Consider the following 113,027-nt stretch of genomic DNA (forward strand, 5'->3'; position numbering starts at 1 on the left):
GGCCAGCGCCGAGGCGCTGGAGGCCGGCCTGAACGCGTTCGAGGGGACCGTGCTCGCGGTCACCCACGACCGGTGGTTCACCCGTACGTTCGACCGGTTCGTACTCTTTCGGGGGGACGGCGAGGTGGTGGAGACACCGGAGCCGGTGTGGGACGTGGGCTGAGTAGGGTTGATCTCGTGACTGAGATGACCTACCGCCGGTTGGGCGACTCCGGGCTCGTGGTGTCCGTGGTCGGGATCGGCTGCAACAACTTCGGCCGCAAGCTCGACGTCGACGGCACGCGCGCGGTGGTCGACGCCGCGCTCGACGCCGGCATCAACTTCTTCGACACCGCCGACATCTACGGCGAGCCGCAGGGCGGCTCGGAGGAGTTGCTCGGGCAGGCGCTCAAGGGCCGCCGGGACGACGTGGTGGTGGCCACCAAGTTCGGCATGGACATGCACGGGCTCAACGGGCCCGACTTCGGTGCCCGCGGCGCCCGGCGCTACATCGCCCGGGCGGTGGAGGCGTCGCTGCGGCGGCTCGGCACCGACCACATCGACCTGTACCAGATGCACGAGCCGGACCCGGGCACGCCGATCGACGAGACCCTCGCCGCGCTGGACGACCTGGTCCGCGCCGGCAAGGTGCGTTACCTGGGCAACTCCAACTTCGCCGGCTGGCAGATCGCCGACGCCGACTGGGTCGCTTCGTCGAACGGGCGGTCCCGGTTCATCAGCGCGCAGAACCACTACAGCCTGCTGGAGCGGTCGGTCGAGGCCGAGGTCATCCCGGCCTGCGAGCGGTTCGGCCTCGGCATGCTGCCGTTCTTCCCGCTCGCCAACGGGCTGCTCACCGGCAAGTACCACCGGGACTCGGCGCCGCCCGCCGGCAGCCGCCTCGCCGGTGGCGGCCGCTACGCCGAGCGGCTCGCCGCGGCCGACTGGGACACGATCGAGGCCATCCGCGCGTACGCGGACGAGCGGGGTATCACCATGCTCCAGGTGGCCATCGGTGGGCTGGCCGCCCAGCCGGCCGTGACCTCGGTGATCGCCGGCGCCACCACGCCGGAGCAGGTGCGGGCCAACGCCGCCGCCGGCTCCTGGCAGCCCACCGACGAGGACCTGGACGCCCTGGGCGCCATCCTCTGATCCCGGGGGCGGGCGCGGTTGTGATCCACTCGCGTTCCTCGACGTCGGGGTGACCCGAGGCTCGGGACACCCCGACGTCGAGGAACGAGTCGAACGTTCAGTCGGGCCGGCGGCGGCTGGACAGCATCGCCACCGCGATCACCGCGGCGACGAGCACGAGGCCACCCGCCGCGACCGGCCACCAGCCGACCCCCGCCCCGCGTCCGGCGGCGTCCGGCTGCGCCGCCACCGGCTCGGGTGCCGGCGGCGACCCCGGTGCCCGGGCCTCCACCTGGGCGCTGGCCTCGCTGCCGTCCGGCGCCGGGGTGCTCACCGTCACCCGCCAGCGGCCGGGCGAGAGGATCGAGCCGATGCTGTAGAAGCCCTGCCCCTCGGCGGACGGTTCCAACTGCACCGGCCCGACCCGCTGGCCGTCCGGGCCGGTGGCGTTGAGCGTCAGCCGGACGAGCGTCTCCAGTTGGCGCCCGTCGGCGTGGGTGGCCCGCACGGTGACGCCGTCGGCGCCGTCGCCGGCCACGGTGAGCTTGAGTTCGCCGGTGTCCGCCGCGGCCGGGGCCGCGCCCAGCAGGGTCAGCACCAGCCCGACGGCCAGGGCGGCGAGACCCTTCCACATACGCCTCACGGACGTCTCCTCACTGCCGAAGAGGGAGGCCCCTCCCCGACGCCGTGGCGTCGGAGAGGGGCCTCGGACGGATCAGAGCTGGCGGCCCGGAGCGAGCCGGGTGACGTCGCCACCCAGTCGCCCGGCACCCTTGACGGGTTTGCCGTCGTTCGCCTTGACCCCGGCGCTGCTGGCCGTGCCGCCCAGCCGCACCGTCATCGCGTCGGCGTCGCGGATCAGCACGTCCCGGATCTCCGCCTCGGTCACCAGCTTGGTGTCGGCGGCGAGCTTCCGGAAGGCGGCGAGTTCCTTGAGCGCCTTGGTGTCGTTGCCGGACGCCTCGGCCTTACGGGCGGCGTCCAGCTTCTTCGTCAGATCCGTGTGCGCCTTGGCCGACAGCCGCCCCGTCGCCTTGAACCGGTCCAGCAGGTTCTGCATGTCCCGGAACGAGGTGGTGACGAAGAACCGGACCGCCGAGGTGGTCTGGTTGCCCGCCTTGTCGGTGGCGGTGACGGTCAGCTCGTGCAGGCCGAGCGGCAGCTCGTACATGGCCTGCAGCGTGCCGCTGACGTACGGGCGGCCGTCCAGCGTCCCGACCACGCTCGCGATGCCCGAGGTCGGGTCGACGGCCTGCCAGGACACCCGGACGTCCTGGCTGTCACCGTAGAGCTGGCCGTCGGCGATCCCGGACACCAGCAGCGTCGGCTTGGCGCCGTCGATCCGCAGCACCGCCGACTTGAGCGTCTCGGCGTTGCCCGCGTTGTCGGTGGACCGGAACAGCAGCTCGTGCGTCCCGTCGCCGGTCACCTCGACCGGCTCCGAGTACGGCGTCCACGCGCCACCGTCCAGCGACCACTCCACCGTCTTCACCCCGGAGCCGGCGTCGGTCGAGGTCAGCACGACGGGGATCGTCCCGTTGTGCCAGCCCTCGTCGTTGGCCGGCGCGAACGACGCCGAGGTGACCGGCGCGGTGGCATCGATCTTGACCGCGACGGTCTTGGTCGACTCCACGTTGCCCGCCTTGTCGGTGGAGCGGAACCGCAGCTCGTGCGCCCCGTCCCCGGTCACCTGCACCGGACCGGTGTAGTCGGTCCAGGTGGTGGCGCCGTCCAGCTGGTAGGCGGTGCCCGCCAGCCCACTGCCACCGGCCTCGTCGGCCGCGGTCAGCGTGACCGTGACCGGCCCGGTGTGCCAACCGGCGGTCGGCGTACCGGAGACCGCCGCGGTGGTCACCGGAGCCGTCTCGTCCGCCACCGCCGTGCTGAGCCGGAAGTAGTCGAACGAGGCGGTCTTCGAGGCGGTCTGGTTGGCGCCGAGGGTGAACAACCCGACCTTCGGGGTGGCCCCGACCGCGCTGTTGGTCAGTGCCGTCAGCGCGCTCCAGGTCGTCCCGTCCGCCGAGTACGACGCGGTGAAGGTGTCGCCGCTGCGGGCCAGCCGCAGGTACCACACCGAACCGGTCAGGTTGCCCGCCTCCGGCTGCGGGTTCTGCACCGTACCGCCGATCTCGCTGCGGAACTCGATCCGCCGCGTCACCGGCTGGCCGGCCTGGTTGTCCGCGATGAAGTCGAACTTCAGGTAGTTGTCGTCGTCGGCGTGCACGATCAGACCGGCCTGCTGGTACTGCTCGTTCAGCAGGCTGCCGTCGACCTTCGTCTCCAGGGTCCAGTCGCCCGACGGCGCGGTCTGGAGGATGAAGTTCGCCGGCCCGGTGTTGTCGGTGCCGTAGATGTCACCGTTCGGCACGTCGATGCGCAGCGCGCCGTCGCTGACCCGGTAACCCGACGGGTTCTCCCGCAGGATCGCGTCCCACCGGCACTTGTCGAGCGCGGTGCCGGTGAACTCGTCGGACGGCTCGACCGACCCGGCCGGCTCGTCCGGCGAGACCTGGAACCAGTCGAAGGCCGCGTCGACGACCGGCGCGTCCGTGCCGCCGTTGAGGGCGAAGACCCCGATCCGCGGGTTGGTGATGCCGGCGAGCGCGGCCGACCGGCCGACCGGGGTGAAGGTCTGCCCGTCGGCCGAGACGGCCGCGGTCAGGTTCGTCCCGTCACTGGTCAGTCGCAGGTGCACGGTGTCACCCGCCGGTGCTGCGGCGCTGTCGGCACTCTCGTTGCGAGGCGTGCCGGCCGTCTCCCGGATGAACTCCACCCGGCGGCTGCCGTTGTACAGCAGGTCCAGCTTGGCGTAGTTCTCGTCGTCGCCGTAGATCAGCAGACCGGCCTGCTGGTAGTTCGCCGTCACCGGCAGGGTGACCTTGGTGGTCGCCTGCCAGGCCCCGGCCGGCGCCGGCTGGAGCACCAGGTTGGTGGCGTCGTTGCGGGTGCCGTAGAGGTCACCCACCGAGGTGGGCAGCCGCAGGGACCCGCCGGAGACCGAGTAGAGCTGGTTCTCGCGAACCACGCCGCTCCACCGGCTCTTGTCGAGGCTGTTGCCGTTGAAGTCGTCCGAGCGCGCCCCGAAGCAGGACGTGTTCGGCGCGTCCACCCGCACCCCAACGGTGGCGTACGACTTCGCACCCTTGCTGTCCGTCACCGTCAGGGTGGCGGTGAAGGTGCCCGGGCTGGTGTACGTGTGGGTGGCGTCCAACGTGGAAGCGGTGCCCCCGTCACCGAAGTCCCAGGCGTACGTCAGCGGGGTGTTCCCCTCGGCGTCGGTGGCCGTGCCGTCGAACGCGACGTTGAGCGGCGCGGTGCCGGTCGTCGGCGTGGCGGTGGCGGTGACCACCGGCGGCGCGTTGTCGGTGACGCCCCGCCCGAGGAAGTCCATCCAGTTGACGTTGAACAGCGAGCCCGTGCCGCCGTTCGGGTCCTTGGCGACGAAGTAGAGCGAGCCGCTGGCGGCGCCGGTGACAGGTGCCGTCACGTCCGCGTACGTCTGCCAGTCACCCGTGCTCGGCACGGTGGCCGTGGCGACCACCGGACCGTCGACCGCTCCGGCCCGGACCTCGATCCGGCCGCCGGTGGTGGCCGAGGCCGCCCGGAACCGGATGTCGGTGATGTTCGTCAGGTTCGCCGGGGCCACCGACCACCAGTCGCCGTCCTCGATGAACCCGATGTTCTGGCCGCCGCCGGCGGTGTCGCCGGTGGTCTCCCGCTGCACGCCCGGGTCACCGCCGCCGGTGCTGCCCGGCGCCCGCCCGGTGGCCGTGAAGTACTCGGCCTGCTTGCGCTTCGGCTGGAGCTGCTCGATCGCCCGGCCGGTGAGCGCGCCGGCACCGCCGGCGCCGCCGTCGTCGGTGTACGTCGCCTCGAAGACACCGAAGACGTTCGCCTCGGCGCCGTGCCCGGAGGCCAGCGACGTCTGGACCGTGCCGGTGCAGCCGGTGTGCTGCTCCAGCGGGTGGGCGTGCTCGTCGTGGCCGAGCAGCACCTGGAGCTGGACCCGGTCGCAGTCGATCTCCCCGTCCTCGGGGTCGGTCACCTTGATCGTGTAGCGGACCTGGTCACCCCACTCGAAGAAGCCGCCGTCCGGCGGGAACTCGATGGTCACCGTCGGGGCGGTGTTGCCCACGGTGACCGGGACGTTCGCCACCGCCGTACGGCCCTTCGGGTTGGTGACGGTGAGCTGGGCGGTGAAGTTGCCCGCCGTGGCGTACGTGTGCGTCGGGTTGGCCTCGGTGGAGGTCTGCCCGTCACCGAACGCCCAGGCGTAGGTGAGCGTGCCGCCGTCCGGGTCGCGGGAGCCCGCGCTGGAGAAGTCCACGGTCAGCGGAGCCGACCCCGAGGTCGGGGTGGCGGCCGCCACGGCGATCGGCGCGCGGTCACCGGCGATGTAGTCGATCCGGTAGACGCCGGAGTTGTCGTTGTTGCCGCCGAAGCCGCTACCCCACTCGATCATGTAGAGCGCGCCGTCCGGGCCGAACTCGAAGTCCATCGGCCGGATGAAGCTCATGCCGGTGAGCAGCTGGTTGATGTCGACCAGCGACTTGCCGTCGGCGGTCAGCTGCATCGTGTACATCTTGGACTGGTTCCACTCGCCGAGCAGCGCCTTGCCGTCGTAGTAGGCCGGCCACTTGCGCGCCGAGTTCAGGTCGGCGTCGTACCGGTAGACCGGGCCGCCCATCGGAGCGCCGCCGCCGCCGATCTCCGGGTAACGCGCGTCACCGGCGTACCCGTAGTCGACAGTGGCCGGCACGACCGGCGGGAGGTTGGTGAGACCGGTGTTGTTGGGCGAGTTGTTCACCGGCGCGGAGCAGTCGAACTTCGCCCCGCTCGGGCCGCTCGGGAAGGTGTAGTCGTTGTACGCCTCGTTCGTGCCCGTGCAGTACGGCCAGCCGTAGTTGCCGGGGGCGACGATGTTCCACTCGACCAGACCCCGGGGGCCCCGGTTCGGGTTGTCGGAGTTGGCGTCCGGTCCGTAGTCCGCGACGTAGAGCGTGTTGGTCTTGGGGTCGGTGCCGATCCGGAACGGGTTGCGGAAGCCCATCGCGTAGATCTCGGGACGGGTCTTCTCGGTGCCCGGCGGGAAGAGGTTGCCGGCCGGGACGGTGTAGGTGCCGTCGTCCTCCGGGTGGATCCGGATGACCTTGCCGCGCAGGTCGTTGGTGTTGCCGGAGGTGCGCTGCGCGTCGTAGTCCTGGCGGCCCGGCCGCTCGTCGATCGGCGTGTACGCGCTCGACTCGAACGGGTTGGTGTTGTCACCGGTGGCCAGGTAGAGGTTGCCGGCACTGTCGAAGGTCATGCTGCCGCCCGCGTGGCAGCAGGTGTTGCGCTGGGTGTCGACCCGCAGCACCTGCTTCTCACTCGCCGGGTCGATGGTGTCGCCCGTCACCGTGAACCGGGACAGCAGGTTGCGCGCGACGCCGTCGTTCGGGGCGTAGTAGAGGTAGACCCACTTGTTGGTGGCGAAGTCCGGGTCGAGCCGGATGCCGATCAGGCCGTCCTCGTTGCCGGTGAAGACGTCCAGGTCGACCGCGGTGACCGTGCTGCCGGTGTCCGGCTTGATGATCTGCACCCGGCCGTCGCGCTCGATGTAGAAGACCCGCCCGTCGGGGGCGATGTCCAGCTCCATCGGGTTGCTGGTGTTGCTGTCCAGCGTCACCTTCTCGAAGCTGGCGGTCTTCGACGCGCCGCAGTCGGCGTCGGCCACGCCGGCGGCGGTGCGGATGCCGCCGAGCAGGTGGCTGAGGAACTGCGGCTCCGCGTACGACTCGCGGGTGTGCCCGCCGCCCGTGTACCAGGACCGTCCGCCGTCGAAGTCCTGACACCAGGCGAACGGGTGGTCGGCGCCCATCGCGCCGGCGCCGGGGGAGTAGCTCTTCTCGTCCAGGCTGGCCAGCACGTGCACGTCCGGCCGGGGGTTGGACTGGTAGTTGTACCACTCGTCGAACCGGGACCAGCGGTCCGGCAGCTCGCTCGTCGACGGGTGGGCGTGGTCCTCCACCTTGATCGTGGCCTGCTGGTTGGCCGGGTGGCTCGCGAAGTACGCGCCGACCAGGTCGCCGTACCAGGCCCAGCTGTACTCGGTGTCGGAGGCGGCGTGGATGCCGACGTAGCCGCCGCCGGCGCGTACGTAGCGCTCGAACGCCGCCTGCTGCTCGGCGTTCAGCACGTCACCTGTGGTGGAGAGCCAGATGACCGCCTTGTACTTGGCCAGGTTGGCGTCGGTGAACGCGCCACCGTCCTCGGTGGCGTCGACCGTGAAGTTGTTCGCCGCACCGAGCTGTTGGATGGCGGCGATGCCGGTGGGGATCGAGTCGTGCCGGAAGCCGGCGGTCTTCGAGAACACCAGGACGGAGTAGGGCTCGTCGGCCGCCGCCGCGGCGGCCCGGACCGGTGTGACCGGGGCCGCGGCCGGGGCGGCCTGGGGGGCTCGCGGGGCGGCCTGCGCGGCGGCCGGAGCCGCCTGGGCGGGCGCCCCGAACAGGACGCTTGAGACGAGGGCGAGGGACAGGGTCGCGGTGATGGGTATACGGGCACGACGACGGGACACGCCGCCTCCTATGTCGCGGTGGACAGGGATTGCGGGGGCCGGCTCGCCGAAGACCGTCCCAGGTGGATGCCAGTGCGGACGCCGGGCCAGGGCGTACGCGCCAGCATTTTTGTCGAATCGCTGAACAAATTAATTCCGCTGGATCCGTGTCGGGCAAGATGCCAGCACGTAACGGTTTGGCAACAGTGGGCGACATTCCGAACAGGACCGCATGAAGCGACCAGCGATGTCGGCCACTGCCGGCTCGTCTTGGCAGCCCGGCGGATCTGTCGTACGGTGGCCGAGTACCCACGGGAGCCCGGTGGACCGGGCTGAGAGGGGGGCTGTTCGCCCCCGACCGTCGAACCTGATCCGGGTAATGCCGGCGCAGGGAGGAGTGTTGCCGTGCCGTCCCTGGGACGATTGCATCTCATCACCGACACCCGACCCGGGCGAGATCCGCTCGCCGTGGTCCGGGCCGCGCTGTCCGCCGCCCGCGCCGACCTGGTCGTGCAGGTCCGCGTCGAGGACACCGCCACCGACCGCGAGACGTACGACCTGGCCAGCCGGATCGTGGCGCTCTGCGCGCCGTACGGGGCCCGGTGCCTGGTCAACGACCGGCTGCACGTGGCACTGGCGGTGGACGCCGCCGGCGGGCACGTCGGCGCGGACGACCTGCCGGTCGACGCGGCCCGCCGGGTGCTCGGCCCCACCGCCGTGCTCGGCGCCACCGCCCGGGAACCGAACACCGCCACGGCAGCCGTCGCGGCCGGTGCCACCTACCTCGGCGTCGGCCCCTGCAACGCGACCACCACCAAGGACGGGCTGCCGGCCCCCATCGGCGTGACCGGCGTCCGCGCCGTCGCCGAGGCCGTCGACGTGCCGGTCATCGCCATCGGCGGGGTGACCGCGGCCCAGGTGCCGGCCCTGCGGGCGGCCGGCGCGTACGGGGTGGCCGTCGTCGGCGCGCTCTCCGCCGCCGCCGATCCGGCCCGCGCCACCGCCGAGCTGATCGGGGCGCTGACGTGCTGACCGGCCGGTCCCCGTCGGCGTACGTCGACCGGGCCCGGCCGGACGTTGCGGTGGTGGGGGCGGGCCCGATCGGCCTCGCGGTCGCCTGGCGCTGCGCCGCCCGGGGCCTGCGGGTGACCGTCCACGACCCGGCGCCCGGCTCGGGGGCGTCCTCGGTGGCCGCCGGCATGCTCAGCCCGGTCGCCGAGGCGCACTTCGGTGAGCGGGAGCTGACCGACCTGCTCGTCGAGTCGGCCGCCCGCTGGCCGGGATTCGCCGCCGAACTCACCGAGGCGAGCGGGGCCATGCTCGGCTACCGCACCGAGGGCACGCTCATGGTCGGGCTGACCGGGGACGACCTGGCCGAGGCGCGCCGGCTCTGGGCGTACCAGCAGGACCTCGGGCTGCCGGTGACCCCGCTGCGCCCCAGCGAGCTGCGCGAGCACGAACCGGCGCTGGCGCCCCGCGTCCGCGGCGGGGCCCTGGCGCCCACCGACCACCAGGTCGACCCGCGGCTGTTGGTCCCGGCGCTGCGGACCGCCGCCAGACGCGCGGGCGCCGTGCTGGTGCCCGGCGCGGTGCGGCGGCTGGCCGACCTGGACGCCGCCGTCACGGTCGTGGCGGCCGGCTGCGGTGCCGCCGCGCTGACCGGGCTGCCCGTCCGACCGGTGAAGGGCCAAGTGATCAGGCTCCGCGCGCCCGACGGCGGCCCGCCCGGCTTCCGGCACGTCATCCGGGGGTACGCCGACGGCGAGCACGTCTACCTCGTGCCCCGCGACACCGGCGAGGTGGTGGTCGGCGCGACGGTCGAGGAGCGCGGCGACACCAGCGTCACCGCCGGGGCGGTGCTGCGCCTGCTGCGTGCCGCCGTCGAGCTGCTACCCGAGCTGGCCGAGTACGACCTGGTCGAGACGGTCGCCGGCCACCGACCCGGTACGCCGGACAACGCCCCGATCCTCGGCGCGCTGCCCGGCCGGCCGGACGTGCTGGCGGCCACCGGGCACCACCGGCACGGCATCGTGCTGACCCCCGTCACCGCCGACCTGATCGCCGATCTCGTCACCGGCGGGGCGCCCGACCCGCTGCTCGCACCCTTCCGGCCCGACCGGTTCGCGGCGCGGGCAGACAGCGTCGGCGCGGCGTCGGCCGGGGCGGCCGTCGCCCCGAACCAGAGGACCGAGGAGGAGTCGTGGAGTTGACGGTGAACGGGGCCGGGCGGACGATCCCCGGCGAGGCGACCGTGGCGGACCTGGTGCGGGAGGTCGCCCCGCAGCACCGGGGCGTGGCCGTGGCGGTGAACGGCGAGGTCGTGCCACGGGCCGGCTGGCCGGCCGCGGTGCTGCGCGACGGCGACCGGGTCGAGGTGCTCACCGCGGCCCAGGGCGGGTGAGCGGCGTGACCTTCCAACTCGGCGGGGTCACCTTCACCTCGCGGCTCATCCTCGGCACCGGCGGCGCCGCGAACCTGCGACTGCTCGAACAGGCGATCCGCGCCTCCGGCACGGAGCTGGTCACCCTGGCGCTGCGGCGCGTGGACACCGCGCCCGGCACCGCCGGCGGGCTGCTGGAGCTGCTGGACCGGTGCGGCGTACGGCTGCTGCCCAACACGGCCGGCTGCTACACGGCCGGGGAGGCGGTCAAGGTGGCTCGGCTGGCCCGGGACGCCTTCGACACCGACTGGATCAAGTTGGAGGTGATCGGCGACGAGCGGACCCTCCTCCCGGACGGGATGGAGCTGCTCCGGGCCGCCGAGGAACTGGTCGCCGACGGGTTCACCGTCCTGCCGTACACCAGCGACGATCCCGTGCTCGCGCGGCGCCTGGCCGACGTCGGCTGCGCGGCCGTGATGCCGGCCGGCGCGCCGATCGGCTCCGGGCTGGGGATCAACAACCCGCACCACATCCGGCTGATCCGGCAGAGCGTGCCGGTGCCGGTGATCCTCGACGCGGGCATCGGCACCGCGTCCGACGCCGCGCTCGCCATGGAGCTCGGCTGCGACGCGGTGCTGCTGGCCAGCGCGGTCACCCGGGCCGCCGACCCCGTCGCGATGGCGACCGCCATGCGGTACGCGGTCGAGGCCGGCCGCCTCGCGGCCGGCGCCGGCCGGATCAGCCGCCGCTACCACGCCCTCGCCTCCACCCCGGACGAGGGAAGGCCGGACCTGTGACGGCACCGTCGGGGATCGTCGTCCTGACCGACCGGAGGCAGACGACCCGACCCCTCGCGGAGGTGGTCGCCGCCGCGGTCGCCGGGGGAGTGCGCTGGGTGGTGCTGCGGGAGAAGGACCTGCCCCGTGCCGAACGCGCCGCGCTCGCCGCCGACCTGCGCCCGATCCTCGCCGAGACCGGCGGGACGCTGATCGTCGCCGGCCCGGACCCGCTCGACGGGGACGCCGTCCACCTGCCCGCGGCCGGCCCGTACCCGCCGCCGCTGCTCGGGCTGGTCGGCCGCTCCTGCCACGACCCCACCGAGCTGGCCCGACTCTCCACCGAGGACTACGTCACCCTCTCGCCGGTCTACCCCAGCCGGACCAAGCCCGGCTACGGCCCGCCTCTCACCCCGGACGGCCTGGCCGCGCTGATCGAGGCCAGCCCCGTGCCGGTCCTCGCCCTCGGCGGCATCGAGACCCCCGACCGGGTGCGGCGGTGCGTCGAGGCGGGAGCCGCCGGAGTCGCCGTCCTCGGTGCGATCATGCGGGCCGAGGACCCCACGGAGGTGGCCGCGACACTGCGGGACGCCTACCTGACCTGCCCGACCGGGCGCGGCCGGCCGCAGCCCTCGACCCTGGCCACGGGAGCGCAGCGATGACCCCGGCGACCGTCCTCACCATCGCCGGCTCGGACTCCGGCGGCGGCGCCGGCATCCAGGCCGACCTCAAGGTCTTCGCCGCGCTCGGCGCGTACGGGACCAGCGTCATCACCGCGATCACCGCCCAGAACACCCGGGGCGTGGACGCCGTGCTGCCGCTGCCCCCGGCCACCATCGGCGAACAGGTGGACAGCGTGCTGGCCGACTTCACCGTGGGCGCGGTCAAGACCGGGATGCTCGGCAGCCCGGCGGTGGCCGCCGCGGTCGCCCGGGTCGCCGAGGCCGGGCGGCTGCCCCACCTGGTCGTCGACCCGGTGCTGGTGGCCACGAGCGGCCACCGGCTGGGCGTGGTGGAGGCGGTCGAGCGGTTGCTCCCGTACGCCGAGGTGGCGACGCCGAACTGCGCGGAGGCCGCGGCCCTCACCGGACGCCCGGTGACCACGGTCGAGGAGATGGTCGCGGCGGGCGAGGCGCTCGCCGCGCGCGGCCCGTCGCACGTGGTCGTGACCGGCGGCGACGTGGACGTCGACGGTGAGTCGGTCGACGTGCTGGTGGGTGGCGGGGTCACCACGCTGCTGCGGGCGCCCCGGGTGGACACCCGGCACACCCACGGCACGGGCTGCTCGTTCTCGGCGGCCATCGCCGTCCGGCTGGCGCTGGGCGATCCGGTGCCGGCGGCGGTCGCGGCCGCCAAGGAGTACGTGCACCGCGCGCTGACCGGCGCGCGGGGCTGGGAGTTGGGCGCGGGACGCGGCCCGCTGGACCACTTCGGCTGGTCCGTTTGATCATCAGGGAGGCTGTCATGCAGGCACGACGCAAGGTGTACGTCGAGGGGGCCCGACCGGACGTCCGGGTGCCGTTCGCCGAGGTGACGCTGACCGGGGACAACCCGCCGGTGCGCCTCTACGACACCTCCGGACCGGGCTCCGACCCGGAGGTGGGGCTGCCGCCGCTGCGCGGCCCCTGGATCGCCGAGCGCGGCGATGTCGCCCCCGTGCGGGGTGCGGGCACACCGCTCGCCGGCACGGAGGGGCGCCGCCCCACGCAGCTCGCGTACGCCCGGGCGGGGATCGTGACGCCGGAGATGGAGTTCGTGGCCGTCCGGGAGGGCGTCGCGCCGGAGTTCGTCCGCGATGAGATCGCCGCCGGGCGGGCGGTGCTCCCGCTCAACGTCAACCACCCGGAGTGTGAACCGGCGATCATCGGCAAGGCGTTCCTGGTGAAGGTCAACGCCAACATCGGCACGTCGGCCGTCAGCTCGTCGATCGCCGAGGAGGTGGAGAAGCTGACCTGGGCGACCCGGTGGGGCGCGGACACGGTCATGGACCTGTCGACCGGCAAGCGGATCCACGAGACCCGCGAGGCGATCGTACGGAACTCGCCGGTGCCGATCGGCACCGTGCCGATCTACCAGGCGCTGGAGAAGGTCGGCGGCGACCCGGTGAAGCTGAGCTGGGAGGTGTTCCGGGAGACCGTCATCGAGCAGGCCGAGCAGGGCGTGGACTACATGACCGTGCACGCCGGGGTGCTGCTGCCGTATGTGCCGATGGCCGTGGACCGGGTCACCGGGATCGTGTCGCGCGGCGGCTCGATCATGGCGGCCTGGTGCCTGGCGCACCACGAGGAGAACTTCCTCTACACGAACTTCGAGGAGCTCTGCGCGATCCTCGCGCGCTACGACGTGACGTTCTCCCTCGGTGACGGGCTGCGCCCGGGCTCCATCGCGGACGCCAACGATGAGGCGCAGTTCGCCGAGCTGAAGACCCTCGGTGAGCTGACGAAGGTCGCCTGGGAGTACGACGTCCAGGTGATGATCGAGGGCCCGGGTCACGTCCCGATGCACAAGATCAAGGAGAACGTGGACCTCCAGCAGGAGTGGTGCCACGAGGCGCCCTTCTACACGCTCGGCCCGCTGACCACGGACATCGCCCCCGCGTACGACCACATCACGTCGGCCATCGGCGCCGCGATGATCGGCATGTTCGGCACCGCGATGCTCTGCTACGTCACGCCGAAGGAGCATCTGGGCCTGCCCGACCGGGACGACGTGAAGGCCGGCGTGATCGCGTACAAGATCGCTGCCCACGCCGCCGACCTGGCGAAGGGGCACCCCGGGGCGCAGGCGTGGGACGACGCGCTCTCCAAGGCGCGGTTCGAGTTCCGCTGGGAGGACCAGTTCAACCTGGCGCTCGACCCGGAGACCGCGCGGGCCTACCACGACGCGACGCTGCCGGCCGAGCCCGCCAAGACGGCGCACTTCTGCTCGATGTGCGGCCCGAAGTTCTGCTCCATGAAGATCACTCAGGAGTTGAAGGATTACGCCGCCCGTGGCATGCGGGACAAGTCGGAGGAGTTCGTGGCCGGCGGCGGCCGGGTGTACCTGCCGCTGGCCTGAGCCGGGCCGCCCGCTGCGGCGGTGCCGCTGACACGACGAGGGGTGTCCGGGTCGACCCGGACACCCCTCGTTCTCCGTCGCCCGCCGCCGTGCGGACTGGTCGGTCAGTCGCGGTGGTGGCGGCCGGTCGAGCGCAGCGACCGACGACCGCTCTCCTGCTCCGGCTCGTTGTCCGCGAGCGGACGGCCCAACCCGGCGACCCAGTCCACGTACTCCTCGTCCTGCTCCGCCAACGGCTCCGGCTCGGCGGGGCTGGCCTCCGCGTCACCTCGGGCCCGGCTGCGTCGGAAGAGCCCGAGTCGACTCCGGGCCCGGCCGGCGGACTGCTCCGTCGCCGGCTCCTGCGGCGAGGCGCTTTCGGCGGCATCGGCCTCGGGTGCGTCCGCGGCCGTCGCCGACGGGGCGTCCGCCGCCTCGGCCGACGGTGCTGTGTGGCGCGGTGTGGTGTGGCCAGGCGTGGTGGACGCGGGACCGGCGCGCCGGGCCGTGGCCAGCGCCTCCCAGTCCGTGGCCCGGTTCAGGTCGGGCAGCGGTGCCCGGTGCCGAGCCCGGGGGAGTGGCTCCGACGCCTCGTCACGGGACCCCGTGGTGGCCTGCTCGGCCACACCGCCGTGACCCCCCGCTCGCCAGGACAGCCCGGCCAGGTCGTCGTGGCCCGTCGACCCCGCCAGGTCGTCGCGGCCCGTAGGCGGGGCGGGCTCGCCGGCATGCCCGGCCCCCGCCGGCACCGGACCCACCGGCGCGGTCCGAGGCGGGACCGGCCACGCGGGCGTCACCGGCCGAGCCGCCGCCGGGGGGCCGGTCGGTCGCGGAGTCCCGTCACCGGCCGGCGTCTCCCGGCTGGCCGTTGTGTCGTGACCGGCGGTTGTGTCCTGACTGGCCATTGTGTCCCGGCTGGCTGGTGCCCTCCGCGCGGCTGGTGCGCCGTGACCGGTCGGTGTCTCCGCTGCCGCGGGCGACTCGTGGGTCGCTCCGCTCGCGGGGCGCTTCGCCGGTCCGGCCGGCGACCCGTCGCCGCCGGCCCGGGTGCTGGCGACGTCGCCGTTGCTGCCGGTGCCGGTGCCGGTGCCGGTGCCGGTGCCGGTGTCGCTGGCGGTGGTGGCGGTGGGGCTGGCGGGTGCCTCCGCGCCGTCGGGCGCGGCCTGCGGTGTGACGGTCGGCTTCGACGAGGCCCGGGTCTTGCGCGGGCGACGCGGCTTCGGCGTCGCCGCCGCCGTCGCCGTCGCCGGAGTGTCCGCCGCCACGCCTTCCTGCGGCTCTGCCGCGCCGACGGTGGACTCTGCCGGGGATCCTTCACCGGCGGCCGCACCAGCGCTGCTCCGCTCTGCGGCGGCCTGGGCGGGGGTGGCCTGGCTCGCGGCGGCCTGGCTCGCGGCGGTCTGGTCTGCGGCGGTCTGGTTTGTGGCGGGGCCCACCGTGGCCGTCGGGCTCGGCGTGGCCTGTCCGCCGTGCGCGTCGTCGTCGTCGGTACGTCGCCCGCGCGTGCGGCCGGTCTCGTCGGGAAGCACATGGGGAATTGAGGACGATGACTCAGAGGCATAATTATGCCGCTGAGTCATCGCGCTCAATCCGATATCACTGTCGGCCGGCTCGCCACGGGTGCCAGCGACGGCCCCACCGTCGACGGCAGCACCGGCGGGGCCGGAACCGGAGCCGGCATCGGTGCGGGGAGCAGGAGCGGACGCCGCGGCGGCGCGCTCCGTGCCGGCGTCGCTCTCGGGCGCGTCGTGCGGCCCGGTGGCCGACCCGTCGGTGCGGGCGAGGGCCGACACGTCGCCGAGGCCACCGTCCATGCGGGTCACCGGGGGCGTGGACGCCGCGGATGCGGGCGAGGGTGCGGGCCCGGTGGCGGGTGGTGGGCGGTCGCCGGTGGGGGCGGACTGCGCGGCCCGCGTGGACGGGATCGCCGAGCCGAGCGTGGACTCGACCGTCAGCGGCTTGCCGCCGCCGGCTGGCCAGTCCCAGTGTGCCGGCGCGCTCTGGACGGCGGAGCCGTCGAAGGCCGGGTCGCCGGCGACCCGGTCGGGCGTACGGCCGGTGCTGGCGCGGTCGTCGGCGACCGGGCCGCCCGTGGTCACGCAGTCGGCGGTCGAGGCGTCGGCGGTCGCGTCGCCGGCGGCCGATGCCGCGCCGGACGGGCGTGCCGGGTCGGCGGAAGCGGACGGACGCGCCGGACCGGCGGGCAGCGGGCGGAGGATGGCGCTCGGCTCGATCGCGTGCGCGCCGGTGGCGTGTGCGCCGTGCGGGTGAGCGCGGAGCGGCCAGCGCAGCAGGGCGGCCGCGGCCGCGCCGAGCGCGCCGGCGGCGACCGCGATCAGCGCCGCGTAGTAGGGCGTGGTCTGGTAGCGGTTGACCGCGTCGCCGGGCCCGGCGGTCAGGTAGGCGAACGCCACCAGCACCGGGCCGGCGACGCCGGTCGCTCCACTGACCAGCGGGACGTGACCGCGCCAGCGGGCCAGCGCGGCGCTGGCCGCGCCGGCGAGCAGCCCGATGGTGGGCAACAGGAGCAGCGACAGCCGCTGCGCGGCGTCCGTGGCGAGCCAGGTCGGCTCCAGCACGCCGAGGCGTACGGCACGCAGCGGTCCGGCCGCGCCGACCGAGGGCAGCGCGGAGATCAGGGCGAGCAGCCAGATCGCGCCGGCCACCGCGGCGATGTTCCACCCCAGTGGCGGATTGAGCAGGACGGCGATCGCCGCACCCGCCCCGACGATCGCGCCGAGGACGGCGCAGATGCCGACCGCGAAGACCGGGTCGACGGAGACCAGCTCCGCCGCCCGGGCCGGCTGCATGCAGAGCGGCGCGACGGCCGTGGCGCCCAGCGCGGCGGCGGCGCCGACGGCCAGGTGCCGGCCGGTGGTGGCGGGCAGCACGTCCCGTCGGGCGAGGCGCCCGGTGAGGACCGCACCCGCGACGGCGGCGTTCGCCGCGAACCAGCCCACCCAGACGAGCTGGGCCGGCCACTGGTTGACGGTCGCGCCGCTGAAGGCGCCGGTGAGCCGGACGATGCCGAAGCCGTACGCGATGCCCAGCTGACCGGCCCCGGCCAGCACGCTCACCCCGAGCGCCGTGAGCAGCAATCTGCCCCAGGTCCGAAAGGCCATGTCCGGCACGTTACGCACCGGGTACACCGGATCGCCACCGGCGCGCCGCGCGGCGCGCCGGTCGTGACCGGCCGGTCTACTTCAATTCGACCAGGCGGGCCAGGTACGTCGTGTCCCCGACGTTGGTCAGCATGTGCACCGCACCCGGATCGCGGTAGACCACGCCTCCGGTCGGTTCGTCCGCGTCGATGCGGGTGCCGTCGACCGTCTGCACCACGTTCTTCGCGCCCTGGATCGCCACTACCAGATACGGGTGGTCGTGCCGGTGCAGCGGTTGCCGCTCACCCGGCTCCAGCCGGATGTGCCACACCCGGACCCGGTCGTTCTCGTACACGATCTCCTGGCCCACCGGCCCGAGCTCCAGGCCCTCGGTCGGCACCGTCACGTCGGTCATCGTTCTCCGTCCAGCTGAGGGAGCACGTCGCTCGCGATCAGCTCCAGGTGGTCCAGGTCGGCGAGCTCGATCAGACGCAGGTGGACGCGGGTGGCGCCGATCGCCGCGAACTGCCCGATCCGCTCGACGAGTTGGGCGGGGGAGCCGACCACCGCGTCCTCCGGCGGGAGCGCGCTGGCGACGTGCAGCGGCGCGGCCCGCCGCTGCGCCTCGGCGTCGGTGCGGCCGATCGCCACCACGATCCCGGCGGACAGCACCAGCGGCGGCCGACCGGACTCGGCGCGGCCGACCCGGTCACAGGCCTCCCGCACCCGGTCGTACGCCTCGGCGGTCTCCGCCACCGACTTGAAGGGCATGTTGAACTCGTCGGCGTGGCGGGCGGCCAGCTCCGGCGTCCGCTTCGGACCGCGGCCGCCCACGATGATCGGCGGGCCCGGCGCCTGCACCGGCTTCGGCAGCGCGGGAGCCTCCATCAGCCGATAGTGGTCACCGGTGAAGGTGAAGGACTCGCCGACCGGCGTACGCCAGAGACCGGTGATCACTTCGAGCTGCTCGGCCAGCCGGTCGAAGCGCTCGCCGACCCGGGGGAACGGAATGCCGTAGGAGGTGTGCTCGCGCTCGAACCAGCCGGCGCCGATGCCCAGCTCGACCCGGCCGCCGCTCATCTGGTCGACCTGCGCCACCATCACCGCGAGCGGGCCGGGCAGCCGGAAGGTCGCCGAGGTGACCAGCGTGCCGAGCCGGATCCGGCTGGTCTCCCGCGCCAGCGCGGCCAGCGTCAGCCAGGCGTCGGTCGGCCCCGGCAGGCCCGGGTCGGCACCCATCGACTGGTAGTGGTCGGCCCGGAGGAAGCCCTCGAAACCGGTCTCCTCGACGAGCTGGGCGAAGCGGAGTTGGTCGTCGTAGCTGGCGCCCCGGTGCGGTTCGGTGAAGACCGACACCCGCATGCTCATCGTCCCTCCGTGCCGGCGGCAGCCGGTTCTTCACGTTCCATCAGCAGTTCGTGCAGGTCGGCGCTGACCCGCGCCACGTCCGCGAGGTGCGCGTTGCGGCCGAGCGTGCGCGGCCGGGGGATGTCCACCTCGACGACCTTGCGGATCCGGCCCGGTCGAGGGCTGAGCACGACGACCCGGTCGGCGAGCAGCACCGCCTCGTCGATCGAGTGGGTGACGAAGACGACAGTGGCGCCGTTCTCCATGTGCACCCGCTGCAGCTCACCGGAGAGCTCCTCGCGGGTGAGCGCGTCCAGCGCGGAGAACGGCTCGTCCATCAGCATCACGCGGGGCTCACCGATCAGCGACCGGCAGAGCGAGACGCGCTGCTGCATGCCCCCGGACAGCTCGTGGGGCAGGCGCTTCTCGAACCCGGCCAGACCGGCGAGGTCGAGCAGTTGGCGGGCGCGCTCGCGGTACTTCGACCGGCTCCAGCCGAAGATCTCGACCGGGAGCAGCACGTTGTCGAGCACCGTGCGCCACGGCAGCAGGGCCGGCCGCTGGAACAGCATGGCGATGTCCCGGCGGGGCTTCGAGACGGGCGTGCCGGCGACGGTGATCTCGCCGCTGGTGACCGGCAGCAGCCCGGCGACCAGCCGGAGCAGGGTGGACTTGCCGCAGCCGGAGCGGCCGAGAACCGCCACGAACTCGCCCTCGGCGACGTCGAGGTCGATGCCCCGTAACGCCTCGACCCGGCCCGAACGGCCGTCGAAGGTACGGGACACACCGGACAGTCGGATCATCTCCGGCCGGCCTCCACTGAGCGGGGGGTCAGGAATCCGACACACACTATCCGGCTCATGCCCGTAACGCACCGTCCGGGGTCGTCGCCGTTTTGTTTCCGTTCCGCAACCCGACACGCCTGGCGTCGCAAAGGTGAGGTTCTCGTACGCTGTGCCCGCGAATCCCCTCACGACGGTGGTGCCGGCCTGCCCCCTTGCGCCGGCCCCCTGACAGAACCCCGCCGGCGGGCCTGCCGCCCCCCGGTCGGAAAGGACATGGTGCACTGATGAGAAGGCTGACCCGTACGGTCGCCGCGGCCGCCCTGGCCACCGCCCTCGCTTTCGTCGCCGGTTGCAGCGGCGACTCGGATTCCGACAAGGACGCTGCGGGTGGCAGCGGCGGCCCACTGGAGAAGGTGACCTACCTCACCTCGTTCGGCAACTTCGGCCGTGACTCCTATGCCTGGGTGGCGAAGGAGAAGGGCTTCTTCAAGGAGGCCGGCTTCGACGTCGAGATCAAGGCCGGTCAGGGCACCGGTGGTGTGATCCAGACGATCGTCGGCGGCCAGGCCGACTTCGGCCCGATCGACCTGACCGGTGGTCTGCTCCAGCTCGGCAACGGCCAGGCGAAGGACTTCATCGCGGTCGCCGCGATCCAGCAGCGCACCATGGCGGGCATCGCCACCCTGGAGGGCAAGGGCATCGCCTCGCCGAAGGACCTGGAGGGCAAGAAGCTCGCCGACACCCCCGGGTCGGTGGTCCGCAATCTCTTCCCGACGTACGCGCGGATGGCCGGCATCGACGCCAGCAAGGTGACCTGGGTCAACGGTGAGGCGCAGACGCTGATCGGCACGCTCGCCGCCGGCCAGGTCGACGGCATCGGGCAGTTCGTCGTGGGTCAGCCCACCATCGAGTCGGTGGCCAAGGGCAAGAAGGCCGTCATGCTGCCGTACAGCAACGTGATGCAGGACCTCTACGGCAACGTGCTCATCACCTCGGCGAAGAACGCCAAGGAGAAGCCGGAGATGGTGAAGAAGTTCACCGCGGCGCTGATGAAGGGTCTGGAGTACAGCCTGACCAACCCGCAGGAGGCGGCGGACATCCTGAAGAAGAACGTGGACGCCACCAACCCGGCGGCGGCCGCCGCCGAGCTGCAGCTGATGGCCGGCTACGTCCGGTCCAGCAACTCCGGCACCCAGCTGGGCACCCTGGACAGCGGCCGGGTGGCCAAGAGCATCGCGATCCTCCAGGGCGCCGGCGCCCTGAAGCAGAACATCACGCCCGACCAGATCATCGACTTCAACCTCGCGCCGAAGGCCTGATCGCCACGGTCCCCCCGGGGTGCGTTCCGCCGGCCACGGCGGGGCGCACCCCGGCTGCGTGCCGGTCACCGAGCCGGCGGATCCGAAGGAGGAACCATGACCGAGGTCCGGTCGGCGGAGCCGGCGACCGAACCGACACCGGCGGAGGGTGCGCCGGCCGTTCGCGTACGCCGCTCGGCGCGGTTGCGATCCGGCGCGGGCGCGGGCCTGCTGCCCGCGGTCGGCCTGCTGGTCGCGCTCGCGGTGTGGTGGCTGGTCGCCCGGCTGGAGCTGGTGCATCCGGCGGCGCTGCCGCCCCCGGCGGACGTGCTGACCGCGTTCGTCGACAAGCCGGCCCGGATGCTGGAGCACACCGGCGACACCACTCTGGAGATCCTGATCGGCTTCGCGCTCTCCGCGGTGGCCGGCGTCCTGATCGGACTGTCGCTCGCGTCGTCCCGCATGGTGGAGCGGATGTTCACGCCGCTGCTCGTCGCGGTCAACGCGGTGCCCAAGATCACATTGGGCCCACTGCTGGTGGTCGCGCTCGGCTGGGGTCAGCGGCCGATCCTCACGATGGTCTTCCTGCTCTGCTTCTTCCCGATCGTGCTCTCCACCGCGACGGGGCTGACCACCACGCCGGCGGACCTGGCCGAGCTGGTCCGTTCCTGGAACGCGTCCCGCTGGCAGGCGTTCCGCAAGGTGCGCTTCCCGGCCGCGCTGCCGCAGATCTTCGTCGGCCTCAAGGTCGCGATGCCGCTGGCCGCGATCGGCGCGGTGATCGGTGAGTTCCAGGCCGGCGAGGGCGGCCTCGGCTATGTCATCCAGCAGTACGCCGGCGTCGGCGACACCGCCACCGCGTGGGCCGCGATCATGCTGGTGGCGTTGGTCAGCATCCTGCTCTACAGCGCGCTGGTGCTGGCCGAACGACTGGCCCTGCCCTGGGTCCGCGAAACAACGAGCACCCGCTGACACGGCAAACGCCGCGATCTTGCAGGTTCCGCCCCGACGAGACCGGGCGTTCCCGGCCCCTCGGGGGCACGAGCTGCGAGATCGCGGCGTTTCTGCCGTGGGGCAGGGGCTGGGTCAGCCGGCCAGGCGCCAGCGGCCGTTGCGGGCCACCAGGGTGGTCAGCGCCTGGGGCATCAGGCCGCTGTGGTTGTCCGGGGTCATCCGGATCGGTCCGGAGAGCCCGTCCAGCTGGGAGGTCTCCAGCACGTCGCGGATTCCGTCGCGGTCGACCCTGCCGTCCGGGCTGCCCGCCCGCAGCTCCGCGTCGGCGATGAGCTGGACGGCGTCCGCGGCGAACGACGAGGCGCCGTTGTAGCCGCCGAAGCGCGCCGTGTAGTCCTGGAACCACTGCCGCCGGGCCGCCTTCGCCGGGGTGGTGGCGATGACGTCGTCGATCACCATGGTCTGGGTGAAGATCAGGGTGGCCCGCTCGGTGGCCCGGGCCGCCGACCCCAGGAACAGGTCACCGGCCGCCCCGGCGTCGAAGTAGAGCGACCCGGCGTAGCCGGCCTGCTGGGCGGCGGTGGCGGCCAGGGAGGCCTGCTCCGGCGGGGTCCAGATGATCAGCGCGTCGGGCTTGCCGACGGTGGCGGAGCGAACGGCCTGGCTGACGTCCGTGTCGGTGATCCGCACCGACGCCTCGCGCGGCGGCCGGATGCCGGCGTTGGCGAACTCGCGGCGCAGCGCGGCCAGCCCCTCCCGCCCGTAGTCGTCGTCGCTGTGGACCACCCCGACCTTGCGGACGCCCTTGCGGCGCAGCTCGCTGGTGAGGGCGCTCGCGCTGTCGGCGGCGTTGGGGCCGAGCTTGAACATGTACCGCCGTTCGGCCACCGGGCTGGCCACCGCGTCGGCGGCGGCGAGCGCGATGGTGGGGATCTTCTTCTCGTTGATCGTCCCCACCGCGCCGATGGCGCACGCGTTGCAGCCGCCCATGATGATCGCGCTGACCCGGTCGTCCTTGCTGAAGTCACCGATGTTGCGCAGCGACTCGCTGGCGTCGGACCGGTTGTCCTTCACCCGCAGATCGATCCGCCGGCCGTTCAGCGCGCCGGAGGCGTTGAGCTGCCGGACCTTCAGGTCCAGCGCGCGCTGGTACGCCTGCCCGATCGGGGCGGCCGCGCCGGAGAGTTCGAGGTCCGCGGCGATCACGATCGGACTCGCCGCCTTGTCCGCCGCGCCGAACTGGCAGCCGGTGAGGGTGGCGGCCAGCACGACGGAGGCGACCGCCGCGATGGTCGTGGAGCGGATGGAACTCAAAGTCGTCCTCCAGGTGCGGGCGCGGGCGCTGCCCGGTCACCGCCGCTAGTCCGTCCTCAGTGGAGGAGCGGGAACAGTCTGCCGTACGGTGTGCGCGAAGCCTGCAAAACCTTGCCAACGGCGGGCGTCGCGGTCAAGCGGGCAGGTGTGGTCGTTTCGGGACGGTCATCCCACATGCTGGGGTCACACGATGTTTGCAAACGATCACCCTGCACGCACGGGTGACCACTCTGGAGTTACGTGCCCAGTTCACGGGCTTGCGGAAATGAAGGTGTCAGTTGACCGGAAGACGGGATCCGTGCCGTCCGACCGTTTCCTGCCCCACCGCGGCTTCCCAAACAGGACTCTCTCTGATGAAATCGCGGCCGTGCCGCGCGTGCCGCCGCCCACCGCGTCCGGCACCGTTCGGCGGGCCAGGCGTGGAAGATACGACGGAGGCGATGTCGTGAGCAGCGGACCGACGGCCCTGCCCGAAACCCGCGCGAAGGCCCGGCGCAGTCCTCGCCGGCTGTTCCGGCTCCGGGATGCCCGGATCCGGTCGAAGCTGGCGCTGATCCTGGTGGTGCCCGTCGCGGCGGTGATCGCACTGGCGACCGTCCGGCTCATCTCGGTCGGCGAGGGCGCCTACGAGGCCAGCCAGGCGCGGTCGCTGACCGCGCTCTCCACCGACGTGTCCGCGCTCACCCAGGACCTGCACGCCGAGCGGATGGCCGCGGCGGCGTACCTGGCCCTGCCGCAGCAGCCGGCCGACGCGTACAACCTGCGGGTGCGCCGGACCGACGAGCGGATCGCGGAGTACCGCGCGGAGCGCGCCCGGGTCGGTGAGGTTCCGGCCGCGGTCGCGGACCGGTTGGCCGCGATCGACGACCACCTGGACACGCTGGGCAGCACCCGGCAGGAGGTGACGGCCCGCCGGCAGATGGCGGTCGCCGAGGCGGTGCTGCGATACGGCGTCATCCTCGCCGACCTGGTCTCCTACGGCGACGGCCTCGCCCAGCTGCCCGGCAGCGAGAGCCTCTCGGACAGCCGGCGCGCCGTCGCCGCGTTCGCCCGCGCGAAGTCGTCCGTCGCCGAGGAGGAGGCGGTGGCCTTCACCGCGCTCAGCGCCGGGCAGCTCGACGAGGAGCAGTTCTCCTCCTTCGTGGCCACGCTGACCAGTCAGCAGGAGGCGCTGCTCGCCTTCTCGCTGGCCGCCGCGCCGGGGCAGCGCGCCCTGGTGAACAGCACCGTCTCCGGTGACGCCGTCGGCCTCGCCGACCGCGTCGCGGCCGACATCACCCGGTCCGTCGGGCAGCGCCCCCTGGTCAGCGCGCAGGACGCCACCGCCGCCATCGGCGCGGTCAACGACCTCATGCGCTGGGCCGAGATCCAGCTGGAGAACCAGTTGTACGCGCAGACCGACCAGGCCCGGTCGGACGTGATCCGGCAGGCCGTCGTCGAGTCGCTGCTGGTCCTGCTGACCCTGCTCATCGCGGTCTCGCTCGCCGTGGTGTTGGCCCGTTCGCTCAACGACTCGCTGCGCCGGCTCCGCGAGGGCGCGCTCTCGGTGGCCAACCACGACCTGCCGGACGCGGTGCAGCGGCTGCAGACCATGAGCAGCGTCGCCGAGGGCGGCGTGGACGAGATCGTCCGGCAGGTGCGGGACCCGATCAACCTGCCCAACCGGGACGAGGTCGGCCAGGTCGCCTCCGCCTTCAACGTCGTGCACCGGGAGGCGGTCCGGGTCGCCGCCGAGCAGGCCGCGCTGCGTACCAGCGTCTCGGCGATGTTCCTCAACCTGGCCCGGCGCAGTCAGACCCTGGTCGATCGGATGATCGGTGAGCTGGACGCGATCGAGCGCGGCGAGGAGGACCCGAAGCGGCTGGCCCAGCTCTTCGAGCTGGACCACCTGGCCACCCGGATGCGCCGCAACGACGAGAACCTGCTGGTCCTCGCCGGCGCCGACTCGGCCGTGCCGCGTCGCGACGACGCCCTGCTCGTGGACGTGCTGCGGGCCGCGCAGTCCGAGGTGGAGCTCTACAACCGCATCGAGTTCGGCACGCTCGACACCGACATCTCGGTCGCCGCGCACGCCGTCAACGACGTGGTCCGCCTCGTCGCCGAGCTGCTCGACAACGCCACCCGCTTCTCGCCGCCCAACACGACGGTGGTGGCCGACGGCCGGCGGATCCGCGACTACGTCCTGATCCAGATCGAGGACCGCGGGCTCGGGCTGAGCGACGAGCAGCTCGACTCCCTGAACCGGCGACTGGCCGCCCCGCCGACCGTGGACGTCGCGGCGTTCCGGCTGATGGGTCTCGCCGTGGTGAGCCGGCTCGCCTCCCGCTACGGCATCCGGGTGGAGCTGCGCCGCAACGTCGAGGGCGGCACGGTCGCGCAGATCACGCTGCCCAACTCCACCGTGGTGCTGCCCGCCAACCGGGGCCGCGACCAGGCGCTCACCCGGCCGCGCCAGCCGCTGGCGGCCGAGCCGGCCCCGCTCGCCCCGGTCGCCCTCGCGGAGCCGCGCACCGGCCTCACCTCGGCCCGGACGCTGACCGACCAGTGGCGTACCGGCACCCCCGCCCCGGCGCCCTGGCAGCCGCCGGTCGAGGCGCGCGACACTGCGCCGACCGTGTCGGCCGGCGGCCCCACGGGGACGCTGCCGACCGTCCCGGCCGGCGGAGCCACCGCGGCGCTTCCGACCGTGCCGGCCGCGGTGCCGCCGCCGACCGCGCCGCCGACCCGGCCGGCGTACGACTCCGGCTTCGGCCGGTCGGCCGGGCATCCGACGCTCGCCCCGCTGCCGCGCCGCAGTTCCGCGGCCGAGTCGATCCCCGCCCCGGCGCTGCCGCTGGGGCCGGTCGCCGGTGGCCTGGCGGCCACCCCGCCGGCTCCGCCCGTCCCGCCGCCGGCCCCGCCGCTCGCCCCGTCGACGCCGATCGCGGTCCGGCCGGAGCCGGCGGCCGAGGCCCCGATCTTCCGGGAGATGGAGGCGGTCTGGTTCCGGTCCCACGGCGACGACGCGACCGCCATCTTCGCCCGGCCCCAGTTCGACGAGCCCGCCCCGGGCACGCCGACCACCACCGCGCCGGCCGCGCCGGTCGCCCCTGCGCCGGTCGCGTCGACCACCACCCCGCTGCCCACCCGGACTCCCGGGGGCGGTGGCACGGGGACCCCACCGCAGGCGCCGCCCCCGTCGTACACTCCGCCGGCGAGCACGCCCGGCGGGGCTCCCGCGGCCGACGCGAACGCCTGGCGGACGGCGGCCGACGAGGGTTGGTCGCGTGCCACCCGGGCCGCCGAGCCGGCCAGTGGCGGCACCACCCGCTCGGGCCTGCCCAAGCGGGTGCCGCAGGCGCAGCTCGTGCCGGGCGGCGTCGAGCCGCGCGGCGGCCGGGGGCCCAGCCGGCGCACCCCCGATGAAGTACGTGGCCTGTTGTCGGCCTACCACCGCGGCGTCCAGCGCGGGCGGACGGCCGGAACGGACCAGATCCGCACCTCGACCAAGGAGACCCGATGAACAGGCCAGCGGCCATGCAGGACATGGGTTGGCTGCTCACCAACTTCGCCGACAGCGTGGCGGGAATCGCCCACGTGGTGGCGGTGTCCGCCGACGGGCTGCTGCTCGCCTCGTCCCGGGACCTTCCCGCGGACCGGGCGGACCAGCTCGCCGCGATCACCTCCGGCGTGGTGAGCCTGACCGAGGGCGCCGCCCGGATGTTCAGCGCCGGTGGTGTGCTGCAGACCGTCATCGAGATGGACAGCGGCTACCTCTTCCTGATGTCCATCAGCGACGGGTCCTCGATGGCCGTGCTGGCCGCGCGCAGCTGCGACGTGGGCCAGGTCGGGTACGAGATGGCACTGCTCGTGGAGCGGGTGGGTGCCGCACTGGTGCCGCTGCCCCGGGATGCGGTGCGCTCGTAACCGGGCGCGGCGTGGCCGCCGCGCATCGACCACGTACGGGGGAGCCCGGGGCCGAGTGGCCCCGGAAAGTGGAGAGGAGGTGATCGCGGATGGACCAGCGGCGTGACCCGAGAGGTGCGCTCGTGCGTCCGTACGCGGTCACCCGTGGCCGCACCGAACCACGGCAGGACATCGCCCTGGAGGCGGTGTTGACGGCCTCCCCGACCCAGGTGGCCGAGGCCCGGTTCGCCGGGCACGACAAGTACCGCATCGCCACCGTCTGCGAAGGCCGAGCGCAGTCGCTGGCGGAGATCGCCGCGTACACCCGGATGCCGCTCGGCGTCGCCCGGGTGCTGGTCGCCGACATGGTGGCCGAGGGCCTGCTGACGCTACACACTGCCGCTCCGGCCGAGGGGTTCGAGGAGCGAATGGAAATGCTGGGAAGGGTGCTAAGTGGACTTCGCAGGCTATGACCCCGCCGCGGGGCGGCAGAGCCGCGGGATCGTCTCCGCCAAGATCGTGGTCGCGGGTGGGTTCGGCGTCGGCAAGACGACGCTGGTCGGCTCGATCTCCGAGATCACACCGCTGACCACCGAGGCGGTGATGACCGCGGCCGGCGTCGGCATCGACGATCCGTCCAAGGTGCCCGGCAAGGAGACCACGACGGTCGCCATGGACTTCGGCCGTATCACGATGGCCGAGGACCTGATCCTCTACCTCTTCGGCACCCCGGGCCAGACGCGCTTCTGGTTCATGTGGGACGAGATCATCCGGGGTGCGGTCGGTGCCGCCGTCCTGGTGGACACCCGCCGGATCACCGATGCCTTCGCGCCGCTGGACTACTTCGAGAACCGCAGACTGCCGTACGTGGTCGCGCTGAACGCCTTCGACGGGGCGCCGCAGTACGAGCTGGCGGAGGTACGCGAGGCGTTGGCCATCTCGCCCGAGGTGCCGCTGGTCATGACGGACGCCCGGCACCGGGACTCGGTCAAGCAGGTGCTGGTGACCGTCGTGGAGCACGCGATGGCGCGGCTGCAGGCGGAGCACGGCCGGGGGTACGCGACCCCGGTGGGCTGACGCCGCCCCGGGCCGTCGTCCTCTCGGAGCGAGCGCTGCTCGTGCCCGTGCCGGGCGGGTCGCAGACCGTTGCGCCCGCCCGGGCGGCTCAGTCCACACGCAGGCGGTAGCCCCGCTTGACGACGGTCTGCACCACGCGGGGAGCGCGCAGGCCGGCGCGGAGCCGGGCCACCGCCATCTCCACCGCGTGCTCGTCGGCGCCGCGCGGCAGCGTACGCAGCAGCGCGGTGCGGGACAGCACCCGGCCGGGAGACTGGGCGAGCGCCCGCAGCACCGCCATCGGGGCCGGCGCGAGTGGGCGCAGCTCCCCGTCGATCACGGCGGCGTGCCCGCGCAGCGTGAGCACGTGTCCGGCCGCCTTGCAGGAGAGGGTCCGGCGGGGCAGCTCGTCGACGATGGTGCGGGCCAGCGCGCCGAGCCGGGCCCGGTTCGGCGCGGTGACCGGCACGCCGCGGCGCACCAGCGGCTCGGCGGTGACCGGCCCGACGCAGCAGGCGAGCACGTCGGAGCGGAGTGCGTCGAGGACCGCGTCGGTGCGGTCCCCGGCCGCCCGCAGCAACGCCTCCGTCGCCGGCGCCGAGGTGAAGGTGACCGCGTCGACCAGCCGGCCGGCGATCAGGTCGATGAGCCGGTGCAGCGGGGCCGGGTCGGTCGGCGGGGCCCACCGGTACACCGGCACCTCGATAACCGTGGCGCCGGCCTCCTCCAGCGCCTGCGTGCACTCCGGCTGCCGCTCACCGTGCAGCTGCATGGCGATGACCTGCCCGGCCACCCCGCGTCGGCGCAGGTGGTCGACCACCTCGTCGCAGCTCTCCGAGACCGGTGACCACTCGTGGTGCAGCCCGGCGGCGCGGATCGCCCCGCGTGCCTTCGGTCCGCGCGCCACCACGTACGCCTCGGCCAGCACCGAGCGCAGCGGCTCGGCCAGCCCCCACCCCTCGGCGGCCTCCAGCCAGCCCCGCATACCGATGCCGGTGTTCGCCATCAGGATGTCCGGTGGTTGGTCCAGGCAGGCGCGGGTCGCCTCGCGCAGCTCCGTGTCGTCGGCCAGCGGCACGATCCGCAGCGCCGGCGCGAGCACCACCCGGGCGCCGCGCCGCTCCAGCAGCGCGGCCAGTTCGTCGCGTCGCCGGTCGGCGGTCACGCCGATGGTGAAGCCGGCCAGTTCCCCCCGCATCACCCCTCCTGTCGCAGCCGCACCTCGACCCGGTCGCCCCGGCAGCGCACCTCGTGCCGGAGCGCGGCCGCTCCGGGTAGGTCGAGGTGCCGCCACGCGTCGGGGGTGGTCCCGCTCTTCCGGCAGAGCCCGCCGCCGTTGGTGGGGAGGCGCCGGGGGAGCACGGCCACCCGGTCGGCCTCCTCGCGCAGCACGTTGCCGCACTGGCGGGCGCAGTACGGGCAGCGCGTCGCTGCCTCCCGGGGCGTGCGCCCCGGTCGAGTCGCCGACCGTGCACCGTCTGTCATGTCGGCAAAGCGTGCCGCCGGGCGGTTTCCGGGCCGGGTCCCTCCTGTTTCGGTCCTGTCACGAGCGGCTCACACCGCACGGTGCTGACGGAGGGACCTGCAGCGTTTAGAATATGAGACAGGAATCCTATATTTCGGGAGGGTGCCATGACCGTCGCCGATGCCTTCGACGCCGTCGCCGGCACCTACGACGAGGCCCGTCGCCGGCTCGTGCCCTGCTTCGACGCCTTCTACGGCACCGCTGTCGAGGTGGCCGCGCCGCCGCTGCGGGCCGCCGTGGCCGCCGGGCGCACGCCCGAGGTGCTGGACCTGGGGGCGGGCACCGGCCTGCTCTCCCTGCTGCTCGCCGCGGCGGTGCCCGGGATCCGGCTGACCCTCGTCGACGCCGCGCCGGCGATGCTGGCGGTCGCCGCCGACCACCTGCGCGCGCGGGGCGTGCCGCACCGCACGGTCCGGGCCGACCTGGCCGACCCGCTGCCGACCGGTCGTTACGACGCCGTGGTCAGCGCCCTGGCCATCCACCACCTCGACGACGCCGGCAAGCGGGCGCTCTACCGGCGGCTCCCCGCGCACCTGCGCCCCGGCGGCGTCTTCGTCAACGCCGAGCAGGTGGCCGGCCCGACCCCGGGCCTGGACCGGCGCTACGACGAGGTCTGGCGGGAGCGGATCAGCGCGCTCGGCTCGGACGACGAGGAGATCGCCGCGGCGCGGGTGCGGATGGCGTACGACCGGCCGGCCCCGGTGGGCGCCCAGTGCGACTGGCTCACCGAGGCGGGGTTGGTCGACGTGGACTGTTTCTTCAAGGAGTGGCGGTTCGCCGTCTTCGGCGGCCACGCGGCCTGATCTCCGCTGGTGGCGGCGGCCCCGCGATCCCCTCGGCCGCGGGCCCGTGACCGTTTTGCGCCCGATGCTCCCGGTGGGCGTTCTGGCGTCCCCTCCGCCGCGACGAACGGTCCACGGGATGACTACCGGTCATACCGCTGGGTAATCTCCCCGCATGACTGCCAAGGTGACCCTGTCGTTCTCGGACGAGACGATCGAGGAGGCCCGGCGGTTCGCCAAGCGCGAAGGGCTGTCGCTCTCGGCGTGGATGGACCAGGCGGCCCGGGAGAAGGCGCTGCGCGAGGTCTTCGCGGCGCACGCCGCCGCCGTACGCCGCGCCGGCCTCGACCTGGAATCGGCCGCGCTCGCCGACGCCAGCGAGGTGGGCATGGTCGACGACCTGCTCTTCGGCGGTCGCCCGCGTGCTGCGTAGGGGTGAGGTCTGGCGCATCGAGGGCGCCCGCGAACGGCTCGGACTGGTGGTCAGCTCGGACGTCTACAACTCCACCGAGGTGCCCATCGTGATCGTGGTCGAGGTGGTCGAGCAGGCGCTGCTGCGCGACTCGCCGCTGGCCGTGTCGATGGGCGGGTACGTGGTGATGCCCGACCGGATCTCCTCGCCCATGAAGAAGTGGTTCACCGAGTGCGTCGACGTCGCCGACGCCGACACCATGCTCCGGGTCGGCCGCGCGCTGCGCATCCTGCAACAGCTCTGACTCCGCCCGCTCACCACCGCTGCGGCAGGGGGCGCGCCGACTGCCCGGAGTGTGACGCGGGCCACCGTCCTGGCGTGGGCCGCGCGCGACGGGACCCCGTTTTGACCAGCCGACGGGGCGCCGGGTATCGTTGCCTGCTGTTGTACGACATCCAGAGGCGTGCCACATCAGGTACGCTTGGTCGTTCGTGCGCGCCTGGTGACCTCGGCGCGCGACCCCAGACCGACGACGAGACAAGGTAGACCTGTGCGTACGTACAGCCCGAAGCCGGGTGAGATCGAGCGTCAGTGGCACGTCATCGACGCCTCTGATGTCGTGCTGGGCCGCCTGGCCACCCACGCCGCCACGTTGCTGCGTGGTAAGCACAAGCCGACTTTCGCGCCGCACGTCGACACGGGCGACTTCGTCGTCATCGTGAACGCGGGCAAGGTCGCGCTGACCGGCAACAAGCGTCAGACCAAGATCGCCTACCGGCACTCCGGTTACCCGGGTGGTCTGAAGCAGGTCGGCTACGACGAGCTGCTGACCAAGCGTCCCGAGCGGGCCATCGAGCTGGCCGTCAAGGGGATGCTCCCGCACAACAAGCTCGGCCGTCAGCTCCTCAAGAAGCTGAAGGTCTACGCCGGTGCTGAGCACCCGCACGCCGCGCAGTCGCCGGTGCCGTTCGAGATCAAGCAGATCGCGCAGTGAGCGCGGGCGAAGGAAACAGCATGACCGACATCACCGCCACCGAGGTTGCCCCCGAGGCCACCGAGGCGCCGGCGCCCGTCGCCCGCGCGCCTCGTGGTGACCGGCCGATCCAGACCGTGGGTCGCCGCAAGGAGGCCATCGTCCGGGTTCGCATCGTCCCGGGCTCCGGCAAGATCACCTGCAACGGCCGCGACCTCGAGGCCTACTTCCCGAGCAAGGTGCACCAGCAGCTCATCAAGGACCCGCTGGTGACCGCCGAGAAGCCGGAGACGTTCGACGTCATCGCCAACCTGCGGGGTGGCGGCATCACCGGCCAGGCCGGCGCGCTGCGGCTCGCCATCGCCCGGGCGCTGATCGTCAACGAGCCGGACGACCGCCCGGCCCTGAAGAAGGCCGGCTTCCTGACCCGGGACGCCCGGGTCAAGGAGAGCAAGAAGTACGGCCTCAAGAAGGCCCGTAAGGCTCCTCAGTACTCGAAGCGCTGATCTTCAGCGGCGCGTTGTACGTCTGACGGACGGCCGGTCCGCCTCCCCTCTCCGGGAGGTGGGCCGGCCGTTTCCGTCTTCACCTCGCATCGGCAGTGTCATCGGAGGTTGGCGGGTATGGGTCGGTTGTTCGGCACGGACGGCGTCCGCGGGCGGGCGAATGTGGATCTCACCCCGGAGTTGGCTCTCGCGGTGGCGGTCGCGGCTGCCCACACACTCGCCGAGACGGATCGGAGTCATCCGCCGGTCGCGGTCGTCGGCCGGGACACCCGGGCCAGCGGCGAGATGCTGGAGGCCGCCGTCGTCGCCGGGCTGACCAGCGCCGGCGCCACCGTGATCCGGGTGGGCGTGCTGCCGACCCCGGCGGTCGCGTACCTCACCGCCGAGGCGAAGGCGGACCTGGGCGTGATGCTCTCCGCCTCGCACAACCCGATGCCGGACAACGGGATCAAGCTCTTCGCGGCCGGTGGGCACAAGCTGCCCGACGAGCTCGAGATGAAGATCGAGGCGGCCGTCGAGGCCAACGCCACCAGCGCCTGGGACCGCCCGGTCGGCGCGGGCGTGGGCCGGGTGCACGACCTGCTCGACGGCGCGGACCACTACGTGCAGCACCTGGTCGGCACCGTCGGGCACCGGCTCGACGGCATCAAGGTCGTGGTCGACTGCGCGAACGGCGCCGCGGCCGAGGTCGCCCCCGTCGCCTACCGCGAGGCCGGCGCCGAGGTGATCGCGATCCACGCCGAGCCGGACGGGCTCAACATCAACGACGAGTGCGGCTCCAACCACATCGAGGCGCTGCGCGCCGCCGTGCTGGAGCACGGCGCGCACCTGGGCATCGCCCACGACGGTGACGCCGACCGGTGTGTGGCGGTGACCGCCGCGGGCGACGAGGTCGACGGCGACCAGGTCATGGCGATCCTCGCGCTGGCCATGCGGGAGGCGGGCACGCTCACCGACGACACCCTCGTCGCGACGGTGATGAGCAACCTCGGCCTGCGGCTGGCCATGTCCGCCGAGGGCATCCGACTGATCGAGACGAAGGTCGGCGACCGGTACGTCTTGGAGGAGCTGCGCGCGTCCGGGCTGGCGCTCGGCGGGGAGCAGAGCGGACACATCGTGATGCCCGCGTACGCCACCACCGGCGACGGCGTGCTGACCGGCCTGCACCTGATGTCGCGGATGGCGGCCACCGGCCGTTCCCTGGCCGACCTGGCCGCCGTGGTGACGAAGCTCCCGCAGGTGCTGATCAATGTGCCGGTGGGCGACCGGACCGTCGGCGCCGCCGCACCGGCCGTCCGCGCCGAGGTCGAGCGGGCCGAGGCGGAGCTGGGTGGCACGGGTCGGGTGCTGCTGCGCCCGTCGGGCACCGAGCCGCTGGTCCGGGTGATGGTCGAGGCGGCCACGGAGACGGCCGCCCGGTCGGTCGCCGAGCGGATCGCCGAGCAGGTCCGCACCGCGAGCCCGGTCACCGCGTAGCAGGCCGTCACAACCGCAGGCGAGCGACCCGGTCGTAGGTGTCGGCCGGGTCCTCGCCGTCGGTGAGGTCGAGATCCTCGACCATCCGGCCGTCACCCAGCCTGACCAGCCGGTCGCACCGAGCCGCGACGGCCTGCTCGTGGGTGGCGAGCACGATGGTCAAACCGTGCCGCTCCCGCAGGCACGGCGGCACCCTGCTCGCCACGCTCACCACGCGACCCGGCCCGCCGCGCCGCGGGTCAGCCCGCCGAGAGCCGACGCAGCCGGGTGACCGCCTCGGTGAGCACCTCGGGGCGCTTGCAGAACGCGAACCGGACCAGCCGCCGGCCCGCCTCGACGTCGTCGTAGAAGACCTGCGTGGGCACTGCCACCACGCCGCACCGCTCGGGCAGCGACCGGCAGAACTCCACGCCGTCGCGCCCGCCGAGGGCGGTGACGTCGGCGGTCACGAAATACGTCCCCTCCGACGGCAGCACGTCGAAGCCGGCGTCGGTGAGGCCGGCGACCAGCTGGTCCCGGCGGGCCTGGAGGTCGGCCCGGAACCCGTCGAAGTAGTCGTCGCCCAGGGCCAGCGCCACCGCCACCGCGGGTTGCAGCGGGCCCGCGTTGACGAACGTCAGGAACTGCTTCACCCGGAGCACCGCGGAGACCAGCGCCGCCGGGCCGCTGGCCCAACCGACCTTCCATCCGGTGCAGGAGAAGGTCTTGCCGGCCGACGAGATCCGCAATGTCCGCTCCCGCATGCCCGGCAGCGTGGCCAGCGGCACGTGCGGGCTCCCCGCGTCGGTGTAGACGAGGTGCTCGTACACCTCGTCGGTCACCGCGCACGCGCCGTGCTCCTGGCAGAGGTCGGCGACCAGCGCCAACTCGGCCGGGGTGAAGACCTTCCCGGTCGGATTGTGCGGCGAGTTCAGCAGCACCAGGCGCGTACGCGGCCCGAACGCCGCGCGCAGCGCCGCCGGGTCGAAGGCGTACCGCCCGTCGTCGGTGGGGCGCAGCGTGACCGGCCGGCGGACGGCACCGGCCAGCGCGATCGAGGCGGCGTACGAGTCGTAGTACGGCTCGAAGCAGACCACCTCGTCCCCCGGCTCGCACAGGGCCAGGATCGCGGCCGCGACCGCCTCGGTGGCGCCCGCCGTCACGACGATCTCGCCGTCCGGGTCGTACTCCAGTCCCCAGAAGCGGCGCTGGTGCGCCGCGACCGCCGCGCGCAGGGCCGGGATGCCCGGCCCCGGCGGGTACTGGTTCTGCCCGGTGCGCAGCGCCTCCGCCGCGGCGGCCAGCATCTCCGGCGGACCGTCGGTGTCCGGGAAACCCTGCCCCAGGTTGACCGCGCCGGTGCGGACGGCCAGCGCGGACATCTCGGCGAAGATGGTCGTGCCGAACGGCCGCATCCGGGCCACCAGCGGGTCGACATCGGTGGTCGTCGTCACGTCCGCCAGCCTACGGCCCGGTGCACCCGGGCCACGGGGGCCATTCAGCCGAAGCAACTGGCCCGCCACCCGATGCTGGTGGCCTCCTCCGTCACCGGCCGGGCCGCGTTGACCCGCAGCGAGCAGGCGATCACCGGCCCGCTGTCATCCGTCCTGTTGACCTGCACCATGAGCCGGTCCGCGTGGTCGGTGCGGATGCGCGTCCGCCACGGCAGCCGCACCCCGTCCAGCCAGACCGGCTCACCGTTCGCGTCGACGTAGAGCACGTCGGCCCGTCCCTGGCCGGTCGCCTCGTAGACGACGCTGTCCCGACCCGGACCGGTGGACGGGGTGGACGCCGGGGTCGCCGCACGGCTGGGCGCCGGCGGGTCGGGGCTCCGTGGGTCGGTCTCGTCCGCGTACCAGGAGTCGACCTCGGGGGACGCGTCGGGGGAGGGCTCGTCGCCCGACGCGGCGTACCCGCCGAATCCGGCCGCCCCGAGCAGCAGCACCGCCGCGACTGCGACGCCGGCCCGGACGCGCCGGCTCGGGCGCCGTCCCGCCGGCGAACGCGGCCCGCCGCTCGGGCCGTCGCGTCCGGGCCGTGGGCCGCTCCCGGCCGCCCCGTCGCCGGCCGGGCCGGTCGGCTGTTCACCGAGCGCGCCGGTCGCCCCGTCGGTCGGGAGCCAGCGGTCCGTCGGGGCGGCGCGCCGCGTCGACGGCGGGTCCAACGGCGCCCAGGGTGACGGTTCGGGCGACCCGGTGCCCTCCGGCATGCTGCTCTCCTCGTTCGTGGTCGGGTGTCGGGCGCGTCCCGTTCACCCGAAGCAACTCGCGCCCCACTGGCTCCCCCGCACCTCCTCGACGGTCCGCCCGTCGACGGTGATCCGGCAGCTCACCGGTCCATCCGCGGGGTAGCGGTGCGCGAGCACCATCACCCGGTCGGCGGTACGCACCCGCAGGTTCAGCCGCCAGGGCAGCGGCACCTCGGCCTCCTGCACGAAATCGCCGTTGGCGTCGTAGTACTCCAGGTCGACCAGCCCGGCCCCGGTGACCTCGTAGGCCACGTGGACCGTGCCGGGGGCGCCGGAGGGGGTGGTCGCGGGTCGGTCCGCCCACGACTCGTCGTCGACGTACGAGGGCTCGGCCCAGGGCTGACCGGCGACCGGCCCACCCGGGGCGGGCGGCTGCGCGTACCGGATCAGGGTGGCGGCACCGATCCCGCCGCAGACGACCAGGACCAGGACGGTCGTGGCGGCGATCAGGACCCCGGCCCGCCCTGATCGGCGGCGGGCCGCGGGGGCGTAGGGCCAGGGTTGCCCGTACGCCCAGGGAGCAGGCGCGACCGGTGGCTGCGCGCCCCAGCTGGGCGGCGGGGCGGACGGCGTGGGTGTGGTCGGGCCGGTGTGCGGCGGGTGGCCGGGGGTGCTCGACCACACGCCGGGGTCGGGGGGCGCCCAGGGACCCGGGGCTGGTCCGGTCGACGGGGTGGGGTCGCCGGAGGGTGACACCTCGGACATCTGTTCTGCTCCGGGGATGGATGCGGCGTGGCCGCGGCGCAGTCGGGGTGTGACCGGCGAGGTTGTCGCCGCCCCGCCGGTTGCGGCCCTCAATGTACGGGTAGGCGGGGGCCGGTGAGCGTCCGCGTCGCCGCACTCCAGAACGGGTCGCACGGCACCGGAGTGCGGTGGCACGGGTAGTTCGCTCAAAGTCAGTGATCGTTTACCGGGCTTTCGCGCACGCGCGATGAGCGAAACTGGGTTAGGCTGCGGACCATGTGTGGAATCGTGGGTTACGCCGGCGCGCGACCGGCGCTCGGCATCGTGCTGGACGGGCTGCGGCGACTGGAGTACCGCGGCTACGACTCCGCGGGCGTCGCCATCGTGTGCGACGGCGAGCTGCTGACCGAGAAGAAGGCCGGCAAGCTGGCCAACTTGGAGAAGGTGCTCTCCGAACGGGCCGCCGACGATCCGACGTCCTGCGCGGCCAGCCCGATCGGCATCGGCGACGGCACCACGGGCATCGGGCACACCCGCTGGGCGACCCACGGCGGCCCCACCGACCGCAACGCGCACCCGCACGTGGCGGGCGACGGCCGCGTCGCGGTGATCCACAACGGCATCATCGAGAACTTCGCGCGGCTGCGCGCCGAGCTGGAGGCCGACGGCGTCCAGTTCACCAGCGACACCGACACCGAGTGCGCCGCGCACCTGCTCGCCGCCGCGCTGGCCGACCTGCGCGCCGCCGGTCACCCGGAGGGCCCGCAGCTGCTCGCCGCCGGCATGCGGGTGGTGTGCCAGCGCCTGGAGGGCGCCTTCACCCTGCTCGCGGTCGACTCCGCGGTGCCCGGCGCGGTCGTCGGCGCCCGGCGCAACTCCCCGCTGGTGGTCGGCCGGGGCAAGGGGGAGAACTACCTCGCCTCCGACGTCGCCGCGTTCATCGAGCACACCCGCGAGGCGGTGGAGCTCGGCCAGGACCAGATCGTGCTGATCACCGGCGACACCATCGAGATCACCGACTTCGACGGCCAGCCGGCCAGCGGCAAGGACTTCCACATCGACTGGGACTCGTCGTCCGCCGAGAAGGGTGGCTACGACTGGTTCATGCTCAAGGAGATCGAGGAGCAGCCGCAGGCGGTCGCTGACACGCTGCTCGGCCGGCTCACCGAGTCCGGCGAGATCATGCTGGACGAGGTCCGCCTGAGCGACCAGGATCTGCGCGACGTCGACAAGATCTTCATCGTCGCCTGCGGCACGGCCTATCACTCCGGCCTCGTCGCCAAGTACGCCATCGAGCACTGGACCCGCATCCCCTGCGAGGTCGAGCTGGCCAGCGAGTTCCGCTACCGCGACCCGGTCCTCGACCGGTCCACGCTGATCGTGGTGATCTCGCAGTCCGGCGAGACGATGGACACGCTGATGGCGCTCCGGCACGCCAAGGAGCAGAAGGCCCGGGTGCTCGCCATCTGCAACACCAACGGGTCCACCATTCCCCGCGAGTCCGACGCGGTTCTCTACACCCACGGCGGGCCCGAGATCGCGGTCGCCTCCACCAAGGCGTTCCTCACCCAGCTCGTCGCCTGCTACCTGATCGGCCTGCACCTGGCCCAGGTGCGCGGCATCAAGTACGCCGACGAGGTCTCCGCGGTGGTCGCCCAGCTTCAGGAGGTGCCGGCCAAGCTGCGCGAGCTGCTGGACCGGATCGAGCCCGTACGCGAGCTGGCCCGCGACCTGAAGGCCGAGCCGACCGTGCTCTTCATCGGCCGCCACGTCGGCTACCCGGTGGCGCTGGAGGGTGCGCTCAAGCTCAAGGAGCTGGCCTATATGCACGCCGAGGGCTTCGCCGCCGGCGAGCTGAAGCACGGCCCGATCGCGTTGATCGACAAGGGCACCCCGGTGGTCTGCGTGGTGCCGTCCCCGGCCGGCCGGGGCATGCTCCACGACAAGGTGGTCTCCAACATCCAGGAGGTGCGGGCGCGCGGTGCCCGGACCATCGTGATCGCGGAGGAGGGCGACGAGGCGGTCGTCCGCTACGCCGACCACCTGATCTACGTGCCCCGGACGCCGACGCTGCTCGCCCCGCTGGTGACCACCGTGCCGCTGCAGGTCCTGGCGGCCGAGATCGCCGCCGCCCGCGGGCACGACGTCGACCAGCCGCGCAACCTCGCCAAGTCGGTCACCGTCGAGTAGCCGCACCGGACACCTCCCGGGGTCCCGGCCGCCGCGCACGCGGTGACCGGGGCCCCGAGTCGCGTCGGCCGGCAGCCGTGCGGGGCGGCCGAGGCCGCTGTCGGGCGCGCCCGGTCAACGGCCGAGCACGATGCGGGCCATGCCGTCCAGCGCCGGGTTGTCCGGCTCCCAGTAGCCGGTGTGGCCGTGCCGGCCGCTGTCGAAGACCCGGCCGCCGAAGGCCGGGCCGGCCGGGTCGGCGCCGAACCGCAGCTCGGGTTCGCCCCGCCCCGGCCCGGTCAGGACGGCGGCCAGCGGTGACAGGCCCCGCAGGGCCCGCAGCGCCAGCTCATCCGGTGGGCGGGTCAACCGGATCACGTCGTCGGGCGCGGTGCTCGCCCACACCTGGCCGGGCGGCACGCGCAACTCGTCGGCGTGCGCCGCCCCCACCCCGGGCGAGCCCACGAAGACCAGGGCGTCGGCGGCGAGCCCGTGCTCCCGCGCCGCAGTGCCGACCACCAGCGAACCGTAGCTGTGCCCGAGCACCGTCTGTCGGGCCGGCGGCCCCTCGTGCGTCGCGCGCAGCCCCTCCTGGAAACGGTGCAGCCCCGGGGCCGCGTCCCGGGCCTGGCCGGCCGAGACCGCCTCGTGCAGGAAATCGGGCGCGTCGTAGTCGAGCCACAGCACGGCCGCGCTCCGCTCACCCGGCGCCAGCACGGCGCACCGGTCGAGCACCCGACCTGCCCGGGTCAACTCGCCCGGCGCGTCGTCGAGACCGGCCGTCATGCCCGGCACGTACGTCACCACCCGGTCGGCGTGGTCCGGGTCGCCCAGCGCCACCACCACCCGGCCCTCGCCGGCGGTGTCCAGCCCGAGCAGGTAGGCCCGCGGCCCGCCGGGGCCGGTCAGCCGCTCGGCCAGCGCGTCGAGGCCGGCGAGGCGGCCGTCGACCCAGTGCAGGCGGGCCGACTCGATCGGGCCGGGCGGCACCCGGGTGAGCAGGCGTCGCCGCTCGGCGAGCAGCTCCGCGCGGCGTGCCCCGAGCAGCAGCCGGTTGGCCTGGTCACGGGCCGCCACGGGCACGCCGTCCAGGCGGCCCACCAGGGCCTGCTCGTGCGCCACCAACCATCGCTGCTCGGGCGGTGTCAACCCGGCCCACCAGGCCCGGACCTGAGCCGGCGTGGCGTCCCGGGCGGGCCGGCCGGGCGGCGGCGGGGTCGCCCAACCCGTGCCGGCCGCCGCGCTGAGCGCGTCCAACCGGAAGGCGGCGACCCGGTCGGCGGCACCGGCCAGCTCCAGTGCGTCACGCAGCGCCGCGACGACCCGGGCCGTGGCCGGGCCGTCCCGTTCGCTCGGCCGGCCCCGCGCCGGATCGGCCCAGACCCGGCCGTCGCGGTCGATCGACAGCCCGGACGCGTCGGCCACGGCCACCGCCGCGGCCAGCCGCCCCTTGGCCGCCGCGAGCCGCCCCGCGTGCTCGGCGAGCACCTGGTCGGCCTCGATCAGCGCCGGCGCGATCGCGGTCAGCTCGGCCCGGAGGCCGGTGAGCCGACCGTCGGCTGCCGTCGCCGCCGCACCCGACCAGCCACCGCCCAGCGCCGCCGCCCGGTCGGCCAGCTCGCCGACGCGCCGGTCGACCAGGCCGGTCGCCCCGGCCCAGGCGGCGCCCGCCGCCCGCCACGACCCCGGGTCGGCCGTCCAGAGCTGCGCGTAGGCGACGGCCGGGGCGGTGGAGGTGGTCACCGGGGCAGGCCGGTGAGACGGCGGGCGGCCCGCTCGTCGACCGCCTCGTAGGCCTGCGCCGCCGCACGGACCGCCGCCGCCGTGCCGGCCACCCGCGCGCCCACCCGCCCGAGCCACCCGTGCACGGCCGACTCCAGCCCGGCGAGGGCGGCGCCCGCCCGCCACTCGGGGGCCGCCACCGCCAGCCCGGGCACCCCCGTCAGCCCGTGCGCCAGCCGAACGGCGTCGTCGTCCATCGCCCGGGCCGTGGCGAGCAGTGTCGCCGGCTCGACTCCCAACGGCTTCTCGATCATCCCGTGCCCCCCATCCGACCGGCTCCGACACCGGGAACGCTAGGCGGCGGCCGGCGGCACCGGAGCGCCCTGTGGACAGCGGGCGGTGGTCGTACCGCCGGGTTGTCCACAGGCATTGCCGGGCCCGGAACCGGCGGCTAATCTGCCGGCCCCACCGCCGGTAGGGTGAGCGGGTGATCGTCGCTGTCGGCATCGACGTCGTCCTGGTGGACCGGTTCGCCCGGGCGCTGGCGCGGACGCCGCGGCTCGCCGACCGGCTCTTCACCGAGGCGGAGCGGCTCACCCGCTCCGGTAACCCGCGCTCGCCGGAGTCACTCGCCGCCCGGTTCGCGGCCAAGGAGGCGGTCGCCAAGGCGCTCGGCGCACCGGCCGGGCTGCGCTGGCACGACTGCGAGGTCGTGCCGGACCGGGACGGCCGGCCCTGGCTCACCGTCTCCGGCACGGTGGCCGCGGCGGCCGGCGCGCGGGGAGTCAACCGCTGGCACCTCTCGTTGTCCCACGACGGCGGGATCGCGTCGGCGATGGTGGTCGCGGAAGGCTGAGATGGCCGGGCCGCCGACGGGCGCGCCCGCGACGTGGAACGGAGGCCGGACGGCATGAGACCGGTGTGGCGGGTGGCCGACGTACGCGCGGCGGAGGCGGGCCTGATGGCGACGCTCCCGCCCGGCACGCTGATGCAGCGGGCGGCGGCCGGGCTGGCCCGTCGCTGCGCGTTGCTGCTCGGCGACCGGGGCGGGGTCTACGGCGCCCCGGTGCTGCTGCTGATCGGCTCGGGCGACAACGGTGGCGACGCGCTCCTCGCCGGGGCGCACCTGGCCCGACGCGGCGCGGCCGTGTCGGCGCTGCTGGTGACGCCCGGCCGGGCGCACGCCGAAGGGCTGGCCGCGCTGCGCGCCGCGGGCGGCCGGGTGGTCGACGGTCCGCCGGCGGTGGTCGACCTGGTGCTGGACGGCATCGTCGGCATCGGCGGCACCGGGGGTCTGCGGGAGACCGCGGACCAGTTGGCGGCCAGCCTGCTCCGGCACCGTGGCCGCGACGGCGCACGGGCCACGGTGGTGGCGGTGGACGTGCCCAGCGGGGTCGCCGTCGACACGGGCGACGTGCCGTCGACCGCGTCGGGCCGGCCGAGCGCCGTCCGGGCCGACGTGACCGTGACCTTCGGCGCGTTGAAGCCGGCGCTGGTGGTGGGCCCGGCCGCGCCGCTCGCCGGGCAGGTCGAGCTGGTCGACATCGGGCTGGACCCCTGGCTGCGCGGCACGCCGGCGCTGCGGGTCACCGAATGGTCGGACGTCGTCGACTGGTGGCCGTCGCGGGGCCCCGCCTCGGAGAAGTACAGCCGCGGGGTGGTGGGCGTGGCCACCGGCTCGGCGACCTACCCGGGAGCCGCCGTGCTGTCGGTCGCGGGCGCGCTGGCCGGGCCGACCGGAATGGTCCGCTACGCCGGCGGAGCCCGGGCGGAGGTGCTGCACCAGCACCCGTCGGCGGTCGCCACCGGCCGGGTCGCCGACGCCGGCCGCGTGCAGGCGTGGGTCTGCGGCTCCGGCCTGGGGACCGGCGACGACGCGTCCGCCGAGCTGCGGGCCGTGCTCGCCGCGCCGGTGCCGGTGGTGCTCGACGCGGACGCGCTCACCCTGCTGGTCGACGGCTCGCTCGCCGAGCAGCTGCGCCGGCGGGACGCGCCCATCGTGGTGACGCCGCACGACCGCGAGTTCGCCCGGCTCAGCGGCGAGCAGCCCGGCGCCGACCGGGTCGCCGCCGCGCTGCGGCTCGCCGCCTGGATGAACGCCGTGGTCCTGCTCAAGGGCGACCGCACGGTGATCGGCACGCCCGACGGCCGGGCGTACGTCAACCCGACCGGCACCTCGGCGCTGGCCACCGGGGGCACCGGGGACGTGCTCGCCGGCCTGCTCGGTTCGCTGCTCGCCGGTGGGCTGGCGCCGGAGCGGGCGGCCGCCGTGGCGGCGTACCTGCACGGCCTGGCCGGCCGGGAGGCGGCCCGGTCCGGCCCGGTGACCGCACCCGACGTGGCGACGGCGCTGCGTCCGGTCATCGCCCGGTTGGGCTGAGCGTCCCGGGCTGCCCGGTCCGGTGCGGGACCGGCGGGCGGCGTCGAGCGGTCCGGCGAGGGGGTCGGTGGGCTGCGGCGAGCGTCGCGCCGCGGCCTGATCACGGCGGTCAGTAGGCTGGTGTCATGTGGCAGGCCGAGGTACGCGTCGATCTTGACGCGATCCGTGAGAACGTGAGCCGCCTGCGCTCCGGCACCACCGCCGAGCTGATGACGGTGGTCAAGGGCGACGGGTACGGGCACGGCATGATCCCGGTCGCCCGCGCGGCCCTGGACGCCGGGGCGGACTGGCTGGGCGTCTGCACCCTGGACGAGGCGCTCACGCTGCGCCGGGCCGGTGTGACCGCCCCCGTGCTGGCGTGGCTGCTCGCCCCCGGGCTGCCCCTGCACGAGGGGGTCGCGGCCGACGTCGACCTGGCGGCCGCTAGCCTGCCGCAGCTCGACGAGATGATCGAGGCGAGCCGTCGGGCGGAGCGCCCGGCCAAGCTGCACCTGAAGATCGACACGGGCCTCTCCCGGGGCGGCGCGACCGTCGCCGACTGGCCGGCGCTGCTCGACGCCGCCGCCAAGGCGCAGGCCGACGGCCTGGTCGAGGTGGTCGGCGTGTGGAGCCACTTCGTGTACGCGGACATGCCCGGCCACCCGACGACGGACCGGCAGCTGGCCGTCTTCCACGAGGGGCTGGCGATGGTCGAGCAGGCCGGGTTGCGTCCCCGCTACCGGCACCTGGCCAACTCGGCCGCCACCCTGACCCGCCCGGACACCCACTTCGACCTGGTGCGGCCCGGGCTGGCCGTCTACGGGCTCTCCCCGGTGGCCGGCGAGACCTTCGGGCTGCGCCCCGCGATGACGGCCCGCGCCCGGGTGATGCTGACCAAGCGGGTGCCGGCCGGCACCGGCGTCTCGTACGGCCACACCTACACCACCGAGCGCGACACCAACCTGGCCGTGGTGCCGCTCGGCTACGCCGACGGGGTGCCCCGGCACGCGTCGAACAGTGGGCCGGTGCAGCTCGGCGGGGTGCGGCGGGTCATCTCCGGTCGGGTCTGCATGGACCAGTTCGTGCTCGACTGCGGTGACGACGCGGTGGCCGCCGGCGACGTGGTGACGCTCTTCGGTGACGGCACCGACGGCGCGCCGACCGCCGACGACTGGGCCGAGGCGGTGGGCACCATCAACTACGAGATCGTCACCCGGTTCGGCAGCACCCGGGTGCCGAGGATCTACGACGGCGAGCGCCCGTGAGCGTGGGTGAGCGGGGCGTGTGGGCGCGGGGGGTGGTGTCGTGAGCCCGCGAATTCCCCGGCCACGGACCGCGGCGGGCCGCGTCGCGGGCGTGGTCGGCGCCGCGGTGGGGGTCGCGGCAGCCGGGCTCGCGGCCGGCGTCGCCACCGAACGTGCCCTGGTCCGCCGGGCCAAGGCGGCCCCGGCCGACCCGTACGCGCACGAGCCCTTCGAGCAACTGCCCTACGACGACGCGTTCCGGCTGGAGCTGCCGGACGGCACGGACATCCACGTCGAGGTGGTCGAGCCGAAGCGGCCGGTGCCCGGCACCCCGACGGTGGTGCTGGTGCACGGCTTCTGCCTGGACATGGGGACGTTCCACTTCCAGCGCAAGATGCTCACCGAGCGGGGTGAGCACCGGGTGGTGGCCTACGACCAGCCCGGGCACGGCCGGTCCGGCCGGCTGGAGACCGGCGAGTACGACCTGGCGGTGCTCGGCCGCACCCTGCGCCGGGTGATCGACCGCACCGCCCCGGAGGGGCCGCTGGTGCTGGTCGGCCACTCGATGGGCGGGATGACCATCATGGCCTTCGCCGAGCTGTTCCCGGAGATGTTCGGCGACCGGGTGGTCGGCACGGTGCTGATGGCCACCTCGGGCGGTCTGCTCGCGGAGACGAAGCTGGTGGCCCCGGCGCTGCTCGGGCGCGTGGGCGGGCCGGTGCTGTTCATGATGAGCAACGCGACCCGCTACGGCGGCACGGTCATCGACAAGGCCCGCAAGTCCACGTCCAACGTGGCGTGGCTGCTCACCCGCAAGTACGGGTTCGGCAGCCGTAACCCCAGCCCCGCCCTGGTGTCGTACGTGGAGACGATGAACTCGCGGACCTCCGCGGACACGGTCACCCGCTACCTGCGTACGCTGGCAACCCACTCCCGGTTCCCGGCGCTGGCCGCCCTGGCCCGCACGCCGGTGCTGGTGGTGGTCGGTGACAAGGACATGATCACCCCTGTGACCCACTCGGAGGAGATCGTCCGGCGGCTGCCGCACGCCGAGTTCATCAAGATCACCGACAGTGGGCACGTGGTGATGCTGGAGCACGCGGACGAGGTCAACGCCGCGCTGTGGACGTTCCTGGAGGAGCTGTGAGTCGGGTCGTCAAGCTGCCGACCGTCGCCGACACGCAGGAGTTCGGCCGCCGGCTGGCCGACGTGCTGCGCGCCGGTGACCTGGTGCTGCTCACCGGGCCGTTGGGCGCCGGCAAGACGGCACTGACCCAGGGCATCGGCGCCGGGCTGGGCGTGGTCGGTGACATCACCTCGCCGACCTTCGTGATCGCCCGGGTGCACCGCCCGGACCCGCAGCGGGGCGGCCGGGTCGCGCTCGTGCACGCCGACGCGTACCGGCTCGGCGACGCGGCGGACCCCCGCGCCGAGATCGACGACCTGGACCTGGACGCCTCGGTGGACCAGTCGGTCACCGTGGTCGAGTGGGGTGAGGGCATGGTCGAGCAGCTGGTCGACGCGCACCTGCGGGTACGCATCGACCGCCGCGACGACGACACCCGCGTCGTGGAGCTGGACCCGGTCGGTGGGGACTGGGCCCAGCGGGTCGCCGCCTTCGGCTGAGCGCCCGTCCACGGCACGGGGTGTCGGTGGGGGCTGGTAGGAAGATGGCGACCGACACGTGAAAGGTTGCCGATGGCTGTCGTACCCCTGGACCTGCTCGCGTTGCTGCCGGAGGAGTGGCGCGTCGCGCTCACCCCGCACCTCGACCCGGCGCGCACCGCGGCGCTCGCCGAGTTCGTGGCCCGCGAATACGCGACCGAGACCGTCTTCCCACCGCTGGAGGACCTCTTCTCCGCCTACCGGCTCTGCTCGCCGTCGGCGTGCCGGGTGCTGATCCTCGGGCAGGACCCCTACCACCGGGCGGGGCAGGCGCACGGGCTCAGCTTCAGCGTCCGCGAGGGTGTGTCGGTGCCGCCGTCGCTGCGCAACGTCTTCAAGGAGCTCGGCGAGGACCTGGGGGTGCCGAAGCCGCGCAGCGGCAACCTCGACGGCTGGGCCGCCCAAGGCGTGCTGCTGCTCAACTCGGTGCTGACCGTCCGCCAGGCCACCCCCGGCTCGCACGCCAACCGGGGCTGGGAGGAGTTCACCGACGCGACCATCCGCGCCCTCGACGCCGCACCGGGCCGGGTGGTCTTCCTGCTCTGGGGCGGCTACGCCCGCAAGAAGGCGGCGCTGGTCACCAACCCGCAGCACGTGGTGCTGGAGGCGGGCCACCCCAGCCCGATGAACCCGCGCGGCTTCCTCGGCAGCCGCCCCTTCAGCGCGGCCAACAAGGCGCTCGCCGACGCCGGCCTGCCCACCGTCGACTGGGAGCGCTCGGCCGCCTGACCCCGCACCCCCACCCGCGCCCCGGCCGCTCCTCCGGTCCGGGGCGCGGGCCTTCCTGGGGCAGTCGTCAGTCGTCAGTCGTCGGTCGCCGCCGAGCGTTGCCGGATCCGCCGCTCCCGGTAGCGGCGCAGCAGGTCGGCCGCGCGCGGATCGGCGATCTCCACCTCGACCAGGGGCACGACCCGGTAGCCGCGGTCGCCGTGCCGCACCTCCACGGCGTCCGGGAGCTCGTCGCACATGGCGGCGCGGATCTCGCCGTACCGGGTGCGCCAGCGGTGCTCGCCCGGCTCCTCCGGCTCGACGAACACCCCGCCGAACTCACCCCACCGGGCGTTCCACCGCTGCCCGTAGGACGCCAGGAGCCACTTCGTGAAGCGCTTCGAGTCGCGCCAGCGGATCGCGACCTCCGTGGCGTCGACCGGGATCGGTGCCCCCTGGAGCAGGGCGGCCGTGCCTCCCGAGATCACGTGTGGCAGGTCGCCGAGCCGGTCGAGCAGCCGGTCGAGGTTCAGCTCGTCGATCCGGTCGGCGATCGGGCGGGCGGCAAGGCCGGCCATCGTGGCGTCCAGGTGCGCGTCGAGCGGCTCCACCGCCACGGTGAGCTGGACGTCCATCGCGGCGAGCAGACGTTCGAGCAGCGGCAGGCCGGGAGAGCGGTCACCGCGCTCGACGCGGGCGACCATCGCCTGGCTCACACCGGCCAGGCTGGCCAGCTTCTGCTGGCTGAGGTCACGCGACTCCCGCTGCTGCCGGACGGTGTCGCCGAGAAGCTGGACCAGACGGCTCGACATCCCGCCATGGTGGGCCATGTCTCGGTGAGCCCTATGCCTCTCCGTCATGAATATGACGGAGAGGCATAGGGCTCACCGGCACAAGCGCCGGGGAGTCGCGATCGGCCGGTGGGGTGCGGGGCCGAGCCCGGCGACAGATGCCGGGGCAGGGCCGCCGGGTGCGGGGCCAGCCCACGGCATTGGGGAGTCGTGGCCGGCATGAGGGGAGTCGTGGCCGGCCTGCCTGGGGGCGAGGCGCGCCTGCGCCGGCGGGGCCCGGGGCGTCACACGCCGTGACGGCGGGGGCCGCTAGGCTGGCATACCGTGCTCGTACTCGTGGTGGACAGCTCGACCCCCGCGGTGACCGCGGCCCTGGTGGAGGTTTCGGCGGACGGCGTCACGCTCCGCGCCAGCCGGTGCACGGTCGACGCCCGCGCGCATGGTGAACTGCTCGCCCCGGAGGTCGACGCGGTCCTCGCCGACGCCGACGCCCGGCCCACCGACCTGGCGGCGATCGTCGCCGGGCTCGGCCCCGGGCCGTTCACCGGGCTGCGGGTGGGCCTGGTCACCGCCGCCACGATGGGGCAGGTGCTGGGCATCCCCACGTACGGCGTCTGCTCGCTGGACGGCATCGGCCACCCGGCGGCCGCCGGCGAACCGGTCCTGGCGGCGAGCGACGCGCGGCGCAAGGAGATCTACTGGGCGGTCTACGACGGCGCCGGCCAGCGGATCGTCGGGCCGGAGGTGGACACGCCCGGCGTGGCCGCCGCGCGGGCCCGTGACCTCGCGGCCACCGTGGCGGTCGGCGACGGCGCCCACCGGTACGCCGAGATCCTCGACCTGCCGGTCCGCGCCGAGCCGCGCTACCCGGATCCCGTCACGCTGGCCCTGCTCGCCGCCGAGCGGATCCGGGCCGGCGCGCCCGGGGACCGGCTCACCCCGCTCTATCTGCGCCGCCCGGACGCCGTCGCCTCGATCGCCCGCAAGCCGGTCCTGCCATGACCACTGTCCGGATCGACCGGTTCCGGTGGTGGCACATCGACGACGTGCTGCCCATCGAGGCGGACCTGTTCGGTGCCGAGCAGTGGTCGCCGGCGATGTTCTGGAACGAACTCGCGAACGGGCACCACTACCGGGTCGCGGTCGACGCCGACGGCTCGGTGATCGGGTACGCCGGGCTGGCCGGCGCCCCGCCCGACGAGGTGTGGGTGCAGAACATCGCCGTGCGGCGGGACGCCCAGCGGCGCGGCGTCGGCCGTGCCCTGCTGGAGGACCTGCTCGCCGAGGCGACCCGACGCGGCGCCCGCAGCACCCTGCTGGAGGTGGCCGTGGACAACGCCGCCGCCCAGCGGCTCTACGCGACGTACGGCTTCGAGCCGATCGGCGTACGGCGCGGCTACTACCAACCGAGCAACACCGACGCGCTGGTCATGCAGCGGGACGAGGACTGACCCGATGGCTGACGAACCCCTGATCCTCGGCATCGAGACCTCCTGCGACGAAACCGGGGTCGGCATCGTCCGCGGGCACACCCTGCTCGCCGACGCGCTGGCCTCCAGCGTCGAGGAGCACGCGCGGTTCGGGGGCGTGGTGCCGGAGGTGGCCAGCCGGGCCCACCTGGAGGCGATCGTGCCCACCATGGACCGGGCCCTCAAGGAGGCCGGGGTGACGATCGCCGACGTCGACGCGATCGCCGTCACCTCCGGGCCGGGGCTGGCCGGCGCGCTGCTCGTCGGCGTGGCCGCCGCCAAGGGCTACGCGCTGGCGGCCGAGAAGCCCGTCTACGGGGTGAACCACCTCGCCGCGCACGTCGCCGTGGACACCCTGGAGCACGGGCCGCTGCCGGAGCCGGCGATCGCGCTGCTGGTCTCCGGCGGGCACTCGTCGCTGCTGCTCGTCGACGACCTCGCCCGCGGGGTCACCCCGCTCGGCGCGACCATCGACGACGCGGCCGGTGAGGCGTTCGACAAGGTGGCCCGGCTGCTCGGGCTGCCGTTCCCCGGTGGCCCGCCGATCGACCGCGAGGCCCGGGCCGGCGACGCGGCGAGCATCCCGTTCCCGCGTGGGCTCACCGCCGCGAAGGACCTCGCCGCCCACCGGTACGACTTCTCGTTCTCCGGTCTGAAGACGGCGGTCGCCCGCTGGGTGGAGGCGCGGCAGCGGGCCGGCGAGCCGGTGCCGGTCGCGGACGTGGCCGCGTCCTTCCAGGAGGCCGTCTGCGACGTGCTCACCACCAAGGCGCTGGACGCCTGCCGGGCCAACGGCATCGAGACCCTGGTGATCGGTGGGGGCGTGGCGGCGAACTCGCGGCTGCGGGCGATGGCCGAGCAGCGGGCCGAGAAGTACGGCATCCAGGTGCGGGTGCCCCGGCCGAAGCTCTGCACCGACAACGGCGCGATGGTCGCCGCCCTCGGCTCGCACCTGGTCGCCGCGGGCGTCGCACCGAGCCGGCTCGACCTGCCCGCCGACTCGGCCATGCCGCTGACCGTCGTCAGCGTGTGAGGGAGCACCGGTGATCGTCCGCATGTGGGAGGCACGCGCCGAGTCGTACGGGGTCGCCGACCTGATCACCTGGGTCTGCGACACCGCGCTGCCCGACTTCGACCACGACCCGCTGCACGTCTCCAGCGAGGTCTACTCGTCTACCGACCACCGCGTGGTCGTGGTCTCGAAGTGGCGCAGCAACCCGCGCCCGCTGCCCGACCCTCCGGCCATGCTGGTCGCCCGGCCGCCGCACTCCTGGGACTTCACGCAGGTCGATCGCTGACCGTGCGACGTGTCCCACGACACGTCCGACCAGCGGAAATTGGTTCGCGCGGGCAACCGTCGGGCACCTAGCGTCGACGGGCGATGCGTTTCTCACCGGCCGGCGACCCCGGCGTACCTGACTCCCGGTCGGCGACCCGCTACCTGATCTGGCTGGCCGGCCGGCACAAGCTGCTCTTCGGCGCCGGCCTGGTGCTCGGCGTCATCTGGCTGGTCGCGCAGGCGTTGATGCCGGCCGCCGTCGGCCGTGCCGTGGACGGGCTGAGCCGTGGGGACGAGGGCGCGCTCGTCAGGTGGGGCCTGATCCTGCTCGGGCTGGGCGTGCTCCAGACCGTTGCCGGGATCCTGCGCCACCAGTGCGCGGTGCGGAACTGGCTCGCCGCCGCGTACCGGACGGTGCAGCTCACCGTCGAGACCGCCAACCGGCTCGGCGCGGCCCTGCCCCGGCGGGTGGCCACCGGCGAGGTGGTGAGCATCGGCACCTCCGACATCGACCAGATCGGTCACGCGATCGAGATCACCGCCCGGGGCACCGGCGCGCTGGTCGCCATCGTGACGGTGGCGGTGATCCTGCTGGACGCGTCGGTGCCGCTCGGGCTGGTCGTGGTGCTGGGCGTACCGGTGCTGATGGCGGTCGTCGGGCTGCTGATCCGCCCGCTGCACCGGCAGCAGCACGCGTACCGGGACGCGGAGGGGGCACTGACCACCCGGGCCGGGGACATCGTCTCCGGGCTGCGGGTGCTGCGCGGGGTGGGTGGCGAGGCGGTGCTCTCGGGCCGCTACCGGAGCCAGTCGCAGGCGCTGCGCGCGCACGGCGTACGGGTGGCGCGGGTCCAGTCGCTGCTGGAGGCCGCGCAGGTGCTGCTGCCCGGTGCGTTCCTGGTGCTGGTCACCTGGCTCGGGGCGCGGTTCGCGCTGGCCGGTCAGATCAGCGCGGGTCAACTCGTCGCCTTCTACGGCTACACGGCGTTCCTGGTCAGCCCGCTGCGGCAGCTCACCGAGACGGTGGACAAGGTGACCCGGGGGCACGTCGCGGCCCGCCGGGTGGTGCGGCTGCTCCGGCTCGAACCGGACCTGCGGGACCCGTCGTGCCCGGTGGCCGTGCCCGACGGGCCGGGCGAGCTGGTCGACGTCGAGTCCGGGGTGCGGGTGCCGGCGGGCCGGTTCACCGCGCTCGCCGCCAGCACACCGGAGGACGCGGCGGCGATCGTGGACCGGCTGGGCCGGTACGCCGACTCGGACGCGACGCTGCACGGCGTACCGCTGCGGGAGCTGACGCTGGCGACGGTGCGGGAGCGGATCCTGGTGGCCGACAACGACGCGCGTCTGTTCACCGGGACGCTGCGGGCGGAGCTGGACCCGCGGGACGAGGCCGACAGCGCGACGCTCGACGGGGCCCTGCGGGCGGCGAGCGCCACCGACATCGTCGAGGCTCTGCCGGACGGGCTGGACAGCCCCGTCGCGGAGCGGGGCCGGGAGTTCTCCGGCGGGCAGCAGCAGCGGCTGCGGCTGGCCCGGGCGCTCGTCGCCGACCCGGAGACCCTGCTGCTGGTCGAGCCGACCAGCGCGGTGGACGCGCACACGGAGGCGCGGATCGCCGGCCGGCTCGGCGCCGCCCGGGCCGGCCGCACCACGCTGGCCTGCACGACCAGCCCACTGCTGCTGGGGCAGGCCGACCACGTCATCTTCGTGGAGGACGGCAAGGTGGTCGCCGAGGGGCGCCACGCGGAGCTGTACGAGACCGAGCCGCGTTACCGGGCCATGGTCAGCCGGGGGGAGAACTGATGGCGACGACGCTGCCGGTCGCCGACGCGGCCCAGGTCCGCCGCTACGCCCATACGCTGGTGCGCCGGCATCCGCGGACGCTCGCCGTCGCGCTCGGCCTGCACGCGCTCGCCGCCGCGGCCGGGCTGGTCGCGCCGCGGCTGCTCGGTGACCTGGTCGAGGGCATCTCCCGGGGCGCGTCCCAGGTGACCGTGGACCGCATCGCCCTGCTGATCGCCGGGTTCGTGGTGGTGCAGGCCGTGCTGGTGCGGTTCGCGGTGCTCGCGTCGGCGCGGCTCGGGGAGCGGGTGCTGGCGCAGCTGCGCGAGGAGTTCGTCGACCGGGTGCTGGCCCTGCCGCTGTCCACGGTGGAGCGAGCGGGCACCGGTGACCTGCTGACCCGGACGTCCCGTGACGTGTCGGCGCTGTCCCGCACGGTCCGTCTCGCCGTGCCCGAGACGCTGATCGCGGTCGTCACGGGCGGGTTCATCATCGGCGGGCTGCTGCTGGTCGGCCCGCTGCTCGCGCTGCCCTGCCTGATCGCCGTGCCGGTGCTGTGGGCGGGCACCCGCTGGTACCTGCGCCGCGCGCCGGACGGCTACCTGCGGGAGAACGCCGCCTACTCGGACATCACCGACGGGATCAGCGAGACCGTCGAGGGCTCACGGACCACGGAGGCGTTGCGGCAGCAGGCCCGCCGCCGGGCCCGCACCGACGGCGACATCCGCCGGTCGTACGCGGCCGAGATGTACACGCTGCGGCTGCGGACGGTGTTCTTCCCGGTCGCCGAGATCGGTTACGTGGTGCCCGTGGTGGCGACCCTCGTCATCGGCGGTTGGTTCCACCTGAAGGGCTGGGTGAGCCTCGGCCAGGTCACGGCCGCGACGCTCTATGTGCAGCAGCTCGTCGACCCGGTGGACCGGCTGCTCTCCTGGCTGGACGAGTTGCAGGTCGGTGGCGCCTCGATGGCCCGCCTGCTCGGGGTGGCCGAGCCCGCGACTCCCGCAGGCGGTGCCGCCGCTACGGGCGCCCCCGCTGCGGGCGGCGCCGGCACCGGTCCGGCTGGTGCGGCTGGTCCGGGCGGTGCCGGTGCTGTCGTACCGATCGGCGGTCGGGACCGGCAGTTGGTGGCGCGGGACGTCCGCTACGCGTACCGGTCGGGCCGGGACGTGCTGCACGGCGTGACCCTGGTGCCGGAGCCGGGGGAGAAGCTGGCCATGGTCGGCCCGTCGGGCGCCGGCAAGTCCACCCTCGGCCGGCTGCTCGCCGGGGTGCATGCCCCGCGTACCGGCTCGGTCACCGCCGCCGGCCGCCGGCTGGACACGCTGCCCCTGGCCGAGCTGCGCTCGCACGTCGCGCTGGTCACCCAGGAGCACCATGTCTTCATCGGTACGCTCCGCGACAACGTGTCGATGGTGCGCCCCACGGCGACCGAGGCGGACGTACGCTCGGCGCTCGCCGCGGTGGCCGCCCTGGACTGGGCGGACGCGCTGCCCGACCGGCTGGACACCGTGGTCGGCTCGGGTGGGCACCCGCTCTCCCCGGCGCAGGCGCAGCAGCTGGCGCTGGCCCGGCTCGTGCTGGCCGACCCGCACACGCTGGTGCTGGACGAGGCCACCTCGCTGATCGACCCGCGGGCCGCGCGGGAGTTGGAGCGTTCCCTCGCCGCCGTCCTCGAAGGACGCACGGTGATCGCCATCGCGCACCGGCTCTTCTCCGCCCACGACGCCGACCGGGTGGCCGTGGTCGAGGACGGTCGGATCACCGAGTTGGGCTCGCACGACGAGTTGGTCGAGGCCGACGGCTCGTACGCCGCCCTCTGGCGCTCCTGGCACGGCCCCACCCCCACCGACCCGCGTTGATCAAGAGGTTTGCGTCAGAATTCCGGCTTCCGGTGACGCAAACCTCTTGATCAACGGCGCTAGGGTCCAGCCGGGCGGGTGGTCAGGTGCGGCGGAGGAGGCGGTAGGTGGCCAGGCCGCCGGTGCCGAGGGCGGCGAGGAAGACCAGCCAGACGACCGTGCTGCTGACGCCGACCTGGGGACCGGCGTTGGCGGACGCGGCGGCGAGCAGACCGTCGTTGCCGGGCGCGGGCAGCACCGCGGGCGGCAGTTCGGGCCAGCGGACCAGGCCGGTGCTCTCCAGCATCTGCATGTGGTGCATGACGAAGCGGTTCGCGTCGTCGCAGAGCTTGCGTACGGTGGCGTCCCGGGTGCTGGCCCGGACGGCCCCGATCACCGGGAAGATCTTTCCGTGGGCGACCCGGAGCCGGGTGACGAAGATCTGGTCGAACCGGGCGCCGGAGGAGTTCTGCATCTCCGACAGCCAGCCCTTCTGCTCGGCCGTCGGGTCGGTGGGGATGCTGGCGCCCAGCTTGTTCGCCGCGTCCACCACGAGCTGGTCCAGCTCCTGGTGCTCGGTGGCGATGGCCGCGCCGATCTCCCGAACCTTCGCCGACTGGCCCTTCTCGGCCGCCATCTGCCCGGCCGGCATCTCCCACAGTCCGGCCAGCCGTACGCCGTTGAGCAGCGTCATGTCGGCGGCGTTCAGTTGTTGCCCGGCCGGCGCGGCCACGGCGACGCCGGGCAGCACGGCGACCGCCGCCACGATCGCGGTGAGCAGCACCGCCGCGCGGTGAACCCGGTGTCCCGACCGGTGACGGGCGGATCTGAGCGATGCCATGTCTGCGGTGCCTCCTCGGTCCGGCGCGAACGCGTCTGACCGGGCGGCCACCCCGACGACCGCCCGTCCGCCCACTGGTACGGACTGATCGCGCGATCAGTTCAGCCGTCGACACACTGTTCGACATGGCGTCGGCGGGCCGCTGCCCGCGGTTCAGCGGGTGAGCGCCATGTACGCGCCGAGCACGAACAGCGTGAGCACGGCGACGACGAAGACGACCAGCAGCTCCCGGCGGTGTTGCCCGAGGCCGGCGTCGGTCGCGGACGGTGCGGCGGGCGCGGGCAGGTCGCGGGTCAGCGCGGCGAGATCGGCCATCGTCCGGGCCGTCCAGACGGCGCCGACCCGGTCGGAGAACTCGTCCAGGGTGAGTCGGCCGGCCGCGGTGTGCCCCTGCAACTCGCTGACCACCCGGTGCCGGTCGTCATCCGAGGCCCGCAGCTCGACGTCCACGTCGGACAGGGTACGCAGCGGGACGCCCCGACGGGCTCCGCCGGTCGGCCGACCCGCGCCCGGCGCCGGTCAGCCCACGTCGAGCGGGTCGGCGAGGAGCCGTTCGAAGGCGAGTTCGGCGGCGCCGATCAGGGCGGCGTCCTGGCCGAGCTTCGGGGTACGCAGCCGTACGTGCTCCAGGCAGGCGGGCAGGGCGTTGGCGTTGAGGCGGCTGCGGATCGGCGCGGCCGACGCGAGGTACAGGTCACGCATGGTGCCGCCGAATATGACCATCTCCGGGTTGAAGATGTTGACCAGGTTGGCCACGCCGAAGCCGAGCCAGTCACCGGCCTGTCGTACCGCCGAGCTGGCCCGGGCGTCGCCGCGGTCGGCGGCGTCGAAGAGGGCGAGCAGCGCGTCGCGCCCCCGGGCGTCGGAGCGGCCGGCCTTGCGCAGCAGCGCGTGCTCGCCGATCTCGGTCTCCCAGCAGCCGCGCGAGCCGCACTCGCAGCGTTCACCGTCAAGGACGACCTTCATGTGGCCGACCTCGCCGCCGTAGCCGCCGTGGCCGGTGACCCGGCGGCCGCCGGCGATGATGCCGGCGCCGACGCCGACGTCGCCGTACAGGTAGATGACGTTGTCACAGCCGGCGGCGGCACCCCGGGCGTACTCGGCGAAGGCGGCCACGTCGGCGACGTTGCCCACCGTGATCGGCGCGTCGACGTCCAGCTCGGCGAGCGCCGCGCCGATGGGCTCGTCCACCCAGCCGGTGGTGGGCCCGAGGCGCACCAGGCCGTCCTGCCGGCGGACCATCCCGCAGACCGCGACCCCGGTGCCGACGCACATCGCGTCGGCGGCCACCGCCTGCTGCATGTCCTTGGCCGCGCCGGCGAGCAGCGGCGCGGCGTCCGCGGCCACCAGCCCGCGGGGCCGGTCCAGCTCCCGGCGGTCGAGCACCACGCCGCCGAGACCGATCCGCGCGGCGCGCATCCGGTCGACCTCGATGCTGTACGCGTACGCGTAGACGCGCCCCGACTCGGGCCGGACGACCAGCGATGGTCGCCCGGCCCGGCCGGTCTCCTTCGGCGCGCCCTCACTGACGAGGCCGGCGCCGGCCAGTTCGGCGGTCAGCGCGCCGATGGTGCTGCGGTTCAGTCCGAGCGCGCTGGTCAGTTCCGCCCGGGTGGTGGCCCCGTGGACGTGAACGTGACGCAACAGCGCACCGAGGTTCTGTCGACGGATCTCGTCCTGACTCGGTCCTGCGCGCATGGGTGGTACTCCGGAGGCGTGGGTCAACGGGTGCCGGTCGCCGCCGACCGGCGGCGGGTGAAGGCGTCCACGCTCGCGGCGAGGAGCAGCACCGCGCCGGTGAGCACGTACTTGACGCCGGAGCTGTAACCCATCAGGCCCATGCCGTTGTCGATGACGGCGATGACCGCGCCGCCGAGCACCGCGTCGAGCACCCGGCCCTTGCCGCCGAAGAGGCTGGTGCCGCCGATGACCGCCGCGCCCACCGCGTAGAGCAGGACGCTGCTGCCGCCGGTGTTCGGGTCGACCGAGTTGGCGCGGCTGGCCGCCACGATGCCGCCGAGGGCCGCCATCGAGGAGCAGATCACGAAGACCGAGATGCGGATCCGGTCGACGTCGATGCCGGCCCGGCGGGCCGCCTCCTTGTTGCCGCCGACGGCGTAGACGTGCCGGCCGTAGCTGGTGCGCTGGAGCACGAACGTCCAGACGACCAGCAGCACCGCGATGATCGGCACCACGATCGGCACGCCCTTGAGCGAGCTGATGAGGACGTTGCGGCTGCGCTCCAGGTTGAGGATGAACACCGCCACCCCGAGGATCAGGGCGAGGGCGCCGACCCGGGCGAGCACCACCGCGATCGGGTCGGTGACCAGCCCGCGGGCCGCGCGGTTGCGGTGCCGCAGCAGTTGGGCGGTCGCATACCCGGCGACGGCCACGACGACCAGCACCCAGCCGAGCAGCGGGGGGAGGTTGCGGTTGGCGATGGCCAGCAGCGTCTCGTCGCGTACGGAGATGTTCCGGCCCTCTTCCATGAGCATCAGCGCGATGCCCTGGAACGCGAGGAAACCGGCGAGGGTCACCACGAACGACGGGATGCCGATCTTGGCGACGAGCAGACCGAGCGTGGTGCCGATGACGACGCCGGTGAGGATCGCCGCGAGCACCGCGATGTACCAGGGGTAGCCGAGCACGGTCACCACGTTGGCCAGCACGGCCGCGCAGACGCCGCTCGCGTAGCCGGCGGAGAGGTCGATCTCGCCGAGCAGCAGGACGAAGATCAGCCCCATCGCGATCAGCGCGGTCGCCGCCCCCTGGGTGAACAGGTTGGCGAAGTTGCCGGCGGTGAGGAACGTCGGCCGCGCGATCGAGAAGACCGTGCAGAGCACCAGCAGGCCGAGGACGGCCGGCAGCGCGCCGATGTCGCCGCCGCGTACGCGGCTCCAGTAGTTGCGTGCGTGGCCGGCGACGGTGGGCGCCGGTGTGACGGCCGCCGGGCCTTCCTTCTGCACGACGGTCGTGGTCATCGGGTGCCTCCTGTGGACGGGGCGGCCGGTGCGGAGCCGTTGCCGTTCGCCGGGGTCGCGTCGGCGGCGATGCCGAGGCCGCCGGAACGCCCGGCGGTGATCAGCTCGACGATCTGCGAGTGGGTGATGTCGGTGGTCTTCACCTGGGCGACCATCTGACCGAGGTAGAGCGCGGCGATCCGGTCGGAGACGGCGAAGACGTCGTTCATGTTGTGCGAGATGAGGACCACGGCGAGGCCGTTGTCGGCGAGCCGGCGGACCAGTTCGAGGACCTGTGCGGTCTGCGCCACGCCCAGCGCGGCGGTCGGCTCGTCCAGGACGACGAGCCGGCTGTTCCAGAGGACCGCCTTGGCGATCGCCACGGTCTGCCGTTGCCCACCGGAGAGGCTGGAGACGTGCTGGCGCAGCGACTTGACGGTGCGTACGGAGAGCCCGGCGAGCGTCTCCGCGGCCATCTGCTCCATGGTCGGCTCGTCGAGCACGATGCCGCTGCGCTTCTCCCGGCCGAGGAACATGTTCTGCACGATGTCGAGGTTGTCGCAGAGCGCGAGATCCTGGTAGACGACCTCGATGCCGAGGGCAGCCGCGTCCCGGGGGCTGTTGATGCTCACCGGCTGGCCGTCGAAGCGGAACTCGCCGGCGTCGGTCGAGTAGATGCCGCTGATGCACTTGACCAGGGTCGACTTGCCGGCGCCGTTGTCGCCGACGAGCGCGGTCACCTCGCCCGCGTGGGCGGTGAGGGCGACGTCGCGGAGGACCTGGACGGGACCGAAGCTCTTGTCGATCCCGCGTAGCTCCAGCAGGGGTGTTGCGGACACGGGGGTCTCCTTCGGACGGAGGGGGATCTCGGAGCCCGACCGGCGAGCGCCGCCCGGCACGGGAGGGGAACTCCCGTGCCGGGCGGTGGGCTTCGCCTCGGCGGGTACGTCAGGTCAGCTGATGCCGGCGTCGGTGCAGAGCTTGGCGTAGGCGCCGGTGCAGATCTCCTCCTTGGTGACGAACCCGTCGGCGATGACGTCCTTGACGTTCTCCTTGTAGATCGCCTTCGGGGTCAGCAGCACGGACGCCACGTCCCGGCCGCCCTCGGGGTCCTTGACCGTCTGGCCGGTCTCCTTGCGCTCACCCTTGGCGAGTGCGATGGCCAGGTCGGAGGCGGCCTTGGCCTCCTCGCGGATGGCCTTGTAGACGGTCATGCACTGGTCACCGGCGAGGATGTTCTGCAGGCCCTCGGGGGTGGCGTCCTGACCGGTGACCGGGACCTTCCCGTTCAGGTTGTTCTTCTTGAGGATGGAGATGGCGGCGTTGCCCAGGCCGTCGTTGGCGGCGAGCACACCGTCGATCTTGCCCTTGGCGTTGGTGAGCTGCTGCTCGAAGATCGTGGCGGCGCGGGCGTTGTCCCACTCGGGCACCGAGTCGTCCGCCTGCTTGGTGTACTCCTTGGCGTCGAACTTCGGCTTGAGGATCGAGTCGTACCCGTTCTTGAACAGCGTCGCGTTGTTGTCGGTGGGGGAGCCGTTGAGGTAGACGACGGACGGGTTCTTCACGCCCTTGTCGGTGAGGCACTTGACCAGGCCCTCGCCCTGGAGCTTGCCGACGGCCTCGTTGTCGAAGCTCACGTAGTACTGGGCCGAGCCGCCGAGGGTGAGCCGGTCGTAGTCGATGGTCGCGACGCCCTGGGACTTCGCCTTGTCCAGCACGGCCTTGCCGGTGCCGGAGTCCAGGTTGACGATCATCAGGGCGGTGACGCCGTTGGTGATCATCTGGTCGGCGATGGTCTGGAACTGGGTCTTGTCGCCCTGGGCGTTCTGGATGTCGTACTGGACGCCGGCGGCCTTGAACGCCTCTTCCAGGAACTTGCGGTCCGCGCCCTCCCAGCGGGCGGAGGACTTGCTGTCCGGGAGGATCACGCCGATCTTCGGAGTCTTGTCCGAGCCGGCCTGCCCGCCGTCACCGGAGTTGTCGCCGCACGCGGCCATGCTGCCGGTGGCCAGGAGGCCCACGGCGGCGAAGGTGAGGAGCCCCTTACGCATGTGCAGGGTCCTTTCGGGGTGGGGGATTGGTGTTTGTTTTTGTTGTGCCCGGCAACGTATTCCCGGTCACACCTGGGGCACAAGAGCGCCGAGGTGGCGAGTTTGTTGGGGCCGGTAACAATTCGGCAACGCGCCCGTCACTCCCAGGTCACCAACTACGAAAACGTTCTCCATCCGTCGCTGCCGCTCCGGAGGAAACCCCCATTCCCCGTGGTGACGGCCGCCCGTGACGGGCGTCATGGGTCCGACGGGTCACGGCGGAGCGATCTGTCCACAATGGAGATCTTTGGCCGGCGGGAATGTCCGTCCCGGGGTCGGCCCGGCGGCGCCGGGCGGTCAGCGGGTGGCGAGCGAGGCGGTCCGCGCGTCGGTCAGCGCGACCAGGTCGGCCGGGGCCAGTTCGAGCTGGAGGCCGCGCCGTCCGGCCGAGACGTACACGGTGACGAAGTCCAACGCCGACGCGTCGAGCACGGTGGGCAGCCGCTTGCGCTGACCGAGCGGGCTGATTCCGCCGCGTACGTAGCCGGTGGCCCGCTCGGCGAGCACCCGGTCCGCGAGCGCCGCCCGCTTGCCGCCCACGGCCGCCGCCAGCGCCTTGAGGTCCAGCTCACCCGTCACCGGCACGACCGCGACGGTGAGCGCCCCGTCGACCTCGGTGACCAGCGACTTGAAGACCCGCTCCGGGGGCACGCCGAGGGCCGCCGCGACGAGCGCGCCGTAGTTGGCGGCGTCCGGGTCCACGGTGTACGGGTGCGTGCGGTGAGCGATCTTCCGCTTCGCCAGCAGTGCCGTCGCCGGTGTGCCCTGTCCCGCCACGATCAACAACCTAGCCGGCCACCGGTTGACACACCAGGACGGTCGGCGCCCCGGCGACCCGGGTGAGCACCAGACTCGCCGGGGCGGCACCGGCCAGCCGCAGGTCCCGCCGGAGCTGCTCCGGCGTCAGTGCCGAACCGCGCTTGAGGATCTCCACCCGGCCGACGCCCCGCTCGCGCAGCAGCGCCCGCAGTCGCTTGAGGGAGAACGGCAGCACGTCGGTCACCTCCAGGCAGCGGGTGAACGGGCTGGTCGCCGGGGTGTCCGCGTACAGGTAGGCGATCTCCGGGTCGCCCAGCGTGGCGTCGAGGCGGTCGGCCAGTTCGGCGACCAGGTGGGCGCGGACCACGGCCGGGTCGGGGTCGTGCAGGAAACGCCGTACCGGGCCGACCGTCGCCTCGCGGTCGCCTCCACCGGTGAGCTGCTCGACGACGGAGGTCGACCCACCGGCCGGCGGCTCCGGCCGGAGCAGGGTGGCCCGACGGGGCACCTCGGCGAGCCGACCGCACCACAGCGCCGCCTCGACCAGGTCGCCGTCGACGCCGACCCACTCGGCCTCGGCTCCGGCGGGGATGAGCGCGTGGTCGATTCCGGGGGCCACCTTCACCACCGTGCGGGGTGCCCGCTCGGCCAGGCCGACGACGAAGTCCCACGGCGGCGAGTAGGCGCTCGGGTCGAAGATCCGTCGGCCGGTGCCGGAGGACCGCCGCGCCGGATCGCAGAACACCGCGTCGACCCGGCTCACGTCGAACGCGGTGGCGTCGCCGCACTCCACGGTCACCAGTTCGGCCAGCCCGGCCGCCGCCACGTTGGCGGTCGCTATGGCCGCGGTCAGCGGGTCGGCTTCGACCGCGTACACCCGGATGCCGGCCCGTGCCGCGGCGAGCGCGTCGGCGCCCAGCCCGCAACCCAGGTCGGCGAGCGTGCCCACCCCCGCGGCGCGCAGCCGCGCGGCCCGCCGGTCGGCGACCACCCGGCGGGTGGCCTGCTCCAGACCGGGCCGGGTGAAGAACATGTCGGCGGCGGCCGGCCCGAACTTGCCGGTCGCCCGGCGGCGCAGCTCGGCCTGGGTCAGCGCGGCCGCCGCCAGGCCCGCCGGCACGCCGGCCGCGCGCAGGGCCGACGCCGCGGCCAGCGGGTCGCCGCCGGCCACCCGGGCCGCCGCGTCGAGCGCGGTCGTCCCCTCGGGGGTACGCAGTGCGGCCAGCTGGTCGAGATCCACCCGCTCATTGTCCGGCCCCGGCCGGGGCGACCGGACCGGGGTGCGTCAGCGCGGGGCGAGGTCGGGCGCGACACGGGTTCGAGGGCGTTGGCACTCTCCTTGACGGAGTGCTAGCCACGGAATAACCTGCGATTAGCACTCTCACCCTGAGGGTGCCAGCTTCCGGGTCGCTCGGCCCGGGCGCTGAACGCCAGGCGGACCGGCACCCGCGACGACGGCCCCGCCCGGTGGCATGTGGCAGATTGACGCTGGTCGGCCCTGGTCGACCAGCACAGAAACCAGTACCCCAGGAGGGTATGCCCGTGACTACCGCGACCAAGGTTGCGATCAAGCCGCTCGAGGACCGGATCGTGGTCCAGGCGAACGAGGCTGAGACCACCACGGCGTCGGGCATCGTGATCCCCGACACCGCCAAGGAGAAGCCGCAGGAGGGCACCGTCCTCGCTGTCGGCCCGGGCCGGATCGACGACAACGGCAACCGTGTCCCGCTCGACGTCAAGGTCGGCGACACCGTTCTCTACTCGAAGTACGGCGGCACCGAGGTCAAGTACGCGGGCGAGGAGTACCTGGTGCTCTCCGCTCGTGACGTCCTCGCGGTCATCGAGAAGTAAGCAACCGATCAGTGTTCGGTGCCCCGGTCCGGCTCGCCGGGCCGGGGCGCCGTCGCTTGAAGGGACATTCATGGCGAAGATCCTGAGCTTCTCGGACGACGCCCGGCACCTGCTGGAGCACGGTGTCAACGCCCTCGCGGACGCGGTCAAGGTCACCCTCGGCCCGCGCGGGCGCAACGTCGTCCTGGACAAGAAATTCGGTGCGCCGACGATCACCAACGATGGCGTGACCATCGCCAAGGAGATCGAGCTCACCAACCCGTACGAGAACCTCGGCGCGCAGCTGGTCAAGGAGGTGGCGACCAAGACCAACGACGTCGCCGGCGACGGGACCACCACCGCGACCGTGCTGGCCCAGGCGATGGTCCGCGAGGGCCTGCGCAACGTGGCCGCCGGCGCCAACCCGACCGGTCTCAAGCGGGGCATCGACGCGGCGGCCAACAAGGTCTCCGAGGCGCTGCTCGGCCGGGCCGTCGAGGTGGCCGGCAAGGAGTCGATCGCGCACGTCGCGACCGTCTCCGCGCAGGACGCCACCATCGGTGACCTGATCGCCGAGGCGATGGAGCGGGTCGGCCGCGACGGTGTCATCACCGTCGAGGAGGGCTCCACCCTCGCCACCGAACTGGACGTGACCGAGGGTCTCCAGTTCGACAAGGGCTTCATCTCCCCGAACTTCGTCACCGACGCGGAGGCGCAGGAGTCCGTCCTGGAGGACGCGTACATCCTGATCACCACGCAGAAGATCTCCGCGATCGAGGAGCTGCTGCCGCTGCTGGAGAAGGTCCTGCAGAACAGCAAGCCGCTGCTGATCATCGCCGAGGACGTGGAGGGCCAGGCGCTCTCCACCCTGGTGGTCAACTCGATCCGCAAGACCCTCAAGGTCTGCGCGGTCAAGGCCCCCGGTTTCGGCGACCGGCGCAAGGCGATGCTCCAGGACATGGCGATCATCACCGGTGCCGAGCTGATCGCTCCGGAGCTGGGCTACAAGCTCGACCAGGTCGGCCTGGAGGTGCTGGGCACCGCCCGCCGCGTCGTGGTCGACAAGGACAACACCACGATCGTCGACGGCGGCGGCCAGTCCGCCGACGTCGCGGACCGGGTGGCCCAGATCCGCAAGGAGATCGAGGCCTCGGACTCCGAGTGGGACCGGGAGAAGCTCGCCGAGCGGCTGGCGAAGCTCTCCGGCGGCATCGCCGTCATCAAGGCCGGCGGCGCGACCGAGGTCGAGATGAAGGAGCGCAAGCACCGCATCGAGGACGCGATCGCCGCCACCAAGGCCGCCGTCGAGGAGGGTACGGTGCCCGGCGGTGGCGCCGCCCTGGCGCAGATCCTGCCGGCGCTCGACGACGACCTCGGCTTCACCGGTGACGAGAAGGTCGGTGTCTCGATCGTCCGCAAGGCGCTGGTCGAGCCGCTGCGCTGGATCGCCCAGAACGCCGGCCACGACGGCTACGTGGTGGTGCAGAAGGTCGCCGCCGCCGACTGGGGCAACGGCCTCAACGCCGCCACCGGCGAGTACGTCGACCTGGCCAAGGCCGGCATCCTGGACCCGGTGAAGGTGACCCGCAACGCGGTCTCCAACGCCGCCTCCATCGCCGGCCTGCTGCTCACCACGGAGAGCCTCGTGGTGGAGAAGCCGGCCGAGCCGGAGCCGGCCGCCGCCGGTGGGCACGGCCACTCGCACGGCCACGGCCACCAGCACGGCCCGGGCTTCTGACCCACGTCGTACGCCCGATCGGGGCACACCGCCACCCGGCGGTGTGCCCCGACCCGTCGGTGGGTCCTTACCGAACGCTGACGTCACTACCGGTTGGCCCGGATGATCGGAAACACTGGGCCGCATGAGCTCCACGACACGCGGGTACGCCGCCCTGGCCGGGATCACCGCCGCCGCGGTGGCGATCGGCACCGCGGAACTGGTCGCCGTGCTGGCCGGCCCCCGCTCGGCGCCGCTGGTCGCGGTCGGCGGTGTGGTCGTCGACACCGTGCCCGAGCCGCTGAAGCAGTTCGCGATCGACGTCTTCGGCCGATCCGACAAGATCGCCCTGCTGACCGGCACCGGGCTGCTGCTCGCGGCCTTCGCGGCGCTGATCGGCCTGCTCGCCGTACGCCGACTGGTGGTCGGCCTCGCCGGCATCGCCGCCTTCGGCGCGGTCGGGGTGGCCGCCGCCCTGACCCGGCCCGGCGCGGACGCCGGCTATGCCCTGCCCACGCTGATCGGCGCCGGGCTCGGCGCGCTGGTCCTGTGGGCGTTCGTCGCCGGCCCGCTGGAGCTCGACCCCTGGCCGTGGACCCCACCGGCCGCCCCCGGCGGGGGCGCGGGGACGTCGGCGGCGGTCCCCGCTGAAGAGGTGTCCGGGTCCTGTCAAGCTGCCCCGGAAATGGGGCGCCCCATCTCTGGGGCAGCTCGACAGGGCGCGAGCGGTCCGCCGGCCGTGCCGGACCGGGCCGGGATCGGAGGGGGCCAGGCCGGGACCGGAGGGGGCCAGGCCGGCACCGGAGGGGATCAGGCCGGGACCGGATCTGGTCGGGCCGGTTCCGGACCAGCCCCGGCCGCCACCCCGAGCGGCACCCCGGTTGGTGCCGCGGGCGGGGGGCCGCTGGAGGTCACCGACCCGGAGTCCCGGCGGCGGTTCCTGACCGGCGCCGGGGTGCTGCTCGGTGCGGCGGCCGCGGGCGGGTTCGGTGGCCGCTGGCTGGCCGGCCGTCGGGGGGTGTCGGCGGCCCGGGAGGCGGTGGTGCTGCCCGCACCGGTCTCGCCCGCCCCCGCGGTGCCGGCCGGGGCCGACCTGTCCCTGACCCAGCTCGCGCCGTACGTGACGCCGAACTTCGGCTTCTACCGCATCGACACGGCGCTCGTGGTGCCGCAGGTGGACCCGGAGACGTGGCGGCTGCGCATCCACGGACGGGTCCGCAAGCCGCTCACGCTGAGCTTCGCCGACCTGCTCGCCCGGCCGATGGTCGAGCGCTACGTGACGCTGGCCTGCGTGTCCAACGAGGTCGGCGGGGACCTGATCGGCAACGCGCGCTGGCTCGGCGTACCGATCAAGGACCTGCTGGACGAGGTCGAGCCGGAGGATGGCGCGGACCAGGTGGTCGGGCGCTCGGTCGACGGCTGGACCTGCGGCACCCCGACGGCGGCGCTGCGCGACGGGCGGGACGCGCTGCTGGCGGTGGGCATGAACGGCGAGCCGCTGCCGGTCGAGCACGGGTTCCCGGTGCGGATGGTGGTGCCGGGGCTCTACGGGTACGTGTCGGCCTGCAAGTGGGTGACCGAGTTGGAGCTGACGAGCTTCGCGGACTTCGACGCCTACTGGGTGCCGAGGGGGTGGTCGGCGCAGGGGCCGATCAAGACCCAGGCGCGGATCGACACGCCCCGCAGGCGCAACCGGCTGACCGCGGGCCGGGTGATGGTGGCCGGAGTGGCCTGGGCGCAGCACCGGGGCGTCCAACGGGTGGAGGTACGCGTCGACGACGGGCCGTGGCAGGAGGCGGAGCTGGCGCCGACCGTCTCGGTGGACACCTGGGTCCAGTGGTCGTGGGCCTGGGACGCGACGCCGGGGGAGCACCGCCTCCAGGTCCGTGCCACCGACAACACCGGCGAGACCCAGACCTCCCGCGAGCAGGACGTCGCCCCCGACGGCGCCACCGGCTGGCACACCGTCCCCCTGAACGTCACCTGACCCCCCGGCCCCCTCCCCCCGGGGCTTTCACCGGGCCGAGGGCGAGGGGGCGGGAGGGCCGGGGTGGGTGGGGGGGTCAGGCCACGTTGCGTTGGGTGGGGACGGTCGACTTGTGTGGGCGGCCCAGGCGGGCCTCCAGGCGGCCGACGTCGACGCGGCTCTGCCGGCGGTCGGCCAGGTCCTCCCAGCCGAGGGCCAGCAGGCGCAGCCGCTCGGACTCGCTGAAACCGCCCCAGACGCCGTACGGCTCGCGAACCGAGAGCGCGTGCGCGGCGCACTCGGCGCGCACCGGGCAGGCACGGCAGACGGCCTTGGCGCCGGATTCACGGCGCAGTCGGGACGAGCCCCGCTCGCCGTCGGGGTGGAAGAACTGGGCGCTGTCCCGGCCCCGGCAAGCGCCGAGCCGCTGCCAGTCCCAGAGATCGACGATGGGTCCGGGCAGTCTACGTACGTTCGACATCAGCACCCCTCCTCCCGTGCGGCACCGCGAGATACTCAGGGCCGGTGTTCGGGCGGCGGGCCGCGCAGGCGCACCGTCACCGGCTGGCCCACCGGTACCCGTACTTCCCACGACTCACACGTCTCGTGATCGAGAACCTCGGACAAGGTGCGGCATATGCCCCATCTGTCGGAAAAGTTCGGAGGATTGCCGGGAACCTCCTCCCCAGCCGACCCCGCCGTGGTCTGCTCGTTGGCGGAGAGGAGAGCTACAGTGCGTACCGTTCTCGTGTGCGTCCGGACACCGCTCGCGGCGCAGCACCTGACATCGGCGGCAGCCCGGCTGGGGTTGTCCGCGGCAGTCCGTACCGCGGTCTCCGATCCCGAGGTGATGTTGCGGCTCGCCGAGCGTCAACCGGACGTGATCCTGGCCGACACCGCGCTCACCCGCCCGGACAGCGCCGGCTTCGTCCGTCGCGTCCTGGCGCGGGCACCGCAGGCCGCGGTGCTGCTGTTCGGCGCGGAGGAGTCCGAGGCCGCCGCGGCCACCATCAGCGCCGGCGCCCGTGGCCTGATCCAGGGCGTCGACCACGATCTGACCAGCGCGGTCGCCAAGGCCCTGCTGCTGCTCTCGGCGCCCGGACGGGCGGCCCGGCACCGGGTCACCGACCCGGCCCGGGACACCGCGGCCGTGGGCGGCCCGATCCGTTCGGCGGCGACCGCCCGGTCCTCCGGCGAGCACGGCCCGGGTTGGGCGGCCGGACCAGCCGAGGGGCCGGGCGCGGAGGGCCCCGGGGGTGGCCCGTCGGTGGTGCCCGTCCAGCGTGGCGACGACGGCCCCGAGGCCGGCGGTGAGCCGGAGGGCGGCGCGTCCGACGGCCAGCGGCCAGGCCCCAACGTCCGGGCCGCCGCCCGCGCCGCGATCGGGCTGACCGAGCGCGAGCTTCAGGTGCTGCTCGGCATGGCCGAGGGCAAGAGCAACGCGGAGATCGGGCGCGAGCTGTTCGTGTCGGAGGACACGGTCAAGACGCACGCCCGGCGGCTGTTCCGCAAGCTCGGCGCCCGGGACCGGGCGCACGCGGTGGCGGCCGGCTTCCGCGCCGGCCTGGTGGCCTGACCACCCGTCACCCGCCAGACCTCCGGCCCGTGTGCCGTCGCCGATCCCGCCGGGTCACGCCTCGGCGCTGGGCTCCTCGTCGTGGCCGTCGGTCAGCGTGTCGTGCACACCGTCGGCGTAGCCCCGGGCGTACTCCCAGGTGACGTAGTGGTCGGGATCCGGGTCGTAGGCCGGCTCGTGCACGCGGGGCCGGCCGGAGCTCAGCAGGTGTCGCAGGTTGCCCCGGAGCAGGTCCCAGTCGAAGTAGTGCGGCTCCCGGCAGTCCTCGCACTCGATCACGAGCCCACGCACCCCGATCGGGGCCAGCAGCGCCTGGTAGATCTCCAGGTCGGCGAGGTCCTCCAGCACGTCCTGCCGTTCGACCTCGGTCAGCGGGTCGAGCGGTGCGTCGTCGCCCGGATCGTGCAGGCCCGCGGCCGGATCGGCCGGGTCGCCGTTGAACGGGTCGATGGGCTCGTCTTGCACCCCCTCACCGTAGACCCAACGCCGCGCCGACGCCCGCCCCGTGGCGCGTGCCCGCGCGCCCTGGCCACGGCAGGACACCGGCCCGTCGGCCCTGCCGCGACGAGGGGTGGCCCTGCTCACTGGGTACGATGGGCGTGACGCGCCGCGTGCGGCGCCCTCCGGTGCCTGCCTGCGCCACCTCACTGACGCCGAACCGAACAGCTCAGGGGAGCAATCGTGGAAAACTCGCCCAGCACCGCTCGTCCCGCCGACGTCGACCACGGCGAGCTGGGTGGCCACCTGCCGGAGCTGCCGGCCGGTTCGGCGCGGGTGGTGCCGCTCGGCCTCACCTTCGACGACGTGCTCCTCCAGCCGGGTGAGTCGGACGTGGTGCCCAGCCGGGTCAACACCGTCACCAGGATGAGCCGCAACGTCACCCTCTCCGTGCCGCTGCTGTCCAGCGCGATGGACACGGTCACCGAGGCGCCGATGGCGATCGCCATGGCCCGCCAGGGCGGCATCGGCGTGCTGCACCGCAACCTCTCGGTGGAGGACCAGGCGCTCCAGGTCGACCTGGTGAAGCGCTCCGAGTCCGGCATGATCACCAACCCGGTGACCGCCAGCCCGGATGACACCCTGCGCGAGGTCGACGCGCTCTGCGGCCGCTACCGCATCTCCGGTGTGCCGGTGGTGGGTCGCGACGGTGAGCTGGTCGGCATCGTGACGAACCGGGACATGCGCTTCGTCTCCGACCCGGACACCCCGGTCCGCGAGATCATGACCCGGACCCCGCTGGTCACCGCCCAGGTCGGGGTGAGCAAGGACGAGGCGCTGGGGCTGCTGCGGCAGCACAAGGTGGAGAAGCTGCCCATCGTGGACGGCTCGGGCCGGCTGCGCGGGCTGATCACCGTGAAGGACTTCACCAAGAGCGAGCAGTACCCGGACGCCACCAAGGACGAGGCGGGCCGGCTGCGCGTCGCCGCCGCGATCGGCGTCGGCGAGGACTCGTACAAGCGGGCGCGGGCGCTGGTCGACGCCGGCGTGGACGTGCTGATCGTGGACACCGCCCACGGCCACCAGCGCGCCGTGCTGGACATGGTCGCCCGGCTCAAGAAGGACGTGAACGTCGACGTGGTCGGCGGCAACGTCGCCACGTACGCCGGGGCGCGGGCGCTGGTCGAGGCCGGCGCCGACGGCGTGAAGGTCGGCGTCGGGCCGGGCGCGATCTGCACCACCCGCATCGTGGCCGGCGTCGGCGTGCCGCAGATCACCGCGATCATGGAGGCGGCCCGGGCCGCCCGGCCGGCCGGGGTGCCCGTGATCGGCGACGGCGGCATCCAGTACTCGGGTGACATCGCCAAGGCGCTGGTCGCCGGTGCCGACACCGTCATGCTCGGCAGCCTGCTCGCGGGCTGCGAGGAGAGCCCCGGCGAGCTGATCTTCGCCAACGGCAAGCAGTTCAAGACGTACCGCGGGATGGGCTCGCTCGGCGCGATGCAGTCCCGGGGCCAGGCCAAGTCGTACTCGAAGGACCGGTACTTCCAGCAGGACGTGACCAGCGACGAGAAGCTGGTGCCGGAGGGCGTCGAGGGCCAGGTTCCCTACCGGGGGCCGCTGTCCCGGGTCGCCCACCAGCTCGTCGGCGGCCTCCGGCTGGCCATGGGCTACGCGGGCGCGGAGAGCATCCCCGAGCTGCACCGGCGTGGGCAGCTGATCCGGATCACCGCGGCGGGCCTCAAGGAGAGCCACCCGCACGACATCCAGATGACCGTCGAGGCGCCCAACTACCACACCCGCTGACACCCCCCACCACCCCCGAACACACCTGGAGTGACCCATGCGTGACGTGGTCGAGATCGGGTTGGGCAAGACCGCGCAGCGCGGTTACCACCTCGACGACATCGCGATCGTGCCGAGTCGCCGCACCCGGGACGTCGACGACGTCTCCACCGCCTGGCAGCTCGACGCCTACCAGTTCGGCATCCCGTGCGTCGGGCATCCCTCCGACGCCACCATGAGCCCCGCCTCGGCCGTCAAGCTGGGGCAGCTCGGCGGTCTCGGTGTGCTCAACGTCGAGGGGCTCTGGACCCGCTACGAGAACCCCACCAAGATCCTTGAGGAGCTCGCCGGCCTCGACGAGGACGCCCGCGCCACCAAGCGGCTCCAGGAGGTGTACGCGGAGCCGATCCGCCCCGACCTCATCGCGGAGCGTGTACGCGAGTTGCGCGCGGGCGGCGGCACCGTCGCCGTGCGGGTCTCCCCGCAGCACACCCTGGCCCTCGCCCCGGTGATCCTCGACGCTGGTGTGGACATCCTCGTCATCCAGGGCACCATCGTCTCCGCCGAGCACGTCTCGACGACCGACGAGCCACTGAACCTCAAGGAGTTCATCGCCGACCTCGACCTGCCGGTCATCGTCGGCGGCTGCACCGACTACAAGACGGCGCTGCACCTGATGCGTACGGGCGCGGCCGGCGTCATCGTCGGCATCGGCGGCGACGAGTGGTCGACCACCGAGTCGGTGCTCGGCATCCGGGTGCCGATGGCGACGGCGATCGCCGACGCGGCGGCCGCCCGGCGGGACTACCTGGACGAGACCGGCGGCCGGTACGTGCACCTGATCGCCGACGGTGACCTCCAGACCTCCGGCGACATCGCGAAGGCCCTCGGCTGCGGCGCGGACGCGGTGATGCTCGGCGAGCCACTCTCGCTCTGCGCGGAGGCCCCCGCCGGTGGCGCCTGGTGGCACTCGGCGGCCAGCCACCCGTCGCTGCCGCGCGGCGCGTTCGAGGCGGCCAGCGAGCCGCTCGGCTCCCTGGAGCAGCTGCTCTTCGGCCCGGCCGACGAGCCGGACGGCCAGCTCAACCTCTTCGGCGGGCTGCGCCGGGCGATGGCCAAGTGCGGCTACCGCGACCTCAAGGAGTTCCAGAAGGTCGGCCTCGTCCTGGACCGCTGACCTGCGTCAACCTGCCCCGATCGCACCGGCCGCGCCGCTAGGCTCGGCCGGTGCGACGTATCTCCCCCCGGCTGCGCCCGGCGCTGGCCGCCGCGCTGGTGGCGGTGCTCGCGCTCGGCGGCTGCACCCGATCCGATGAGGACGGCGGGTTCCGGCCGGGCGCGGCCGACGCCGGTGACCCGTACGTGCCGGGGCGCGGCAACGGCGGCTACGACGTCGGGCACTACGACCTCGACGTGCGGTACGACCCGGCGACCGACCGGCTGACCGGGCGTGCCGTGCTCACCGCCACCGCGACCATGGGACTGTCCCGGTTCAACCTCGACCTCGCCGGTCTGGACGTCGAGCGGGTGGTGGTCGACGGCGCGCCGGCCGCGCAGCGGCGGACCGGCGACGAACTGGTGGTCACCCCGGCCCGCAAGCTGCCCCGGGGCACCCGGTTCACGGTCGAGGTCGCGTACGCGGGTGTGCCCGCCGCGATTCCCGACGGCGTGCTGGGCAGCGGCGGCTTCCTGCACACCGACGACGGGGCGATCGCGCTCGGCCAACCCGATTCGGCGGCCACCTGGTTCCCGGTCAACGACCACCCGTCCGACAAGGCCACCTACGACGTCGCGGTGACCGTGCCGGACGGGCTGGCCGCGCTGAGCAACGGGGTGCCCGGGCCGCGGCGCAGCGCCGACGGGTGGACCACCTGGCGGTGGGCCGAGCGCGCGCCGATGGCCAGCTATCTGAGCACCCTGGTCATCGGCCGCTACCGGGTCAGCACCGGCACGCACGCCGGGCGGCCGATGGTGACGGCGGTGCCGGCGAGCGAGCCGGAGGACGGTCCGGCGGCCGCGTCGCTGGCCCGCACCGGCGCGATCGTCGACTTCCTGGCCAGCCGCTTCGGGCCGTACCCGTTCGAGTCGTACGGCGGGATCGTGGTGGCCGACCCGCGGATCGGGTACGCGCTGGAGACCCAGTCCCGGCCCGTGTACGGGCCCAGCTTCTTCGAGGGCGGCCGCCCCAACCCGGCGGTGGTGGCGCACGAGCTTGCCCACCAGTGGTTCGGCGACAGCGTCTCGCTGGCCCGGTGGGGTGACATCTGGCTGAACGAGGGCTTCGCCACGTACGCCGAATGGCTCTGGGACGAGCACGACGGCGGCCGCACCGCCCAGCGGGCCTTCGAGGCGCAGTACGCGGCGACCGACTGGTCCCGGCCGTCGGTGGACCCGGGCCGGGAGGCGATGTTCGGCAGCGCCGTCTACCAGCGCGGCGCGCTCGCCGTGCACGCCCTGCGCCGCACCGTCGGCGACGACACCTTCTTCCGCATCCTCCGCGAGTGGACGGCGGGGCGGCGCGACGGCAACGTCCGCACGGACGACCTGATCGCCCACGCCGAACGGGTCTCCGGCCGCCAACTGCGGTCCCTCTTCGACGCCTGGCTGATCGGCGGCACCCCGCCCGCCCTGCCCTGACGGTGGGCCGGTACCCGGCCCGCCCTGCCGTGACGGCGGCGTGATGGTCGATGGGTAGGCTGCGCGGACGGACCGGGGCGACCCGTGGCGCGGCGAACGGCCCGGCGGGTCGGGGCCGCCGACCGGATGGGCGGGCGTGGTTCCCGCCGGCACTGGGGAGGACGAACGCGATGAGGCTGTCAGGGCGGGCACTGCGGACGGGTGCGGGGCTGCTGCTGACCGGGGCGTTGCTCGTCGGCTGCGACGCGACCTCGTCGGAGACGACCCCCTCGGCGGGCGTTCCGTCGCCCACCGGCGCGCGCACGTTCAAGCCCGGCGCGGCGGGCGCCGGCGACCCGTACTTCCCGAGCTACGGCAACGGTGGCTACGACGTCGCCCGCTACGCGGTCAAGGTCCGGTACGACCCGAAGACCGACCGGCTCACCGGCACCGCGACCGTGCAGGCCGCCGCCACCAGCGACCTGTCCTCGTTCAACCTGGACCTGGCCGGGCTGACCGTCCGCTCGGTGACCGTGGACGGAGCGGCGGCCAAGCACAGCCGCAAGGGCAACGAACTGGTGGTCACCCCGGCGCACGGCCTGATCGCCGGCAACGGCTTCGTGACCGAGATCGCGTACGAGGGGAAGCCCGAGCCGCTGGAGAACGAGGTGCTCGGCGAGGGTGGCTTCCTGCACACCGACGACGGCGCGATCGCGCTCGGCCAGCCGGAGTCGGCGAGCACCTGGTTCCCGGTCAACGACCACCCCTCGGACAAGGCCACCTACGACTTCGAGATCACCGTCCCCGACGGACTGACCGCGGTCAGCAACGGCGTGCCGGCCGGGAAGTCCGACGCCGACGGGTGGACCACCTGGAAGTGGGCGGAGCGCCAGCCGATGGCGAGCTACCTGAGCTTCGTGGTGATCGGCAAGCTCCGGGTGACCACCGGTGAGCACAAGGGACGGCCGGTGTTCAGCGCCGTGGACGAGTCCCTCGGCAAGGGCGCGGCGGACGCGTCGATCGCCGACACCGTGGAGGTGGCCGACTACCTGGAGAGCGTCTTCGGGCCGTACCCGTTCGACGCGTACGGCGGGGTGGTCGTCGCCGACTCACGCATCCGGTACGCGTTGGAGACGCAGTCCCGCCCGGTCTACTCCGCCGGCTTCTTCCGGCAGGGCGCGAACACCGACGTGGTGGCCCACGAGCTGGCCCACCAGTGGTTCGGTGACAGCGTGGCCCTGACAAAGTGGGAGGACATCTGGCTCAACGAGGGCCTCGCCACGTACGCCGAATGGTTGTGGGCCGAGCACAGCGACGACCGGAAGGCGGAGTCGACCTTCGCCACCCGCTACAGCGGCTCGCCCAGCTCGCTCTGGCGCGTCCCGCCGGGCAAGCCGGGGGTGGAGAACCTGTTCAGCCAGTCGGTCTACCAGCGCGGCGCGATGACCGTGCACGCGCTGCGGGTGGCGATCGGTGACAAGGCGTTCTTCACGCTCCTCAAGACCTGGGCGGCGGACAAGCGCAACGCCAACGGCACCACGGCCGAGTTCATCGCGCTCGCCGAACGTGTCAGCGGCAAGAAGCTCGACGCCCTCTTCGACGCCTGGCTCTACGGCACCACCCGCCCCGACCAACCCGAGCCGCTCTGACCCACCCCGCGGGGGCGGGGGAGGGGGTCAGGCTTTCACCCGCAGGCTGGGGTTGGCCTTCAGGTACTGCTCGGCGCGGCCGGCGCGGAGCTCGGTGAGGAAGCGGCGGCCCACCGAGGTGAGTTGTTCGCCCCGGTAGGCGCCGCCGGAGCCGACGGAGGAGCCGGGCAGGCCGACCAGTGTGAACCGGTCCGCCGGCAGACCACCCAGGGCGTACGCGATGTCGACCACCCGCCGCCCGCCGACGTAGACCAGCGTGTCGCCGAGCGCGTCGACGACCTGCTGCACCCGGTCCGGATCGCGGGCCAGGTGCTGGTCGAGGATCTTCCGGACCAGCGCCCGGATCAGCTGCTGCTGGTGCCGTTGCCGGCTGTAGTCGCCGCCGGGGATGTAGCGCTGCCGGGCGTAGTCCAGCGCCTGCCAACCGGTCAGGTGCCGGTTTCCCTTCTCGTACACCATCTGCGGGCCGACGTAGCCGCCCGCGCCGGGCTCACGGTGGCGGCCGTCCGGCTGCCGGTGCCGCGACACGACCCGCTGGTCGACGGTGATGTCCACCCCGCCCAGGCTGTCCACCAGCCGGTCGAACCCGTTGAACGTGACCACCGCGCCGGCGTCGATACGCAGCCCGGTGTAGCCGCTGACGGTGCTGCGCAACAGCTCGTACCCCTGGGCGGTGTTCGGCTGCTTCGGGCGGCCCGGCACCCGGCTGCCGTAGCTCATCGCGTGGGTGAGCTTGGTCCGGCCGCCGCGGTAGCCGGCCTTCGGGAAGGCCGGGATGTCGACCACCAGGTCACGGGGGAGGGAGAAGAGGTACGCGCGGTCGAGCCCGCGCGGCACGTGCAGCACCAGCACGGCGTCCGCGTGGGGCTCCCAACCGGGCACGCTGACCCGGGTGTCCACGCCGACGAGCAGCAGGTTGAGCGGGCCGGTGATGTCCGCGCCCGGCGGCGGGGGTGGCGGGCTGGGCGAGGCGGTCGGCGTGCCGGCGGCGCTCGGGCCGGGCGGGGTGGACGGGGCGGCGCCGCGGTCCGGGGCGCGGTCGCCGAGCAGCCGGACCGCCACCACCCCGCCGGCCGTGACCAGCACGACCGCGGCGAGCAGCAGCACCCCGAACAGCCGGCGGCGGCGCGTCGTGCCTGACCCGAGCACCATCGCGGCCCCCTCTCCCCCAACCGGACGACGCGCTGACGGGTGTCTTCGGTTGTCCCGACGCCGGCAGGTGTGCATGATCACCCCTCGGTGACCTCTGGCGCGACGGCTACCGGCGAGTAATGATGCGGTGATGCGGTACGACGTGCTCGTCATCGGGTCCGGCTTCGGCGGCAGCGTCGCCGCGCTGCGTGCCGCCGAGAAGGGCCACACGGTCGGCGTGCTGGAGGCGGGGCGGCGCTTCGCCGACGACGAGTTCCCCCGGACGTCGTGGCGGGTGCGGCGGTTCCTCTGGGCCCCGAGGCTCGGCTGCTACGGCATCCAGCGGATCAACCTGCTGCGACCGGCCGACCGCCGGGCCGGTGGCGGGGTGCTGGTCCTCTCCGGGGCCGGCGTCGGCGGTGGCTCGCTGGTCTACGCGAACACGCTCTACGAACCGCTGCCCGCCTTCTACACCGACCCGCAGTGGCGGGACATCACCGACTGGCGTGCCGAGCTGGCCCGCCACTTCGACCAGGCGAAGCGGATGCTCGGCGTCACCACGTACCCCCGCGTCACGGGTGCGGACCGGGTGATGCGGGCGGTGGCGGGGCGGATGGGCGTCGGCGACAGCTTTCACGCCACCCCGGTCGGCGTCCACATCGGGCGGCCGGGGGAGCGGGTGGCCGATCCGTACTTCGGTGGGGCCGGGCCGGAGCGCACCGGCTGCACGCACTGCGGTTCCTGCATGACGGGGTGCCGGCACGGGGCGAAGAACACCCTGGTCAAGAACTACCTGTGGCTCGCCGAGCGGCTCGGCGCCCAGGTGCACCCGCTGACCAGGGTCACCGCCGTACGCCCCGATCCCGACGGCGGGTACGCGGTGCACACCGTACGCACCGGCGCCTGGCTGCGCCGCCGACGACAGGTGTTCCGGGCCGAGCAGGTGGTCTTCGCGGCCGGCGCGCTCGGCACCCAGCGGCTCCTGCACGAGATGCGGGCGACCGGGGCGCTGCCCGCGCTCTCGCCCCGGTTGGGCGAGCTGACCCGCACCAACTCGGAGGCGATCCTCGGCGCCTCGGTGCCCCGCCGGCGGGCCCGCGCGCGGGGTCTCGACTTCACCGACGGCGTGGCCATCACCAGTTCGTTCCACCCCGACCCGCAGACCCACGTCGAGCCGGTCCGCTACGGGCGGGGCTCGAACGCGATGGGGCTGCTCCAGTCACTGCTGGTCGACGGCGGGCCGCACCGCGTCCGCCGCTGGCTCGCCACGCTGGCGCGGCAGCCGCGCCTGGCGGCCCAGATGCTCTCCGTCCGCAACTGGTCGGAGCGTACGGTGATCGCCCTGATCATGCAGTCGGCGGACAACTCGTTGACCACCCGGCTCCGGCGGGGCCCGCTCGGCCGCCGGCTGGTCTCCGGCCCCGGACACGGCGTGCCGAACCCGACCTGGATTCCCGCCGGCAACCAGGCGGCCCGGCTGCTGGCCGAGGAGATCGGCGGCGTGCCCGGCGGAGCGTTGACCGAGCCGTTCGACATCCCGATGACCGCGCACATCCTCGGCGGGGCGGTGATCGGGGCCACGCCGGAACAGGGCGTGGTCGACCCGTACCACCGGGTCTTCGGGTATCCGGGGCTGCACGTGGTGGACGGGGCGGCGGTCTCGGCCAACCTCGGCGTGAACCCGTCGCTGACCATCACCGCCCAGGCGGAGCGGGCGCTGTCGTTCTGGCCCAACAAGGGTGAGCCCGACCCCCGCCCCGCGCCGGGCACCCCGTACCGCCGGCTGCCGCCGGTCCCGCCGAGAAACCCGGCAGTCCCCCCGACCGCCCCCGCCGCCCTAGCCCCCTGACCCAGCCCCCTCCCGCCCCGCCCCCGCGCCACGCCGCGTTCCCGCCCCAGCCCCGGCGACCTTCAGTGTCGGCCCGCGCGATGTGACGCTGCTCCCGATTCACCCGGGTAGAAGGTGCAAGATCGCGCGCTCCCGCCGCGCGAAGCGCGGGGGGAGGGCGGGTAGGGGTTCGCGGAGCGGCGGGGCGGCTCGGGCTCGGTTGTGACTGTCGGTAGGCTTTCTGCACATGAGCACGCCTCGCCCCGTCCTCGTGGTGGACTTCGGAGCCCAGTACGCCCAGCTCATCGCGCGCCGTGTGCGCGAGGCGAACGTCTACTCGGAGATCGTGCCGCACAGCATGCCCGTGGCCGACATGCTCGCGAAGAACCCGGCCGCGATCATCCTCTCCGGTGGCCCGTCGAGCGTCTACGCGCCCGGCGCCCCCCAGATCGACGCCGGCGTGTTCGACGCCGGGGTGCCCGTCTTCGGCATCTGCTACGGCTTCCAGGCGATGGCCCAGGCGCTCGGCGGCACGGTGGCCCACACCGGCAACCGCGAGTACGGCGGCACGCCGCTGCACGCGCGTCCCGAGGCCGGCGTGCTGCTCCGTGACCTCCCCGACGACCTGCCGGTCTGGATGAGTCACGGCGACTGCGTCACCGAGGCCCCGGCCGGGTTCACCGTCACCGCCGAGTCGGCGGGCGCACCGGTGGCCGCGTTCGAGGACCTGGTCGGTCGGCGGGCCGGGGTGCAGTTCCACCCGGAGGTCGGGCACACGGCGCACGGCCAGGAGATGCTGACCCGGTTCCTCTACGACATCGCCGGCATCGAGCCCACCTGGACGCCGGAGAACATCATCGACGAGCAGGTGGCGCGGATCCGCGAGCAGGTCGGGGAGAAGGAGGTCATCTGCGGCCTCAGCGGCGGTGTCGACTCCGCGGTCGCCGCCGCGCTCGTCCACAAGGCCGTCGGCGACCAGCTGACCTGCGTTTTCGTGGATCACGGCCTGCTGCGGGCCGGTGAGGCCGAGCAGGTCGAGAAGGACTACGTGGCCGCCACGGGCATCAAGCTCAAGGTGGTCGACGCCCGGGAGCGGTTCCTCGGGGCGCTGGCCGGGGTGACCGACCCGGAGCAGAAGCGCAAGATCATCGGCCGGGAGTTCATCCGGGTCTTCGAGGCCGCCGCCCGGGAGATCGCCGCGCACGGCGACGTCGAGTTCCTGGTGCAGGGCACCCTCTACCCGGACGTGGTCGAGTCCGGCGGCGGCACCGGCACCGCCAACATCAAGAGCCACCACAACGTCGGCGGCCTGCCGGAGGACCTGAAGTTCGCCCTGGTCGAGCCGCTGCGCACGCTCTTCAAGGACGAGGTCCGTACGCTCGGCCTCCAGCTGGGCCTGCCCGAGGCGATGGTCTGGCGGCACCCGTTCCCCGGCCCGGGTCTCGCCATCCGGATCATCGGCGCGGTCGACGAGGAGCGCCTCGCGGTGCTCCGCAAGGCCGACCTGATCGCCCGCCAGGAGCTCACCCTCGCCGGCCTCGACCGGGGGGTCTGGCAGTTCCCGGTCGTGCTGCTGGCCGACGTCCGCAGCGTTGGTGTGCAGGGTGACGGGCGCAGCTACGGGCATCCCGTGGTGCTGCGCCCGGTCTCCAGCGAGGACGCGATGACCGCCGACTGGTCCCGGCTGCCCTACGAGGTGATCGCCAAGATCTCCACCCGGATCACCAACGAGGTGGCCGAGGTCAACCGGGTGGTCCTGGACGTGACGAGCAAGCCGCCGGGCACCATCGAGTGGGAGTGAGCGCGGCTCACGCCGCCGGGGGCGGGGTCGGCCGGGCGGTCGGGTAGGTCGCCGTCGGGGCGTACGCCGGCTGGGTCGGCTGTGGCGCGGGCCCGGCGGCGGACGGCGGGCCCTGGGGCGCGGCGCCCGTCGGGTGCGGCCAGGCGGGCGCGCCCGCCGGCTCCTCGGGCATCAGGAACCACATGATCGGGTACGCGATCAGCGCGACCCCGCCGGTGAGCAGCCCGGTGACCGCGAAGATCACTCGGACCAGGGTGGGGTCGACGGCGAAGTAGCGGCCGACCCCGCTCGCGACGCCGGCCACCATGCGGTCGGTGGTGGGTCGACGCAGCTGCTTGTAGGGAGCGTGGGGAGGAGTCGTGGCTGTCATGTCTCCACGGTCCGCGCCGGGCCGCCCGACGGCCTCGGTGACCGCCCGGATCCCTACCCTGACCGCCCCCTGAGCCGGCAGCGTTGAGTCAGGAATCTGACTCTTTTCGATACCGGTAACCCGCCCCGGGGAGAATTTTCTCCCGTGACCACCACCCTGACGCCGCTGCGCAGGATCGCGGCATACGCAGTTTGTGTCGATTCGCACGACCGGGTCCTGCTGGTTCGCGCCTCGACGCGCTCCGGCACGCCTGGCACCTGGTCGTTGCCGGGGGGTGCGGTCGACCACGGCGAGGACCCGAACCACACCGTCGTCCGGGAGACGGCCGCCGAGACCGGCCTCTCGGTGACCGTCACCGGCCTGCAGGACGTCCTGGCCGACATGCGGGCGCTGCCCGAGCGGGGCATCACCATCCACACCGACCGGCTCGTCTACCGGGTCTCGGTGCGCGGCGGGACGCTCACCGACCGGGTCGAGCGGCCGACCGACCTGGCCCGGTGGTTCACCCGCGCGGAGGCGGCCCGGCTGCCGCTGCGCGCCTTCACCGCGCGGGCCCTCGACCTGCCGGCGTCCTCGGCCGACGTGGTGCCCGACGAGCCGCCGGAGTTCCCCTCCTTCTACGCGGTTCCCGGGCCGGACGGCCTGCACCGGGCGCAGCGCTTCGCCGCGTACGCGGTCTGCACGGACCCGGAGGGTCGCGTCCTGCTGACCCGGGTCGCCGACGGCTACCCGGGCGCCGGCTGCTGGCACCTGCCCGGCGGCGGCACCGACTACGGCGAGCAGCCGGGCGCGGCGCTCATCCGGGAGCTGGTCGAGGAGACCGGGCAGGCCGGCCGCCTCGTCGAGCTGCTCGGGGTGGCGAGCCACCGGGACGCCGCCTCGCTCGGCCCCGAGGGTTACCCGATCGACTGGCACGGCGTACGCGCCTTCTACCGGGTCGTCGTCGACCAGCCGGCCCCGCCTCGGGTCGCCGACGTCGGCGGCTCCACCAGTGAGGCGCGCTGGTTCGCCCCGGCCGAGCTGGGCGCGCTCCCGGCCGAGCGCCTCACCGAGGTGACCGCCGAAGCCGTCCAAGCCGCCCGCCTGACCCCCTGACTCTCCGCCCGCCCTCCGCCCGTCTCCCGGCCCGCCCCTGTCTGCCCTCGTTGATCATGAAGTTATTGTCGGGACACGCCGGCATGGACGGCGATAACTTCATGATCGACGGGTAAGAGCGGGCGGGACGGACGCGGGTGGGGGCCAGGGATGCGGCAGCGGCGACGGGTGGGCGCGTACGGGGTCTGCCGGCGGGACGACGGGCGGGTGCTGCTCGTCCGCGGCTCGGCGAGCGCGCAGTTTCCGGGCATCTGGCAACTGCCCGGCGGGGGCGTCGACCACGCGGAGCATCCTGTGCACGCGGTCGTCCGGGAGGTGACCGAGGAGACCGGTCTGACCGTCGAGGTCGCCGGGCTGCGCGCGGTGGTCGCCGACGTCATCCCGTTCCCCGCCGCCGACGTGGCGCTGCACACCGACCGGCTCGTCTTCGACCTGACCGTGGTCGGGGGAGCGTTGCGCGACGAGCGGGCCGGCACGACCGACGAGGCCCGCTGGTTCACCACCGACGAGGCGGCCGGCGTGCCGCTGATGCCGTTCACCGCCGAACTGCTCGGCCTGCCGGTCGCCCCGCTGCCGGCCAGCGCGGCGGGGCCCGCCGCCTTCCCGGAGCAGCCGGCCGACCGCCGGCTGCGCTTCGGGGCGTACGGGCTGGTCACCGACCCTGCCGGTCGGGTGCTGCTCACGATGATCGCGAAGGGCTACCCGGGCGCGGGCCGGTGGCACCTGCCGGGCGGTGGGACGGACCACGGTGAGCAGCCGGTGCCGGCTCTGCTGCGGGAGCTGGTCGAGGAGTCCGGTCAGCTGGGCCGGGTGACGGAGCTGATCGGGGTGGACAACCTGCACAACCCGGCCGCGTTCGGCCCCGAGGGGCGACCGCTGGACTGGCACGGCGGGGTCGTCTACCGGGTGACGGTCGACGTGCCGACCGAGCCGCGGGTCACCGAGCTGGCCGGCGGATCGACCGCGGAGGCGGCGTGGTTCGCGCCCGATCAGGTCGACGGGCTGCGCCTGTCCGAGATCGCTGCCTGGTCAATGGGACGACGGGTCGGATAGCCCCCACCGACCGAGCCGACATCGACCTACTCCGGTACAGTCGGGACGGGGAATGATGGAGTAACGGGCGATGACGCCCGGGATGGGAATAAGAGAGCGATTCGCGCGGTTTAAGGGAGATATAAGGACCGCCGACAGCTATCGCCAAGCCCCTCCCCCCTATGCAATGGTGTACTCCGCCACAACGGCTGCCGGGCCGGAGAAGGTCCGGCACGAGACAGCCGGACACCCGCCGACCACGGCGGTCAGCCGATCCGGTGATGGAGGAAACGTGCCGAGAGCCCCTTGGCGCCGGCGTCGTACGACCGACAGTCCGCGCCCCGCTGGGCGTCGCTGGGCCGGCCCGCTGCGCCGGAGCAGCACCTTCGCCCGGCAGGTGCTGCTGGTTCGGGTAGGCCGCCGCGACGGCGACCCGTCGGGCGTCACCGACGTGGCGCTGCCGGAGCCCCGCTACACCGAGCGGCGCCGCCGTCGCTACGGCCTCGACCGGTTTAACCGCCCCGGCCTCGACCGGATCGCCCGGGCCGATATCGACGCGGTCATGCCGGTCAGCCCGGCTCTCGCGCCGGTGGTGGAGCCCGACGAGGAGACCGGGCGGTCGATCCCCCTGCTCCCGGGTGAGCGCACCGCCACCCGCCGGATGAAGTTCGCGCTGGTCAACGCGTGCACCCTGAGCAGCCTGCTGCTGGGCATGCTGGCCATCTTCCTGGCGATGCAGGGCGAGGTGCAGGTCGCCGCGCTCTGCCTGATCGCCTGTGTCGCGTTCGACGGGCTCGACGGGGCGCTGGCCCGCAAGCTGGGCGTCGCCAGCCCGTTCGGCGCACAGATGGACTCGCTGGCCGACATGTGCTCGTTCGGCCTCGCCGCGCCCGTGGTGGTCTACGCCTCGCTGGCCGGCTCCGTCTCGACGGCGGCCGCGGCGGTGGCCTGCGCCCTCGTCGCCGCCTGTGCCGCCATCCGGCTGGCCCGGTTCAACGTCTCGCCGAAGGACGGCCGGTTCTTCTGCGGAGTGCCCACCACCATGGCCGCGGCGGTGCTCGCGGTGACCGTGGCGATCCGCCTGCCCGTCCCCGGGCCGGTGCTGCTGGCCGGGGTGGCGCTGCTCGCGTTCGCGATGGTGTCCAGCTTCCCCTACGCGAAGCTCGCCCGGCTGGTGAAGCTGCCCCCGTGGCTCTGGCTGGCCCCGGTGGTCGGCGCGCTGGTCGACGTCCGGCTCACCTTCGCACTGATCGTGGTGGGCTACCTGGTCAGCGGGCCGGTGCTCTGGCTGCGCCAGCGTCGCGCCGCCTGACCCCGTACGCGAAAAGAAGGGGCGCCGCAGCCGCGGCGCCCCTTCTTCGTGTCCGGTGTCAGCTAGCTCCAGCGGGCGATGACGGTCGAGCCGCCCACGACCTTGTCGCCCGGGCCGACCAGCGGCTCCGCCGCCTCGGCCGGCAGGTAGACGTCCGTCCGTGAGCCGAACCGGATCAGCCCGAAGCGCTCGCCCTTGGCCAGCAGCGCGCCGATCGGTGCCCGCTGCACGATCCGCCGGGCGATCAGCCCGGTGCGCTGCGCCACCACGACGGTGCCGCGCGCCGTGTCCAGCACCGTGTAGGCCGCCACGTTGTGCTCGGCGTCGGGCTTCATGGCGTTGACGAACCCGCCGTCCGCCACGAAGTAGTCGACGACCTTGCCGGCCACCGGCGCGCGGTTGACGTGCACGTCGAGCACCGACAGGAAGACCGCGATCCGCAGCCACTCACCGTCGCCGAAGCGCTCGTCGTGCAGCCGCTGGACGGACAGGACCTGACCGTCCGCCGCGGCCACGACGGCCGACGGGTCCTCGGGGATGTCCCGTTCCGGGTCGCGGAAGAACGCCGCGACCGGGCCGGCGGCGAGGGCGGGCAGCAGCCAGAGCTTGGACTTCGGGCGGGCCAGCCGGGCCAGGGCGGCCAGGCCCAGGCTGATGCCGGCGGCGGCCACGCCGTTGGAGTCGATGTGCATGGTCCGGGTCAGCGGCACGCTGGACGGCCGGTGCGCCGGTGCGAGGCGGTCCGCCGCGGCCGGACTGGCCGGCGTGAACCGCAGCCGGTGGAGGCGCACCGGCGGGGTGTTACGGACCACCAGGTCCGTGCCGACGCCGTACAGCGCGCCCTGCCGTCCCAGCTCGGCCGCCGCGCCGGCCGTGCGGCCGGGGGTCGCCGCGGTCGCCACGCTCAGCACCGCACCGTCGGCGAGGAACTTCGTCAGACCCTCGATCGCCGTACGGGTCTCCTCGGCCGTGCCGAGGAACGGCTCCGCGGCGATCACGACCTCGGCGGCCTCAGCTTCGGCGAGGGCGTCGACCACCCGGACCCGGTCGGCGACCCACCGGCCCTGGGCGGTGACGTGCTCACGCAGCGCGGCGGCGGACGACCCGTCGGCCGGCACGACGGTGAGCCGGTCGCCGGGCAGCAGCGCCTCGATCGCCGCGGCCAGCGCCGCGGACTGCGGGTCCGCGCCGACCAGCAGCGCGGCCTTCGGGTCGTTGAGCCGGGCCAGCTCGGTGACGAGGGTACGGGCGGCTCGCTCGCCGATGCGGACCGGACCGGGCCGGCCGGGGGTGGGCACGGCGGGGGACTGGGTCATGTCGGACGGGCTCCTGACAGGGTAGACACGGGAAGCGCGACGGAGGCCCCTCGGCGGCACGGGGTCGGCCGGTGAGGGCGGATCCTCCACCGGCCAGCATAGGCGGGCGTACACGCCCACCGCACCGCCGCCGGCCGGGGCGGCGGCCGTACCTCGACCGTCCGCCCACGTCGGGTGGAGCCGGCGCTCAGCGCTCGGGCCGCGCCGTCGGTTCGTCGGAGCCGCGACTGATCGGCTGGGTCGGCTCCTCGTCGTCCCGGCCGATTTCCCGCGTCGGCTCCTCGTCGCGGCCGATCTCCTGGGTCGACCGGTCGACCTGCCAGGCCGGGTGGATCCCGCCGGTGGTGGCCGGCGGCTCAGTGGACCCGAGTCCCGGTCCCGGGGCCGTGCCGGACGGCTGCGCCCAACCCGCCTCCCAGATGGGCGGCTCGACCTCGCCGGCCGGCCGATCCGTGCCGGTCCCGGGCACCCCGGCACCCGAGGAGGGCGCCGTGGCGTCGAGGGGCGGGCCGGCGCCCGACATCGGTGCCGGAACGTCGGCGGGCAGGCCGGAGGTGGGGTCGACCACCGGTGCGCCCGGCGCGCCGGGCGCATCCTGGGTGGCGTACCGGCCGGAGCGGAGCGCGCCGACCAGACCGAGCACCCCGATGAGGATCAGCGCGCCGGCCAGGAACCAGCCGACCGGTGGTAGTGCGAGCCCGAGCAACTGGGCGGAGAGCCACCAGGCGGCGAGGGCCAGGAAGATCAGCCCGAAGGCGAACGAGACGAGGTCGGTGCGGTGGGCCTTCACCGGGTCACCTCCAGGTTGCCGGCGTTGACGTGGATGGACAGGCGGAGCGTCCCGCCACCGGCCCCGTCCGGACCGAGGTCGGTGATCTCCCGGGACCGCCCCGCGGGTCCGGCGAAGTGCCGGCCGAAGATCCGCGCGTCACCGGCGTTGACGTCGGCCACCGTGGTCACGTCGACGTTCGGCGGGACCACGACCGTGGCCTTCCCGAAGTTGATCGCGACGCTGATCTCGGTGTTCCGCTTGTTGAAGTCGATCGTCCGCAGGTCGAGCACCGCGTCGCCGAAGCTGTTCTCGTAGCGGTCGGCGAGATCCTGGTAGTTGGCGGGCGCCCAGGTCACCGCCCCGTCCACGCCCCGGACCCGGTCGTACGACTCGGCCACCGTCCCCACGCCCAACGCGGCGGCGGTCACCACGCCGAGCGCGATCAGCCAGCGGGCCCGACCGAACCAGGTGCCGACGAGCAGCCCGAGACCGATGGTGGCCAGGGCCGCGGCGAAGTACGCCGACGCGCCGACGTCGAACACGTTGAGCAGGTCGAGGACGGCGACCACGCCCAGGGCCAGGAAGATCAGCGAGAAGGTCACCGCGCCGAGCGGGGAGCGTTCCTTCGGCCGCTTCGGCGGCTTCGCCGGCTTCGTGGGCTTGGGCGGCGGGTAGGTGGACTGCGACGCGTACGGGCCGTGCGGGGCGAACGGCGGCCGGTAGCCGGCCGGTGGCAGCGGCGCGGCCGGCGGATAGGCCTGGCCCGCCGGAGGCGCGCTCGCCGGCATCGGCGCGGGTGACGTCGCCGACCAGGCGGAGGCGGTCGTGGGTGCGCTGGGCCAGCCGGCCGTGTCACCGGTGCCCGGCGCCCAGGCCGGCAGCTGGGCGGTGGCCTCGGCCGGCTGTCCGGAGACCGGCGCGGGAGTCGGTACCGACGCGCCGCCGGAGACGGGGACCCCACCGTGCGGAGCGCTCCCCCCGTGCGGAGCGCTCACGGGGTGGCCGGCGCCGGGGGGCGTCGACGCCGGAACCACACCGGGCGCCGCCGCCGCGAGGCCACCGGCCAGGTCGGCGGTCGGCGGCGCGGCGAAGCGGTCCGGGGCCGGGTAGGCGACCGGCGGCACCGGGCCGGGCGGCGCACCGGACACCGGGCCTGCCTGCGCGGCGGCCTGCGGCACCCGGTTCGGCCGGTTGAGCAGCAGCGCGCCCCCGATCAGGATGGCCGCGCCGAGCAGCACCGCCCGGAAGGCGTCGGTGACGATGTAGCCGAAGCCGACCGCGACCAGGATGCTGAGCACGATCACGGTGACCGGGGACATGCTGGACCGCCCTCGGCCGAGCATCGACTCGACCGGCGACGCGGTGTCGCCCTCACCGGGGATGGTCAGCCACGCGGCGACGTACACCAGGATGCCGATCCCGCCGAAGAACCCGAGCACGGCGAGCAGCACCCGCCAGAGCACCGGGTCGGTGTTGGTGGCGCGGCCGATGGCCGCGCAGACGCCGGCCAGGTAGCGCCCGTCGCGGGGCCGGACGAGGCCGTAGCGCGAGGTGAAGCCGGTGCCGCCGGGCGGCGGGCCGGCCGTGGCACCGGGCTGCCCGCCGGGTGGCGGCGGGGTGCCACCGGCACCGCCGGCACCACCGGGCACGCGGTCGCCGTACCCGAAGGGAGCCCCGAAGTCCGGTCCGCCCGGAGCGCCCGCGCCGAAGCCCGGGCCGCCCGGGGCGGTGCCGCTCGCGGTGTCGCCGGACCTCGCCGCGGGCCCTGGGCCGTAGCCGGCGGGGCCCGACAGGGGGTCGGCGGTGTGGGGCGTGGTGTCCGAGGTGCCGGCCACCTCGGCGGGGTTCGTCGGGCCCGGCTCGGCGGGCTGCGTCCCGGTCGGGGCCGCCGGCGGGGAGGCGGGGACGGCCGGGCCGGTGGACGCGGGTGGCGCGGGTGGCGGTGGTACACCCGGCTGACCCGCCGGCGGGCGGGGCGGCTGGGCAGCTTCCTCGGTCATGCCTTCGATCCTGCGTCCCCGGCCGCCCGAGCGGCCTCAGGACCCGACCCTGACGCCACCCTGAGATCCCGGCCGCCGGAATGTCGGGGGCGTCCCCGTGGTCGGTGGGTGGCAGAGCGTGTGACGATCGAACCCGGTGCCGGTCCGCGCCGGCCCCGGCCGGCCCGCCGTCGCCGGACTCGGGGGCGCGACTCGCGCCACGCCGCACCTGACCAGGGGGTTTTCCGATCACCACCGCAAGCCCGCCGCCGCGCCTCTACCGCGCCCCGGAGCATCGGATGGCCGCCGGGGTGGCCGCCGGCATCGCCGACCATCTGGGCATCTCGGTGCTGCGGGTACGCGTCGCCTTCATGGTCCTGCTCGGGCTGAGCGGGCTCGGTCTGCTGCTCTACGCCGCCTTCTGGGCCGTGGTGCCGCTGCGGCCCGGCGATCCCGGGGTGCCGCCCCGCCGGGACGTGGCCCAGCTGCTGCCGTTCGTCGCGATCGGCCTCGGGGTGCTGCTGGTCCAGGTGATGGTCTTCGACTCGGTGGGCGCCGCGGGCACCGCCGGCTGGCTGGTGGCGATCATCGCGGTCGGTGCCGGCGTGATCTGGCACCAGTCAGCGCCGGAGCGTCGCCGGCAGTGGGGCGAGACGTTGCCGGTGCCCTGGCTCGGCGCGGTGGTCGAGGAGAGCGACCGGCGGGCCTTCGTCCTGCGTTTCATCGGCGGCGGGGTGCTCGTCGCGGTGGGGATCATCGGTGTCGCCGCCGTCTACTCGCCGGCGCAGAACTTCGACGCGGTGATCAACGGCGTGATCTTCGCGCTGGTGGGCCTCGCCGGTGTGGGCGTGGTCGCGGCGCCGGTGCTCTGGCGGACGTACAACCAGCTGCGGTCGGAACGTGAGGGGCGCATCCGCGAGCAGGAGCGCGCCGAACTGGCCGCGATGGTGCACGACCAGGTGCTGCACACCCTCGCCCTGATCCAACGCAACGCCGCCGACGTGAAGACCGTCCAGCGGCTGGCCCGGGGGCAGGAGCGCTCGCTGCGCAACTGGCTCTACAAGCCCACCGCGTCCCCGACGGAGCGGCTGGCCGCGGCGCTGGAGCAGGCCGCGGCAGAGGTCGAGGACACCTTCGCGGTCACGGTCGAGGCGGTCGTGGTCGGTGACCGGGAGACCGACGAGCGGGTGGGTGCGCTGGTCGCCGCCGCCCGGGAGGCGTTGGTGAACGCCGCCCGGCACGCCGGGGTGCAGACGATCTCCCTCTACGCCGAGGTCGAGCCCGATCAGGTCAGCGTCTTCGTGCGGGATCGGGGGAAGGGCTTCGACCTCGATACGGTGGAGGACCACCGGCACGGCGTCCGCGGTTCGATCATCGGGCGAATGAAGCGGCACGGCGGCCGGGCCGAGATCCGGTCCGAGCCGGGGGAGGGGACCGAGGTTCGGTTGATCCTGCCGATCTCCCGGGACTCGTCGAACGCGGAAAGGGACAGATGACGATGGCCGATCAGATGGAGCCGGTCGACGAGGCGGGTGCGCGCGCCGAGCGGCTGCGGGTGTTCCTCGTGGACGACCACGCGATGTTCCGCGCGGGCGTACGCGCCGAACTCGGCGCGCACGTCGAGGTGATCGGCGAGGCCAGCACGGTGGCCGAGGCGGTGAGCCGGATCGCCGCCACGACTCCGGACGTCGTCCTGCTCGACGTGCACATGCCGGACGGCGGTGGTCGGGCGGTGCTGGAGGCGATGCGACGTACGCACCCGGAGGTCAAGTTCCTGGCGCTGAGCGTCTCGGACGCGGCGGAGGACGTGATCGGGCTGATCCGGGCCGGCGCCCGGGGCTACGTCACCAAGACCATCTCTCCGAACGAGCTGACCGCGGCGATCCGCCGGGTGGCCGACGGCGACGCGGTGTTCAGTCCCCGGCTGGCCGGCTTCGTGCTGGACGCGTTCGCGGCGCGCCCGGACGCGCCGGTCGCCGACCCGGAGCTGGACCAGCTCACCAACCGCGAGCGTGAGGTGCTGCGACTGCTCGCCCGGGGTTACGCGTACAAGGAGATCGCCAAGGAGCTCTTCATCTCGATCAAGACGGTCGAGACGCACGTGTCCAATGTGCTGCGCAAGCTGCAGATGTCCAACCGCTACGAGCTGTCACGGTGGGCCGCCGACCGCCGGCTGGTGTGACGAACTCCCCTCCTCGCGCAATTGGGACAGATGGCGCGGCCACCGTACTGGTGATGCGCGGCAGCAGGGTCCGCTTCACCGCCTGATCGAACAGCACTCGGCCCCGGCATCCACGAACTCGGATGCCGGGGCCGAATGCTGTCCGGGCGGGGGTGGCGGTGGGAGGTGCGGCGCGGGCGTCACTCGGTGCGCAGCACGGTGAACGCCTCGGCCAGCCGTCCGGGCGGCAGCCCGGCGGTATCGGCGACGGTCGTGAGCCGGTCCCGGATCCAGGGCTCCACGTCGAAGTGCGCGGTCTGCGACCGGTGCGCGCGCAGCGCGGCGACCTTGCGGTCGAACCGGTCGGTGACGTCGACCGTGTGGTCCGGCCCGGGCCCGCCGGCGTACCAGACCTCGCGGACCACCCAGGGCTCCAGCCCTTCGGCGAGGAGTTCCGGGTGCGCGAACCGGTTGCGGGCGTCGGGGTAGATGGCGCAGGTGGTGGCCTCGCCCACCGCCAGGTGGTCCGGATGGCTGGGGCCGGTGAGCTGCTCCCAGCGGCGCAACGGCGAACTGGTGAGCACCCGGTCGGGGCGGAACCGGCGGATCGCGGCGGTGATGTCGCGGCGCAGCGCCAGGGTCGGGGCCAGCGTGCCGTCCGAGTGCCCGTCGAGGAACTCGACCTGCCGGACGCCGACCGCCGCGGCGGCGGCGCGCTGCTCCGCCTCACGCAGCCGGGGCATCTCCGCCCGGTCGGTGTCATCGAAGCCGCCCGAGTCACCCCGGGTGGCGACGAGGTAGGCGACCTCGATACCCTCATCCACCCAGGCGGCGATCGTCCCCGCACAGCCGAAGTCGACATCATCCGGATGGGCAAAAACGGCCAGTGCGCGAACGACGTCGGAGAGCACTGGAGCGGAGGCGGGAAAGCTCACAGGACCTGAGCGTACGCGTCGAGCGCGACTGTGGCGGGACCATGTCCTACCTGCTCAGAGCGGTATGAGACACGCGGTTCGTGATCTTTTCTCAAGTATCGGCAACGTGGCGGCCAACTAACGGCTTGATAACGGCACCTTCACGGAAGCGGCCGGTGAGTGTCACAGTGGCAAGCACCTCGCCCCCGGTGCGAGGCACTCCGTACGGCTCGAAGGCCACGCCCGCTGCTCTCGCGACGGTCCGTGGCTGGGCAAACGTGCGCGGTGCCGAGTCCCGAACGGGTGGGGTAGCCCGGCGGATCGGTACATGGGTGTCCCGATTTGGCAGTGGTTTCGGCGACCCCTGACCGGTCGCCTTGGCGTCACCCCCAGACGTGCGTGAAACCCACGACGGAACCAGGTTAGAAAGAGGAGGCCCCTCGGAATGAGAGTCTCGAAGCGAACGGGTAGCGCGATCGCGCTGGGCGCGGCAGTCGCGCTCATCGCGTCGGGCTGCTCGGGCAGCGACAGTGGCGGCGACGCCAGCAACAGCGCCGACGGCGCCATCGTCATCGACGGCACCCAGCCGGAGGTTCCCCTGGTTCCGGCGAACACCACCGAGACCGGTGGTGGCGCGATCATCGACTACCTGTGGACCGGCCTGGTCGAGTACCCGAACAACGGTGGCGCGCCGCAGAACGCCGTCGCGGAGTCGATCACGACCACGGACTCCAAGGTCTACGAGATCAAGATCAAGAAGGGCCTGAAGTTCCACGACGGCACCGAGGTCAAGGCCGCGAACTTCACCAAGGCCTGGAACTGGGCTGCGTACTCGCCGAACGGCGCGCAGAACTCCAGCTTCTTCTCCGACATCGCCGGCTTCGAGGACGTCCAGTCCGTGGACCCGGACGACGACGGCCCGAAGCCGGCGCCGGAGCCGAAGGCCAAGGAGCTGTCCGGCCTGAAGGTCGTCGACGACTACACCTTCCAGGTCACCCTCGGCGCCCCGACCGCGGTGTTCCCGACCAAGCTCGGCTACAGCGCGTTCGTGCCGCTGCCGGACGTGTTCTTCACTCAGAAGCCGGACGAGTTCGGCCGCAAGCCGATCGGTAACGGCCCGGTGAAGTTCGTGTCGTGGGAAGACGACGTCTCGATCAAGCTGACGCGCTTCGACGACTACACCCTGCGCGACAAGATGAAGATCAAGGACGTCGACGTCAAGCTGTACCAGCAGGACACGGCGGCCTACAACGACCTGCTCGCGGGCAACCTCGACTTCCAGCAGCAGGTCCCGCAGTCGGCGCTCGCCGGTGACAAGTGGAAGACCGACCTGGGTGACAAGGCCATCCAGTCCGTCACCCCGTCGACCGGCATCATCGCCTTCCCGACCTACGACCCGCGCTTCAAGGACCCGAAGCTGCGCAAGGCCGTCTCGCTGGCGATCAACCGCCAGGAGATCACCGAGAAGATCTTCTTCGGCAACCGCGTTCCGGCCGACAGCTGGGCCAACCCGCTGACCCCGGGCGCCAAGGAGAAGAACTGCACCATCTGCGCCTACAACCCGGACGAGGCCAAGCGGCTCCTGGCCGAGGCCGGCGGCTTCCAGGGCGAGATGGTCTTCTACTACAACGCGGACGCCAGCCACAAGGAGTGGATGGAGGCCGTCGCGCAGAGCGTGAAGAACGTCCTGCAGATCAACGCCCGCGCCGAGGGCATGCCGACCTTCGCAGTCTTCCGTGAGCAGATCAACGCCCACAAGATGAAGGGCCCGTACCGCGCCGGTTGGCAGCAGGACTACCCGGACGTGGAGAACTGGGTCAACCCGCTCTACGTGACCGGTGGTTCCTCGAACGACGGTCTGTACAGCAACCCCGAGGTCGACGCTCTGGCCAAGGAGGCGAGCGGCGCTCCGAGCCTGGAGGCCTCGCACGCCAAGTTCGCCGAGGCTGTCGCCAAGATCGACCAGGACGCCCCGTCCATGCCGATCTACTTCCAGGGCCAGCAGTCGGGCCACTCGGACAAGATCAAGAAGGTGGAGCTGACCAACGTCGGCGAGATCGACATCACCTCCGTCGAGCTCTGATCCGAACGGTCACGGTCTGACCCAGGTCGGGCTCACCTACAAGGTGAGCCCGACCTGGGGCCGTTCCGCGAGGGGTGCAAAATACCCCTCGACACGTCGTCACGCGTGTCGGTCGCCGACGCGCCCCCTGTCTGGAGGACCACCCCATGGGCCGTTATCTGTTGAGACGGCTGCTCCAACTCGTCCCGGTCTTCATCGGAACGACATTCCTGATCTACTGGCTGGTCTGGTCGGTGCCCGGCGACCCCTTCGCCGGCAAGTGCGGCGAACGCCCGTGCCCGCCCGGATTCGTCGCGATGATGACCGAGAAGTTCCAGTTGGACCAGCCCCTCGTGGTGCAGTACGCCAACTACATGAAGAACCTCTTCCAGGGTGACTTCGGTACCACCTTTGGCGGCCGCTCCATCAACGACATCATCGCCACGGCGTACCCGAACACGCTGAAGCTGGCTCTGGTGGCGCTGGCGATCGAGGCGATCATTGGTCTCACCGCCGGTGTCGTGACGGGCCTGCGGCGTAACGGCTTCCTGGACAACCTGGTCCTGGTCTCCACGCTCTTCCTCATCGCGCTCCCGATCTTCGTGATCGGTTTCGTGCTCCAGTGGGTGCTCGGTGTGCAGTGGCACATCGTCGAGCCCACGGTCTCCAACGAGATGCGGCTCTCCGAGCTGATCGTCCCCGGCTTCGTGCTGGGTAGCGCCTCCATGGCGTACATCGCCCGGGTGGCCCGGACGAGCATCGCCGAGAACCGCCGCTCCGACTACGTGCGTACGGCGATCGCCAAGGGCCTGCCGATGCGCCGCGTGGTGGGCGTGCACCTGCTCCGCAACTCGCTGATCCCGGTCGTCACCCTGCTCGGCACCGACCTCGGTGCCCTGATGGGCGGCGCCATCGTCACCGAGGGCATCTTCCAGATCAACGGCATCGGTCGCGTCGTGTACCGGTCGATCGTCACCAAGGAGAGCGCCACCGTGGTCTCCGTCGTGGTGATCCTGGTGCTCGTCTATCTTCTGATGAACCTGCTGGTGGACCTGCTGTACGCCGCCCTTGACCCGAGGATCCGCTATGAGTGAGCGCCGCGAACGAATCATCAACGCAGCGTGCCGGGCCACTCAGGCCGGCACCGAGCGGAGCGAGGTGGCGGCATGAGTGACCCGAGCACCGCATCGATCGTCTCGACACCACCGGCGCACCAGCCCACCGAGATGGGTGGCCCGACCAACGCCGGCCTGCCGGAGAACGCCCGCCGGGAGAAGCCCCGTGGCCTGCTCGGCGACGCGTGGCGGGACCTGCGGCGCAAGCCGCTCTTCTGGCTCTCCGCGAGCTTCATCGTGATCTTCGTGGTGATGGCGGCCTTCCCGTCGCTCTTCACCTCGGCCAGCCCCGACTACGGAGAGCTGAGCAGGAGCCTCGGCAAGCCCTCGGGCGACGCCTGGTTCGGCTACGACATCCAGGGCCGCGACGTCTTCGCCCGGACCATCTACGGCGCCAACGCCTCCATCGTGGTGGCGCTGCTCTCGGTCTTCGGCACGCTGCTGATCGGCGGCACGATGGGCATGATCGCCGGCTACCGCGGCGGTTGGGTGGACGCCGTCCTGTCCCGGATCGCCGACGTCTTCTTCGGCCTGCCGTTCGTGCTCGGCGCGATCGTCATCCTGACCACGTTCAACGGGTCGGGCACCAGCAACAGCGAGTGGAAGATCAAGTTCCTGGTCATCGCGTCGCTCGTCGTGCTGAGCTGGCCGGTGGTCATGCGGCTCATGCGTTCCTCGGTGCTCGCCACCAAGGAGGCCGACTACATCGTCGCGGCCCGGGCGCTGGGTGCCGGCACCGGCCGGATCATCATCAAGCACCTGCTGCCGAACTGTCTGGCACCGATCCTGGTGTACGGCACGATCATGGTCGGCTCGTTCATCGGCGCCGAGGCCACGCTCTCGTTCCTGGGCGTAGGCCTCAAGTCGCCGGTGGTCTCCTGGGGCATCATCATCAACGAGGCGCAGAACCTGATCCGGGTGGCCCCGTACCTGCTGTTCTTCCCCGCCGCGTTCCTCGTCGCCGCCGTGCTGAGCTTCGTGATGCTCGGTGAGGCGGTCCGCGAGGCCCTCGATCCGAAACTCCGCTAGGGGCGATCCAGTTGTCCGACATTCTCGTGTCCGAGCAGTCCGCAGCGGGCCCCTCCGGGCGTCCCGCCGGCCGCCTGCTCGAGGTCGACGACCTCCGGGTGGAGTTCCGTACCCGCGACGGCGTCGCCAAGGTCATCAACGGGGTCACGTACCACGTCGACGCGGGGGAGACCCTCGCCGTGCTCGGCGAGTCCGGATCCGGTAAGAGCGTCACCGCGCAGACCATCATGGGCATCCTCGACACGCCGCCCGGTCACGTGACCGGCGGTCAGGTGCGCTTCCACGGCAAGGACATGCTGACCATGTCCTTCGAGGAGCGTCGCCGCATCCGTGGCGAGGGCATCGCGATGATCTTCCAGGACGCGCTCTCCGCGCTGAACCCGGTCTTCACCGTCGGGTTCCAGATCGCCGAGCAGTTCCGGGTCCGCCGTGGCCTGAGCCGCTCGGACGCCAAGAAGCGCGCGATCGAGATGCTCGACCAGGTCAAGATCCCGAACGCCAAGGGCCGGTTCAGCAACTACCCGCACCAGTTCTCCGGCGGTATGCGCCAGCGGGCGATGATCGCCATGTCGCTGGCGCTCGACCCCGAGGTGCTGATCGCGGACGAGCCGACCACCGCGCTCGACGTGACCGTGCAGGCCCAGATCATGGACCTGCTGGCCGAGCTCCAGCGCGAGCGGCAGATGGGCATGATCCTGATCACCCACGACCTCGGCGTGGTCGCCGACGTCGCGGACCGGATCGCGGTCATGTACGCCGGTCGGATCGTCGAGGAAGCCGACGTCTACGACCTGTACGCGAAGCCCGCGCACCCGTACACCCTCGGCCTGCTCAACTCGATCCCGCGTCTGGACGAGAAGGGGCAGCAGCTCCGCACCATCAAGGGCCTCCCGCCGAACCTGATGAACATCCCGCCGGGCTGCCCGTTCAACCCGCGCTGCCCCATGGCGCAGCCGGTGTGCCGGGAGAAGGTGCCGCCGCTGCTGCAGATCGGCGCCGGCCGGGCCAGCGCCTGCCACTTCGCCGAGGAGCTGGTGAACCGTGACTGAGAACATCCTCGAGGTCCGCGACCTGGTCAAGCACTACCCCGTCACGCGCGGTGTGGTGTTCAAGAAGACCATCGGTCAGGTCAAGGCCGTCGACGGGGTCTCCTTCGACCTGCGCCAGGGTGAGACGCTCGGCGTCGTCGGTGAGTCCGGCTGCGGCAAGTCGACGCTGGCCCGGGTGCTGATGAACCTGGAGAAGCCGACCGCGGGCAAGGTGCTCTACAAGGGTCAGGACATCTCCAAGCTCTCCGGTGGCGGCCTGCGTCGCCTGCGCCGGCAGATCCAGCTGGTCATGCAGGACCCGTACACCTCGCTGAACCCGCGTATGACGGTGGGTGACCTGGTCGGCGAGCCGTTCGAGATCCACCCCGAGGTGGCCCCGAAGGGCAGCCGCCGGAGCAAGGTCAAGGAACTTCTCGACCTGGTCGGCCTGAACCCGGAGCACATCAACCGGTACCCGCACCAGTTCTCCGGTGGTCAGCGGCAGCGCATCGGCATCGCCCGGGCGCTCGCCCTGCGTCCGGAGATCATCGTCTGTGACGAGCCGGTGTCGGCGCTGGACGTGTCGATCCAGGCGCAGGTGATGAACCTGCTGGAGCAGCTCCAGGGCGAGTTCGGCCTGTCGTACGTCTTCATCGCGCACGACCTCTCGGTGGTGCGGCACCTCTCCGACCGGGTCGCGGTGATGTACCTCGGCAAGATCGTCGAGGTGGGCACCGAGGACGAGATCTACGAGCGGCCGACGCACCCGTACACCCAGGCGCTGCTCTCCGCGGTGCCGGTGCCGGACCCGACCGTGCGCGAGCACAAGGCGATCATCCGCCTCACCGGTGACGTCCCGTCGCCGGTGAGCCCGCCGTCGGGCTGCCGCTTCCGCACCCGGTGCTGGAAGGCGCAGGACGTCTGCGCCCAGGAGACCCCGCTGCTGCAGATCCGGCAGGGCTCGGACCACCCGAGCGCCTGCCACTTCGCCGAGAAGCGGGAGATCGTGGCCACCCACGAGGCCTGATACACCCCCCACCGGAACCGCCTGTCGCCGTCGGTGACAGGCGGTTCCGCGTGTCCGGCCCGGCCGCGTGTCCGGCCCGGCCGGGAGGAGTCAGAGCGGCCCGCGGCCGGCCCGGAGCAGGAGCAGGGCCAGCTGGGTGCCGTCGGCGCCGAGGGCGCGCCGGAACCGTTCGAGGATCTCCCGCTCGCGGGAGAGCACCAGGCGGGTGCCGCCGGACGCCATGCGCGTCGCGCCGACCTGCTGGGACAGGCTCGCCCGCTCCTGCCACAGTTCGATGAGCGCCTGGTCGATCTGGTCGATCCGCTCCCGGATGGCGACGATCTGGGCCGCCGCGACCGGCTCCTTGGTGCCGGCGTCCACCGGTCGATCGCCGGGCCGGCCGTTCGCCGCGTCGCCCGCCGGGCCGGTGTCACCCTCGGTGCCCCCCGCCGTGGGACCGGTGGGGGTCCCGGACGACGGCTGCTCTCCCGCCGCGCCGGATGCGCCGGATCGCGCCGGACCGCCGTTCTGCTCCACCACGTCTGTCATCATCGCCGTCCCCCTCGGACGTCGGGCCCGGAGCCCGGATCCCGGGACGACAAAGCCCCGGGCTCCAGGAGCCCGGGGCTTTTCGCAGGTCTGTTGATCAGGCGCGACCTACGGCTGCCGGACTCCCGGTGCCGTAGTAAAAGTAGTAGCGCTGACCGAACACGTCGTCGAGTATGCCCAGCCGGGGGCCCTCGCGCAAGGAATCCGGCCGCACGGAGTGCCACGACGCACCCGGACAGCCGGCTCGCCGGACGTCGGCCCGCCGGACGGGAGCTGCCCTAGGGGTCGAGGACGCCCGGCCGGCGGGCGCGCTCCGGGAGCGTCCGGCGCCCGGCCGGCGGGCTGCGGGCGTGCGCGGTCGGGAAGTGTCCGGCGGGCGGCATACACTCGCCGTGCGATGCATCCTCTCTTCGACATCCCCGCGTCCTCGCCCGCGCCCGAGCGCGCGCCGGCCCGTCCGCACCGGCCCGGGCCGGCGTCCAGCCGTCTCGACCCGCAGGCCCTGCTCACCGGGCTCAACGGCCCCCAGCGCGACGCGGTCACCCACGCCGGTTCGCCGCTGCTGATCGTGGCCGGCGCCGGGTCCGGGAAGACCCGGGTGCTCACCCACCGGATCGCCTACCTGCTCGCCGCCCGGGACGTGCATCCCGGGGAGATCATCGCGATCACGTTCACCAACAAGGCCGCGGGCGAGATGAAGGAGCGGGTCGCCGCCCTGGTCGGCCCGCGGGCCCGGCTGATGTGGGTGTCGACCTTCCACTCCGCGTGCGTCCGGATCCTGCGCGCCGAGCACGAGCACGCCGGGCTCAAGTCGACCTTCTCCATCTACGACGCCGACGACTCACGCCGCCTGATGCAGCTGGTCGCCCGCGAGCTCGACCTGGACCCGAAGCGCTACCCGGCCAGGGGTCTGGCGGCCCAGGTCTCGAACCTGAAGAACGAGCTGGTCGACCCCGAGGAGTTCGCCGCCCGGGCGAAGGGCCCGAACGAGCGGGCCCTGGCCGAGGCCTACACGCTCTATCAGCGTCGGCTGCGCGAGGCGCACGCGCTCGACTTCGACGACCTGATCATGACGACGGTGCACCTGCTCCAGTCCCACCCGCACGTGGCCGAGAGCTACCGCCGGCGGTTCCGGCACGTGCTGGTCGACGAGTACCAGGACACCAATCACGCCCAGTACGTGCTGATCAAGGAGCTGGTCTCCGGCACCGAGGGGATCCCGCCGGCCGAGCTGTGCGTGGTGGGTGACGCCGACCAGTCGATCTACGCGTTCCGTGGTGCGACGATCCGCAACATCCTGGAGTTCGAGCGCGACTTCACCGACGCCCGGACGATCCTGCTGGAGCAGAACTACCGCTCCACCCAGACGATCCTCAACGCCGCCAACGCGGTGATCGACCGCAACACCTCCCGCAAGCCCAAGCGGCTGTGGAGCGATGCCGGGGCCGGTGAGCAGATCGTCGGTTACGTCGCCGACACCGAGCACGCCGAGGCGGACTGGGTGGCTCGGGAGATCGACCGGCTCGTCGACGAGGGCGACACCCGCCCGGGCGACGTGGCCGTCTTCTACCGGACCAACGCGATGTCGCGGGTCTTCGAGGAAGTGTTCATCCGGGTCGGCCTGCCCTACAAGGTGGTCGGCGGGGTGCGCTTCTACGAGCGCAAGGAGGTCCGCGACGCGCTGGCCTACCTGCGCGCGGTGGTCAACGACGACGACACGGTGAGTCTCCGCCGCGTCCTCAACACCCCCCGGCGGGGCATCGGCGAGCGGGCCGAGGCGTGCGTGGAGGCGCTCTCCAGCCGCGACCGGATCTCGTTCGGGGCCGCGCTGCGCCGGGCCAAGGACGCCCCGGGCATCTCGACCCGGGCGGCCAACGGCATCGCGGACTTCGTGGCCCTGCTCGACGGCGCTCGCGAGCTGGCCGAGACCGGCACACCGGAGGAGGTCCTGGAGGCGCTGCTCACCCGCTCCGGCTACCTCACCGAGCTGGAGGAGAGCCTCGACCCGCAGGACGCGGGCCGGGTCGACAACCTCCAGGAGCTGGTCAGCGTCGCCCGGGAATACACCGAGCGCATCGAGGCCACCGGCGCCGAGGGGGAGCGGGCCACCCTGGCCGGCTTCCTGGAGCAGGTCGCGCTGGTCGCCGATGCCGACCAGCTGCCCACCGACGACCCGGACCACCAGGGCGTGGTCACCCTGATGACCCTGCACACCGCCAAGGGGCTCGAGTTCCCCGTGGTGTTCCTGAGCGGCCTGGAGGACGGCGTCTTCCCCCACCTGCGCTCGCTCGGCGACACGCGGGAGCTGGAGGAGGAGCGGCGGCTCGCCTACGTGGGGATCACCCGGGCCCGGCAGCGTCTCTACCTCTCCCGCGCGGTCACCCGCTCGGCGTGGGGGCAGCCGGCCTACAACCCGCCCTCCCGCTTCCTGGAGGAGCTGCCGCCGGAGCTGGTGCGCTGGGAGCGCACCGAGGGGTCGTACACCTCGTGGGCCGGCGGGGGCGGCGGTGTCGGGGGCCGCGCGGACCGCGCGCCCGGCGGGCGCGGCGGCTTCAACGGGGGTACGCCGAAGGCGGCCCAGCTGGCGAAGCGGCTCGGGGTCGACGGCAGTCGGCTGACCACGGCCAGCGAGCTGCCGCAGGCACCCAAGGTGGCCGCCGGGGACCGGGTCAACCACCAGCGCTACGGGCTGGGCCGGGTGCTGGCCGTCGAGGGGCACGGGCCGGGTGCGCGGGCGCAGATCGACTTCGGCGACCAGACCATGTGGCTGGTGCTGCGGCACGCCCCGATCGACAAGCTCTGACGGCGGGGCCCGGTCCGGACGTGCCGGACCGGGCCCCTCCTCATGCCGTGGCGTCAGCAGGCCACGTCGATGCCCCGAGCGCGCAGGAACGGCGCCGGGTCGATCTGGTTCCACATCTGGCCCTGGTGCACCTCGAAGTGCAGGTGCGGGCCGGTGGAGTCGCCGGTGGAGCCCTCGTAGCCGATGACCTCGCCGGCGCTGACCTTGTCACCCACGGCGACCGCCAGGCGGCTCTGGTGGGCGTAGTGGGTGAGGTAGCCGTTGCCGTGGTCGATGAAGACCGAGTTGCCGTACCCGTCGCCGGCGTCACCGGCCTTGACGACGGTGCCCGCCGCCGCGGCGTGGATCGGGGTGCCGGCGGGCAGCGCGAAGTCGATGCCGGCGTGCAGCGTGCCCCAGCGCTGGCCGAAGCAGGAGGTGATCTGGGCGCCCTTCATCGGGATGACCCAGGCCGGCTTGGCCTTCACGGTCTTCTTCGGCTTCGGCGCGGCGGTGGTCGCCTTCGCCGTCGCGGCGGCGGACGCGCTCGGCGTCGGGCTGGCGGGACTGGCCGACGGGGTGACCGGGGCGGGCGACTCGCGGGCCGAGCGGTCGGCGCGGGCGGTGGCCTCGGCGCGGGCCTGCGCGTCGACGGAGACCGGGGTCGGCGCCGGCTCGTCGCCGGTCGCGGCGACCGCCACACCGGCGACGCCGAGGCCGACCACGGCGACTGCTCCGACCACGAGGAGGCGGATGCGTCGGCTGGGCCGCGCCCGGTGCCGGATCACCCGCGGGTCGTCGCGCTGATCGTTCTGGGTGGTGCTGTCTTCTTCCTGCACGGTGGACCTTCACGTGTCGAGGGCATCGGACTGACCGATCCTGGTGCGAGACGCGTTTCGGCAGGTCACGGGGTGGGAAGGCGGGTGAGCGTCGGCCCGGCCGGGTGGCCGGTTATACCGAGGTATGTCCGGTTCCATCCGTTAGGTGATCATCAGGACGTGTGCCGCCGGTCACATCTGCGGGTGTGGCGCAGGTGACTTCGCCGGGGCGGGCGGCCACGAAAAACCGCCCGGATCAGGAGATCCGGGCGGTCAACGGTCGGTACGCAGCGTCAGGACGCGGCCACCTCGTTGTAAATTGCCTCGACTTGCAGCTTGATGTCCACTCCGCGCTCCTGGAGCCACGGCACCGGGTCCTTGGGCTCACCCTTGACATGCACCTCCAGGTGCAGGTGGGAGCCGTAGGAGTGGCCGGTGTTGCCGACCAGCCCGAGCTGGTCGCCCGCCTTGACCTGCTGGCCCTCCTGCACGCTCACCGAGGAGGAGTGACCGTAGATCGCCTCGCTACCGTCCGGGTGCTGGACGATCACGGCGTAGCCGTAGCCGCCGAACCAGCCGGCCTTGGTGACGGTGCCGGCGTGGATCGCGACGTAGGGGGTGCCCTCCGGGGCGACCAGGTCGACGCCGGTGTGGAGCTTGCCCCAGCGCATGCCGTAGGGCGAGTTGAAGTCGTAGCCCTGCAGCGGCAGAAGCCAGACGTCCTGCTCGCCGGCCTCCTCGCCCCGGGCGCTGTCGCGGGAGGCGCGGTCGGCGGCCTCGCCGCGGGCTGCGGCGTCCTGGCTGGTGATCGAGGCCTGGCGGAGCTCGTCGAGGACCGTGGGGCTGACGCTCTTGGCGTCGGGCAGGGCGCTCGCGCCGAGGGCGACGACACCCGCTCCGACGAAGGCGGTGGTGACGACGGCGGCGTAGCGGCTCCGCGGCGGGGTGGGGACGCGGCGGCGACCACGATATCTATCGGGCTCAGACGACAGGCGCTGGCGCACGCACACCCTCCGTTGTCGGGGATCCGAAGCGGCTTCGCGGACGTCCGGGACCGTTGCGGTGAACATCTGCTGGCCGCGTCATCACCCGTCCTTGGACCTGATGACAACCGTGGACACGTTAGCCAACCACCAGGCGACTCACAAGCCGGAGCGCCGAATTGGCGTGGCAACTTGTCCGTTTGCGTCCGTGATTGTCACGCCTCGCGCCGCCGAACGGTGCCCTCGTTACTGCCCGTTCGTCGCACAGCGTGACCGGTACGGCGGACTCGTCCGCCTTGACGCGCACCGCCGCGGGAATCCGCCGACGGGCGGATGGCCTGGGTCGACGGAGCAGGGGCCGGCGGATCGTCCCGGCCGCCGACCGGGCGGACCGTTGGGCGACCCGGTGACTCCGCGCCGACGGCCCGGGTTTGCCGGCCCGGATTTCCCGGCACCCGTCCGGCGGGTTACCGTTCGTTCAGGTGGAGGCTGTTGAGCCGGTGAAAGGTGTGCGCTGATGAGCTCTCGTATTCGGGTCGTCGTCGCCAAGCCAGGTCTGGACGGCCACGACCGCGGCGCGAAGGTGGTCGCACGCGCCCTCCGGGACGCCGGCATGGAGGTCGTCTACACCGGCCTGCACCAGACTCCGGAGCAGATCGTGGAGACCGCCATCCAGGAGGACGCCGACGCGGTCGGTCTCTCCGTGCTCTCCGGCGCGCACATGACGCTCTTCCGGCGGGTGCTCGAGCTGCTCACCGAGCGCGACGCGCGCGACATCGTGGTGTTCGGCGGCGGCATCATCCCGGACGCCGACATCCCCGAGCTGGAGCAGCTCGGCGTCGCCAAGATCTTCACCCCGGGTGCCACCACCCAGTCGATCGTGGAGTGGGTGCGACAGAACGTCGCGCAGCCGGTGAGCTGAGCCCGAGCCCGGCGGCTCGCCGTCGAGCGGTGGCGTCGGCCGGAGGCGGACAGGGGGAGGGGCCGGACGCACCCCTCACACGTCCGGCCCCTCTATGCACGATGCCCCGCCGCCACCCCTCGACCGACAGGGCATCGGCCGTTTCTCCTGTCGTCGCGCTGACCAGCGCTCCGACATCTGACTCAACGACGCCCCGACGGAGGGGTTACGCCCTCCGCCAACATCCCTCGGAAGGCTGACCGACGTCGGCCGTCACGGTGTCCGTCGGCCCTGTTCCCCGGCCCGTCGCCGTACGCCGACACGCCGGTGCGGCCCGCGCGGTGCGGGCGAGCGCGGATCGGCGATTCCGGATGTGCGGCGACGGCTGTGCATTACCGCACACCGCGCACCCGCTCGGTTGCCCCCGGTGGTGACCTCGCTAGGCTGCGGCCAATGGCCTGTTTCAACTGATGACAGGCGTCAAACTGTTTTCGAACGCTGGTGGCGGCGCGACGGCGCGCCGCGGAGACGGGACGGGACGCGCAATCGTGGACCTGTACGAGTACCAGGGGCGGGACCTGTTCGAGCGGCACGGTTTGCCCGTGCTCGCCGGCGGCGTCGCCACTACCCCGGAGGAGGCCCGCGCCATCGCCGATCGCCTCGGCGGTCGGGTGGTCGTGAAGGCTCAGGTGAAGGTCGGCGGTCGGGGTAAGGCCGGCGGCGTGAAGCTGGCCGAGGGCGCGGAGGAGACGGTGGCCCGGGCCACCGACATCCTCGGCATGGACATCAAGGGCCACACCGTCCACAAGGTCATGATCACCGTGACCGCGGACGTGGCGGAGGAGTACTACTTCTCCTACCTGCTCGACCGGGCGAACCGCACGTTCCTCTGCATCGCCAGCGTGGCCGGCGGTATGGACATCGAGCAGGTCGCCGCGGATACCCCGGACAAGGTCGTCAAGGCCCCGATCGACGCGGTCGCCGGGGTGGACGAGGCCAAGGCGCGGGAGATCGTCACCGCCGCCGGCTTCCCGGCCGAGGTCGCCGACCAGGTCGTCGACGTCGCGGTCGGGCTGTGGAAGGCCTTCGTGGCCGAGGACGCCACCCTGGTCGAGGTGAACCCGCTGGCCAAGACCGGCGACGGCAAGCTGCTGCTGCTCGACGCCAAGATCAGCCTGGACGAGAACGCCGGCTTCCGGCACCCGGACCACGAGGCGCTGGTCGACCAGGCCTCGGTGGACCCGCTGGAGCAGGCGGCCAAGGAGAAGGACCTCAACTACGTCAAGCTCGACGGCGAGGTCGGCATCATCGGCAACGGCGCGGGTCTCGTGATGTCGACCCTCGACGTGGTCGCGTACGCGGGCGAGCGGCACGGCGGCGTCAAGCCGGCCAACTTCCTCGACATCGGTGGCGGCGCGAGCGCGGCGGTCATGGCCAACGGCCTGGAGATCGTCCTCTCCGACCCGTCGGTGAAGAGCGTCTTCGTCAACGTCTTCGGCGGCATCACCGCCTGCGACGCGGTCGCCAACGGCATCGTGCAGGCGCTCGACCTGCTGGAGCAGCGTGGCGAGAAGGTCACCAAGCCGCTCGTCGTCCGGCTGGACGGCAACAACGCGGAGGCCGGCCGGGCGATCCTCGACGGCGCGAACAACCCGCTGATCGAGCGGGTCGACACGATGGATGGCGCGGCCGAGCGGGCCGCCGAGCTGGCCGCTGCGGGGGTCTGACAATGGCAATCTGGCTGACCAAGGACTCGAAGGTCATCGTGCAGGGCATGACCGGGTCCGAGGGTTCCAAGCACACCAAGCGGATGCTCGCGGCGGGCACCAACGTGGTCGGCGGCGTCAACCCGCGCAAGGCGGGTCAGACGGTCGACTTCGACGGCACCGAGCTGCCGGTCTTCGCCAACGTGGCGGACGCCATGAAGGAGACCGGGGCGGACGTCACGGTCATCTTCGTGCCGCCGCAGTTCACGAAGGCCGCGGCGGTCGAGGCGATCGACGCCGGCATCGAGCTGGCCGTCGTCATCACCGAGGGCGTGCCGGTCCACGACACCGCCGCGCTGTGGGCGTACAACGTGTCGAAGGGCGAGCGGACCCGGATCATCGGCCCGAACTGCCCCGGCATCGCCTCCCCGGGCGCCTCCAACGCCGGCATCATCCCGGCCGACATCACCGGCAGCGGCCGGATCGGCCTGGTCAGCAAGAGCGGCACCCTGACCTACCAGATGATGTACGAGCTGCGGGACATCGGCTTCTCCACCTGCGTCGGCATCGGCGGTGACCCGATCATCGGCACCACCCACATCGACGCGCTCGCCGCGTTCCAGGCCGACCCGGACACCGACGCCATCGTGATGATCGGTGAGATCGGCGGCGACGCCGAGGAGCGGGCCGCCGAGTTCATCAAGGCCAACGTCACCAAGCCGGTCGTCGGCTACATCGCCGGCTTCACCGCGCCGCCCGGCAAGACCATGGGCCACGCTGGTGCGATCATCTCCGGCTCGGCCGGCACCGCCGACGCGAAGAAGGCGGCGCTGGAGGCGGTCGGCGTGAAGGTCGGCAAGACGCCGACCGAGACCGCCCGCCTGATGCGGGAGATCATGTCCGCCGGCTGAGCGGAGCGGGTCTCGCGCTGAGGGGGTCGACCGGCGGTCGGCCCCCTCAGCCGTTACGCCAGAACGGATAGTTCCCCGTCGCCCGCAGGAACGCCCCGGCGACGAGGTTGACCACGCCGAGCGCGACGGCGACGTAGCCGAGCACCGGCGAGTTGCCGTACCGCCGGGCGTCCCGGACGGACAGGTAGCCGAAGATGATGCCGAGGATCCCGCAGCAGATCAGCCCGAGGACGACACCGAGCACACCCAGAGCGTGGTGCGGTCGCGCCCGCGGGCCGGTGGGGACGGCGGGTACGAGAAACCCACGGCGACGATCCTCCACGATCGGGGCCGCGACGACGTCACGTCCTGCGCCGAGGCTAGACCGGGCGGAGGCCGGGCCGGCCGTGGATGGCGGAATTCGCCGCCGTGCCGGGGCGGTATCGGACTGCCACCCGGCGCCTGACGTGCCAGAGTAGACCTCGATGTCCGACCTCACCCCTGATCGATCCCGCCGGGCCGGCGCGGTGGCCGCCGGCGACCGCCCGCCCGGTCGCGGCGCGCCCGGCGGGCGGGCGCCCCGCACACGGCCCGACGGATCACCGCGCGGTCGCGCGCCGCTGGCCGTGGCCGCCGCCGTGGCCGCCTTCGGGGCGGCACTCACGTCCTACCTCCCGGTCGCGATCGTGCTCGGCCTCGCCCAGCTCAGCGAGGACGCCGGGTCGGTCACCGGCGCCCTACGCGCCGGCCTGGCCGGCTGGTTGCTCGGCCACGGCGTCCCGCTGCGCACCGAGGCGGGGCCGCTCGGGCTCGCCCCGCTCGCGCTGACCGCGCTCGTGGTGTGGCGGCTGACCCGGGCCGGCGTGCACGTCAGCCGGGCGATCGGGGCGCGCGGGGGCCGCTCGCCACGCCGCGCGCTCGCCGCCGCCGTCGCGGTCGGTATCGCGTACGCGCTGCTCGGCCTGCTCGCCGCGATGCTGGTCGGCCTGGGCGGTCCGGGCGTGTCACCGGTGCGCGCCGGGCTCTGCTGTGTGCTGCTCGGCACCGTCGCCGCCCTGGTCGGCGCGGTGCGCACCACCGGCGTGACCGGGTTGCTCGCCGAACGGGCCCCGGCCGCGCTGCGCGACGGCGTCCGCACCGGCCTCGTCGCCGGCCTGCTGCTCCTCGGGGCGGGAGCCGGCGCCGCCGGTCTGGCGGTGGCCACCGGGGGCGGCGACGCGGCGGACATGATCGGGGCCTACCGGACCGGGGTGGCCGGGCAGGCGGGCGTCACCCTGGTCAGCCTCGCCTACGCGCCGAACGCCGCGATCTGGTCCACGAGTTACCTGCTCGGTCCCGGGTTCGCCGTCGGCACCGACACCGCCGTGCGGACCAGCGAGGTGTCGGTGGGGGCGCTTCCCGCCGTACCGCTGCTGGCCGGGCTGCCCCGCGGACCGGTCGACGGCTTCGGCGCCGCACTGCTCGCGGTGCCGGTCCTGGCCGGCATGGCGGCCGGCTTCATGCTGGCCCGCCGGCTGGTGCGGCTCGCGGCCGACGACCGCACGCCGCTGGGCTGGCCGCCGCTGCTCGCGCCGGCGGCCATCGCCGGTCCAGTGGCGGGCGTGCTGCTGGGGATCGCGGCGGCGGCCTCGGCCGGGCCACTGGGCGGCGGCCGGCTGGCCGAGATGGGCCCGGTCGCCTGGCAGGTGGGTGCCGTGACCACCGCCGTGATCGGGGCCGGCGCGCTGCTCGGCGCGGCGGCCACCCGCACGTTCACCCGCGGCCCGGTGCGCCGGGGCACCGCGACCACCTGACCGCCGCGGGGATTCGACGCCGAAGGGGCGCCCCGCGGCTGCGGGACGCCCCTTCCGACCAGCTGTGGATCAGGGCTGGTTCGGCAGGCTCATGCCGATCAGGTTAAGGATGATCACCAGGACGCCGATGCCGATGCCGACGGCACCGCAGATCAGACCGGCCTTCGCCTGGCCGGCGTTGTTGGCCAGCCCCTGGTCCACCTTCTGCTTGGCCAGGTAGCCGGTGATCACCGCGGCGATGCCGACCGGGAAGCCGAGGAAGAGGCAGCAGGCCAGCGGGATCGACGCGATGCCGAGGATCATCGACACCAGGCCGAGGGTGTTGTTCTGCCCCTGCGCCTGCGGGTAGCCGGCGTTCGGGTACGTCGGCGCGCCGCCGTACGGCTGCTGCTGCGCGTACGGGTCCTGCGGGTGGGGCTGCCCGGGCTGCCCGTACGCGGGCTGCTGACCGTAGGGGTTCTGCGGCGCGGCGTAGGGGTCCTGCGGCTGGCCGTAGGGCTGCCCGGAGGTGGGCTGACCGTAGGGCTGCCCCGAGGTGGGCTGCTGTCCGTACGGAGCCGCGGGCGGCGGCGCGTACGGGTCCTGGGGCTGCGGTGCGGTCGGATCCTGGTGCGGCTGCTGGCCGTAGGGATCCTGACCGGGCTGACCGGGCTGCATTCGACGAGGCTCCTTGGGTCTGTCCGTCAGTAGGTGCTGTTGTCGCCACTCATGATCGCGCCGAGGCCGCCGAGTGCGCAGCACAGAATCGCGATCACGTACCACGAGATACCGACGATCAAAGCCCACTTCGACCACTTGCGCGACTCGGCGGCGGCGGCCTGCGCGCCGGCGTAGTCGCCCTGCTGAAGCAGCGGGTTCACCTTGGACGCGTTGATGATCGCCGGAATCGCGAGAGGCCAGAAGAGGAAAATGGCCACGATCGACATCGTCATGTTGTTGTTGACCGGCGGCTGCTGGGGCGGGTACCCGGGCTGCATGGGGGCTCCTCAACTTGTCGACACGGCTGCGGTGTCGGCTTCGACTCGGGGGTGCGGGGCCGGGCGTGTGCCGGGCCCGAGCGAGCGGCAGCGTACCGGGTTTACGCCAGCAGAACTGTCGCCCGCGTGTCCCGGTACGGTCTCGATCACGGCTCGACCTGCCCGGACGCGGCCGCTTCCGCCCTGCCCGATAGGGTGACGCGGTGACCGAGCCCGTGTCCGCTGCCCGCATCGTCGTCCTCGTCTCCGGATCCGGGAGCAACCTCCAGGCGCTGCTCGATGCCACCGCCGACCCGGCGTACGGCGCCCGCGTGGTCGCGGTCGGCGCCGACCGGGACGGTATCGCCGGGCTCGACCGCGCCGCCGCCGCCGGAGTGCCGGCCTTCGTGGTCCCCCTCAAGGCGTACGACAGCCGCGAGGAGTGGGACCGCGCGCTCACCGAGCAGGTCGCCGAGCACCGGCCCGACCTGGTCATCTCCGCCGGGTTCCTGAAGCTGGTCGGGCCGCACTTCCTGGCCGCGTTCGGTGACCGCTACCTGAACACGCACAACACCCTGCTGCCGGCGTTCCCCGGCATCCACGGCCCGCGTGACGCCCTCCACTACGGCGTGAAGATCACCGGCGCCACCCTCTTCTTCGTCGACGCCGGAATGGACACCGGCCCGATCGTCGCGCAGGTCGCCGTGCCGGTGCGCGACGACGACGACGTGGAATCCCTCACCGAGCGCATCAAGGTGGCCGAGCGCAGTCAGCTGGTCGAACACGTCGGCCGCCTGGTCCGCGAGGGTTGGACGATCATCGGAAGAAAGGTCACGATCCCGTGAGCTCCACTCAGGACGAGCGCCGCCCGATCCGGCGGGCGCTGGTCAGCGTCTACGACAAGACGGGCCTGGTCGACCTGGCCCAGGCCCTGCACGCGGCCGGCGTGGAGATCGTCTCGACCGGGAGCACCGCGGCGACCATCGCCGGCGCCGGCGTCCCGGTGACCGCCGTGGAGACCGTCACCGGGTTCCCCGAGGTTCTGGACGGTCGGGTCAAGACGCTGCACCCGAAGGTGCACGCCGGCCTTCTCGCCGACCTGCGCAAGGACTCGCACGTCACCCAGCTCGACGAGCTGGGCGTCGCCGCGTTCGACCTGCTGGTCAGCAACCTCTACCCGTTCCAGGCCACGGTCGCCTCGGGCGCGAGCCTCGACGAGTGCGTCGAGCAGATCGACATCGGCGGCCCGGCGATGGTGCGCGCCGCGGCGAAGAACCACGCCTCGGTAGCGGTGGTCACCGACCCGTCGGCGTACCCGGTGTTGCTCGCCGCCCTCGACGCGGGCGGTTTCACGCTGCGGCAGCGCCGGGCGCTGGCCGCGCGGGCGTTCGCCGACATCGCCGAGTACGACGTGGCGGTGGCGAACTGGTGCGCCGTGCAGCTCGGCGAGGACGTCGAGTGGCCGGGCTTCGCCGGTCTGGCGCTGCGGGCCGACCGCGCTCTGCGCTACGGCGAGAACCCGCACCAGGCGGCGGCGCTCTACACCGACCCGGACGCGCCGGCCGGCCTGGCCCAGGCCGAGCAGCTGCACGGCAAGGAGATGTCCTACAACAACTACGTCGACGCGGACGCCGCGTGGCGCGCCGCCAACGACTTCCCGGACCAGCCGGCCGTGGCGATCATCAAGCACGCCAACCCGTGCGGCATCGCCGTCGGCGCCGACGTGGCCGAGGCGCACCGCAAGGCGCACGCCTGCGACCCGGTCTCCGCGTACGGGGGCGTGATCGCGGTCAACCGGCCGGTCTCCGTGGAGCTGGCCCGGCAGGTGGCCGACATCTTCACCGAGGTGGTGGTGGCGCCGGAGTTCGAGGCCGGCGCGGTCGAGATCCTCCAGGGCAAGAAGAACGTCCGGCTGCTGCGCGCTCCGGCGTGGAATCCGCCGCCGGCCGAGTGGCGGCAGGTCAGTGGCGGCGTACTGGTGCAGATGGCGGACCGGGTGGACGCCACCGGCGACGACCCGTCGAGGTGGACCCTCGCCACCGGCGACCCGGCCGACGAGGAGACGCTGCGCGACCTGGTCTTCGCGTGGCGGGCGATCCGCGCGGTGAAGAGCAACGCGATCCTGCTGGCCCGCGACGGCGCGACGGTGGGCGTCGGCATGGGCCAGGTCAACCGGGTCGACTCCGCGCGGCTGGCGGTCAGCCGGGCGGGCGCCGAGCGGGCGCGCGGTTCGGTCTGCGCCTCGGACGCGTTCTTCCCGTTCGCCGACGGCCCGCAGATCCTCATCGAGGCGGGCGTCCGCGCGATCGTGCAGCCGGGTGGTTCGATCCGGGACGAGGAGGTCGTCGCGGCCGCCAAGCAGGCCGGCGTGACGATGTACCTGACCGGCACCCGCCACTTCTTCCACTGACGGATCCCGGCCCGGCCCCCACCTCGGCGATCATGCAGTTGTGGTGCCTCACGAAGGGCGCGAATCAGCGCCTTTCGCCCACCACAACTGCATGATCGACCGGGGCTGGGGGTGGGTCAGGCCGTCGGGGTGGGGCGGAGCTCCGCGAAGTGGCAGGCCGACGGGTGCGGGTCGGCCGCGCGCGGAACGGTCTGCGGGTCCTCGATGGCGCAGATCTCCTGGGCCTTCCAGCAGCGGGTGCGGAAGCGGCAGCCGCTCGGCGGGTCGGCCGGGGAGGGGACGTCGCCGGTCAACCGGATGATGTTCCGGTCGTCGCGCGCCTCCGGGTCCGGCACCGGCACCGCGGAGAGCAGCGCCTGGGTGTACGGGTGGGTGGCCCGCTCGTAGATCTCGTCCTCGGTGCCGATCTCCACGATTCGCCCGAGGTACATGACCGCGACCCGGTCGGAGATGTGCCGGACGACCGACAGGTCGTGCGCGATGAAGATGTAGGAGAGCCCCAACTCGTCCTGGAGCTGCTCCAGCAGGTTGATCACCTGCGCCTGGATCGACACGTCCAGCGCCGACACCGGCTCGTCACAGACGATGATCTCCGGACGCAGGGCGAGCGCCCGGGCGATGCCGATGCGCTGCCGCTGACCACCGGAGAACTGGTGCGGGTACCGGTTGATGTGCTCCGGGTTCAGGCCGACCAGGTCCAGCAGCTCCTGCACCCGCTTGCGGCGGCTGCCCTTCGGCGCCGCGTCCGGGTGGATCTCGAACGGCTCGCCGATGATGTCGCCGACCGTCATCCGCGGATTCAGCGACGTGTACGGGTCCTGCATCACCATCTGCATGTTCCGCCGCAGCCGGCGCAGCGTGGAGCCGGACGCCTTGAACAGGTCCTGCCCCTCCAGGGTGGCCCGGCCCGACGTCGGGGTCTCCAGCCGCATGAGCAGCCGAGCCAGCGTCGACTTGCCGCAGCCGGACTCGCCGACCACGCCGAGGGTCTCGCCCCGGCGCAGCTCGAAGCTGACCCCGTCCACGGCCTTGACCGCGCCGATCTGCTTCTTGAGGAGCACACCGCGCGAGATCGGGAAGTGCTTGACGACGTTGTCAACGGCGAGGATCGTCTCGCCCCGGACCTTGGTGGAGCTAGCGGGCGCTGTCATCACGGACCTCCTGCGCGAAGTGGCATGCGCTGGTCCGGCCGTCGCCGAGGACCAGGTCGTGCGGCACCACGTCCACGCAGACCTGCTGCACGTACGGGCACCGGGGGTGGAACGGGCAGCCGGAGGGGATCCGCATCAGGTTCGGCGGCAACCCCTTGATCGTCGACAGCTCCTGGCCACGGACGTCCAGGCGCGGGATCGATTCCAGCAGTCCCTTCGTGTACGGGTGGGCCGGCGCCCGGTAGAGCGAGCGGACGTCGGCGTGCTCCACGATGCGGCCGGCGTACATGACCGCGATCCGGTCCGCGACGCCGGCCACGACGCCCAGGTCGTGGGTGATCAGGATCATCGCCATGCCGAGCTCGCGGCGCAGGTCGGCGAGGAGGTCCATGATCTGGGCCTGCACGGTGACGTCCAGGGCCGTGGTCGGCTCGTCGGCGATCAGCACCTTCGGGTTGAGCGCCAGCGCCATCGCGATCATGACGCGCTGCCGCATGCCACCGGAGAACTGGTGCGGGTAGTCACCGATCCGCCGCGCGGCCGCCGGGATCTTCACCAGGTCCATCAGCTCGATGGCCCGCCGACGCGCGTCGGCGCGGGACATCCCCTCACGCTGGCGCAGCGTCTCCCCGATCTGCCAGCCGACGGGGAAGACCGGATTCAGGGCGGAGAGCGCGTCCTGGAAGATGATCGCGATCTCCTTGCCGCGTACCTGGCGGCGCTCTCCCTCCGACATGCTGAGCAGGTCACGCCCCTGGTAGAGGATCTGACCCGAGCGGATGTGAGCGGGCGGGGTGTCGAGAATTCCCATGATCGCCTGCGCGGTCACCGACTTGCCCGAGCCGGACTCACCGAGGACGGCAAGCGTCTCGCCCGCGTCCAGGTGGTACGACACCCCGTTGATCACCTTGGCGACGCCCTCACCGGTGCGGAACTCGACGTGCAGGTCCCGTACCTCGAGCAGGTGGCCGCCCTCCGGGGTGGCGGAGGCGGGCGTGGGCTGGACGACGGAGTCAGTCATGGGTCACCGCAGCTTCGGGTCGAAGGCGTCGCGGATGGCGTCGCCGAGCATGATGAACGCCAGCACGGTCAGCGCGAGGAAGACGGACGGCACGACCAACGGAGTCGCCGATTCCCGCATGTGGACCCGGCCGGTGTCGATGTCCTGGCCCCACGAGATCGTCGGCGCCTTCAGGCCGATGCCCAGGAACGAGAGCGTGGCCTCGGCGGCGATGAACGAACCGAGCGCGATGGTCAGCACCACGATGGCCGGGGCCAGCGAGTTGGGCAGGATGTGCCGCCACATGATCCGGCCGTTGCCGGCGCCGAGCATCCGGGCCGCCGCGACGTAGTCCTGCCCCTTCGCGGTGATGACCGAGGAGCGGACGACGCGGGCCGCCGTGGTCCAACCGAGGATGGCCAGGACGAAGACGACCGCGGTGATGCGGGCGGCCGAGCTGTCGCTGGAGACGCGCTTGAGCAGCACGATCGCGGCGAGCAGCAGCGGGATGCCGAGCACGATGTCGATCACGCGGGAGAGCACCGCGTCGACCCAGCCACCGAAGTAACCGGCGAGCATGCCGACGGTCAGCGCGATGACGCCGGTGATCGCGGCGGAGAGCGCGCCGACCACCAGCGACGCCCGGGTGCCGTAGACGGCCCGCGCGTAGGTGTCGCAGCCCTGGAAGTCGTACCCGAAGATGGCGCCGCCGGACGGCCCGGCGTTCTGCCGGGACAGCATGCAGTCCCGGGGGTCGTTCGGGGCGAACACGCCGGGGAGGATCGCCATCAGGGTGATGATCGCGACCAGGGTCAGCGAGATCCAGAAGATGGGGTTGCGGCGCAGGTCGCGCCAGGCGTCGCCGGCGAGGCTGCGGGGCTTCTGCGGGGTGCCGACCTGACTTGGCGTGCCTGGCTCCCCCGAGGGGCCACGACGGGCGGCCTGGTTCTCGCTCGCCGCCACCGTTTCAAAGTCACTCATGCCTGCACTCCGCTCCGCTCCGTGCCGGCACGAGCGCCCAAGCACGCTGCGTTAATGATTCGTTCGCTGCGCTCACTCATAGCGGATCCTCGGGTCGAGTACGGCGTACAGGACGTCCACCACCAGGTTGGAGAGCAGGTAGACCACGACGAGGACGCTGACGATGCCCACGACCAGCGGGCCGTCCTCGGTGCGGATGCCCCGGAAGAGGTTGAAGCCCACGCCCGGGATGTTGAAGACGCCCTCGGTGATGATCGCGCCGCTCATCAGGTTGCCCAGCTCGACGCCGAGGAAGGTCACCACCGGGATGAGCGAGTTGCGCAGCACGTGGATGCTGACGATGCGCCGCTTCACCAGGCCCTTGGACCGGGCGGTGCGGACGTAGTCGGCGCGCAGGTTCTCGGCCACCGAGGTGCGGGTCAGCCGCAGCGCGGTGGCCAGGGAGAGCGAGCCGAGCACGATCCCGGGCAGCAGCAGGGCGTAGAAGGTCGGTTCCGCGCCGGCGGTGGGCGGGAAGAGCTGCCATTTGACGCCCAGGAAGAACTGCGCGAGCGGTGCCAGCACGATGGTCGGGATGCCCAGCACCAGCAGGGTCAGCACCAGCGTGGAGTTGTCGAAGATCCCGGCGCGCCGGATGCCGGCGATCACGCCGGCGGTGACGCCGAAGATCACTGCCACCGCGAGCGCGATGAGGGCGAGCTTCACGGTGATCGGCCAGGCCTGCCGCAGGATGTCGCC

100 protein-coding genes, 4 pseudogenes and 1 riboswitch (2 of these 105 running past the window's edge) are annotated in these 113,027 nt (G+C 73.1%); of the genes and pseudogenes, 62 read left to right on the forward strand and 42 right to left on the reverse strand.

Annotated features, from left to right (window positions below; translation table 11 throughout):
• Both ACIBTV_RS02735 and ACIBTV_RS02740 read left to right on the forward strand, forming a co-directional pair.
• Positions 1-163: the final stretch of an ABC-F family ATP-binding cassette domain-containing protein gene (locus ACIBTV_RS02735; protein WP_396701610.1), read on the forward strand. Its footprint begins 1,514 nt before the window's first position; 163 of the gene's 1,677 nt are visible here — the last part of the coding sequence; the start codon falls outside the window, past its left edge; it ends in the stop codon at positions 161-163.
• A gap of 23 nt (positions 164-186) precedes the next feature.
• Positions 187-1,131, forward strand: coding sequence for an aldo/keto reductase (locus ACIBTV_RS02740; RefSeq protein WP_396702048.1), 945 nt, complete (start codon positions 187-189; stop codon positions 1,129-1,131).
• Between the two features lie 97 nt (positions 1,132-1,228).
• Here the strand turns inward: ACIBTV_RS02740 and ACIBTV_RS02745 are convergent, their stop codons facing one another.
• Together ACIBTV_RS02745 and ACIBTV_RS02750 are read right to left on the reverse strand one after the other, a co-directional pair.
• Positions 1,229-1,744 (reverse strand): hypothetical protein, encoded by a 516-nt coding sequence (locus ACIBTV_RS02745; RefSeq protein WP_396702050.1) that lies wholly within the window; start codon positions 1,742-1,744, stop codon positions 1,229-1,231.
• Positions 1,745-1,825: 81 nt separating this feature from the next.
• Positions 1,826-7,666: a ThuA domain-containing protein gene (locus tag ACIBTV_RS02750; protein WP_396701612.1), complete on the reverse strand. Its 5,841-nt coding sequence runs from the start codon at positions 7,664-7,666 to the stop codon at positions 1,826-1,828.
• Between the two features lie 280 nt (positions 7,667-7,946).
• Positions 7,947-8,057: riboswitch (TPP riboswitch) on the forward strand.
• Here ACIBTV_RS02750 and thiE point away from each other — a divergent pair.
• From thiE to thiC, 7 genes are all read left to right on the forward strand, one after another.
• A complete protein-coding gene (gene thiE, locus ACIBTV_RS02755; protein ID WP_396701613.1) occupies positions 8,051-8,677 on the forward strand; it encodes a thiamine phosphate synthase in 627 nt (208 codons plus the stop codon). It overlaps the preceding riboswitch by 7 nt.
• Positions 8,671-9,855 carry a glycine oxidase ThiO gene (gene thiO, locus ACIBTV_RS02760; RefSeq protein ID WP_396701615.1) on the forward strand — a complete coding sequence of 395 codons (1,185 nt, stop codon included), beginning with the start codon at positions 8,671-8,673 and terminating at the stop codon, positions 9,853-9,855. The genes thiE and thiO overlap by 7 nt, the downstream gene beginning before the upstream one ends.
• Positions 9,846-10,046: a sulfur carrier protein ThiS gene (gene thiS, locus ACIBTV_RS02765; RefSeq protein WP_396701617.1), complete on the forward strand. Its 201-nt coding sequence runs from the start codon at positions 9,846-9,848 to the stop codon at positions 10,044-10,046. The genes thiO and thiS overlap by 10 nt, the downstream gene beginning before the upstream one ends.
• Positions 10,043-10,822: a thiazole synthase gene (locus ACIBTV_RS02770; protein ID WP_396701619.1), complete on the forward strand. Its 780-nt coding sequence runs from the start codon at positions 10,043-10,045 to the stop codon at positions 10,820-10,822. Before thiS ends, ACIBTV_RS02770 begins: the two co-directional genes overlap by 4 nt.
• Positions 10,819-11,463, forward strand: a complete 645-nt coding sequence (locus ACIBTV_RS02775; protein ID WP_396701621.1) for a thiamine phosphate synthase — start codon at positions 10,819-10,821, stop codon at positions 11,461-11,463. Before ACIBTV_RS02770 ends, ACIBTV_RS02775 begins: the two co-directional genes overlap by 4 nt.
• Positions 11,460-12,248, forward strand: a complete 789-nt coding sequence (thiD, locus tag ACIBTV_RS02780; RefSeq protein WP_396701623.1) for a bifunctional hydroxymethylpyrimidine kinase/phosphomethylpyrimidine kinase — start codon at positions 11,460-11,462, stop codon at positions 12,246-12,248. Before ACIBTV_RS02775 ends, thiD begins: the two co-directional genes overlap by 4 nt.
• 17 nt (positions 12,249-12,265) lie before the next feature.
• A complete protein-coding gene (gene thiC / locus ACIBTV_RS02785) occupies positions 12,266-13,858 on the forward strand; it encodes a phosphomethylpyrimidine synthase ThiC (RefSeq protein WP_396701625.1) in 1,593 nt (530 codons plus the stop codon).
• A 104-nt stretch (positions 13,859-13,962) separates the two neighbouring features.
• Here the strand turns inward: thiC and ACIBTV_RS02790 are convergent, their stop codons facing one another.
• The 4 genes from ACIBTV_RS02790 to ACIBTV_RS02805 all read right to left on the reverse strand — a co-directional run bounded on the left by ACIBTV_RS02790 (position 13,963) and on the right by ACIBTV_RS02805 (position 19,088).
• Positions 13,963-16,959, reverse strand: a complete 2,997-nt coding sequence (locus ACIBTV_RS02790; protein WP_396701627.1) for a hypothetical protein — start codon at positions 16,957-16,959, stop codon at positions 13,963-13,965.
• A 76-nt stretch (positions 16,960-17,035) separates the two neighbouring features.
• Positions 17,036-17,353 (reverse strand): cupin, encoded by a 318-nt coding sequence (locus tag ACIBTV_RS02795; RefSeq protein ID WP_396701629.1) that lies wholly within the window; start codon positions 17,351-17,353, stop codon positions 17,036-17,038.
• On the reverse strand, positions 17,350-18,300 hold the full coding sequence (locus ACIBTV_RS02800; protein WP_396702052.1) for an LLM class F420-dependent oxidoreductase: 951 nt from the start codon (positions 18,298-18,300) through the stop codon (positions 17,350-17,352). Before ACIBTV_RS02800 ends, ACIBTV_RS02795 begins: the two co-directional genes overlap by 4 nt.
• Before the next feature lie 2 nt (positions 18,301-18,302).
• On the reverse strand, positions 18,303-19,088 hold the full coding sequence (locus tag ACIBTV_RS02805; protein ID WP_396701630.1) for an ABC transporter ATP-binding protein: 786 nt from the start codon (positions 19,086-19,088) through the stop codon (positions 18,303-18,305).
• Between the two features lie 266 nt (positions 19,089-19,354).
• Here ACIBTV_RS02805 and ACIBTV_RS02810 point away from each other — a divergent pair, with 266 nt between their 5' ends.
• Complete coding sequence (locus ACIBTV_RS02810; protein ID WP_396701632.1) at positions 19,355-20,389, forward strand: ABC transporter substrate-binding protein; 1,035 nt, start codon at positions 19,355-19,357, stop codon at positions 20,387-20,389.
• Between the two features lie 96 nt (positions 20,390-20,485).
• Positions 20,486-21,340: an ABC transporter permease gene (locus ACIBTV_RS02815; RefSeq protein WP_396701634.1), complete on the forward strand. Its 855-nt coding sequence runs from the start codon at positions 20,486-20,488 to the stop codon at positions 21,338-21,340.
• Positions 21,341-21,454: 114 nt separating this feature from the next.
• On the opposite strand, the gene ACIBTV_RS02820 is transcribed toward ACIBTV_RS02815, so the two are convergent.
• Positions 21,455-22,636 carry an ABC transporter substrate-binding protein gene (locus ACIBTV_RS02820; RefSeq protein ID WP_396701636.1) on the reverse strand — a complete coding sequence of 394 codons (1,182 nt, stop codon included), beginning with the start codon at positions 22,634-22,636 and terminating at the stop codon, positions 21,455-21,457.
• Between the two features lie 445 nt (positions 22,637-23,081).
• Here ACIBTV_RS02820 and ACIBTV_RS02825 point away from each other — a divergent pair, with 445 nt between their 5' ends.
• The 4 genes from ACIBTV_RS02825 to ACIBTV_RS02840 all read left to right on the forward strand — a co-directional run bounded on the left by ACIBTV_RS02825 (position 23,082) and on the right by ACIBTV_RS02840 (position 27,598).
• Positions 23,082-26,138, forward strand: a complete 3,057-nt coding sequence (locus ACIBTV_RS02825; protein WP_396701638.1) for a nitrate- and nitrite sensing domain-containing protein — start codon at positions 23,082-23,084, stop codon at positions 26,136-26,138.
• The gene (locus ACIBTV_RS02830; RefSeq protein WP_030329975.1) at positions 26,135-26,542 is read left to right on the forward strand and encodes a roadblock/LC7 domain-containing protein; all 408 of its coding nucleotides are present in this window, start codon (positions 26,135-26,137) and stop codon (positions 26,540-26,542) included. Before ACIBTV_RS02825 ends, ACIBTV_RS02830 begins: the two co-directional genes overlap by 4 nt.
• A gap of 89 nt (positions 26,543-26,631) precedes the next feature.
• Complete coding sequence (locus ACIBTV_RS02835) at positions 26,632-26,994, forward strand: DUF742 domain-containing protein (RefSeq protein ID WP_396701641.1); 363 nt, start codon at positions 26,632-26,634, stop codon at positions 26,992-26,994.
• Positions 26,975-27,598: a GTP-binding protein gene (locus ACIBTV_RS02840; protein ID WP_396701643.1), complete on the forward strand. Its 624-nt coding sequence runs from the start codon at positions 26,975-26,977 to the stop codon at positions 27,596-27,598. The genes ACIBTV_RS02835 and ACIBTV_RS02840 overlap by 20 nt, the downstream gene beginning before the upstream one ends.
• Before the next feature lie 88 nt (positions 27,599-27,686).
• Here ACIBTV_RS02840 and ACIBTV_RS02845 read toward each other — a convergent pair whose 3' ends face one another.
• Positions 27,687-28,775 (reverse strand): uroporphyrinogen-III synthase, encoded by a 1,089-nt coding sequence (locus tag ACIBTV_RS02845; protein ID WP_396701645.1) that lies wholly within the window; start codon positions 28,773-28,775, stop codon positions 27,687-27,689.
• Complete coding sequence (locus ACIBTV_RS02850; RefSeq protein WP_396701647.1) at positions 28,775-29,062, reverse strand: hypothetical protein; 288 nt, start codon at positions 29,060-29,062, stop codon at positions 28,775-28,777. The genes ACIBTV_RS02845 and ACIBTV_RS02850 overlap by 1 nt, the downstream gene beginning before the upstream one ends.
• A gap of 147 nt (positions 29,063-29,209) precedes the next feature.
• Here ACIBTV_RS02850 and ACIBTV_RS02855 point away from each other — a divergent pair, with 147 nt between their 5' ends.
• From ACIBTV_RS02855 to glmM, 6 genes are all read left to right on the forward strand, one after another.
• A complete protein-coding gene (locus ACIBTV_RS02855) occupies positions 29,210-29,905 on the forward strand; it encodes a class I SAM-dependent methyltransferase (RefSeq protein WP_396701649.1) in 696 nt (231 codons plus the stop codon).
• Between the two features lie 154 nt (positions 29,906-30,059).
• Complete coding sequence (locus tag ACIBTV_RS02860) at positions 30,060-30,317, forward strand: DUF6364 family protein (RefSeq protein ID WP_396701651.1); 258 nt, start codon at positions 30,060-30,062, stop codon at positions 30,315-30,317.
• A complete protein-coding gene (locus tag ACIBTV_RS02865) occupies positions 30,307-30,600 on the forward strand; it encodes a hypothetical protein (protein WP_396701653.1) in 294 nt (97 codons plus the stop codon). Before ACIBTV_RS02860 ends, ACIBTV_RS02865 begins: the two co-directional genes overlap by 11 nt.
• 246 nt (positions 30,601-30,846) lie before the next feature.
• Positions 30,847-31,290 carry a 50S ribosomal protein L13 gene (gene rplM / locus ACIBTV_RS02870; protein ID WP_091595029.1) on the forward strand — a complete coding sequence of 148 codons (444 nt, stop codon included), beginning with the start codon at positions 30,847-30,849 and terminating at the stop codon, positions 31,288-31,290.
• A 20-nt stretch (positions 31,291-31,310) separates the two neighbouring features.
• Complete coding sequence (gene rpsI / locus ACIBTV_RS02875; RefSeq protein ID WP_091595031.1) at positions 31,311-31,775, forward strand: 30S ribosomal protein S9; 465 nt, start codon at positions 31,311-31,313, stop codon at positions 31,773-31,775.
• A 117-nt stretch (positions 31,776-31,892) separates the two neighbouring features.
• A complete protein-coding gene (gene glmM / locus ACIBTV_RS02880) occupies positions 31,893-33,251 on the forward strand; it encodes a phosphoglucosamine mutase (RefSeq protein ID WP_396701656.1) in 1,359 nt (452 codons plus the stop codon).
• Positions 33,252-33,258: 7 nt separating this feature from the next.
• Here the strand turns inward: glmM and ACIBTV_RS02885 are convergent, their stop codons facing one another.
• The 4 genes from ACIBTV_RS02885 to ACIBTV_RS02900 are packed head-to-tail and all read right to left on the reverse strand — an operon-like array spanning position 33,259 to position 36,183.
• On the reverse strand, positions 33,259-33,456 hold the full coding sequence (locus tag ACIBTV_RS02885; RefSeq protein ID WP_396701658.1) for a hypothetical protein: 198 nt from the start codon (positions 33,454-33,456) through the stop codon (positions 33,259-33,261).
• A gap of 34 nt (positions 33,457-33,490) precedes the next feature.
• Entirely contained in the window at positions 33,491-34,684 is a 1,194-nt protein-coding gene (locus ACIBTV_RS02890; protein WP_396701660.1) for a pyridoxal phosphate-dependent aminotransferase, read from the reverse strand.
• Between the two features lie 44 nt (positions 34,685-34,728).
• The gene (locus ACIBTV_RS02895) at positions 34,729-35,439 is read right to left on the reverse strand and encodes an MmpS family transport accessory protein (RefSeq protein WP_396701662.1); all 711 of its coding nucleotides are present in this window, start codon (positions 35,437-35,439) and stop codon (positions 34,729-34,731) included.
• Between the two features lie 42 nt (positions 35,440-35,481).
• A complete protein-coding gene (locus ACIBTV_RS02900; RefSeq protein ID WP_396701664.1) occupies positions 35,482-36,183 on the reverse strand; it encodes an MmpS family transport accessory protein in 702 nt (233 codons plus the stop codon).
• A gap of 255 nt (positions 36,184-36,438) precedes the next feature.
• Between ACIBTV_RS02900 and glmS the strand changes: the two genes are divergently transcribed.
• A complete protein-coding gene (gene glmS / locus ACIBTV_RS02905; protein WP_396701666.1) occupies positions 36,439-38,352 on the forward strand; it encodes a glutamine--fructose-6-phosphate transaminase (isomerizing) in 1,914 nt (637 codons plus the stop codon).
• A gap of 114 nt (positions 38,353-38,466) precedes the next feature.
• Here the strand turns inward: glmS and ACIBTV_RS02910 are convergent, their stop codons facing one another.
• The gene (locus ACIBTV_RS02910) at positions 38,467-40,074 is read right to left on the reverse strand and encodes an alpha/beta hydrolase (RefSeq protein WP_396701668.1); all 1,608 of its coding nucleotides are present in this window, start codon (positions 40,072-40,074) and stop codon (positions 38,467-38,469) included.
• Complete coding sequence (locus ACIBTV_RS02915) at positions 40,071-40,367, reverse strand: hypothetical protein (RefSeq protein WP_396701670.1); 297 nt, start codon at positions 40,365-40,367, stop codon at positions 40,071-40,073. Before ACIBTV_RS02915 ends, ACIBTV_RS02910 begins: the two co-directional genes overlap by 4 nt.
• 173 nt (positions 40,368-40,540) lie before the next feature.
• On the opposite strand from ACIBTV_RS02915, the gene ACIBTV_RS02920 reads away from it, so the two are divergent.
• The 6 genes from ACIBTV_RS02920 (at position 40,541) to ung (ending at position 46,050) form a co-directional block, all read left to right on the forward strand.
• A complete protein-coding gene (locus ACIBTV_RS02920; protein ID WP_396701672.1) occupies positions 40,541-40,909 on the forward strand; it encodes a holo-ACP synthase in 369 nt (122 codons plus the stop codon).
• Between the two features lie 54 nt (positions 40,910-40,963).
• Positions 40,964-42,433 carry an NAD(P)H-hydrate dehydratase gene (locus ACIBTV_RS02925; RefSeq protein WP_396701674.1) on the forward strand — a complete coding sequence of 490 codons (1,470 nt, stop codon included), beginning with the start codon at positions 40,964-40,966 and terminating at the stop codon, positions 42,431-42,433.
• A gap of 125 nt (positions 42,434-42,558) precedes the next feature.
• On the forward strand, positions 42,559-43,677 hold the full coding sequence (alr, locus tag ACIBTV_RS02930; protein WP_396701676.1) for an alanine racemase: 1,119 nt from the start codon (positions 42,559-42,561) through the stop codon (positions 43,675-43,677).
• A 40-nt stretch (positions 43,678-43,717) separates the two neighbouring features.
• The gene (locus ACIBTV_RS02935; RefSeq protein ID WP_396701678.1) at positions 43,718-44,803 is read left to right on the forward strand and encodes an alpha/beta fold hydrolase; all 1,086 of its coding nucleotides are present in this window, start codon (positions 43,718-43,720) and stop codon (positions 44,801-44,803) included.
• Positions 44,800-45,282 carry a tRNA (adenosine(37)-N6)-threonylcarbamoyltransferase complex ATPase subunit type 1 TsaE gene (gene tsaE / locus ACIBTV_RS02940; protein WP_396701680.1) on the forward strand — a complete coding sequence of 161 codons (483 nt, stop codon included), beginning with the start codon at positions 44,800-44,802 and terminating at the stop codon, positions 45,280-45,282. The genes ACIBTV_RS02935 and tsaE overlap by 4 nt, the downstream gene beginning before the upstream one ends.
• 72 nt (positions 45,283-45,354) lie before the next feature.
• Positions 45,355-46,050: a uracil-DNA glycosylase gene (gene ung, locus ACIBTV_RS02945; RefSeq protein ID WP_396701682.1), complete on the forward strand. Its 696-nt coding sequence runs from the start codon at positions 45,355-45,357 to the stop codon at positions 46,048-46,050.
• 74 nt (positions 46,051-46,124) lie between these two features.
• On the opposite strand, the gene ACIBTV_RS02950 is transcribed toward ung, so the two are convergent.
• Positions 46,125-46,841, reverse strand: coding sequence for a helix-turn-helix domain-containing protein (locus ACIBTV_RS02950; RefSeq protein WP_396701684.1), 717 nt, complete (start codon positions 46,839-46,841; stop codon positions 46,125-46,127).
• 303 nt (positions 46,842-47,144) lie between these two features.
• Between ACIBTV_RS02950 and tsaB the strand changes: the two genes are divergently transcribed.
• The 6 genes from tsaB to ACIBTV_RS02980 all read left to right on the forward strand — a co-directional run bounded on the left by tsaB (position 47,145) and on the right by ACIBTV_RS02980 (position 53,212).
• Entirely contained in the window at positions 47,145-47,822 is a 678-nt protein-coding gene (gene tsaB, locus ACIBTV_RS02955; protein ID WP_396701686.1) for a tRNA (adenosine(37)-N6)-threonylcarbamoyltransferase complex dimerization subunit type 1 TsaB, read from the forward strand.
• Complete coding sequence (rimI, locus tag ACIBTV_RS02960; protein ID WP_396701688.1) at positions 47,819-48,271, forward strand: ribosomal protein S18-alanine N-acetyltransferase; 453 nt, start codon at positions 47,819-47,821, stop codon at positions 48,269-48,271. The genes tsaB and rimI overlap by 4 nt, the downstream gene beginning before the upstream one ends.
• 4 nt (positions 48,272-48,275) lie before the next feature.
• Positions 48,276-49,322 carry a tRNA (adenosine(37)-N6)-threonylcarbamoyltransferase complex transferase subunit TsaD gene (gene tsaD / locus ACIBTV_RS02965; protein WP_396701690.1) on the forward strand — a complete coding sequence of 349 codons (1,047 nt, stop codon included), beginning with the start codon at positions 48,276-48,278 and terminating at the stop codon, positions 49,320-49,322.
• A gap of 10 nt (positions 49,323-49,332) precedes the next feature.
• Positions 49,333-49,587 carry a hypothetical protein gene (locus ACIBTV_RS02970; RefSeq protein WP_091595066.1) on the forward strand — a complete coding sequence of 85 codons (255 nt, stop codon included), beginning with the start codon at positions 49,333-49,335 and terminating at the stop codon, positions 49,585-49,587.
• Positions 49,588-49,670: 83 nt separating this feature from the next.
• Positions 49,671-51,371 carry an ABC transporter ATP-binding protein gene (locus ACIBTV_RS02975; protein ID WP_396701693.1) on the forward strand — a complete coding sequence of 567 codons (1,701 nt, stop codon included), beginning with the start codon at positions 49,671-49,673 and terminating at the stop codon, positions 51,369-51,371.
• Positions 51,371-53,212, forward strand: coding sequence for an ABC transporter ATP-binding protein (locus ACIBTV_RS02980; protein ID WP_396701695.1), 1,842 nt, complete (start codon positions 51,371-51,373; stop codon positions 53,210-53,212). The genes ACIBTV_RS02975 and ACIBTV_RS02980 overlap by 1 nt, the downstream gene beginning before the upstream one ends.
• An 82-nt stretch (positions 53,213-53,294) precedes the next feature.
• Here ACIBTV_RS02980 and ACIBTV_RS02985 read toward each other — a convergent pair whose 3' ends face one another.
• The 8 genes from ACIBTV_RS02985 to ACIBTV_RS03020 form a co-directional block, all read right to left on the reverse strand.
• Positions 53,295-54,032, reverse strand: coding sequence for a DUF4142 domain-containing protein (locus ACIBTV_RS02985; protein WP_396701697.1), 738 nt, complete (start codon positions 54,030-54,032; stop codon positions 53,295-53,297).
• 153 nt (positions 54,033-54,185) lie between these two features.
• On the reverse strand, positions 54,186-54,482 hold the full coding sequence (locus tag ACIBTV_RS02990; RefSeq protein ID WP_396701699.1) for a DUF1707 domain-containing protein: 297 nt from the start codon (positions 54,480-54,482) through the stop codon (positions 54,186-54,188).
• A gap of 69 nt (positions 54,483-54,551) precedes the next feature.
• Positions 54,552-55,730, reverse strand: coding sequence for an ROK family protein (locus tag ACIBTV_RS02995; protein ID WP_396701701.1), 1,179 nt, complete (start codon positions 55,728-55,730; stop codon positions 54,552-54,554).
• A gap of 23 nt (positions 55,731-55,753) precedes the next feature.
• A complete protein-coding gene (locus ACIBTV_RS03000; RefSeq protein WP_396701703.1) occupies positions 55,754-57,013 on the reverse strand; it encodes a sugar ABC transporter permease in 1,260 nt (419 codons plus the stop codon).
• Positions 57,010-57,831 (reverse strand): ATP-binding cassette domain-containing protein, encoded by an 822-nt coding sequence (locus ACIBTV_RS03005; protein ID WP_396701705.1) that lies wholly within the window; start codon positions 57,829-57,831, stop codon positions 57,010-57,012. Before ACIBTV_RS03005 ends, ACIBTV_RS03000 begins: the two co-directional genes overlap by 4 nt.
• A 114-nt stretch (positions 57,832-57,945) precedes the next feature.
• Entirely contained in the window at positions 57,946-59,043 is a 1,098-nt protein-coding gene (locus ACIBTV_RS03010) for a sugar ABC transporter substrate-binding protein (RefSeq protein ID WP_396701707.1), read from the reverse strand.
• A gap of 336 nt (positions 59,044-59,379) precedes the next feature.
• Complete coding sequence (gene ybaK, locus ACIBTV_RS03015; RefSeq protein WP_396701709.1) at positions 59,380-59,859, reverse strand: Cys-tRNA(Pro) deacylase; 480 nt, start codon at positions 59,857-59,859, stop codon at positions 59,380-59,382.
• Positions 59,860-59,869: 10 nt separating this feature from the next.
• Entirely contained in the window at positions 59,870-61,081 is a 1,212-nt protein-coding gene (locus tag ACIBTV_RS03020; RefSeq protein WP_396701711.1) for a methyltransferase domain-containing protein, read from the reverse strand.
• Between the two features lie 296 nt (positions 61,082-61,377).
• Between ACIBTV_RS03020 and groES the strand changes: the two genes are divergently transcribed.
• The 3 genes from groES to ACIBTV_RS03035 all read left to right on the forward strand — a co-directional run bounded on the left by groES (position 61,378) and on the right by ACIBTV_RS03035 (position 65,375).
• Positions 61,378-61,692, forward strand: coding sequence for a co-chaperone GroES (gene groES, locus ACIBTV_RS03025; RefSeq protein ID WP_084757526.1), 315 nt, complete (start codon positions 61,378-61,380; stop codon positions 61,690-61,692).
• Between the two features lie 70 nt (positions 61,693-61,762).
• Positions 61,763-63,409 carry a chaperonin GroEL gene (gene groL, locus ACIBTV_RS03030; protein ID WP_091595084.1) on the forward strand — a complete coding sequence of 549 codons (1,647 nt, stop codon included), beginning with the start codon at positions 61,763-61,765 and terminating at the stop codon, positions 63,407-63,409.
• Positions 63,410-63,755: 346 nt separating this feature from the next.
• The gene (locus ACIBTV_RS03035; RefSeq protein WP_396702054.1) at positions 63,756-65,375 is read left to right on the forward strand and encodes a molybdopterin-dependent oxidoreductase; all 1,620 of its coding nucleotides are present in this window, start codon (positions 63,756-63,758) and stop codon (positions 65,373-65,375) included.
• Positions 65,376-65,451: 76 nt separating this feature from the next.
• On the opposite strand, the gene ACIBTV_RS03040 is transcribed toward ACIBTV_RS03035, so the two are convergent.
• Positions 65,452-65,835 carry a WhiB family transcriptional regulator gene (locus ACIBTV_RS03040; RefSeq protein ID WP_396701713.1) on the reverse strand — a complete coding sequence of 128 codons (384 nt, stop codon included), beginning with the start codon at positions 65,833-65,835 and terminating at the stop codon, positions 65,452-65,454.
• 252 nt (positions 65,836-66,087) lie between these two features.
• On the opposite strand from ACIBTV_RS03040, the pseudogene ACIBTV_RS03045 reads away from it, so the two are divergent.
• Both ACIBTV_RS03045 and ACIBTV_RS03050 read left to right on the forward strand, forming a co-directional pair.
• Positions 66,088-66,523, forward strand: a pseudogene (locus ACIBTV_RS03045) (helix-turn-helix transcriptional regulator); the annotation flags it as partial.
• Positions 66,524-66,726: 203 nt separating this feature from the next.
• Positions 66,727-66,930, forward strand: a pseudogene (locus ACIBTV_RS03050) (response regulator transcription factor); the annotation flags it as partial.
• 54 nt (positions 66,931-66,984) lie between these two features.
• Here the strand turns inward: ACIBTV_RS03050 and ACIBTV_RS03055 are convergent.
• A complete protein-coding gene (locus ACIBTV_RS03055; RefSeq protein ID WP_396701714.1) occupies positions 66,985-67,395 on the reverse strand; it encodes a DUF5319 domain-containing protein in 411 nt (136 codons plus the stop codon).
• A 216-nt stretch (positions 67,396-67,611) separates the two neighbouring features.
• On the opposite strand from ACIBTV_RS03055, the gene guaB reads away from it, so the two are divergent.
• From guaB to ACIBTV_RS03075, 4 genes are all read left to right on the forward strand, one after another.
• On the forward strand, positions 67,612-69,174 hold the full coding sequence (guaB, locus tag ACIBTV_RS03060) for an IMP dehydrogenase (protein ID WP_396701716.1): 1,563 nt from the start codon (positions 67,612-67,614) through the stop codon (positions 69,172-69,174).
• 37 nt (positions 69,175-69,211) lie between these two features.
• The gene (locus tag ACIBTV_RS03065; protein ID WP_396701718.1) at positions 69,212-70,330 is read left to right on the forward strand and encodes a GuaB3 family IMP dehydrogenase-related protein; all 1,119 of its coding nucleotides are present in this window, start codon (positions 69,212-69,214) and stop codon (positions 70,328-70,330) included.
• Positions 70,331-70,380: 50 nt separating this feature from the next.
• Positions 70,381-71,790 (forward strand): M1 family metallopeptidase, encoded by a 1,410-nt coding sequence (locus ACIBTV_RS03070; RefSeq protein WP_396701720.1) that lies wholly within the window; start codon positions 70,381-70,383, stop codon positions 71,788-71,790.
• Positions 71,791-71,960: 170 nt separating this feature from the next.
• Positions 71,961-73,418: a M1 family metallopeptidase gene (locus ACIBTV_RS03075; protein WP_396701722.1), complete on the forward strand. Its 1,458-nt coding sequence runs from the start codon at positions 71,961-71,963 to the stop codon at positions 73,416-73,418.
• Between the two features lie 27 nt (positions 73,419-73,445).
• Here ACIBTV_RS03075 and ACIBTV_RS03080 read toward each other — a convergent pair whose 3' ends face one another.
• Positions 73,446-74,570: an LCP family protein gene (locus tag ACIBTV_RS03080; protein WP_396701724.1), complete on the reverse strand. Its 1,125-nt coding sequence runs from the start codon at positions 74,568-74,570 to the stop codon at positions 73,446-73,448.
• 130 nt (positions 74,571-74,700) lie between these two features.
• Here ACIBTV_RS03080 and ACIBTV_RS03085 point away from each other — a divergent pair, with 130 nt between their 5' ends.
• Positions 74,701-76,398 carry an FAD-dependent oxidoreductase gene (locus ACIBTV_RS03085; protein ID WP_396701726.1) on the forward strand — a complete coding sequence of 566 codons (1,698 nt, stop codon included), beginning with the start codon at positions 74,701-74,703 and terminating at the stop codon, positions 76,396-76,398.
• 226 nt (positions 76,399-76,624) lie between these two features.
• Positions 76,625-78,178 (forward strand): glutamine-hydrolyzing GMP synthase, encoded by a 1,554-nt coding sequence (guaA, locus tag ACIBTV_RS03090; protein WP_396701728.1) that lies wholly within the window; start codon positions 76,625-76,627, stop codon positions 78,176-78,178.
• A 7-nt stretch (positions 78,179-78,185) separates the two neighbouring features.
• On the opposite strand, the gene ACIBTV_RS03095 is transcribed toward guaA, so the two are convergent.
• On the reverse strand, positions 78,186-78,548 hold the full coding sequence (locus tag ACIBTV_RS03095; RefSeq protein ID WP_396701730.1) for a PspC domain-containing protein: 363 nt from the start codon (positions 78,546-78,548) through the stop codon (positions 78,186-78,188).
• A 144-nt stretch (positions 78,549-78,692) separates the two neighbouring features.
• Between ACIBTV_RS03095 and ACIBTV_RS03100 the strand changes: the two genes are divergently transcribed.
• From ACIBTV_RS03100 to ACIBTV_RS03110, 3 genes are all read left to right on the forward strand, one after another.
• Positions 78,693-79,643, forward strand: a complete 951-nt coding sequence (locus ACIBTV_RS03100) for an NUDIX domain-containing protein (RefSeq protein ID WP_396701732.1) — start codon at positions 78,693-78,695, stop codon at positions 79,641-79,643.
• Positions 79,644-79,793: 150 nt separating this feature from the next.
• The gene (locus tag ACIBTV_RS03105; protein ID WP_396701734.1) at positions 79,794-80,696 is read left to right on the forward strand and encodes an NUDIX hydrolase; all 903 of its coding nucleotides are present in this window, start codon (positions 79,794-79,796) and stop codon (positions 80,694-80,696) included.
• Between the two features lie 346 nt (positions 80,697-81,042).
• The gene (locus tag ACIBTV_RS03110) at positions 81,043-81,987 is read left to right on the forward strand and encodes a CDP-alcohol phosphatidyltransferase family protein (RefSeq protein WP_396702056.1); all 945 of its coding nucleotides are present in this window, start codon (positions 81,043-81,045) and stop codon (positions 81,985-81,987) included.
• A 62-nt stretch (positions 81,988-82,049) separates the two neighbouring features.
• Here the strand turns inward: ACIBTV_RS03110 and ACIBTV_RS03115 are convergent, their stop codons facing one another.
• From ACIBTV_RS03115 to ACIBTV_RS03125, 3 genes and pseudogenes are all read right to left on the reverse strand, one after another.
• Complete coding sequence (locus tag ACIBTV_RS03115) at positions 82,050-83,303, reverse strand: phosphatidylserine decarboxylase (RefSeq protein ID WP_396701736.1); 1,254 nt, start codon at positions 83,301-83,303, stop codon at positions 82,050-82,052.
• A 535-nt stretch (positions 83,304-83,838) separates the two neighbouring features.
• Positions 83,839-84,093: pseudogene (locus ACIBTV_RS03120) on the reverse strand (hypothetical protein); the annotation flags it as partial.
• Positions 84,090-86,075: a PspC domain-containing protein gene (locus ACIBTV_RS03125; protein ID WP_396701738.1), complete on the reverse strand. Its 1,986-nt coding sequence runs from the start codon at positions 86,073-86,075 to the stop codon at positions 84,090-84,092. The pseudogene ACIBTV_RS03120 and the gene ACIBTV_RS03125, both read right to left, overlap by 4 nt.
• Positions 86,076-86,302: 227 nt before the next feature.
• Between ACIBTV_RS03125 and ACIBTV_RS03130 the strand changes: the two genes are divergently transcribed.
• Both ACIBTV_RS03130 and ACIBTV_RS03135 read left to right on the forward strand, forming a co-directional pair.
• Complete coding sequence (locus tag ACIBTV_RS03130) at positions 86,303-87,550, forward strand: PspC domain-containing protein (protein WP_396702057.1); 1,248 nt, start codon at positions 86,303-86,305, stop codon at positions 87,548-87,550.
• Positions 87,551-87,552: 2 nt separating this feature from the next.
• A complete protein-coding gene (locus ACIBTV_RS03135) occupies positions 87,553-88,236 on the forward strand; it encodes a response regulator (protein WP_396702059.1) in 684 nt (227 codons plus the stop codon).
• Positions 88,237-88,415: 179 nt separating this feature from the next.
• Here the strand turns inward: ACIBTV_RS03135 and ACIBTV_RS03140 are convergent, their stop codons facing one another.
• Positions 88,416-89,150: a PIG-L deacetylase family protein gene (locus ACIBTV_RS03140; RefSeq protein WP_396701740.1), complete on the reverse strand. Its 735-nt coding sequence runs from the start codon at positions 89,148-89,150 to the stop codon at positions 88,416-88,418.
• Between the two features lie 424 nt (positions 89,151-89,574).
• On the opposite strand from ACIBTV_RS03140, the gene ACIBTV_RS03145 reads away from it, so the two are divergent.
• The 5 genes from ACIBTV_RS03145 to ACIBTV_RS03165 all read left to right on the forward strand — a co-directional run bounded on the left by ACIBTV_RS03145 (position 89,575) and on the right by ACIBTV_RS03165 (position 95,390).
• Positions 89,575-91,212 carry an ABC transporter substrate-binding protein gene (locus ACIBTV_RS03145; protein ID WP_396701742.1) on the forward strand — a complete coding sequence of 546 codons (1,638 nt, stop codon included), beginning with the start codon at positions 89,575-89,577 and terminating at the stop codon, positions 91,210-91,212.
• Positions 91,213-91,358: 146 nt separating this feature from the next.
• A complete protein-coding gene (locus ACIBTV_RS03150) occupies positions 91,359-92,285 on the forward strand; it encodes an ABC transporter permease (protein WP_396701744.1) in 927 nt (308 codons plus the stop codon).
• 72 nt (positions 92,286-92,357) lie between these two features.
• Entirely contained in the window at positions 92,358-93,335 is a 978-nt protein-coding gene (locus tag ACIBTV_RS03155) for an ABC transporter permease (protein WP_396701746.1), read from the forward strand.
• 26 nt (positions 93,336-93,361) lie between these two features.
• The gene (locus tag ACIBTV_RS03160; RefSeq protein WP_396702061.1) at positions 93,362-94,384 is read left to right on the forward strand and encodes an ABC transporter ATP-binding protein; all 1,023 of its coding nucleotides are present in this window, start codon (positions 93,362-93,364) and stop codon (positions 94,382-94,384) included.
• Positions 94,377-95,390, forward strand: coding sequence for an ABC transporter ATP-binding protein (locus ACIBTV_RS03165; protein ID WP_396701748.1), 1,014 nt, complete (start codon positions 94,377-94,379; stop codon positions 95,388-95,390). The genes ACIBTV_RS03160 and ACIBTV_RS03165 overlap by 8 nt, the downstream gene beginning before the upstream one ends.
• Before the next feature lie 90 nt (positions 95,391-95,480).
• Here ACIBTV_RS03165 and ACIBTV_RS03170 read toward each other — a convergent pair whose 3' ends face one another.
• Entirely contained in the window at positions 95,481-95,750 is a 270-nt protein-coding gene (locus ACIBTV_RS03170; protein WP_396702063.1) for a chorismate mutase, read from the reverse strand.
• A gap of 565 nt (positions 95,751-96,315) precedes the next feature.
• Here ACIBTV_RS03170 and pcrA point away from each other — a divergent pair.
• Complete coding sequence (gene pcrA / locus ACIBTV_RS03175) at positions 96,316-98,721, forward strand: DNA helicase PcrA (protein WP_396701750.1); 2,406 nt, start codon at positions 96,316-96,318, stop codon at positions 98,719-98,721.
• 53 nt (positions 98,722-98,774) lie between these two features.
• On the opposite strand, the gene ACIBTV_RS03180 is transcribed toward pcrA, so the two are convergent.
• Positions 98,775-99,539, reverse strand: coding sequence for a M23 family metallopeptidase (locus ACIBTV_RS03180; protein WP_396701752.1), 765 nt, complete (start codon positions 99,537-99,539; stop codon positions 98,775-98,777).
• Between the two features lie 272 nt (positions 99,540-99,811).
• Positions 99,812-100,522, reverse strand: a complete 711-nt coding sequence (locus ACIBTV_RS03185; protein ID WP_396701754.1) for a M23 family metallopeptidase — start codon at positions 100,520-100,522, stop codon at positions 99,812-99,814.
• A gap of 496 nt (positions 100,523-101,018) precedes the next feature.
• On the opposite strand from ACIBTV_RS03185, the gene ACIBTV_RS03190 reads away from it, so the two are divergent.
• The 3 genes from ACIBTV_RS03190 (at position 101,019) to sucD (ending at position 104,019) form a co-directional block, all read left to right on the forward strand.
• Positions 101,019-101,423: a cobalamin B12-binding domain-containing protein gene (locus ACIBTV_RS03190; protein WP_396701756.1), complete on the forward strand. Its 405-nt coding sequence runs from the start codon at positions 101,019-101,021 to the stop codon at positions 101,421-101,423.
• A 527-nt stretch (positions 101,424-101,950) separates the two neighbouring features.
• Positions 101,951-103,129: an ADP-forming succinate--CoA ligase subunit beta gene (gene sucC, locus ACIBTV_RS03195; RefSeq protein ID WP_396701758.1), complete on the forward strand. Its 1,179-nt coding sequence runs from the start codon at positions 101,951-101,953 to the stop codon at positions 103,127-103,129.
• 2 nt (positions 103,130-103,131) lie between these two features.
• On the forward strand, positions 103,132-104,019 hold the full coding sequence (gene sucD, locus ACIBTV_RS03200) for a succinate--CoA ligase subunit alpha (protein ID WP_396701760.1): 888 nt from the start codon (positions 103,132-103,134) through the stop codon (positions 104,017-104,019).
• A 46-nt stretch (positions 104,020-104,065) separates the two neighbouring features.
• On the opposite strand, the pseudogene ACIBTV_RS03205 reads toward sucD, so the two are convergent.
• A pseudogene (locus tag ACIBTV_RS03205) lies at positions 104,066-104,325 on the reverse strand (DUF4190 domain-containing protein).
• Positions 104,326-104,483: 158 nt separating this feature from the next.
• Here ACIBTV_RS03205 and ACIBTV_RS03210 point away from each other — a divergent pair.
• The gene (locus ACIBTV_RS03210; RefSeq protein ID WP_396701762.1) at positions 104,484-105,791 is read left to right on the forward strand and encodes a DUF6350 family protein; all 1,308 of its coding nucleotides are present in this window, start codon (positions 104,484-104,486) and stop codon (positions 105,789-105,791) included.
• A gap of 69 nt (positions 105,792-105,860) precedes the next feature.
• On the opposite strand, the gene ACIBTV_RS03215 is transcribed toward ACIBTV_RS03210, so the two are convergent.
• Positions 105,861-106,448 (reverse strand): DUF4190 domain-containing protein, encoded by a 588-nt coding sequence (locus ACIBTV_RS03215; protein WP_396701764.1) that lies wholly within the window; start codon positions 106,446-106,448, stop codon positions 105,861-105,863.
• 26 nt (positions 106,449-106,474) lie between these two features.
• Positions 106,475-106,768: a CD225/dispanin family protein gene (locus tag ACIBTV_RS03220; protein ID WP_091595147.1), complete on the reverse strand. Its 294-nt coding sequence runs from the start codon at positions 106,766-106,768 to the stop codon at positions 106,475-106,477.
• Positions 106,769-106,971: 203 nt separating this feature from the next.
• Between ACIBTV_RS03220 and purN the strand changes: the two genes are divergently transcribed.
• Together purN and purH are read left to right on the forward strand one after the other, a co-directional pair.
• A complete protein-coding gene (purN, locus tag ACIBTV_RS03225; protein WP_396701766.1) occupies positions 106,972-107,592 on the forward strand; it encodes a phosphoribosylglycinamide formyltransferase in 621 nt (206 codons plus the stop codon).
• The gene (gene purH / locus ACIBTV_RS03230; RefSeq protein WP_396701768.1) at positions 107,589-109,157 is read left to right on the forward strand and encodes a bifunctional phosphoribosylaminoimidazolecarboxamide formyltransferase/IMP cyclohydrolase; all 1,569 of its coding nucleotides are present in this window, start codon (positions 107,589-107,591) and stop codon (positions 109,155-109,157) included. The genes purN and purH overlap by 4 nt, the downstream gene beginning before the upstream one ends.
• A gap of 116 nt (positions 109,158-109,273) precedes the next feature.
• Here the strand turns inward: purH and ACIBTV_RS03235 are convergent, their stop codons facing one another.
• The 4 genes from ACIBTV_RS03235 to ACIBTV_RS03250 form a co-directional block, all read right to left on the reverse strand.
• Entirely contained in the window at positions 109,274-110,308 is a 1,035-nt protein-coding gene (locus ACIBTV_RS03235; protein ID WP_396701770.1) for an ABC transporter ATP-binding protein, read from the reverse strand.
• A complete protein-coding gene (locus ACIBTV_RS03240) occupies positions 110,292-111,329 on the reverse strand; it encodes an ABC transporter ATP-binding protein (protein WP_396701772.1) in 1,038 nt (345 codons plus the stop codon). Before ACIBTV_RS03240 ends, ACIBTV_RS03235 begins: the two co-directional genes overlap by 17 nt.
• 3 nt (positions 111,330-111,332) lie before the next feature.
• A complete protein-coding gene (locus ACIBTV_RS03245; RefSeq protein ID WP_396701774.1) occupies positions 111,333-112,289 on the reverse strand; it encodes an ABC transporter permease in 957 nt (318 codons plus the stop codon).
• Between the two features lie 72 nt (positions 112,290-112,361).
• Positions 112,362-113,027 carry the 3' portion of an ABC transporter permease gene (locus ACIBTV_RS03250; protein WP_091595159.1) on the reverse strand. 273 nt of this gene lie beyond the right edge of the window, so the window shows 666 of its 939 coding nt (coding positions 274-939); its start codon lies beyond the right edge, outside the window — the gene reads right to left on this strand; the stop codon is at positions 112,362-112,364.

The organism is Micromonospora sp. NPDC049366, assembly GCF_044466625.1.
In the GTDB taxonomy this organism is placed as follows: Bacteria; Actinomycetota; Actinomycetes; order Mycobacteriales; family Micromonosporaceae; genus Micromonospora.

What these genes read in the sequence shown, in the direction of transcription:
- ACIBTV_RS02740 (WP_396702048.1), top strand. Translation starts at nt 187, where the DNA reads ATGACCTACCGCCGGTTGGGCGACTCCGGGCTCGTGGTGTCCGTGGTC.
- ACIBTV_RS02745 (WP_396702050.1), bottom strand. Translation starts at nt 1,744, where the DNA reads ATGTGGAAGGGTCTCGCCGCCCTGGCCGTCGGGCTGGTGCTGACCCTG.
- thiD (WP_396701623.1), top strand. Translation starts at nt 11,460, where the DNA reads ATGACCCCGGCGACCGTCCTCACCATCGCCGGCTCGGACTCCGGCGGC.
- thiC (WP_396701625.1), top strand. Translation starts at nt 12,266, where the DNA reads ATGCAGGCACGACGCAAGGTGTACGTCGAGGGGGCCCGACCGGACGTC.
- ACIBTV_RS02790 (WP_396701627.1), bottom strand. Translation starts at nt 16,959, where the DNA reads ATGGCCTTTCGGACCTGGGGCAGATTGCTGCTCACGGCGCTCGGGGTG.
- ACIBTV_RS02795 (WP_396701629.1), bottom strand. Translation starts at nt 17,353, where the DNA reads ATGACCGACGTGACGGTGCCGACCGAGGGCCTGGAGCTCGGGCCGGTG.
- ACIBTV_RS02800 (WP_396702052.1), bottom strand. Translation starts at nt 18,300, where the DNA reads ATGCGGGTGTCGGTCTTCACCGAACCGCACCGGGGCGCCAGCTACGAC.
- ACIBTV_RS02805 (WP_396701630.1), bottom strand. Translation starts at nt 19,088, where the DNA reads ATGATCCGACTGTCCGGTGTGTCCCGTACCTTCGACGGCCGTTCGGGC.
- ACIBTV_RS02810 (WP_396701632.1), top strand. Translation starts at nt 19,355, where the DNA reads ATGAGAAGGCTGACCCGTACGGTCGCCGCGGCCGCCCTGGCCACCGCC.
- ACIBTV_RS02815 (WP_396701634.1), top strand. Translation starts at nt 20,486, where the DNA reads ATGACCGAGGTCCGGTCGGCGGAGCCGGCGACCGAACCGACACCGGCG.
- ACIBTV_RS02830 (WP_030329975.1), top strand. Translation starts at nt 26,135, where the DNA reads ATGAACAGGCCAGCGGCCATGCAGGACATGGGTTGGCTGCTCACCAAC.
- ACIBTV_RS02835 (WP_396701641.1), top strand. Translation starts at nt 26,632, where the DNA reads ATGGACCAGCGGCGTGACCCGAGAGGTGCGCTCGTGCGTCCGTACGCG.
- ACIBTV_RS02845 (WP_396701645.1), bottom strand. Translation starts at nt 28,775, where the DNA reads ATGCGGGGGGAACTGGCCGGCTTCACCATCGGCGTGACCGCCGACCGG.
- ACIBTV_RS02850 (WP_396701647.1), bottom strand. Translation starts at nt 29,062, where the DNA reads ATGACAGACGGTGCACGGTCGGCGACTCGACCGGGGCGCACGCCCCGG.
- ACIBTV_RS02855 (WP_396701649.1), top strand. Translation starts at nt 29,210, where the DNA reads ATGACCGTCGCCGATGCCTTCGACGCCGTCGCCGGCACCTACGACGAG.
- ACIBTV_RS02860 (WP_396701651.1), top strand. Translation starts at nt 30,060, where the DNA reads ATGACTGCCAAGGTGACCCTGTCGTTCTCGGACGAGACGATCGAGGAG.
- rpsI (WP_091595031.1), top strand. Translation starts at nt 31,311, where the DNA reads ATGACCGACATCACCGCCACCGAGGTTGCCCCCGAGGCCACCGAGGCG.
- glmM (WP_396701656.1), top strand. Translation starts at nt 31,893, where the DNA reads ATGGGTCGGTTGTTCGGCACGGACGGCGTCCGCGGGCGGGCGAATGTG.
- ACIBTV_RS02895 (WP_396701662.1), bottom strand. Translation starts at nt 35,439, where the DNA reads ATGCCGGAGGGCACCGGGTCGCCCGAACCGTCACCCTGGGCGCCGTTG.
- ACIBTV_RS02900 (WP_396701664.1), bottom strand. Translation starts at nt 36,183, where the DNA reads ATGTCCGAGGTGTCACCCTCCGGCGACCCCACCCCGTCGACCGGACCA.
- glmS (WP_396701666.1), top strand. Translation starts at nt 36,439, where the DNA reads ATGTGTGGAATCGTGGGTTACGCCGGCGCGCGACCGGCGCTCGGCATC.
- ACIBTV_RS02915 (WP_396701670.1), bottom strand. Translation starts at nt 40,367, where the DNA reads ATGATCGAGAAGCCGTTGGGAGTCGAGCCGGCGACACTGCTCGCCACG.
- ACIBTV_RS02925 (WP_396701674.1), top strand. Translation starts at nt 40,964, where the DNA reads ATGAGACCGGTGTGGCGGGTGGCCGACGTACGCGCGGCGGAGGCGGGC.
- alr (WP_396701676.1), top strand. Translation starts at nt 42,559, where the DNA reads ATGTGGCAGGCCGAGGTACGCGTCGATCTTGACGCGATCCGTGAGAAC.
- ung (WP_396701682.1), top strand. Translation starts at nt 45,355, where the DNA reads ATGGCTGTCGTACCCCTGGACCTGCTCGCGTTGCTGCCGGAGGAGTGG.
- ACIBTV_RS02950 (WP_396701684.1), bottom strand. Translation starts at nt 46,841, where the DNA reads ATGTCGAGCCGTCTGGTCCAGCTTCTCGGCGACACCGTCCGGCAGCAG.
- rimI (WP_396701688.1), top strand. Translation starts at nt 47,819, where the DNA reads ATGACCACTGTCCGGATCGACCGGTTCCGGTGGTGGCACATCGACGAC.
- tsaD (WP_396701690.1), top strand. Translation starts at nt 48,276, where the DNA reads ATGGCTGACGAACCCCTGATCCTCGGCATCGAGACCTCCTGCGACGAA.
- ACIBTV_RS02975 (WP_396701693.1), top strand. Translation starts at nt 49,671, where the DNA reads ATGCGTTTCTCACCGGCCGGCGACCCCGGCGTACCTGACTCCCGGTCG.
- ACIBTV_RS02980 (WP_396701695.1), top strand. Translation starts at nt 51,371, where the DNA reads ATGGCGACGACGCTGCCGGTCGCCGACGCGGCCCAGGTCCGCCGCTAC.
- ACIBTV_RS02985 (WP_396701697.1), bottom strand. Translation starts at nt 54,032, where the DNA reads ATGGCATCGCTCAGATCCGCCCGTCACCGGTCGGGACACCGGGTTCAC.
- ACIBTV_RS02995 (WP_396701701.1), bottom strand. Translation starts at nt 55,730, where the DNA reads ATGCGCGCAGGACCGAGTCAGGACGAGATCCGTCGACAGAACCTCGGT.
- ACIBTV_RS03000 (WP_396701703.1), bottom strand. Translation starts at nt 57,013, where the DNA reads ATGACCACGACCGTCGTGCAGAAGGAAGGCCCGGCGGCCGTCACACCG.
- ACIBTV_RS03010 (WP_396701707.1), bottom strand. Translation starts at nt 59,043, where the DNA reads ATGCGTAAGGGGCTCCTCACCTTCGCCGCCGTGGGCCTCCTGGCCACC.
- groES (WP_084757526.1), top strand. Translation starts at nt 61,378, where the DNA reads ATGCCCGTGACTACCGCGACCAAGGTTGCGATCAAGCCGCTCGAGGAC.
- groL (WP_091595084.1), top strand. Translation starts at nt 61,763, where the DNA reads ATGGCGAAGATCCTGAGCTTCTCGGACGACGCCCGGCACCTGCTGGAG.
- ACIBTV_RS03040 (WP_396701713.1), bottom strand. Translation starts at nt 65,835, where the DNA reads ATGTCGAACGTACGTAGACTGCCCGGACCCATCGTCGATCTCTGGGAC.
- ACIBTV_RS03065 (WP_396701718.1), top strand. Translation starts at nt 69,212, where the DNA reads ATGCGTGACGTGGTCGAGATCGGGTTGGGCAAGACCGCGCAGCGCGGT.
- ACIBTV_RS03075 (WP_396701722.1), top strand. Translation starts at nt 71,961, where the DNA reads ATGAGGCTGTCAGGGCGGGCACTGCGGACGGGTGCGGGGCTGCTGCTG.
- ACIBTV_RS03080 (WP_396701724.1), bottom strand. Translation starts at nt 74,570, where the DNA reads ATGGTGCTCGGGTCAGGCACGACGCGCCGCCGCCGGCTGTTCGGGGTG.
- ACIBTV_RS03085 (WP_396701726.1), top strand. Translation starts at nt 74,701, where the DNA reads ATGCGGTACGACGTGCTCGTCATCGGGTCCGGCTTCGGCGGCAGCGTC.
- guaA (WP_396701728.1), top strand. Translation starts at nt 76,625, where the DNA reads ATGAGCACGCCTCGCCCCGTCCTCGTGGTGGACTTCGGAGCCCAGTAC.
- ACIBTV_RS03095 (WP_396701730.1), bottom strand. Translation starts at nt 78,548, where the DNA reads ATGACAGCCACGACTCCTCCCCACGCTCCCTACAAGCAGCTGCGTCGA.
- ACIBTV_RS03105 (WP_396701734.1), top strand. Translation starts at nt 79,794, where the DNA reads ATGCGGCAGCGGCGACGGGTGGGCGCGTACGGGGTCTGCCGGCGGGAC.
- ACIBTV_RS03115 (WP_396701736.1), bottom strand. Translation starts at nt 83,303, where the DNA reads ATGACCCAGTCCCCCGCCGTGCCCACCCCCGGCCGGCCCGGTCCGGTC.
- ACIBTV_RS03125 (WP_396701738.1), bottom strand. Translation starts at nt 86,075, where the DNA reads ATGACCGAGGAAGCTGCCCAGCCGCCCCGCCCGCCGGCGGGTCAGCCG.
- ACIBTV_RS03135 (WP_396702059.1), top strand. Translation starts at nt 87,553, where the DNA reads ATGGCCGATCAGATGGAGCCGGTCGACGAGGCGGGTGCGCGCGCCGAG.
- ACIBTV_RS03145 (WP_396701742.1), top strand. Translation starts at nt 89,575, where the DNA reads ATGAGAGTCTCGAAGCGAACGGGTAGCGCGATCGCGCTGGGCGCGGCA.
- ACIBTV_RS03150 (WP_396701744.1), top strand. Translation starts at nt 91,359, where the DNA reads ATGGGCCGTTATCTGTTGAGACGGCTGCTCCAACTCGTCCCGGTCTTC.
- ACIBTV_RS03155 (WP_396701746.1), top strand. Translation starts at nt 92,358, where the DNA reads ATGAGTGACCCGAGCACCGCATCGATCGTCTCGACACCACCGGCGCAC.
- pcrA (WP_396701750.1), top strand. Translation starts at nt 96,316, where the DNA reads ATGCATCCTCTCTTCGACATCCCCGCGTCCTCGCCCGCGCCCGAGCGC.
- ACIBTV_RS03190 (WP_396701756.1), top strand. Translation starts at nt 101,019, where the DNA reads ATGAGCTCTCGTATTCGGGTCGTCGTCGCCAAGCCAGGTCTGGACGGC.
- sucD (WP_396701760.1), top strand. Translation starts at nt 103,132, where the DNA reads ATGGCAATCTGGCTGACCAAGGACTCGAAGGTCATCGTGCAGGGCATG.
- ACIBTV_RS03210 (WP_396701762.1), top strand. Translation starts at nt 104,484, where the DNA reads ATGTCCGACCTCACCCCTGATCGATCCCGCCGGGCCGGCGCGGTGGCC.
- ACIBTV_RS03215 (WP_396701764.1), bottom strand. Translation starts at nt 106,448, where the DNA reads ATGCAGCCCGGTCAGCCCGGTCAGGATCCCTACGGCCAGCAGCCGCAC.
- ACIBTV_RS03220 (WP_091595147.1), bottom strand. Translation starts at nt 106,768, where the DNA reads ATGCAGCCCGGGTACCCGCCCCAGCAGCCGCCGGTCAACAACAACATG.
- ACIBTV_RS03235 (WP_396701770.1), bottom strand. Translation starts at nt 110,308, where the DNA reads ATGACAGCGCCCGCTAGCTCCACCAAGGTCCGGGGCGAGACGATCCTC.
- ACIBTV_RS03240 (WP_396701772.1), bottom strand. Translation starts at nt 111,329, where the DNA reads ATGACTGACTCCGTCGTCCAGCCCACGCCCGCCTCCGCCACCCCGGAG.
- ACIBTV_RS03245 (WP_396701774.1), bottom strand. Translation starts at nt 112,289, where the DNA reads ATGAGTGACTTTGAAACGGTGGCGGCGAGCGAGAACCAGGCCGCCCGT.